This window comes from Ruegeria sp. AI3 (assembly GCF_056541245.1).
In genome coordinates this window covers 168,652-261,950 of the sequence record NZ_JBQFYA010000005.1, presented here as the reverse complement: position 1 = coordinate 261,950, position 93,299 = coordinate 168,652, and the positions used below count along the sequence as shown (strand labels likewise).

Annotated in this window: 91 protein-coding genes, 1 tRNA gene and 1 pseudogene (1 of these 93 running past the window's edge); 32 read left to right on the top strand and 61 right to left on the bottom strand. The window is 59.3% G+C overall.

Annotated features, from left to right (window positions below; all coding sequences use genetic code 11):
• From ACRZ95_RS10615 to ACRZ95_RS10605, 3 genes and pseudogenes are all read right to left on the bottom strand, one after another.
• Window positions 1–418, bottom strand: a pseudogene (locus ACRZ95_RS10615) (hypothetical protein); the annotation flags it as partial.
• Window positions 405–836, bottom strand: a complete 432-nt coding sequence (locus ACRZ95_RS10610) for a DUF5681 domain-containing protein (protein ID WP_170678268.1) — start codon at window positions 834–836, stop codon at window positions 405–407. The gene ACRZ95_RS10610 and the pseudogene ACRZ95_RS10615, both read right to left, overlap by 14 nt.
• Window positions 829–2,223, bottom strand: coding sequence for a site-specific DNA-methyltransferase (locus ACRZ95_RS10605; protein ID WP_480554920.1), 1,395 nt, complete (start codon window positions 2,221–2,223; stop codon window positions 829–831). The genes ACRZ95_RS10610 and ACRZ95_RS10605 overlap by 8 nt, the downstream gene beginning before the upstream one ends.
• 448 nt (window positions 2,224–2,671) lie before the next feature.
• Between ACRZ95_RS10605 and ACRZ95_RS10600 the strand changes: the two genes are divergently transcribed.
• From ACRZ95_RS10600 to ACRZ95_RS10590, 3 genes are read left to right on the top strand one after another with little or no spacing between them, the layout of a single operon-like run.
• Window positions 2,672–2,902, top strand: a complete 231-nt coding sequence (locus ACRZ95_RS10600; RefSeq protein WP_170461155.1) for a DUF3489 domain-containing protein — start codon at window positions 2,672–2,674, stop codon at window positions 2,900–2,902.
• Window positions 2,899–3,315 (top strand): DUF2924 domain-containing protein, encoded by a 417-nt coding sequence (locus ACRZ95_RS10595; RefSeq protein ID WP_170461153.1) that lies wholly within the window; start codon window positions 2,899–2,901, stop codon window positions 3,313–3,315. Before ACRZ95_RS10600 ends, ACRZ95_RS10595 begins: the two co-directional genes overlap by 4 nt.
• A complete protein-coding gene (locus ACRZ95_RS10590) occupies window positions 3,312–4,991 on the top strand; it encodes a recombinase family protein (protein ID WP_170678590.1) in 1,680 nt (559 codons plus the stop codon). Before ACRZ95_RS10595 ends, ACRZ95_RS10590 begins: the two co-directional genes overlap by 4 nt.
• A 375-nt stretch (window positions 4,992–5,366) precedes the next feature.
• Here ACRZ95_RS10590 and ACRZ95_RS10585 read toward each other — a convergent pair.
• A tRNA-Ser gene (locus tag ACRZ95_RS10585) sits at window positions 5,367–5,456 on the bottom strand.
• A 202-nt stretch (window positions 5,457–5,658) separates the two neighbouring features.
• On the opposite strand from ACRZ95_RS10585, the gene ACRZ95_RS10580 reads away from it, so the two are divergent.
• Genes ACRZ95_RS10580 through ACRZ95_RS10545 form a run of 8 tightly spaced genes read left to right on the top strand, consistent with a single transcriptional unit; the run spans window position 5,659 to window position 13,242 of the window.
• Window positions 5,659–6,978, top strand: a complete 1,320-nt coding sequence (locus ACRZ95_RS10580) for an SPOR domain-containing protein (RefSeq protein WP_170678588.1) — start codon at window positions 5,659–5,661, stop codon at window positions 6,976–6,978.
• 16 nt (window positions 6,979–6,994) lie between these two features.
• Window positions 6,995–8,161 carry a D-alanyl-D-alanine carboxypeptidase family protein gene (locus ACRZ95_RS10575; RefSeq protein WP_170375197.1) on the top strand — a complete coding sequence of 389 codons (1,167 nt, stop codon included), beginning with the start codon at window positions 6,995–6,997 and terminating at the stop codon, window positions 8,159–8,161.
• On the top strand, window positions 8,158–8,784 hold the full coding sequence (gene tmk, locus ACRZ95_RS10570) for a dTMP kinase (RefSeq protein ID WP_170664917.1): 627 nt from the start codon (window positions 8,158–8,160) through the stop codon (window positions 8,782–8,784). Before ACRZ95_RS10575 ends, tmk begins: the two co-directional genes overlap by 4 nt.
• A 3-nt stretch (window positions 8,785–8,787) precedes the next feature.
• Window positions 8,788–9,909, top strand: a complete 1,122-nt coding sequence (locus ACRZ95_RS10565) for a DNA polymerase III subunit delta' (RefSeq protein ID WP_170678586.1) — start codon at window positions 8,788–8,790, stop codon at window positions 9,907–9,909.
• Entirely contained in the window at window positions 9,906–10,712 is an 807-nt protein-coding gene (locus tag ACRZ95_RS10560; protein WP_170678584.1) for a TatD family hydrolase, read from the top strand. Before ACRZ95_RS10565 ends, ACRZ95_RS10560 begins: the two co-directional genes overlap by 4 nt.
• The gene (locus ACRZ95_RS10555) at window positions 10,709–11,506 is read left to right on the top strand and encodes an MBL fold metallo-hydrolase (protein ID WP_170554385.1); all 798 of its coding nucleotides are present in this window, start codon (window positions 10,709–10,711) and stop codon (window positions 11,504–11,506) included. Before ACRZ95_RS10560 ends, ACRZ95_RS10555 begins: the two co-directional genes overlap by 4 nt.
• A gap of 45 nt (window positions 11,507–11,551) precedes the next feature.
• Window positions 11,552–12,484, top strand: coding sequence for an AEC family transporter (locus ACRZ95_RS10550; RefSeq protein WP_170678582.1), 933 nt, complete (start codon window positions 11,552–11,554; stop codon window positions 12,482–12,484).
• Between the two features lie 59 nt (window positions 12,485–12,543).
• The gene (locus ACRZ95_RS10545; RefSeq protein WP_170678580.1) at window positions 12,544–13,242 is read left to right on the top strand and encodes a CbiX/SirB N-terminal domain-containing protein; all 699 of its coding nucleotides are present in this window, start codon (window positions 12,544–12,546) and stop codon (window positions 13,240–13,242) included.
• A 2-nt stretch (window positions 13,243–13,244) separates the two neighbouring features.
• On the opposite strand, the gene ACRZ95_RS10540 is transcribed toward ACRZ95_RS10545, so the two are convergent.
• The 5 genes from ACRZ95_RS10540 to ACRZ95_RS10520 form a co-directional block, all read right to left on the bottom strand.
• Entirely contained in the window at window positions 13,245–14,237 is a 993-nt protein-coding gene (locus ACRZ95_RS10540; RefSeq protein WP_170678578.1) for a GGDEF domain-containing protein, read from the bottom strand.
• A complete protein-coding gene (locus tag ACRZ95_RS10535; RefSeq protein WP_170642979.1) occupies window positions 14,234–14,821 on the bottom strand; it encodes a heme NO-binding domain-containing protein in 588 nt (195 codons plus the stop codon). Before ACRZ95_RS10535 ends, ACRZ95_RS10540 begins: the two co-directional genes overlap by 4 nt.
• 106 nt (window positions 14,822–14,927) lie before the next feature.
• Window positions 14,928–16,487, bottom strand: a complete 1,560-nt coding sequence (locus ACRZ95_RS10530) for a trimethylamine methyltransferase family protein (protein ID WP_170678576.1) — start codon at window positions 16,485–16,487, stop codon at window positions 14,928–14,930.
• Between the two features lie 122 nt (window positions 16,488–16,609).
• A complete protein-coding gene (locus tag ACRZ95_RS10525) occupies window positions 16,610–17,302 on the bottom strand; it encodes an HAD family hydrolase (protein ID WP_170678574.1) in 693 nt (230 codons plus the stop codon).
• Window positions 17,303–17,319: 17 nt separating this feature from the next.
• Window positions 17,320–17,604 (bottom strand): DUF3572 domain-containing protein, encoded by a 285-nt coding sequence (locus ACRZ95_RS10520; protein ID WP_170375177.1) that lies wholly within the window; start codon window positions 17,602–17,604, stop codon window positions 17,320–17,322.
• Between the two features lie 89 nt (window positions 17,605–17,693).
• Between ACRZ95_RS10520 and ACRZ95_RS10515 the strand changes: the two genes are divergently transcribed.
• The gene (locus ACRZ95_RS10515; RefSeq protein WP_170678572.1) at window positions 17,694–19,091 is read left to right on the top strand and encodes a diguanylate cyclase; all 1,398 of its coding nucleotides are present in this window, start codon (window positions 17,694–17,696) and stop codon (window positions 19,089–19,091) included.
• 5 nt (window positions 19,092–19,096) lie between these two features.
• Here the strand turns inward: ACRZ95_RS10515 and ACRZ95_RS10510 are convergent, their stop codons facing one another.
• The 4 genes from ACRZ95_RS10510 to ACRZ95_RS10495 are packed head-to-tail and all read right to left on the bottom strand — an operon-like array spanning window position 19,097 to window position 21,001.
• Complete coding sequence (locus ACRZ95_RS10510) at window positions 19,097–19,570, bottom strand: periplasmic heavy metal sensor (protein ID WP_170678570.1); 474 nt, start codon at window positions 19,568–19,570, stop codon at window positions 19,097–19,099.
• A complete protein-coding gene (locus tag ACRZ95_RS10505; RefSeq protein WP_480554916.1) occupies window positions 19,567–19,920 on the bottom strand; it encodes a hypothetical protein in 354 nt (117 codons plus the stop codon). Before ACRZ95_RS10505 ends, ACRZ95_RS10510 begins: the two co-directional genes overlap by 4 nt.
• Window positions 19,913–20,527: an RNA polymerase sigma factor gene (locus tag ACRZ95_RS10500; RefSeq protein WP_170678568.1), complete on the bottom strand. Its 615-nt coding sequence runs from the start codon at window positions 20,525–20,527 to the stop codon at window positions 19,913–19,915. The genes ACRZ95_RS10505 and ACRZ95_RS10500 overlap by 8 nt, the downstream gene beginning before the upstream one ends.
• A gap of 6 nt (window positions 20,528–20,533) precedes the next feature.
• Window positions 20,534–21,001: an EF-hand domain-containing protein gene (locus ACRZ95_RS10495; protein WP_170678566.1), complete on the bottom strand. Its 468-nt coding sequence runs from the start codon at window positions 20,999–21,001 to the stop codon at window positions 20,534–20,536.
• Window positions 21,002–21,214: 213 nt separating this feature from the next.
• Between ACRZ95_RS10495 and ACRZ95_RS10490 the strand changes: the two genes are divergently transcribed.
• Window positions 21,215–21,610 (top strand): DUF983 domain-containing protein, encoded by a 396-nt coding sequence (locus tag ACRZ95_RS10490; protein ID WP_170678564.1) that lies wholly within the window; start codon window positions 21,215–21,217, stop codon window positions 21,608–21,610.
• Between the two features lie 17 nt (window positions 21,611–21,627).
• On the top strand, window positions 21,628–22,329 hold the full coding sequence (locus tag ACRZ95_RS10485; RefSeq protein ID WP_170678562.1) for an NUDIX hydrolase: 702 nt from the start codon (window positions 21,628–21,630) through the stop codon (window positions 22,327–22,329).
• Between the two features lie 8 nt (window positions 22,330–22,337).
• Here the strand turns inward: ACRZ95_RS10485 and ACRZ95_RS10480 are convergent, their stop codons facing one another.
• The 30 genes from ACRZ95_RS10480 to ACRZ95_RS10335 form a co-directional block, all read right to left on the bottom strand.
• A complete protein-coding gene (locus ACRZ95_RS10480) occupies window positions 22,338–24,005 on the bottom strand; it encodes a ribonuclease J (RefSeq protein WP_170678560.1) in 1,668 nt (555 codons plus the stop codon).
• On the bottom strand, window positions 24,002–24,781 hold the full coding sequence (locus ACRZ95_RS10475; protein WP_170678558.1) for a type III pantothenate kinase: 780 nt from the start codon (window positions 24,779–24,781) through the stop codon (window positions 24,002–24,004). Before ACRZ95_RS10475 ends, ACRZ95_RS10480 begins: the two co-directional genes overlap by 4 nt.
• An 11-nt stretch (window positions 24,782–24,792) precedes the next feature.
• Window positions 24,793–25,542 carry a biotin--[acetyl-CoA-carboxylase] ligase gene (locus tag ACRZ95_RS10470; RefSeq protein ID WP_170678556.1) on the bottom strand — a complete coding sequence of 250 codons (750 nt, stop codon included), beginning with the start codon at window positions 25,540–25,542 and terminating at the stop codon, window positions 24,793–24,795.
• A 54-nt stretch (window positions 25,543–25,596) separates the two neighbouring features.
• The gene (gene nuoN / locus ACRZ95_RS10465; protein ID WP_170678554.1) at window positions 25,597–27,039 is read right to left on the bottom strand and encodes an NADH-quinone oxidoreductase subunit NuoN; all 1,443 of its coding nucleotides are present in this window, start codon (window positions 27,037–27,039) and stop codon (window positions 25,597–25,599) included.
• A gap of 15 nt (window positions 27,040–27,054) precedes the next feature.
• Window positions 27,055–28,599: an NADH-quinone oxidoreductase subunit M gene (locus ACRZ95_RS10460; protein ID WP_170678552.1), complete on the bottom strand. Its 1,545-nt coding sequence runs from the start codon at window positions 28,597–28,599 to the stop codon at window positions 27,055–27,057.
• On the bottom strand, window positions 28,599–30,779 hold the full coding sequence (nuoL, locus tag ACRZ95_RS10455; RefSeq protein ID WP_170678550.1) for an NADH-quinone oxidoreductase subunit L: 2,181 nt from the start codon (window positions 30,777–30,779) through the stop codon (window positions 28,599–28,601). Before nuoL ends, ACRZ95_RS10460 begins: the two co-directional genes overlap by 1 nt.
• A gap of 7 nt (window positions 30,780–30,786) precedes the next feature.
• The gene (gene nuoK / locus ACRZ95_RS10450) at window positions 30,787–31,092 is read right to left on the bottom strand and encodes an NADH-quinone oxidoreductase subunit NuoK (protein ID WP_005984024.1); all 306 of its coding nucleotides are present in this window, start codon (window positions 31,090–31,092) and stop codon (window positions 30,787–30,789) included.
• 4 nt (window positions 31,093–31,096) lie between these two features.
• Window positions 31,097–31,699, bottom strand: a complete 603-nt coding sequence (locus tag ACRZ95_RS10445; protein WP_170678548.1) for an NADH-quinone oxidoreductase subunit J — start codon at window positions 31,697–31,699, stop codon at window positions 31,097–31,099.
• The gene (locus ACRZ95_RS10440) at window positions 31,696–32,106 is read right to left on the bottom strand and encodes a carboxymuconolactone decarboxylase family protein (protein ID WP_170678546.1); all 411 of its coding nucleotides are present in this window, start codon (window positions 32,104–32,106) and stop codon (window positions 31,696–31,698) included. Before ACRZ95_RS10440 ends, ACRZ95_RS10445 begins: the two co-directional genes overlap by 4 nt.
• Window positions 32,103–32,597 (bottom strand): NADH-quinone oxidoreductase subunit NuoI, encoded by a 495-nt coding sequence (gene nuoI, locus ACRZ95_RS10435; RefSeq protein WP_039524264.1) that lies wholly within the window; start codon window positions 32,595–32,597, stop codon window positions 32,103–32,105. Before nuoI ends, ACRZ95_RS10440 begins: the two co-directional genes overlap by 4 nt.
• A gap of 1 nt (window position 32,598) precedes the next feature.
• On the bottom strand, window positions 32,599–33,636 hold the full coding sequence (gene nuoH, locus ACRZ95_RS10430) for an NADH-quinone oxidoreductase subunit NuoH (protein WP_170678544.1): 1,038 nt from the start codon (window positions 33,634–33,636) through the stop codon (window positions 32,599–32,601).
• Between the two features lie 45 nt (window positions 33,637–33,681).
• Window positions 33,682–35,697, bottom strand: coding sequence for an NADH-quinone oxidoreductase subunit NuoG (gene nuoG / locus ACRZ95_RS10425; protein ID WP_170678542.1), 2,016 nt, complete (start codon window positions 35,695–35,697; stop codon window positions 33,682–33,684).
• 2 nt (window positions 35,698–35,699) lie between these two features.
• The gene (locus ACRZ95_RS10420; RefSeq protein WP_419738285.1) at window positions 35,700–36,104 is read right to left on the bottom strand and encodes a DUF5333 domain-containing protein; all 405 of its coding nucleotides are present in this window, start codon (window positions 36,102–36,104) and stop codon (window positions 35,700–35,702) included.
• A gap of 98 nt (window positions 36,105–36,202) precedes the next feature.
• On the bottom strand, window positions 36,203–36,547 hold the full coding sequence (locus ACRZ95_RS10415; protein ID WP_170678540.1) for a hypothetical protein: 345 nt from the start codon (window positions 36,545–36,547) through the stop codon (window positions 36,203–36,205).
• Between the two features lie 80 nt (window positions 36,548–36,627).
• Complete coding sequence (locus ACRZ95_RS10410) at window positions 36,628–37,134, bottom strand: DUF3291 domain-containing protein (RefSeq protein ID WP_170678538.1); 507 nt, start codon at window positions 37,132–37,134, stop codon at window positions 36,628–36,630.
• On the bottom strand, window positions 37,131–38,429 hold the full coding sequence (gene nuoF / locus ACRZ95_RS10405; protein WP_170461087.1) for an NADH-quinone oxidoreductase subunit NuoF: 1,299 nt from the start codon (window positions 38,427–38,429) through the stop codon (window positions 37,131–37,133). Before nuoF ends, ACRZ95_RS10410 begins: the two co-directional genes overlap by 4 nt.
• A 12-nt stretch (window positions 38,430–38,441) precedes the next feature.
• Entirely contained in the window at window positions 38,442–38,663 is a 222-nt protein-coding gene (locus ACRZ95_RS10400; RefSeq protein ID WP_170678536.1) for a DUF5337 domain-containing protein, read from the bottom strand.
• Window positions 38,664–38,690: 27 nt separating this feature from the next.
• Window positions 38,691–39,797, bottom strand: coding sequence for an NADH-quinone oxidoreductase subunit NuoE (nuoE, locus tag ACRZ95_RS10395; protein ID WP_170678534.1), 1,107 nt, complete (start codon window positions 39,795–39,797; stop codon window positions 38,691–38,693).
• Window positions 39,797–41,020 (bottom strand): NADH-quinone oxidoreductase subunit D, encoded by a 1,224-nt coding sequence (locus ACRZ95_RS10390; protein WP_170678532.1) that lies wholly within the window; start codon window positions 41,018–41,020, stop codon window positions 39,797–39,799. Before ACRZ95_RS10390 ends, nuoE begins: the two co-directional genes overlap by 1 nt.
• A complete protein-coding gene (locus ACRZ95_RS10385) occupies window positions 41,020–41,142 on the bottom strand; it encodes a hypothetical protein (RefSeq protein WP_480554911.1) in 123 nt (40 codons plus the stop codon). The genes ACRZ95_RS10390 and ACRZ95_RS10385 overlap by 1 nt, the downstream gene beginning before the upstream one ends.
• A 1-nt stretch (window position 41,143) precedes the next feature.
• Window positions 41,144–41,314, bottom strand: coding sequence for a hypothetical protein (locus tag ACRZ95_RS10380; RefSeq protein ID WP_170637081.1), 171 nt, complete (start codon window positions 41,312–41,314; stop codon window positions 41,144–41,146).
• Entirely contained in the window at window positions 41,314–41,919 is a 606-nt protein-coding gene (locus ACRZ95_RS10375) for an NADH-quinone oxidoreductase subunit C (protein WP_170678530.1), read from the bottom strand. Before ACRZ95_RS10375 ends, ACRZ95_RS10380 begins: the two co-directional genes overlap by 1 nt.
• A 12-nt stretch (window positions 41,920–41,931) precedes the next feature.
• The gene (locus ACRZ95_RS10370; protein WP_037307875.1) at window positions 41,932–42,465 is read right to left on the bottom strand and encodes a NuoB/complex I 20 kDa subunit family protein; all 534 of its coding nucleotides are present in this window, start codon (window positions 42,463–42,465) and stop codon (window positions 41,932–41,934) included.
• The gene (locus ACRZ95_RS10365) at window positions 42,456–42,821 is read right to left on the bottom strand and encodes an NADH-quinone oxidoreductase subunit A (RefSeq protein WP_170375125.1); all 366 of its coding nucleotides are present in this window, start codon (window positions 42,819–42,821) and stop codon (window positions 42,456–42,458) included. The genes ACRZ95_RS10370 and ACRZ95_RS10365 overlap by 10 nt, the downstream gene beginning before the upstream one ends.
• A gap of 186 nt (window positions 42,822–43,007) precedes the next feature.
• On the bottom strand, window positions 43,008–43,796 hold the full coding sequence (locus ACRZ95_RS10360) for a crotonase/enoyl-CoA hydratase family protein (protein ID WP_170678529.1): 789 nt from the start codon (window positions 43,794–43,796) through the stop codon (window positions 43,008–43,010).
• Window position 43,797: 1 nt separating this feature from the next.
• A complete protein-coding gene (locus tag ACRZ95_RS10355; RefSeq protein ID WP_170678527.1) occupies window positions 43,798–44,649 on the bottom strand; it encodes a hydroxymethylglutaryl-CoA lyase in 852 nt (283 codons plus the stop codon).
• Between the two features lie 79 nt (window positions 44,650–44,728).
• Window positions 44,729–46,657, bottom strand: coding sequence for an acetyl-CoA carboxylase biotin carboxylase subunit (locus ACRZ95_RS10350; protein ID WP_170678525.1), 1,929 nt, complete (start codon window positions 46,655–46,657; stop codon window positions 44,729–44,731).
• Window positions 46,658–47,112: 455 nt separating this feature from the next.
• Complete coding sequence (locus ACRZ95_RS10345) at window positions 47,113–48,717, bottom strand: carboxyl transferase domain-containing protein (protein ID WP_170678523.1); 1,605 nt, start codon at window positions 48,715–48,717, stop codon at window positions 47,113–47,115.
• Entirely contained in the window at window positions 48,714–49,292 is a 579-nt protein-coding gene (locus tag ACRZ95_RS10340; RefSeq protein ID WP_170678521.1) for a hypothetical protein, read from the bottom strand. The genes ACRZ95_RS10345 and ACRZ95_RS10340 overlap by 4 nt, the downstream gene beginning before the upstream one ends.
• The gene (locus ACRZ95_RS10335) at window positions 49,289–50,815 is read right to left on the bottom strand and encodes an AMP-binding protein (protein WP_170678519.1); all 1,527 of its coding nucleotides are present in this window, start codon (window positions 50,813–50,815) and stop codon (window positions 49,289–49,291) included. Before ACRZ95_RS10335 ends, ACRZ95_RS10340 begins: the two co-directional genes overlap by 4 nt.
• A gap of 137 nt (window positions 50,816–50,952) precedes the next feature.
• Here ACRZ95_RS10335 and ACRZ95_RS10330 point away from each other — a divergent pair, with 137 nt between their 5' ends.
• The gene (locus tag ACRZ95_RS10330; protein WP_170375109.1) at window positions 50,953–51,558 is read left to right on the top strand and encodes an OmpW/AlkL family protein; all 606 of its coding nucleotides are present in this window, start codon (window positions 50,953–50,955) and stop codon (window positions 51,556–51,558) included.
• Window positions 51,559–51,606: 48 nt separating this feature from the next.
• Here ACRZ95_RS10330 and ACRZ95_RS10325 read toward each other — a convergent pair whose 3' ends face one another.
• The 3 genes from ACRZ95_RS10325 to ACRZ95_RS10315 all read right to left on the bottom strand — a co-directional run bounded on the left by ACRZ95_RS10325 (window position 51,607) and on the right by ACRZ95_RS10315 (window position 54,845).
• Complete coding sequence (locus tag ACRZ95_RS10325; protein WP_170678517.1) at window positions 51,607–52,773, bottom strand: isovaleryl-CoA dehydrogenase; 1,167 nt, start codon at window positions 52,771–52,773, stop codon at window positions 51,607–51,609.
• Window positions 52,774–52,943: 170 nt separating this feature from the next.
• The gene (locus tag ACRZ95_RS10320; protein ID WP_170678515.1) at window positions 52,944–54,134 is read right to left on the bottom strand and encodes an aminotransferase class I/II-fold pyridoxal phosphate-dependent enzyme; all 1,191 of its coding nucleotides are present in this window, start codon (window positions 54,132–54,134) and stop codon (window positions 52,944–52,946) included.
• A gap of 39 nt (window positions 54,135–54,173) precedes the next feature.
• Complete coding sequence (locus ACRZ95_RS10315) at window positions 54,174–54,845, bottom strand: HAD-IA family hydrolase (protein WP_170678513.1); 672 nt, start codon at window positions 54,843–54,845, stop codon at window positions 54,174–54,176.
• Window positions 54,846–54,979: 134 nt separating this feature from the next.
• Here ACRZ95_RS10315 and glmU point away from each other — a divergent pair, with 134 nt between their 5' ends.
• Genes glmU through ACRZ95_RS10295 form a run of 4 tightly spaced genes read left to right on the top strand, consistent with a single transcriptional unit; the run spans window position 54,980 to window position 59,387 of the window.
• Window positions 54,980–56,332, top strand: coding sequence for a bifunctional UDP-N-acetylglucosamine diphosphorylase/glucosamine-1-phosphate N-acetyltransferase GlmU (gene glmU, locus ACRZ95_RS10310; protein WP_170678511.1), 1,353 nt, complete (start codon window positions 54,980–54,982; stop codon window positions 56,330–56,332).
• A gap of 4 nt (window positions 56,333–56,336) precedes the next feature.
• Window positions 56,337–58,160, top strand: a complete 1,824-nt coding sequence (gene glmS, locus ACRZ95_RS10305; RefSeq protein ID WP_170678509.1) for a glutamine--fructose-6-phosphate transaminase (isomerizing) — start codon at window positions 56,337–56,339, stop codon at window positions 58,158–58,160.
• A gap of 3 nt (window positions 58,161–58,163) precedes the next feature.
• Window positions 58,164–58,706, top strand: a complete 543-nt coding sequence (locus tag ACRZ95_RS10300) for a pyridoxamine 5'-phosphate oxidase family protein (RefSeq protein WP_170660689.1) — start codon at window positions 58,164–58,166, stop codon at window positions 58,704–58,706.
• A gap of 3 nt (window positions 58,707–58,709) precedes the next feature.
• Window positions 58,710–59,387 carry a DNA alkylation repair protein gene (locus ACRZ95_RS10295; RefSeq protein ID WP_170660688.1) on the top strand — a complete coding sequence of 226 codons (678 nt, stop codon included), beginning with the start codon at window positions 58,710–58,712 and terminating at the stop codon, window positions 59,385–59,387.
• Here ACRZ95_RS10295 and ACRZ95_RS10290 read toward each other — a convergent pair.
• Window positions 59,384–59,815, bottom strand: a complete 432-nt coding sequence (locus ACRZ95_RS10290; protein ID WP_170637110.1) for a hypothetical protein — start codon at window positions 59,813–59,815, stop codon at window positions 59,384–59,386. The two genes, ACRZ95_RS10295 and ACRZ95_RS10290, sit on opposite strands and share 4 nt — an antisense overlap.
• A gap of 90 nt (window positions 59,816–59,905) precedes the next feature.
• On the opposite strand from ACRZ95_RS10290, the gene moaA reads away from it, so the two are divergent.
• Both moaA and ACRZ95_RS10280 read left to right on the top strand, forming a co-directional pair.
• The gene (gene moaA / locus ACRZ95_RS10285) at window positions 59,906–60,913 is read left to right on the top strand and encodes a GTP 3',8-cyclase MoaA (protein ID WP_170678507.1); all 1,008 of its coding nucleotides are present in this window, start codon (window positions 59,906–59,908) and stop codon (window positions 60,911–60,913) included.
• A 1-nt stretch (window position 60,914) separates the two neighbouring features.
• A complete protein-coding gene (locus ACRZ95_RS10280; protein ID WP_170678505.1) occupies window positions 60,915–62,237 on the top strand; it encodes a 3-deoxy-D-manno-octulosonic acid transferase in 1,323 nt (440 codons plus the stop codon).
• Between the two features lie 42 nt (window positions 62,238–62,279).
• On the opposite strand, the gene ACRZ95_RS10275 is transcribed toward ACRZ95_RS10280, so the two are convergent.
• Genes ACRZ95_RS10275 through ACRZ95_RS10260 form a run of 4 tightly spaced genes read right to left on the bottom strand, consistent with a single transcriptional unit; the run spans window position 62,280 to window position 67,637 of the window.
• Window positions 62,280–63,443 carry a M20 aminoacylase family protein gene (locus ACRZ95_RS10275; RefSeq protein WP_170678503.1) on the bottom strand — a complete coding sequence of 388 codons (1,164 nt, stop codon included), beginning with the start codon at window positions 63,441–63,443 and terminating at the stop codon, window positions 62,280–62,282.
• A 17-nt stretch (window positions 63,444–63,460) separates the two neighbouring features.
• Window positions 63,461–64,627, bottom strand: coding sequence for a M20 aminoacylase family protein (locus tag ACRZ95_RS10270; RefSeq protein WP_170678501.1), 1,167 nt, complete (start codon window positions 64,625–64,627; stop codon window positions 63,461–63,463).
• Between the two features lie 17 nt (window positions 64,628–64,644).
• Window positions 64,645–65,811, bottom strand: a complete 1,167-nt coding sequence (gene argE, locus ACRZ95_RS10265; RefSeq protein WP_170678499.1) for an acetylornithine deacetylase — start codon at window positions 65,809–65,811, stop codon at window positions 64,645–64,647.
• A gap of 5 nt (window positions 65,812–65,816) precedes the next feature.
• Window positions 65,817–67,637, bottom strand: coding sequence for an ABC transporter ATP-binding protein (locus ACRZ95_RS10260; RefSeq protein WP_170678497.1), 1,821 nt, complete (start codon window positions 67,635–67,637; stop codon window positions 65,817–65,819).
• 286 nt (window positions 67,638–67,923) lie between these two features.
• Here ACRZ95_RS10260 and ACRZ95_RS10255 point away from each other — a divergent pair, with 286 nt between their 5' ends.
• From ACRZ95_RS10255 to ACRZ95_RS10245, 3 genes are all read left to right on the top strand, one after another.
• A complete protein-coding gene (locus ACRZ95_RS10255; protein WP_170375081.1) occupies window positions 67,924–69,630 on the top strand; it encodes a peptide ABC transporter substrate-binding protein in 1,707 nt (568 codons plus the stop codon).
• A 96-nt stretch (window positions 69,631–69,726) separates the two neighbouring features.
• Window positions 69,727–70,734 (top strand): ABC transporter permease, encoded by a 1,008-nt coding sequence (locus tag ACRZ95_RS10250; RefSeq protein WP_170375080.1) that lies wholly within the window; start codon window positions 69,727–69,729, stop codon window positions 70,732–70,734.
• The gene (locus ACRZ95_RS10245) at window positions 70,727–71,707 is read left to right on the top strand and encodes an ABC transporter permease (protein ID WP_170375078.1); all 981 of its coding nucleotides are present in this window, start codon (window positions 70,727–70,729) and stop codon (window positions 71,705–71,707) included. The genes ACRZ95_RS10250 and ACRZ95_RS10245 overlap by 8 nt, the downstream gene beginning before the upstream one ends.
• Window positions 71,708–71,713: 6 nt before the next feature.
• Here the strand turns inward: ACRZ95_RS10245 and ACRZ95_RS10240 are convergent, their stop codons facing one another.
• The 6 genes from ACRZ95_RS10240 to ACRZ95_RS10215 form a co-directional block, all read right to left on the bottom strand.
• Entirely contained in the window at window positions 71,714–72,850 is a 1,137-nt protein-coding gene (locus ACRZ95_RS10240) for an MFS transporter (RefSeq protein WP_170678495.1), read from the bottom strand.
• Between the two features lie 72 nt (window positions 72,851–72,922).
• Window positions 72,923–74,200 carry a DUF3422 domain-containing protein gene (locus ACRZ95_RS10235; protein WP_170678493.1) on the bottom strand — a complete coding sequence of 426 codons (1,278 nt, stop codon included), beginning with the start codon at window positions 74,198–74,200 and terminating at the stop codon, window positions 72,923–72,925.
• Window positions 74,201–74,307: 107 nt separating this feature from the next.
• Window positions 74,308–74,664 (bottom strand): VOC family protein, encoded by a 357-nt coding sequence (locus tag ACRZ95_RS10230; protein WP_170678491.1) that lies wholly within the window; start codon window positions 74,662–74,664, stop codon window positions 74,308–74,310.
• Between the two features lie 159 nt (window positions 74,665–74,823).
• Window positions 74,824–76,275: an NAD(P)(+) transhydrogenase (Re/Si-specific) subunit beta gene (locus ACRZ95_RS10225; RefSeq protein ID WP_170375069.1), complete on the bottom strand. Its 1,452-nt coding sequence runs from the start codon at window positions 76,273–76,275 to the stop codon at window positions 74,824–74,826.
• 13 nt (window positions 76,276–76,288) lie between these two features.
• Entirely contained in the window at window positions 76,289–77,860 is a 1,572-nt protein-coding gene (locus ACRZ95_RS10220) for a Re/Si-specific NAD(P)(+) transhydrogenase subunit alpha (RefSeq protein WP_170554269.1), read from the bottom strand.
• A 130-nt stretch (window positions 77,861–77,990) separates the two neighbouring features.
• Window positions 77,991–78,440 carry a methyltransferase family protein gene (locus ACRZ95_RS10215; RefSeq protein ID WP_170678489.1) on the bottom strand — a complete coding sequence of 150 codons (450 nt, stop codon included), beginning with the start codon at window positions 78,438–78,440 and terminating at the stop codon, window positions 77,991–77,993.
• 193 nt (window positions 78,441–78,633) lie between these two features.
• Between ACRZ95_RS10215 and kynU the strand changes: the two genes are divergently transcribed.
• Entirely contained in the window at window positions 78,634–79,827 is a 1,194-nt protein-coding gene (gene kynU / locus ACRZ95_RS10210; protein WP_170678487.1) for a kynureninase, read from the top strand.
• Here kynU and ACRZ95_RS10205 read toward each other — a convergent pair.
• Window positions 79,820–80,398, bottom strand: a complete 579-nt coding sequence (locus ACRZ95_RS10205; RefSeq protein ID WP_170678485.1) for a TetR/AcrR family transcriptional regulator — start codon at window positions 80,396–80,398, stop codon at window positions 79,820–79,822. The genes kynU and ACRZ95_RS10205 overlap by 8 nt on opposite strands.
• A gap of 97 nt (window positions 80,399–80,495) precedes the next feature.
• On the opposite strand from ACRZ95_RS10205, the gene ACRZ95_RS10200 reads away from it, so the two are divergent.
• Together ACRZ95_RS10200 and ACRZ95_RS10195 are read left to right on the top strand one after the other, a co-directional pair.
• Window positions 80,496–80,960 carry a (2Fe-2S)-binding protein gene (locus ACRZ95_RS10200; protein WP_170375059.1) on the top strand — a complete coding sequence of 155 codons (465 nt, stop codon included), beginning with the start codon at window positions 80,496–80,498 and terminating at the stop codon, window positions 80,958–80,960.
• A 3-nt stretch (window positions 80,961–80,963) separates the two neighbouring features.
• Window positions 80,964–83,204: a molybdopterin cofactor-binding domain-containing protein gene (locus tag ACRZ95_RS10195; RefSeq protein WP_170678483.1), complete on the top strand. Its 2,241-nt coding sequence runs from the start codon at window positions 80,964–80,966 to the stop codon at window positions 83,202–83,204.
• Window positions 83,205–83,254: 50 nt separating this feature from the next.
• Here the strand turns inward: ACRZ95_RS10195 and ACRZ95_RS10190 are convergent, their stop codons facing one another.
• The 3 genes from ACRZ95_RS10190 to ACRZ95_RS10180 form a co-directional block, all read right to left on the bottom strand.
• Window positions 83,255–84,034, bottom strand: coding sequence for a gamma-glutamyl-gamma-aminobutyrate hydrolase family protein (locus tag ACRZ95_RS10190; protein ID WP_170678481.1), 780 nt, complete (start codon window positions 84,032–84,034; stop codon window positions 83,255–83,257).
• Window positions 84,035–84,264: 230 nt separating this feature from the next.
• Window positions 84,265–84,690 (bottom strand): GlcG/HbpS family heme-binding protein, encoded by a 426-nt coding sequence (locus tag ACRZ95_RS10185; RefSeq protein WP_170467956.1) that lies wholly within the window; start codon window positions 84,688–84,690, stop codon window positions 84,265–84,267.
• An 82-nt stretch (window positions 84,691–84,772) separates the two neighbouring features.
• The gene (locus ACRZ95_RS10180) at window positions 84,773–86,908 is read right to left on the bottom strand and encodes a malate synthase G (protein WP_170678479.1); all 2,136 of its coding nucleotides are present in this window, start codon (window positions 86,906–86,908) and stop codon (window positions 84,773–84,775) included.
• A 207-nt stretch (window positions 86,909–87,115) separates the two neighbouring features.
• Between ACRZ95_RS10180 and pepN the strand changes: the two genes are divergently transcribed.
• From pepN to pepT, 5 genes are all read left to right on the top strand, one after another.
• On the top strand, window positions 87,116–89,668 hold the full coding sequence (pepN, locus tag ACRZ95_RS10175) for an aminopeptidase N (protein WP_170678477.1): 2,553 nt from the start codon (window positions 87,116–87,118) through the stop codon (window positions 89,666–89,668).
• Window positions 89,665–90,093 (top strand): hypothetical protein, encoded by a 429-nt coding sequence (locus ACRZ95_RS10170; RefSeq protein ID WP_170678475.1) that lies wholly within the window; start codon window positions 89,665–89,667, stop codon window positions 90,091–90,093. Before pepN ends, ACRZ95_RS10170 begins: the two co-directional genes overlap by 4 nt.
• Before the next feature lie 125 nt (window positions 90,094–90,218).
• A complete protein-coding gene (locus tag ACRZ95_RS10165) occupies window positions 90,219–91,472 on the top strand; it encodes a hypothetical protein (RefSeq protein ID WP_170678472.1) in 1,254 nt (417 codons plus the stop codon).
• Between the two features lie 69 nt (window positions 91,473–91,541).
• Window positions 91,542–93,053 carry an Asp-tRNA(Asn)/Glu-tRNA(Gln) amidotransferase subunit GatB gene (gene gatB, locus ACRZ95_RS10160; protein WP_170678470.1) on the top strand — a complete coding sequence of 504 codons (1,512 nt, stop codon included), beginning with the start codon at window positions 91,542–91,544 and terminating at the stop codon, window positions 93,051–93,053.
• An 88-nt stretch (window positions 93,054–93,141) separates the two neighbouring features.
• Window positions 93,142–93,299: the start of a peptidase T gene (pepT, locus tag ACRZ95_RS10155; RefSeq protein ID WP_170678468.1), read on the top strand. It continues 1,087 nt past the right edge of the window; only the first 158 of its 1,245 coding nucleotides appear in the window; its start codon is at window positions 93,142–93,144; the stop codon falls past the right edge of the window.

The window sequence follows — 93,299 nt, the reverse complement described above, 5'->3', positions numbered from 1 at the left end:
TTTCTTCTGAGGTGTTGCCCTTTCTAGCCAAGACCGTTTCAGGGAACATTTCCCGGTACCAGCGCGCAGACATGATCCGACGACAATCTTCGGAATGTTTGCGCGCCAGATCCAACCCATAGCTGGCAACGATGATCTTGGCGCTGGGGTTGTGACCGAGAAGATAAGCGACATATGCAACGGCCACGGTGACCGATTTCAGGCACCGGGGCGGAATGTTGATAATCAACCGCTTGTTCTCGCCGACGCGTACGTTGTCCAACTCATGGCACATAGCACGCACATGCCAGGCCGGATCAAAGCCGCGGTCAACCCCCTGGTGCAGCGTGCCAAACACACGCCACACGAAGGGAAAGAAATTGTCCCGGCAAACCTCGCGAGCGGCTTGCACGACGATTTTTGGATCAGGAGTCGTCATCTTCCGCCTCCTCGTTTGCCAGATCACCGTCACCGTCCAGTTGGCTGGAAAAGAAATCCCGGAGGATGTCGTAGTCGACAGCGTCCGGCTCAACCGCACGGACGCTTTCTTGCGCGTCCAATTCACTTGCGTTGAACAGATCTGTGTCCAGCTTAAGCAGCGCCATCAACAATTTCGTGTCGCCCTTCAACGCGCCTGCTGTGAACCGCTTGGCAATTGCCTCAGCCTTGGAAATCCGGATTTCGTAGCTGCCTTCGCGAACCGTAATCTTGGTTTCCAATTCGCGTTTCAAGCTGGCATTCACCCCTTTGGCACCTTTCGGCCGCCCTTTCGGATTGCCAGAGCGGCCTTTCTTGAACCGGGTCGCTTTGGGCGGCTTGCCGTAACCCACCTCGTAGTCTTTCGTATCGTCAGACATGATCCGCCTCCAGCTCTGAAGTGGCATCGGTTGCCGCAGAATGCGCATCGAACGTCTGGCCGGTCACCGCGTGCACGGCGTTCTCACCAGTCATCTCCTGCCAACGGCGGATGGCGACATCGACATAGGCCGGGTCGAGCTCAATGAGCCGCGCCCGGCGCCCGGTTTTCTCTGCTGCCAGCAAGGTCGCCCCGGACCCGCCAAAGGCGTCCAGCACGACATCGCCGCGGTGGCTCACATCCATGATGGCATCCGCCACCAAAGCTGTCGGCTTCACCGTTGGATGATCCGCGAGATCCGCCTCGCGCCCTGCCCCAAAGCTGTTCACACCGGCGTAATCCCAGACGTTGGTCCGGTTGCGCCCGTGTTTGCCCAGCTCGACGTTGTTGATGTGCGGCGCACCAGGCTTCTTGAAAATGCAAATCAGCTCATGCTTTGAGCGATAAAGGCTGCCCATGCCTCCGTTCGTCTTGTTCCAGACGCAGAGATTGATGAGGTCCAATCCAGCTGCTTTGCCCGCCGTAATCAGTTCTTCGATATGACGCCAATCCATGCAGATCATCGCGATGCCTCCGTCCGGCAGGCAGTCAAACAAACGATTAATCACGCTTGTGAGAAAGCCACGGAATTCGCTGTCCGACATTTCTCCTGACGCCATGGCAAACTCGCGGTGTTCGGCGCTATTGCCGGACCGCACATGCCCATTGACCGGCACGTTGTAAGGCGGATCGGAGAAGACTATCTGCGGGGTCTCGCCTTCCAGCAAGGTGTCGTAGCTCTGGGCTTGAAGGGCGTCCCCGCAGAAAATGCGATGATCTCCGAGAACCCAGAGGTCGCCCGGCTCCGTGACTACGGGTGCCGCAGGGTCCGGCGTCTCAACAGTTTCCGCTACAGATTCCGTCACCTCACCGACGCTGTCGATAATGATGTCGATCTCCGGTGTTTCGAACCCTGTGATGTCCAGATCAAAGTTCAACTCGCCATCAAGGCTGAGGTCCATCAGCTCGGCAAATTCGATCTGCAACGCCGCTTCATTCCAGTCCGACAATTCCGCCAGCTTATTGTCCGCAATGCGCAGAGCGCGCACTTCCGCTTCTGACAAATGATCCGCGACAAAAGTCGGCACGGACATCAACCCCAGGGCCTTGGCGGCTTCATAGCGGCCATGACCCGCGATGATTGTGCCCGAACCATCCAACAGGATCGGAGTGACAAAGCCAAACTGGGCCACCGATGCTTTCAGTTTGTCGACATTCTTGGCCGCGTGCACGCGGTTGTTGTTGGCGTAGGGCTTGATCTGGCTGATCTGGGATTGGATAACTTTTTCGGCCATCCAGATAGGCGTATTGGACGCCCGAACGTCGCTGTGTGTGTTTTTGGCAGGCATAACCGCCTCCTTTTGCGTGACGCCGCGCGGACGTCGAGATGGAGGGATCGCGCTGGAAAATCGGAGAGAGCACAAATCGCAACTCCCCGGACCAATTGATCCGAGACGTTGCTCCTTTGAATGCTCTCTGCGGAAACCTGTGTTTCCAATGAGTGCTGCCTGCGGGAGCAGTTTCCCGCCCTGATAGTCCGGGCGATTAGGTCGAATGTAGGTGCCATCAATACGAGACGCAACCCCCCAAACTAAAAGTAACCAATTAAGATTGTTGACGAATAATCGGGGGTACGGCAGCGACGCCCCTCAAAACACACGCCTCCAGTAATCGTTTCAGAAAGAGCTGGACTGTTGCCGTCAACCACGCATCACTGAACCCACGCCCGAGCCATTCGGGCGCTCCTCGGTACCGGGGTTCGGCATCTCGCTGACCCAAGATCAGAGGAGACAGTTAATGTCCAAACGGAAGCAAACCAAAATTGACAAGGTTCAAGCTTTGTTGCGTCGCCCGAGCGGCGCCAGCCTTGAGGCGCTCTGCAAAGCAACGGGGTGGCAGCCTCATTCGGTCCGAGCGGCTCTAAGCGGCCTGCGGAAAAAAGGCGTCACAATTGAAAGGCGGGCATCCGACAAACCAAATGGAGCATCCACATATCATCTGGCGGCGGGAACTGGAGAAGTGTCATGACCAAGACGAGCGATGTTGCCGATCTCGCCGCCATGGGTCGATCGGATCTGGTCACGCTTTGGCAGCAACTGTTTGATCAGCCCGCCCCTGCCATGCTCAGCCAACCCTTCCTGCGCCGTTTTATCGCCTTTGAGATGCAGTCCCGCCGTCATGGCGGGCTACCCCGGCAGGTCAAAGCAACGCTGGAAAAGGGTTCCGAGAAAAAACCCCGGCCAGCCTGCCCTGCTCTTAAACCCGGCGGGCGCCTTCTGCGCGAGTGGAATAGCGTGACCCATGTGGTCGACGTTACAGAAGACGGCTTCACTTGGAACGGTCGGTCCTATCGCTCACTCTCGGCCATCGCCCGAAAAATTACCGGCGCGCATTGGTCAGGGCCGCGTTTCTTCGGGCTCTCCGGAAAGATCGCTAAATGAGCCCGCGCCGTAAAATCCGATGCGCCATCTATACGCGCAAGTCGTCAGAGGATGGGTTGGACCAGGACTTCAATTCACTAGATGCGCAATATGAAGCCTGCGCGGCCTATGTCGCCAGCCAGCGACATGAAGGCTGGACCCTACTGCCCGGGCGCTACGATGACGGTGGCCTGTCGGGCGGCACCCTAGAGCGCCCCGCCCTTCAGCGCCTTCTTGAAGAGATCGATGCCGGGCGTATTGACATGGTGGTGGTCTACAAGATTGACCGGCTGACCCGGTCGCTTGCCGACTTCTCGCAGCTGGTCGAACGGCTGGAAAAGGCGAACTGTTCTTTTGTGTCCGTCACACAAGCATTCAATACCTCCTCATCCATGGGTCGGTTGACTCTGAATGTGCTGTTGTCCTTTGCTCAGTTTGAACGGGAAGTCACCGCCGAACGTATTCGCGACAAGATTGCAGCGTCGAAGAAGAAGGGGCTTTGGATGGGTGGCAACCTGCCTCTGGGCTATGATCGCCACCCCGATCCGAAGGCAAGAACGCTGGTGGTGAATGAAGAGGAGGCCAGAACGGTCCGGCATCTCTTTGGGCTTTATGACGAGCTTGGTTGCCTGCGCAAAGTAGAAGAACGGGCAAAGGCAGAAGACCTGCGGTCAAAACGGGTTGTTCGGACAGATGGCAGTGTGAAGGGGGATTGTCCGCTGTCACGGGGTCAAATCTATTACCTGCTGCGCAATCCGGTCTATCTCGGAAAAATCCGCCACAAGGATAAGATCTGGGACGGACAACATCCGGCGATCATCGATCAGGACATCTGGGACCGGGTGCAGGAAAAAATGCGACAGGCCTCCAACCGCTCGCGGGCACGCGGCGACTCCGATGCGCGCCAACACTCCACTGACCCCGGGGCCTGGCTCACCGGTCTGCTGTATGACGAAACTGGTGATCGGTTGACGCCGACTCACACCACGCGCAAAGGCCGACGGTTGCGCTACTATATCTCCAATCGACTGATCTCAGGCGGCAAGGATATCTCTGGCTGGCGACTGCCCGGCCCTGCGCTGGAAAACGCGGTCATTGATGTCATCGTCAGACATTTGCAAGACGCCGCCGCGGCGCACCAAGTACTGGCGCAGCCGGAGGCCGGGTCAGCCGAGGCAGTTCAGACTTCAGTTGCGGATTTAGTAACCCGGCTTCTAGGCCATGGCTGTCAGATCGGCGCTGCTCTTCTGGCCAAAGGCAAACTTGCACGAGGTCAGATCGACCTCGAATTTAACCCTAAAACTCTGGCAAGCGCACTTGGCATCGCGGCCGATCATCTGCACCCGGATCTCACCGACATCACCACATCTTTCGATCTGCGCCGCCGCGGCGTCGAGGCCAAGGTCATCGCCGGAGACATGGCACCCCAACCTGATCCCCACCTCCGGTCCATGCTGATCCGCGCGCATGGCTGGGCCCGTGATCTGAAGGCCGGAGTTCAACTGATGGAGATTGCCCGCCGCGAAAGCGTCCCTGACGCCTTCATCCGCACCCGTGCTCAGCTCGCCTTTCTCTCACCAAAGATTCAAACGGCGATTCTCGACGGGACCCAGCCGCCCGAACTCACACTCAAGCGTCTGGTCAGCAAGACCCACCCACTTGATTGGTCCGAACAGGAACGCCTGTTCGGCTTTTGATAGCTCCAGATCCTGCTTCCCTGATACAGGTTTCGCCCTCCCTGATCCGTCGGCACAATTCCCTGTTCCCACGAGAAAATTCCCTGTTCCACCTTTTAGGGAATTTGCAGCATTAACCTCTGAAAAACATACAGTTCTGATAAGAGAAATGACGGAAGTCAGTCCCGGTTTGCGAAAATTCCCTGTAAATTGCAGGTTATCAGGGAAATCCAGCCCAAAGCGACCCCGCTAAAATGCGACACTGAGACTGGCGCCTGAATTGTCCTCTGAATGTACGGTTTGCTTCGTCTCTGATTGAAAGCGCATGCGCCAACGCGCGGGAATTGCGTAACAATTCCGGATCAGAAAATACAACTGAAGTGAGACAGGTATGAGTGGCGGGGAGACAGGGATTCGAACCCTGGGGACGCTCTCACGCCCAACGGTTTTCAAGACCGCCGCATTCGACCACTCTGCCACCTCCCCGTCGAAAGCAGGGTCTAAGGCCAACTGAAATCAGAGGCAAGTCGAAATCGGGAAATCTTGCCGAAGCCCAAGCAGCGGACTTTCCATAGAACCATACCCACGTTATGATCTGCATGAAAGACCGCAGCAGACCGGCGCGAAGAACCGGCAGGCTGACGGTGGGGCTCGGGGAACGAGGCCCCTTCAGGCAAGGGATGACAAAATGAAGCGAGCGACTGAGATCCGCCTAGGGCCAAAACGGCTGGCGTACTTGGCTTTAGCCTTGGTGGTGTTGTCGGGTTGCGAGGAAACGCTGGCAACCGCAGAAAAACCCGACGAAAACACGAGCAAGAACGAACTTTTCCCGCAATCCTCCGGCGACACGCAGCGCGATGTCGAAGCACCGGACGTGTTCCAATTGACCGAGGCCGGATTGTGGGACGGCCGCCCATCGCTGGGCGGGATCTGGGTGGCCCACCCTGATGTGACTCAGCCCGAGCGGGTGATCATCAAAAACGCCTCGAACAACAAATCCGTAACTGGCGCTTTGTTCCGGCGTGAACGCAACTTGCCCGGTCCCGCCTTGCAGGTATCATCTGCAGCGGCGGAGCAATTGGGTATCCTTGCTGGCGCGCCGACCAAGATCAACGTGGTGGCCTTGCGGCGCGAAGCCATCGAGGTCGCGCCCGAGCCCGAGCCCGAGGTCACTGAGGCCGAGACCGCCCCGGAAGCAAGCACCGAAACTGCCGCCAATGACGTGGCCGAGGTTGATGCATCCGAGGCCACCTCAGAGACGGAAAAGCCGGCCAAGCGCAAATGGTGGCAGAAGAAAGCCCCCGCCGCAGCGGCGACTGCTGGCGTTGTGGGCGCAGCCGCTGTTGCCTCGGACGCAGCCGAGGATGGGGCCGTAGCTGCCGTAGCTAGTGACGTGGCCGAAGTTGATGCGCCCGAAGCCACCTCCGAGACGGAAAAACCGGCCAAGCGCAAATGGTGGCAGAAGAAAGAGCCCGCCGCAGCGGCGACCGCAGGCGCTGTAGGCGCAGCCGCTGTTGCCTCGGACGCAGCCGTGGATGGGGCCGAGGCCGCCGTCGAGGCCACCGCAGAGGTATCGGCGGCCAGCACGGCTCCGGCTTTGACCGATGCGCCAGTGGTTGCGCCCGCCGAAAAACCGGCCAAGCGCAAGTGGTGGCAGAAAAAAGATCCCAATGCGATCACCGAAACTACGCTTGACCCGATCGAAGGGGCCGCAGCCGCTATCGACGCCGCAGAGCCGACGCTTGTCGCCACGACGGCCGCCACGACATCTTCTCTTTCGAAACCCTTTGTTCAGGTTGGTACGTTTGGTGTTCAGTCCAATGCCGACAGCGCCGCCGCCAAGATCCGCAGAAATGGCATGTCGGCCGAGGTGCGAGAGTTGAAGACCGAAGACAACACCGTCTGGCGCGTGCTGGTCGGACCCGCCGCCACCCGCGCCGAGCGCAAGGCCATCCAGAACGACGTGAAAGATCTGGGCTTTGGCGACGCGTTCACCGTGGCCAACTGAGAACAGGAGGCACCTTATGCTATCCGCATTGCGAACATCCGTTTTCACCCTCGGGATGGCTGTTCTGGCCCTGCCCGCCCACGCGTTCGACACCTCGGCGCGCGCGGCATATGTAATGGATCAGACCACAGGCACCGTGCTTCTTTCCAAAGACGCTGATCAGCCGCTTCCGCCCGCATCCATGTCCAAGCTCATGACGCTCTATGTCGCGTTCGAAGCCCTACGTGATGGGCGTTTGACGCTGCAGGAGACATTGCCTGTCTCGGAACATGCCATGAGCTATGGCGGCTCAACCATGTTCCTGAACACGCAGGACCGTGTGTCTGTCGAGGATCTGATACGGGGCATTATCGTACTGTCTGGCAATGACGCTTGCGTGGTGATCGCCGAGGCGCTCAGCCCCGATGGGACCGAGGCCGGATTTGCCCGCTATATGACCCAGCGCGCGCAGCAGATGGGGATGAACAACTCAAACTTTGCCAACTCCAACGGCTGGCCCGCTGCCGGGCATATGATGTCCGTGCATGATTTGGCCGTTCTCGCAGATAGGCTGATCACGGATTTCCCCGAATATTACCCTCTGTTCGCTGAAGAAGAATTCGAGTTTGACGGGCGCGCGCCTTCGAACAAGCGCAACCGCAACCCGCTGCTACGGCTGAACATTGGGGCCGACGGCCTGAAAACCGGCCACACGCAAGAGGCCGGCTACGGCCTTGTCGGATCGGCCAAACAAGGCGACCGCCGGGTGATCTTCGTTCTCACTGGCCTAGACAGTACCGCTCAGCGGGCAGAGGAGGCTGAGTCCGTGGTTAACTGGTCGTTTCGAAATTTTGTCGAGAGGACAGTTGCCACCGAAGAAGCGCCGATAGCCGAAGCCAAGCTGTGGATGGGTGAGAAAAAGACCGTGGGTCTGGTGCCCGACGGCGACCTGAATGTTTTGTTCCCGGTTCTGGGCACCCAGAATATCGAAGCCGAAGTTGTCTATGACGGCCCCATCAACGCACCTGTTGCCAAAGGTCAGCAACTGGCCGAGCTCGTTATCAAGCCCGAAGGCTTGCCCGAAATCCGCCGCCCTCTGTTCGCGGCCGAGGATGTCCCTCTAGGCGGCTTCATGGTGCGCATGATGACGGTCGGTGGCATTGTTCTGAAAGACGTTATTAATAACCCGCTGGAGTCGATGTGACGCAACGCGGGTTATTCCTGACCTTTGAAGGCATAGACGGATCAGGCAAATCAACTCAGGCCCGGATGCTGGCCGAGTCCCTCCGCAATGCGGGCCATCAGGTCGTTCTGACGCGTGAACCCGGCGGGTCACCGGGGGCCGAAGAAATCCGCCGCCTTGTACTCGAAGGCGACCCTGACCGATGGTCGGCGGAAACCGAGTTGTTGCTATTCACCGCAGCCCGCCGCGATCATTTAGAACGGACAATCGAACCGGCCCTCGCCGCGGGCCAGGTCGTGATCTGCGACCGCTTTGCCGATAGCACAAGGATGTATCAGGGCCTGTCCCGTGGAAACCTACGGGCGGTGGTCGATCAGCTCCATGACCTTATGATCGGTCGCGAGCCGGACATGACCCTTCTGATCGACATGGACCCGGACACAGGCCTGTCTCGTGCCAAGGGGCGACAGGGCACCGAGGAGCGGTTCGAAGATTTCGGCCCTGCCCTGCAAAAACAGATGCGCGCCGGGTTTCTGGCGCTGGCCGATGAGTTTTCCGACCGGTTTCGCGTCATCGATGGCAATCGCGACATGGACAGTGTCGCACAGGATGTGAGAGATATCGTCGAGGCAGCTTTGCGATAGACGATGAGCGACGACATCCCAACCCCAGATCAGGCGCCCGGAGCGCCGCATCCGCGTGAGACCGCGCAGCTGTTCGGGCAGGACACGGCCGAGCAAGCCTTTCTGAACGCCTACAACTCGGACCGGTTACACCATGGTTGGCTTCTGACCGGCCCGCGTGGGGTCGGCAAGGCCACGTTAGCATGGCGGATCGCGCGGTTTCTGCTCGCCACCCCTCCGGCGGATGACGGAGGGCTGTTCGGCGCGCCTCCGCCCCCACAAACGCTGGAGATCGACCCGGATCATCCGGTAACGCATCGCATATTTGCTGGCGCAGAACCGGGGCTGGCGGCGATCACCCGGTCGCTGAATGATCAGGGGCGTCTCCGGAATGAGATCGTGGTGGATGACATCCGCAAGCTGGGCAAGTTCTTCGGCCTGTCCTCGGCAGATGGCGGGCGGCGAGTGGTCATTGTGGACGCGGCTGATGAGATGAACGTCAGCGCCGCGAATGCCCTTCTGAAAATGCTTGAGGAGCCACCGGCGCGCACCACGTTACTGCTGATCTCGCACCAACCCTCTCGCCTGTTGCCCACCATCCGGTCTCGGTGCCGCACCTTGCGTCTCTCACCTCTGGGTCCTGAGGATATGCAGGCCGCTTTAGCGCAAACCGGGGCTGAGGTTCCCAGCCAAACCGATCACCTTGCCGCTCTGGCCGCCGGGTCGGTGGGCGATGCGGTTCGTCTGATCAATCTGGGCGGGCTTGAAATCTATGCCGAGTTGATCGCCATTCTGGGCACCTTGCCCCGAATGGACCGTCAGCGCGCCCTTAAGCTGGCCGAAGCCGCCGCCCAGCGCGGCGCAGCCGAACGTTTCGAGCTGTTGCTGACCCTGATCGACGTGGCACTATCTCGTCTGGCAATGACCGGCGCGACAGGCGCAGCCCCCTTACCGGAAGCCGCCCCCAACGAGGCGGAAACTCTGACCCGGCTTTCGGCCTCACCTCATCAGGCCCGCAACTGGGCCGAGGTGGCGGCAACGATCACCGCCCGAGTACGTCATGGTCAGGCGGTGAACCTTGACCCTGCCGCGTTGGTCCTAGATACGATGTTCAAGATACAAGAAACCTCCGGTCAGAGCAGATGAGCAACATCCCCCAGATCACCGATAGCCATTGCCATCTGGATTTCCCCGATTTCGAAGGGCAACTGGACCAGATCATCACCAATGCAGCCGAGGCCGGTGTGACCCGCATGGTCACTATCTGCACCCGCCTGCGCAATGAACCCAGCGTGCGCGCCATCGCCGAGGCTCATGCACCGATCTTCTATGCCGCCGGCACCCACCCGATGAGCGCGGCGGACGAGCCGATGGCCACGGTCGATGAACTGGTCGCATTGGCGCAGCACCCCAAATTCGTGGGCATCGGCGAGACCGGGTTGGACTATCACTACACCGCCGACAGCGCCGAGGTGCAAAAGCAATCCCTACGCATTCATATTGAGGCGGCCCAATGCACCGGCCTGCCTCTGATCATCCACGCCCGCGCAGCCGATGACGATATGGCGCGCATTCTGGCCGAGGAATACCGCAACGCGCCCTATTCCTGCGTGATGCACTGTTTTTCATCCTCGGCCGAGTTGGCAAAAGCTGCCCTTGACCTTGGGTTCTACCTGTCTATGTCCGGAATTGCCACTTTCCCCAAAAGTCAGGAGCTACGCGATATCTTCGCTATCGCCCCGGTAGACCGCATTCTGGTCGAAACCGACGCCCCTTATCTTGCCCCGCCCCCATACCGGGGCAAACGCAATGAACCCGCCTATACCGCTCACACTGCCCGCAAAGGGGCCGAGGTATTCGGCATGGATTACGCAGATTTCGCCGCCCAGACACAGGTAAACTTTGACCGCCTGTTCTCAAAAGCGGCACAGTATAAGGCCGCCGCATGACACAGCTGCGCTGCACCATTTTGGGCTGCGGGTCCTCGGGCGGCGTACCGCGCCTTGGTGGGCATTGGGGCGATTGCGACCCCGAGAACCCAAAAAATATCCGCCGCCGCTGCTCGATGCTGGTCGAAAGAGACGGGCCGGAGGGTACGACCTCGGTCCTGATCGACACCTCGCCGGATATGCGCAGCCAGCTTCTGGATACCGGAACCGGGCGGCTCGACGGGGTGGTCTATACTCATTCTCACGCCGATCACGTGCACGGCCTTGATGATCTGAGAATGATCGTCTTCAACATGAAGACCCGTGTTCCGGTCTGGGCGGATGGCGACACCCAGAATGCACTGCTGGGGCGCTTCGGATATGCGTTCATCCAGCCCGAGGGCTCTCCGTACCCACCGATTCTGGAGCTTAAATCTATTGACGGCCCGTTCGAGGTCGACGGCCCCGGAGGTCCGATCCCCCTGCGCCCGTTCCGCGTGAACCACGGATCAATCGACGCGCTAGGGTTTCGGATGGGCAAGCTAGCCTATCTGCCCGATGTCGCCGAAATCTATGACGATGCATGGGTTGAGATGGAAGGCCTGGATTGTCTGGTCATCGACGCCCTGCGCCGCGCGCCGCACCCTACCCATGCGCATCTGGAAAAAACGCTGGGGTGGATTGAGAAACTTCAGCCAAAGCGCGCCGTTCTGACCAATATGCATATCGACCTGGACTATGCGACGGTCGAGGCCGAAACCGCCGGCCATATCACCCCCGCCTTTGACGGGATGGTGATCGAGCAAGCGCTGTAAGGCCCTGCCTTTTGCGGCACACATATCGCCAAAACCGGGGGCGATATGCTTCAAAGCCTGATTGACGTCATCCTACCGGTCTTTCTGGTGATTGGCGCGGGCTATGCTGCGACCCGTTCGGGCTATTTCAAGGAGGTGCATGTCGACGGGTTGATGCGCTTCACGCAGGGCTTTGCTATTCCCTGCCTCTTGTTTCTCGCCATCGCCCATCTGGATCTCAGCGCTAGTTTCGACCCTCGACTTCTGGTCAGTTTCTATTCCGCAGCCGCACTTTGTTTTACTGCGGGGCTGTTTGGGGCACGGCTGATCTTTGGCCGTGATTGGGAAGACTGCGTCGCCATCGGCTTTTGCTGCCTGTTTTCGAACTCTGTCCTTCTGGGACTGCCCATTACCGAACGCGCCTATGGCCCAGAAAGCCTGACGGGCAACTACGCGATCATCGCCTTCCACTCACCGTTCTGCTACGGCGTTGGGATCACGGTTATGGAGATCGTGCGCAATCGCGGCCATGGTGGCACAAAAATGGTGCGCTCGGTTCTGTCTGCGATGTTCAAGAACGCGTTGATCCTTGGTATCGCGCTTGGCTTTGTCGTCAATCTGTCCGGGCTGGTCATTCCACAAGTGGTGGATGAGGCGCTGGAACTCGTGACTCGTGCCGCCTTGCCCGGCGCGTTGTTCGCGCTGGGTGGCGTGCTTGTGAAATACAAACCCGAAGGGGATCTGCGCACGATCGCCTATGTTTGCGGGATTTCTCTGATGTTGCACCCAAGCCTCGTGTGGCTGTTCGGAACATCCACAGGGCTGCCGCAAGACCTGTTCCGCTCCGGAGTGCTGAACGCAGCGATGGCGCCCGGTTTCAACGCTTATATTTTTGCCAACATGTACGGGCGCGCCAAGCGGGTCGCGGCCTCTTCAGTGCTGATCGGAACCGCCGCCTCGATCCTAACCGTCTGGCTTTGGCTGACACTTTTGGGCTAACACCCGCCTTGACATAGAGAACCGGCGACACACTTACCGCTCAAGAACAGGAGCCCGGAATGCCGCACGCCATAATCGTTGCCCATGGTCAGCCTTCAGACCCCAAACCGGCCGAGGCATCGCTGGCCACCTTCGCCGCAGAGGTGAACGCCCTCGCGGTCGATGTTTCGGTGCATTCTGCATCGCTGGCAAATCCCGGCGTACTTGAAGAGGTGATGGACAGCCTGCCCCACGACACGGTGATTTACCCCTTGTTCATGGCCAAAGGCTGGTTTGTGACCAGCGCCTTGCCAAAACGTATCGGGGATCGCAATTTGCGAATTCTGGACCCGTTGGGCACCGACCCCATGCTTCCCGATCTTGTGAGCGACGCGCTGAAATCGGCTCTGAAGACAAAAGGTTGGAGCGCGGCTGCGTCCGATCTGATCATCGCCGCGCACGGCTCAGGCCGCAGTAGAAATCCCTCGGCCGTCGCAAAAGACTTTGCCGAGCAACTGTCGCAGCGAATGACGTTCCGCTCGATCCGCGTCGGATTTGTCGAGGAACCCCCGTCAATTTCCGATGCTGCCAACGGGGCGTCAGAGCAGTCGCTTTGCCTGCCCTTCTTCGCCTGTCGCGGAGGACACGTGCTGGAAGATGTCCCAGAAGAGCTGGAAAAGGCGCATTTCCGCGGCACTGCCCTGCCAGTGATCGGCGAATTGCCCCCGATACAGCGCCAAATCGCAGACACTCTTCAAGCGGCGTTTTCCACGGCCTGATCTTAGGATTGCGCCTTGAGCAGCGTGGAATAGAGCCGGTGGCAGGATCGACCCTCTCGCTTGGCCTGATACAGCGCGAGGTCCGAGGCCTGCAAAACATCTTCAGCTCTCGGATTGTCAAAATGCGTGGACAAGGCCGTGCCGATACTTGCGGAGATACGGCAATCCTTGTCCTGAAACCTCATCGGCTGGTTCAGTCTTTCGATCAACCGGTCTGCGATCGTCGAAAGTCTGTCCGTGTTGGACAAGCCTTGGAAGATGATGACGAACTCATCCCCACCGATTCGTGCCACCGTGTCGTCGTCTCGGGTTTCTTCGATCATGATCCGGGCAGCCTGCTGCAAGACGAAATCCCCTGCGGCATGTCCTAGCAGGTCGTTCACAGATTTGAAGTAGTCCAGATCAACTTGCATCACCGCAAACGGCGCTTTCGACGCGGTCATCTGCCCTAGAAGGCTGTCCATTGCGCGCCGGTTTTTTACTCCGGTCAGGGTGTCGGTATAAGCCTGCTCCTCTGCCGCGAGCATTGCGCCCTGCAGCCTAAGGTTTAGCGACCGAGACGCATCCATTGCGGCCGATTTCGCCTCAACCAGATAGAGAAGTTCGATAGCCAGATCAGTGCCGGAAAAATCAGCGCTGGTCAGGGCATAGTCCCGCACCGCGTCGAGGATCGAGATACCGAAGGACAGGTTGATAACCGCCCCTTCCCCGCCCGGAAGCGGTGCAACCAGCCCCTTGAGGGCAGTACGCGGCTCATCATGAAATCGCAGGTTCAGGTTCGCACCGGCCAAAGCCATAAGCGCCGGTAAAGTTGTCACCGCGCGAGGGCGAACCATCTCAAAAACATCCAGGAAACTTTTCCCATCCATGACGCGGTCCGGGCGCAGCTTCTGCAATGTCGGACCGACGCGGAGGATGCGACCGTTCTGGTCAACCAGCAGAAACATCGGACACAGGGTTTTCAGCAGTTCTGCAAGATCATCCATCCGCGTCATGCGCCCCGTGCCCCCAGATCGAATTGCCGTCCCTCGGCAAACGAGCTTTCGACAAGCAGGATCGAGATCACCTCAGCCTCGCCCTTCTGCCCGTCATGCGACAACATCACCAAAGCACCGTAATCATCTGCCATCGCACGCAAAACACCGACCATTGCGCTGGCATATCCGGGCAGCCCGGGCCCACAGATAAGCTGGAATTCGGTCTGCGAAAGCTCTTGCAATTCGAGGGCCGGAAGAGACAGATCGGAAACAGCCAACCGCACCCGATCCGCCAGATCATCAAGGGAATGGAGGAATTCGACATAAGTCACGCCGCCAAATCGCAACAGGCGGCGCAGCCCTTCGGTATTGGGATGTGAGACCAGATAGGTTCCTACGTCTTCAAGAATCTCGGGTCGCGGCCGGGCGAGCTCCGTACTGAGCGCATCCAGCAGAGAGGCCGTGATCGCGTCATCGTAGGTCAACATGGCCTCAAACTCGGAAAACCCCAATCCGGCCGAATCTGTCACGCGCTGCCAGCACGGCCGCCCGTAGGTTGCGCATACAAACGACTGTATTGCCCGATTGATCAGACCATGCATCAGATGCCTCAGATTGGTTGCATCCGTACTGTGGCCTGACACTCCTTAACAAATAGCCAAGAACCGCCGCTGATCAGCGGAAAGACCCATTAGTATCAAAACGATATCAAAAGTCCGTCGGTGCCCCACCTTCGGCTTTGCGGCGGGTGACGAACTCAGCCAGCTCCTCGCGAATACCCTCATCCAGAGGGGGTGCTTCGAAACTTCCGATGATCTCTTTGAAGATGTGATGCGCGCGCTCAGCGGTCCAAATACCTCCTGCGATCTCCCAGCCTTCGTAGTTCTTCCAGTCGCTCAGAAACGGTTGATAGAAGGCGGTCGTGTAGCGGTCCTGAGTGTGCTGAATGCCAAAGAAATGCCCGTCATTCCCGACCGCACGGATAGCGTCCAGGGCGATTTCATCCGGGCCGGTCGCGGTGAGATCATGATTCATATACCTCTGAATTTGCTGAAGGATTTCACAATCCATAATGAACTTTTCAGGACTTGCAATCAGCCCGCCCTCAAGCCATCCCGCAGCGTGATAGACCATGTTGGTCCCCGATTGCACCGACGCCCAGAGCGAGTTTGACGTTTCCCATACCGACTGCCCATCTGGCACATTTGCCGCACAGACGCCCGACGATCGCATCGGCAGACCATAGAAGCGCGCCATCTGGCCGGTCATCTGAGTGGCCCGCATATACTCTGGCGTCCCAAAAGCCGGGGCCCCGGATTTCATATCCACGTTCGAGGTAAAGGTTCCAATCACGCAGGGAATCCCCGGGCGCACATATTGGAACAGAGCGATAGCACAGAGAGCTTCGGCCAGAGATTGCGCCACCGCGCCCGCGATGGTGACAGGGGCCATCGCTCCGGCCAAGGTAAATGGCGTGACAACAATCGCCTGACCGCGCCGCGCCAGACGCAGGCAGCCATCAATCATCGGGTGGTCGTGCTTCAGCGGTGAGGTCGAGTTGATGTTGGTGTACATCCGTGGTGTGGCTTCGAACTCTTCATGGCTCAACCCGCCTGCGATACGGACCATCTCCATCACGTCTTCGACCCGCTCTTTACCCAGTGAATAGGCGTGCATCGCCTTATCCGTCAAGGTCAGCTTGTCATAAAGCACATCCAGATGGCGGATGCTGGCGTGAATATCGACCGGCTCAACCGGGTAGCCGCCGGCAAAATGGATGCAGTTGAAATATTGTGTCAGCTTCAGCAGGTTACGGCACATCTCGCGGTTGCCGGGAACTTTGGTTCCGATCTCCATATCCCAGTAATTCGGAGGGGAGGAGACGTTGCCGAACAGGATGTTCCGCCCACCAATCTCGATCGTCCGGTCGGGATTGCGCGGCGTGATCGTGAAACGGCTCGGGGCTTTTGCCACCATCTCCATCACGAAATCACGGTCCATCCGTACGTTGTCACCGTCTATCTTACAGCCTGCCTCACGCAAGATTCCGATCGCTTCTTCGTTATAGAACTCGACCCCGATCTCTTCGAGAATTCGCATGGCACCGTCGTGGATTGCCTCGATCCCGTCCGGACCCAGAGGCTCGGTCGGCGCATCGATATTGACCGGAGGGTTCCACGGCATCTGATCAATAGCCGCGCTTCCCCTGCGCTCGGCAGCGCCAGCGCGCCCTCCGCTACGACGCCTGCGCGATTTGGTTCCGGCCATGTTCGACTCCCTGCCAGTTGCCTGCTCTCAAGCAAGCCCGGGAAAGCGGGAACAGGCCGTTCCATCTGCGACAGATTTTGTCGTTTACAAGCTTTGAACCGCCGGAAACGGATTCTGCAGATCTAGTTATCCGCCAACCAAGCCGGGATATGACCTATGTCGGGCAAGACAACATCCGCCATCGGCGCCAGTACGTCGGCTTTGGCGAGACCGGTAAGGACTCCGATCGTGGTCATCCCTGCCGCCCGCCCGGCCTGCAAGTCGTGCAGGCTGTCGCCGACCATGGCGATGCGGTCCGGCTGCACGCCAATATGCGCGGCGAATGCCAGCAACTGGCCAGGGCCGGGTTTGAAGCCATGTCCACTGTCATAACCGGCAATAAAGTCGAAATGGTCTTTGACGCCCACCGACTCCAGATGCTGAAGCGCCGGGTGTTCGCTGTCATTTGTGGCGACCCCCAGCTTGAGGCCGGCCTGTTTCAACGCATCCAGGAACGGCCCCAAAGGCACCGCCTGAGCTTGCGGCGCGGCTGCGGCCTCGGCATTCAATAACTCGATCAAGGCGTCACACGGCATGTCATCGACATGCGGCAACAAGGCTTCCGCGATTTCCTCAACGGTCCCTGCAATAACGACGCTATCAGGAGAATAGGTCTCGGTCTCAAGGTCGAAGCCGATGATCCGACCCAGTTCCGCTGCGCGGGCCGTGTCATTCTCGGACACGCGCAACAACATGGTCCGTCCGAACGTGCCCCAGGTGTTGGCGAAGTCAAACAGCGTGCCGTCCTTGTCGAACACGATCGCATCTATTGGCATGAAAAGCTCCTGCAGAGTCAGGTCCAGTGAACGTCGGAACCACCCGATAACACCGCTTGTGCCTGAGCGGGTTGGTCATACGGCACCGCCGCCGCGTCACAAAATGCCATGATCCACGAATCGTCAAGCATCAGGAAATCCAGAACCGAGGCCAGAAACTCGGGCTCACCTGCCCTGTCGCGCAGATCATTCGCTGCGGCGCCGGTCGAGCCCAGGAAAATGGGCAAAAGCTCCTCATTCCCGACTAACCATCCGAGGGCATTCAGGGCAAGAGTTTGGGCGGAATCTTCGGAAATCGACATAAACTGGCCTTAGTTCCCTGTCTTGGAAAGGGTTTGTTAACCAGACTCATAAACACTTTGTTCAAGCATGCAATCAATGGTGAGCGACTATGTCCGTGCAGGGAACCATCCTTGTTTTAGATGGGGTATCCACAAACCGCATCATGCTGAAGGTTCAGCTGACGGCGGCGTGGTACCACGTGGTGCAAGGTGAGAAATTGGAAGGCCTCACCGCGCTCTTGCGGCGTGTGCGGCCTGATCTCGTGTTGACCGCACAAACGCTGCCCGACGGCACAGCGGCGGATGTCAAAAGCCTGATCACGGAAAATCCGGCCTTGGGCGACGTGCCCGTCGTGGCCCTGACCGCCCAGAATTACAAGCAAGCTCGATTGCGGGCTTTGGCCGATGGTCTGGATGATGTTCTGACCCACCCGTTCAAGGATACACTGCTGCTGGCCCGTATCCGCAGCCTCTTGCGCGCGCGCGCCGACACGCAGGACCTGCAATTGCGCGAGGACCCACAGTCTCTTGGCCTGGCCGAGCCGGATACGCCGCTCATTACTGCCCCCAAAAGGGCCCGCGTTGCGGTTTTGGCGCAAACGCCACGCAACGGCGCGCTTTGGCAAAAGGCGCTTTCCGGGCACTCCCGCTATGCCCTGACCTCGCACCACCAATCGGATCTTCAGGCCTTGCTCTCAGGCCCCGTCCCGGATGCAATCGTGGTCGAGCTGGATGCAGACCGATCCGCGCTGAACATCCTGGCCGACCTCAGATCACGCGGAGCTACACGTCATACGGTTCTGATCGGGGTGCTGAGCGACAACAACGCCACCCGCGCGTCCGAAGCGCTGGACCGGGGGGCAGATGCCGTCTGTCTCGGCGGGTTCTGCGCTGACGAGATCGTCTTGCGGTTGGACAACCAGATTGCCCGCAAAAGCCGGATGGACCAGATGCGAGACTCGCTGAAGAAGGGGATCGCCGAGTCGTGGATCGACCCTCTGACCGGGTTGCAGAACCGCCGCTATGCCATGCGCGCAATCCAGCAGATTGCACAGCAATCGGCACAGACCGGACGGGGTTTTGCCCTGATGCTGGCCGATCTGGATCATTTCAAGGCGATCAATGACGAATACGGTCACGCCAGTGGTGATTGCGTGCTGACTCAAGCGGCGGCACGGATGCAACAGGTCGTCGGTAAGGCCGGATTCGTCGCGCGCATCGGAGGAGAGGAATTCATGATCGCCGTTCCCAATATCTCGCGCGCCAAGGCGCTGACGATGGCAAGCACCCTGTGCGAGGCGATCTGTGCAGTACCTTTTCGCCTGCCCGATCAACGCACACCGGTTTCCGTAACCATTAGTGTGGGCCTGAAAATGTCTGCGCCGACCTACCTTTCACAAGAAGAGGCCGAACCCGTTGAGCAGTTGATCAAATCCGCAGACAAAGCGCTCTACGCGGCCAAACAGGCCGGACGCAACCAAGTGCAGATCAGGCAAAGCGCTGCCTGATCGCTTCAGTGCTTTTTCTTTTGACCGCGCGGACCGCGTTTGACGACTTCTTCCAGACGGGTCGCATAGGTCTGACGCTCCTCGTCGCTCATCTGCGTGACCAGAACCAACCATTTTTCTTGCAGCGCGGCCTGCAAGTCCGCGGTCGCTTGCGCCTGCTGCTGCAGCAATAGCGTGACAGTTTCGGGATCAAATGGAACAGCCCGCAACGCCTCGGTCACAACCATGAAGTCCCTCGATCGCCCCTTGGCCCCTTTGCCGTGCAGGCCGGATAGCTCTCGCCTCAGGGATTTGCGGTCCTCTTTCGGCAAGGCCCGGTACAATGCGGGCCCAAAGCCCGGCGGTGCCTTGGCGTGATCGCCATTCTTCAGCCGCAATACGCTGCCGACCGCGACCCCTATGACCAACAGGTTGATCGCCAGAGAGAGGGTCAGAACGATCGGCATCCAACGACGTTTCGGTTTTGGATCAGTGCTCATTCCGTACTCTCCAGAAAACTGGTGTCAAATCCAAGGTCAGTCGCCAGAACGCTGCCATCCGTTGCACCGAACAGGCCGACCGTATCCGGGAGAACGGCAGGCGCAAAAAACCCAATGAAAATCCCAGTGACGCTGGCAGCGGCCAAGCCGCTAAAGCCCTGCCATCCACCTATATTGTCCAGAAGGCGCGACCACAGGGACCGTTCAGGGCGCGTGTGTTTCGCCAACCTCCTTAGCCGAGTGGTCTCAGCGTCTGTCTGGATACGCACGGCAAGATCATCCGGCAACTCGGGTCGGTCATTGCGCGCCTGAGCAAACAGGTTTTCCAGTTCCATGTCGTCATCAGCCATCGTCATACCCCAGTTCTTCCCGCCGTCCGGCCAATATGGCCGACAAAGCCCGCTTTCCACGCGCGGTCAAGCTCTCAACCGCTTCTACCGATAGGCCCATGACCCCGGCAATCTCGGGGTTGGACAGTTCCTCAATATGCCTCAAAACGACGGCTTGTCGCTGTCGGTCGGGCAGTTGCATAAGCGCGACCTGCAACGCGTCATGGCGCGCCGTATCCTGCATTTTCTCAACCACGCTGGCCGCGTTGTCGGGCGGCTCAGCCTCCTCGGAGAGCTGCTCAGGCGTCTTTTTGCGCTTACGGTCCAGACACAGGTTCAGCGTGACCCGATAGAGCCAGGTCGACACTTTGGCCGTGCCCGGCACCCATTTGGGGGCCATCTGCCACAGCCGCATCATGGCATCCTGCGTCACATCCTCGGCCTCGGCCCGGTTGCCCAGCATGCGCAGAGAGACCGAGTAGCAACGCGGGCCCAGCCGGTCCGTCAGGATCCGCGCCGCCCCGGCATCGCCATCGGCAAACATCCTCAGCAACCTATCGTCACCAAGGTCGTCCGCGGCGCACCCCGCACCGCGAACATCTTGAGGGTGGGAGGTCAGATCCTCCATCCTGCATCAGCTATCGTCAGCGTCCGATTTCTGGCGCTTCTTGTGATGCTTGCCCATCTTGTCTTTTGCATCGGCAAATTCCTGTTCCGAGATACCGCCGCTGCTATCCGCGTCGATCCGATCAAACATCTTGTCAGCCCGGCGCGGTTTGGGCAACTCATCGGTGCTGAGGACCCCATCGCCATTCGCATCATGCTTCTCGAACATCTTGGTCACGCGATCATTGGCCTTCTGTTGGGCCGCGGCCTGCATTTCCTCAAGGCTTATCTGTCCGTCGCCGTCAGTATCCGCCTTCGTGAAGCGTTGCGCGCGATGGGCCTGCATCTCTTCTTTCGTGATCTGGCCGTCCGCATTGGCGTCCAACTCCTGAAACGAGACAGGCTCACGATCCTTTGGGCCTGCTGCCAGTGCCGATGTACCTGTGATCGCCACTGCCGACAGAACGATGGCCGGGATGAATTTCGAGTTCTTCATATCGGTTTCCCCATATTGGCGCGACCTGATTGCCGCTGCTCATACCCATTCAAACGCGGCACCATCGGGTTTCCGTCGAAAAAAGTTTAGCGAAGGATCAGCTGGTAACGAACTCTTGCCCGGACCGAACGATGCAAAGCGACGCACCCCCCTTTTCTATTGCGGCAAACAGGCCCATTATCCGCCAAAGATAGATGCGCGAGTTACATTATCATGGATCAAACGATCACCCCCGCAGTGGAAGAAGAGCGTGAAACATGGCCTGCTTTGGTCAAAGGCTTTCGTTGCAAATGCCCGAAATGTGGTGAAGGCAAGCTGTTGCATAGCTACCTGAAGGTTAACGACAACTGCGCAAATTGCGGGCAAGAGCTGTTTCACCACCGCGCAGATGACGGCCCCGCCTATTTGACGATTCTGTTGGTCGGGCACCTGCTGGCCCCTGCTCTGCACGTCTCATACGTACATTGGCGACCGGACCCGTGGACCATGGCCATCGGGTTTTCCGTCGGCTGCATAGCGCTGTCGCTGTTCCTGCTGCCTCGCCTGAAGGGGGCTGTCGTGGCTTATCAATGGGCGCGGCGCATGCATGGGTTCGAGAAAGCCGCGTGACCGCAGCGGGCACCAGCATGAGCGTCGACAAGACCGCCATCCGCAACGCAGCAACCGTCATCGTATTGCGGGACCGTTTTACCGCGCCCTCGATCCTGATGGGGCAACGTGGGGCCAAAGCGGCGTTCATGCCGAACAAATTCGTGTTTCCAGGCGGCGCGGTCGACCCCGAGGATGCGAGCATCCCACTGGCCGCCCCGCTGCCCCAACTCTGCTATGATCGCTTGGCCGAGCAGGCCGAGGCTGACCTGCAGCAGGCGCTTGCCGTCGCAGCCATTCGAGAGTTGTGGGAGGAAACCGGGATGGTCCTTGGCCAACCCGGTGAATGGGAGGGCGATGCTCCGTCGGATTGGGTCAGCTTTGCAGCTTTGGGTTACAAACCCTCGGCCGAGGCGCTGCAGTTCGTGTTCCGCGCGGTTACCCCTCCAGGTCGGCCCAGACGGTTTGATGCGCGGTTCTTTCTGGTCGATGCGCAGGCAATTCAAGGCGATCTGGACGATTTCAGCCGCGCCTCGGATGAGCTGTCGCACCTGCAATGGGTCAAACTGGACGAGGTTCGAGACTTCGACCTGCCCTTCATCACCGAGGTCGTGCTGGCCGAGATCACAGCCCGGGTCACCGACCCGACACCGCCAACCTCTGTTCCGTTTTTTCTAAACAATGACGAGGCCGACCTGTTCCAAAGGCTCAGGGGGTACCCCATGCCCGAGGTTGACTGACCCCAACCTTATTTCATGCGACTGATCACAACTGTGACTTCGGGCTTTTTACCGACCTCTGCCTTGGCCGTCTGACGCACGATCCGGCGCATGGCCTCTTCCAGCTTGTCATCGTCGCGCAGGGTCTTGGCCTCGGCCCGCATCAGGAACTGGTTCAGGTCTTCCTCAAGCACCTCAACCAGTGCCGCGCGAGAGGTTCCGATCTCCGGCAGCCCCATCGTATCACACCATGGCTCACCCAGAGGCTCATCCTCTTCATCCAGAATGACGGTCACAGTCACGTGGCCGTTCAGCGCCATGCGGATACGGTCGCGTACAACCCCGTCCAGCGCCCCGACCTTGACCGTGCCATCCAGATAGGTCCGCCCGGTTTCCACATAGTCGACAACCTTCGGCGCATTGCCGGTCAGGTCCAGCATGGTGCCGTTGACGGCCAGAATACCCGTGCGTCCACCAGCCTCGGCCAGTTTGGCATGTTCGCGCAGGTGGCGATGTTCGCCATGCATCGGGATCACCATCTGCGGATCGATCAACCCATGCACTTTCTCTAGATCCGGCCGGTTGGCATGGCCCGACACGTGGTAAAGGCCCGAGCTGTCATCCACCACATCCACACCCTTTTCGCTGAGTTGGTTAATGATGAAAATCACACCACGCTCATTGCCGGGAATGGTTTTCGAAGAGAACAGGAACAGGTCGCCTTCTTTCAACTCGATGCCGCGGTATTTACCACGAGCCAGCTGCGCGCTGGCGGCACGGCGTTCGCCCTGACTGCCGGTCACAATCAGCATCAGGTTCTGACGCGGAAGCTCTACGGCCTCTTCGGCGCTGATCACTTTGGGGAAATCCGACAGGATGCCGGTTTCCGTTGCAGCCTCGATCATCCGGCGCATGGCCCGGCCCAACAGCACGACCGAGCGCCCGGCCCTTTGGCCAGCTTCGGCCAGGGTCTTCACCCGAGCGACGTTCGAGGCGAATGTGGTCGCCACAACCATACCTTCAGCGCTTTCAACCAGCTTTGTGATCTCGGGTCCGACCTCGGACTCTGAACGTCCGGGGTGGCTTGAGAACACATTGGTGCTGTCACAGACCAGTGCCTTCACGCCGGTTTTGGCGACCTCGGCCCAAAGGTCGGGATCAAACGGTTCGCCCACCACCGGGTTTGTATCCAGTTTGAAATCCCCCGAATGCACGATCCGCCCTTCGGGCGTGTCGATCACCAGTGCGGCGCTTTCGGGGATCGAGTGCGATACTGGCAGGAAGCCAACGGTGAAAGGCCCGGCCGAGACCTGCTCGGGCCAAGCCGAGGCAGTGAGCACAGCATCTTCAGGGTGGCCGTGTTCTTCCATCTTCCGACGGGCGATATTGGCGGTGAAAGCGCGCGCATAGATCGGCGCCCCCAGCGCCTCATAACAATGCGCAACGGCGCCCACGTGGTCTTCGTGCGCGTGGGTGACAAAAACCGCCTCAAGCCGGTCGGCGCGTTCCTTTAGCCATGAGATATCGGCATGGATCAGGTCCACCCCCGGCGTGGTATCCATGTCAGGGAAGGTCACACCCAGATCGACGAGGATCAGGCGTTCCTTGCCCGGCGCGCCGTAGCCATACACATAGGCATTCATGCCGATTTCACCGGCCCCGCCCAACGGCAGGTAGATCAGTCTTTCGCTGCTCATGTTGAGCCATTTTCCTTGTTATAGCGATGGATCACGGTCAGCCCGTGCATCGTCAGATCATCTTCGATTGCGTCGAACCCCACGTCGGCCTGATCGAACAAGGGTGCGAGCCCTCCGGTTCCAACGACTTTCATCGGCATTCCGTATTCGGTCTTGATGCGGGCGATCAGCCCTTCAATCAGACCGGAATAGCCCCAATACACGCCGGATTGGATACAGCCAACCGTATTCGTACCAATCACCTTTTCCGGGCGGGTAATGTCGATATGTGGCAGGGCGGCGGCCCCTTGGTGCAGTGCCTCAAGGCTCAGGTTTACGCCCGGCGCGATGATGCCTCCGACATAGGCCCCATCAGAGGCGACGACGTCAAAGTTGGTCGCGGTTCCGAAATCGACAACCACAACGTCCCCGCCATGACGGTCAAACGCCCCCACCGCATTGGCGAGGCGATCAGGCCCCGGCACCGTGCCTTCGTCAATGCGTGGGGCGACAGGCAAAAGGCAATCCGGTTTGCCCACAACCAGCGGACGGCAACCAAAGAACCGATCCGCAAAGATGCGCAGATTGAAAACCACGCGCGGCACGGTCGAGGCGATGACAACATCGGTAATTTCAGCCTCGATCCCGTAGTGTTTCACCAGCGTGGAATACCAGGTGAAATAGGCATCCGCCGTGCGCGAGTGATGGGTCGAGGTGCGCAGGGTACACAGGAAACTCTCACCATCCCAGATCGAGAAAACGGTATTTGTATTGCCGCAGTCGATGGCCAGAAGCATCTGAGACCCCTTCAGAAAAACACGTCCGCCGCAGGAATGCTCACACGGCCTTTGGCGGTGTTTAGGACAAGGTTGCCCCCCGCGTCTACCGTTTCGAAGGTACCAACCGTTTCCGACGTCGCGGTACGGGCGGTAATGACCTCACCCAACCGCGCTGCGCGGGCCAGCCACGCTGTGCGGATGGGTTCAAACCCGTAAGTGACAAATTGGATTTCATAGCCGGCATAGGCGATGGCGAGTTCAGTCAGAAAATCCTCGGGCGTGACATGCGCGCCGGCTTCCGACAGCAAGGAGACTGGGCGAACCGCGCCCGGCTCAACAGCGTCTGCACCGGGGGCTTCGGTCAGATTGACGCCGATCCCGATCGACAGATGTGACACTCCGCGCCCCTGCCCGGTGCTTTCCAGCAATATCCCCGCGAGCTTGCCGCCGTTCAGCAACACATCATTGGGCCATTTTAGCGACAAACCTGACGCTCTGCCCGTCACGGCGACGCAGGCATCGAACAAGGCCAAGGCCGCTACGAAGCTGCGCAGAGCCGCGCTCTCCGGATCGCCCTGAGGGCGCATCAGAAGGGTCGAGGCCAAATTGCCCTTGGGATTGGCCCAAGCCCGCCCTCGCCTGCCGCGCGCTGCCGTCTGGTGATGCGCCATGATCCACACGGGGCCTTGCGCCGTGGGTGCAAGACGCGCGGCTTCGTTAAGCGTGCTGTCCACCTCTTGCAAGATGTGCAGGCCGTACCCGTCGGGCCAGTTGCTCATGTCAACAAGGTCCGCTTGCGGGGTTGAGCAGGTGCATCGTGTTGGCGGCTTTCATCAATTGACAAGCGTGGCTGCGGCAGCTGCTGCTGCGCCCTCGACACCGAACTGGTAAAACACGCCGATCAGCATCAAAGCCGCCGATCCCATCAAGGCCACCCACAATACAGGGTTTGAGCGAGTTTCGATGGGCTCTTCGTTCTCGGCGCCGAAATACATGTAGAAGACGATCCGCAGATAGTAGAATGCACCGATGACCGAGGCGATGGCCGATACGATCACCAAGCCGGTCAGACCCGCGCTGACACCCGCCTGCCAAACGCCGAATTTGGCAAAGAACCCAAGCATGGGCGGTACACCCGCCAGGCTGAACATCAGGATCAGAACGGCTAGAGCCTTACCCGGATCGCGCTTGGAATACTGCCGCAAAGCGTCGATGTCGGTGACCGGTTTGCCGTCGCGCTCCATCATCAAAACGAACGCGAAGGTGCCGATATTCATCGTTACATAGATCGCCAGATACATCAGCATAGCTTTCACGCCCAGCTCAGTTCCTGCGGCCAGACCGATCAGCGCATAACCCATATGCGCAATCGAGGAAAACGCCATCAGACGTTTGATGTCACGCTGGCCAATGGCGGCAACCGCGCCTAGCAGCATGGACAGAACCGACAGCAACACGATCACCTGCTGCCAATCCTTAACGATGCCTCCAAACGCATCGTGCAAAAGCCGTGCAAACAACGCCATCGCAGCCACTTTCGGAGCGGTCGCAAAGAAGGCTGTAATCGGGGTCGGAGACCCTTCGTACACATCTGGGGTCCACATATGGAAGGGCACGGCCGAGACCTTGAAGGCCAGACCTGAGATCAGGAAGATCAGACCAAAGAGTAGACCGATCGAGACGTCTCCCGCCTGAACGGTGGCGATGATGCCCGAGAACAGCGTGGTGCCGGTGAACCCGTAAACCAAAGACGCGCCATAGAGCAGCAGGCCCGAGCTAAGCGCACCCAGAACAAAATACTTCAGACCGGCCTCAGTAGATTTCGCACTGTCCCGACGCAGCGCCGCCACGACATAGAGCGACAAGGATTGAAGCTCCAACCCCATGTAAAGCGACATCAGATCGCCCGCACTGACCATCATCATCATCCCGACTGCAGCCAATGCGACCAGCACAGGGTATTCAAATCGCAGCAGGTTGCGGCGGGCCATGTAGTCCTGGCTCATGACCAGAACGGCAGCGGCGGAAAGTAAGATGGCAACCTTGGAGAACCGCGCAAAGCCGTCATCCACGAACATTCCGTTGAAGGCCACATTGGTCCCGTCGCCATTGCTTGAGATCCAAATCGCCAGAAGCGCCATTAGACCTGCCGTGGACCAGACCAATGCCGGAGCCAGCTCGTCCTTCTTTGTGTAAACGGCTCCGATCAGAGCAGCCATCGCATACACGGCCAGAACGATCTCTGGCAGGATTATCGTCAGATCAGCCTGGATCATGTCTCCAAAGCTCCCTTAATGCGAAGCGGCCGTCTGGGTCGCAGCCTCAGCTGCGGCCAGAGCCGTGTCATAGTTCGAAATCAGCGCGGCGGTCGAATTCCCGATCACATCGGTCACCAACGACGGATAGATGCCCAGCAGGATGGTCATCACGATGAGCGGCGCAAAGATCAGCCGCTCACGCGAACTCATGTCGGTCATCGCCTTGAGGCTTTCCTTGATCAGATCGCCGAACACGACCCGACGGTAGAGCCAAAGCGCATAGCCTGCCGAGAATATCACGCCGGTCGCGGCCACTGCGGTTACCCAGGTGTTGACCTGGAATGCGCCCATCAGGGTCAGGAACTCGCCGATGAAGCCCGAGGTACCCGGCAGGCCGACATTCGCCATGGTGAACAGCATGAAGACCAGCGCATAGGCGGGCATCCGGATCACCAGACCTCCGTACGCGTCGATATCGCGGGTGTGCATCCGGTCGTAGATCACGCCGACGCACAGGAACAAAGCCGCTGAGATAAACCCGTGGCTGAGCATCTGGAAGATCGCGCCATCAATACCCTGCTGGTTCGCCGCGAAAATCCCCATGGTCACAAAGCCCATATGCGCGACCGAGGAGTATGCGATCAGTTTCTTCATATCCTCCTGCACCAGCGCAACGAGCGAGGTGTAGACAACGGCGATGGCTGACATCCACAGCACCAGATCGGTCATCACCGCCGAGCCAACTGGGAACATCGGCAGGCTGAACCGCAGGAAACCATAGCCGCCCATTTTCAAGAGGATCGCCGCCAGCACCACCGAGCCCGCCGTCGGGGCCTGCACGTGCGCATCCGGAAGCCAAGTATGCACCGGCCACATCGGCATTTTCACCGCGAAGGATGCAAAGAAGGCCAAGAACATTAGCGTCTGCATCCCGCCGACGACGTAGATGCCCAACACGCTAAAGCTTTCGGACGAGAACTGATGGGTCATCAGCGCCTCGATGTCTGTAGTGCCAGCATCCGCGTACATCGCAACCATCGCCACCAACATCAGCACCGAGCCGAGGAAGGTGTAGAGGAAGAACTTAAAGCTCGCGTAGATGCGATCCTTGCCGCCCCAGATGCCGATGATCAGGAACATCGGGATCAGGCCTGCCTCGAAGAACAGGTAGAACAGCACCAAATCCAGCGCCATGAACACGCCCAGCATCAGCGTTTCCAGCAGTAGGAAGGCGATCATGTATTCCTTGACCCGTTCGGTCACGTTCCAGCTGGCCAGAATGGTCAGGGGCATGATGAAGGTAGTCAACAACACGAACAGCACGCTGATGCCATCCACGCCCATCTTGTACTTCAGACCCATCAACCACTCGCCCTCTTCCACCATCTGGAAGCCAGTGTTCGAAGGATCAAAGCCCGTGTAGATGCCAATCGACACAAGGAAGGTCACAGTAGTTGCAAGCAGAGCCACCCATTTGGCATTCCGCTGCGCCGCCGCATCATTTCCATGCAGGAACAGCGCCAAGATGCCCGCAGCAATGGCCGGGATGAAGGTCACGATCGAGAGGATATTGTCCATTACTGTGCCCCTCCGCCGATCGACATCCAGGTCACAAGGGCCGCTATGCCGAGCACCATCCAGAAAGCGTAGGTAAAGATGTACCCGGTCTGCGCCTTGCCTGCGAGGCGGGTGAAGAAGGGAACAACGCCCATTGCTACTCCGTTCAGGAAGCCATCAATTGTGTTGCCATCGCCCCGCTTCCACAGAAGGCGGCCAAGGGCCAGAGTGGGTTTGACAAAGATCGCGTCATAAATCTCGTCAAAGTACCATTTGTTCAGCAGGAACAGGTAAAGCGGACGCTGGTTTGCAGCCAGACGCGCGGGCAGCGACGTGTTCACGATGTAGAACCAGTAGGCCACGACAAACCCAAGCAGCATCGCCACGAAAGGCGAGACCTTAACCCATTTCGGGACGGCATGGGCGTCATCCAGCACAGTATTGTCCGGCGCGATGTACAAAGCGCCCTCACCCGGTTCGCCCGCGAAGACGTAGTGATGATCTCCGTGGCCGTCTTTCTTGCCATGCGCCTCATCCCCATGGTCATCCCCGTGCGCCTCATCCGAGTGGGCATCGGCATGATCGTCACCGTGATGCTCTTCGGCGGTACCATCGGCAACATGCTCGGCATGGGTCGCCTCGTCATGACCTTCAGCATGCGCCGAGGCCTCGGCAACCGGAATCCCATAGAACTTACCAACCTTGTCCGTGTGACCGAAAAAGTTGCTGTACCAGATCATCCCCGCAAAAACCGCGCCCAGTGACAAAACACCCAGAGGGATCAGCATCACCTTCGGGCTTTCATGGGCGTGATCATGCGTATGCTTGTCACCGCGCGGTGTACCGTAGAAGGTCAGGAAAATCAGACGCCAGCTGTAGAACGAGGTGAAGACCGCAGCGATAACCAGCATCCAGAAGGCATAGCCCGTGCCGCCCGCAAAGGCGCTTTCAATGATTGCATCCTTTGACAGGAACCCGGCAAAGCCGAAGGTGGTCAGCGGGATACCGACACCCGTGATGGCCAGCGTTCCGATCATCATCGCCCAGAACGTATAGGGGATCTTCTTCCGCAGCCCGCCATATTCGGTCATTTCCTGCTCGTGATGCATCGCATGGATCACCGAACCGGCCCCAAGGAACAGAAGCGCCTTGAAGAAAGCGTGCGTCAGCAGGTGGAACATCGCCGCCGAATACATGCCAACGCCCGCGGCCACGAACATGTAGCCCAGCTGCGAACAGGTTGAATAGGCGATGACGCGCTTGATGTCGGTCTGAACCAATCCCACGGTCGCCGCAAAAAACGCGGTAGAGGCCCCAAGGAAGGTGATGAACCCGGTCGCCCCAGGCGCGAACTCCATCAGCGGCGACATGCGGCAGACAAGGAACACACCCGCCGTTACCATTGTCGCGGCATGGATCAGGGCCGACACAGGGGTCGGGCCTTCCATCGCGTCAGGCAACCATGTGTGCAAGATCAACTGCGCCGATTTACCCATCGCGCCGATGAACAGAAGGACACAGATCACCTCAACCGCGTTCCACTCACCCCAGAGGAAGCTGAGTTGCATTTCCGACAGGTCAGAGGCCGAGGCAAAGATATCCGAGAAGTTGATGCTGTCAGTCAGGAAGAAGATCGCGAAAATCCCCAGCGCAAAGCCGAAATCGCCAACCCGGTTGACGATAAACGCCTTCATGGCCGCCGCATTGGCACTGGTTTTACGGTAGTAAAAGCCAATCAGCAGATACGAGGCGACGCCCACGCCCTCCCATCCGAAGAACATCTGCACGAGGTTATCAGCTGTCACCAGCATCAGCATCGCGAAGGTGAAGAAGGAGAGATAGGCAAAGAAGCGCGGCTTATAGCTTTCGCCCTCGCGCCATTGCGGGTCGTGATCCATGTAACCGAAGGAATAGAGGTGCACGAGCGCCGAGACCGTTGTCACCACGATCAGCATGATCGCGGTCAGGCGGTCCAGACGAATGGCCCAGCTTGTCGACAGCGAGCCGCTCTCGATCCAGCGCAGGATCTCGATCTGTTGGGTCTGACCATCGAAAGCCAGAAACACGATCCACGACAGCAGACAGGCCAGAAACAGCAGGCCCGTTGCGGTCCACATGGCGGCTTTCTCACCGATGAACCGCCAGCCGAACCCGCAGATCAGAGCGCCCACGAGCGGGGCAAAGAGGATGGTGGTTTCCATAGTTCTCTTAGCCCTTCATCATATTGACGTCTTCAACCGCGATGGTGCCACGGTTGCGGAAGAAGCAGACCAGAATGGCCAGACCAATCGCCGCCTCCGCCGCCGCAACGGTCAGCACGAACAGCGTGAACACCTGCCCGACCAGATCGCCGAGGAAGCTGGAAAACGCCACAAGGTTGATATTCACCGCCAGCAGCATCAACTCGATGCTCATCAGCAGAATGATGACATTCTTGCGGTTCAGGAAGAGACCGAAGATGCCGATGACAAACAGCGTCGCCGCGACCGTAAGATAGTGTTCAAGTCCGATCATCTTCTCAAAGTCCCTGCCCCGGTTTCACATCCTTCAACTCCATCGCCTTGGCCGGGTCGCGCATCATCTGGCCGACGATGTCCTGACGCTTGATGTCTTGACGGTGGCGTAGGGTCAGTACGATGGCACCGATCATGGCCACCAGCAGGATCAGGCCCGCCAGTTGAAACAGAAGGAAGTATTGATCGTAAAGGATGACACCCAGCGCCTCAGTGTTGTGGCGGTCCGCCGGGACCGGTTGCGCCAGATTGGCCTCAACGCCTTGCGCGCTGTCCCACGCTCCGAACGCCATGATGAACTGCATCAGGATCACCAGACCAATCAACAGAGCCAGCGGCATGTACCGCGCCATCTCGGCCTTCAACTCGGCAAAGTCCACGTCCAGCATCATCACCACGAACAGGAACAGCACCGCGACCGCACCCACGTAGACGATGATCAGCAGCATCGCCACGAACTCGGCCCCCAGCAGTACGAACAGCCCAGCCGAGGACAGGAAAGACAGGATAAGCCACAGCACCGAATGCACCGGCTGACGGCTGATCACCGTGAACAGCCCGCCGGTGATGGTGCTGATGGCAAACAGGTAGAAGGCAAAGACGGTCATTGATCCTCATCCTCGTTTTCGCCCATGACCTCTTGCGCCAGATCCAGCGCGCGTGTCATGGCCGGGATGCCAGCAAAGACCGACATCTGACCGATCGTTTCCACGATCTCTTGTTTCTTTGCGCCCGCCTCAAGCGCATGGCGCACGGTCTGCCGTACGGCCGAATCCGCCTGAGCGCCCTGACAGGTCAGCCCAGCCAACGTCAGCAGTAGACGCGTCTTGGCATCCAGCCCGTCCTTGTTGACGGTGTTGCCGAACATCATCTCCATGACCTCTTTAGGCATGGTCGGCCATAGGTTCTCGAACCCTTTGGGCGAGAAATTCTCCATCGCCGGATTCATCGCCTTGGCCATGTCCTGCGCCTGCTTCATCATCAGCTCAAATGGGTTTGTCGGCGTGTCACTCATCTGTACGGCGCGTCCATTTCCAGATTGCGGGCGATTTCGGCTTCCCAGCGTTCACCGTTGTCGAGCAGCTTTTCCTTGTCGTAGAACAGCTCTTCGCGGGTTTCCGTGGCGAATTCGAAGTTCGGGCCTTCGACGATGGCATCGACCGGGCAGGCTTCTTGGCAGAAACCGCAATAGATGCACTTGGTCATGTCGATGTCGTAGCGCGTGGTGCGACGGCTGCCGTCTTCGCGCGGTTCGGCGTCGATGGTGATGGCTTGCGCCGGGCAAATCGCCTCGCAGAGCTTACAGGCGATGCAGCGTTCCTCGCCGTTAGGATATCGGCGCAAGGCGTGCTCGCCGCGGAACCGAGGCGACAGAGGGCCCTTTTCATGCGGATAATTCACGGTGGCCTTGGGCGCGAAGAAGTATTTTAGCCCAAGCTTCATGCCGACCCAGAAGTCCTGCAACAGGAAGTACTTGGCAGCGCGGGTGTAGTCGATTTGAGTCATATCAGCCTCCTACGCTCCAACGCGCAAACGCGCCCCAGAACCAGTCGAATTTTGCAGCGAAGGCTACGAACACCACCCAAGCCAGCGAGAACGGAAGGAACACTTTCCAGCCCAGACGCATCAACTGGTCATAGCGGTAGCGGGGTGTGATTGCCTTGACCATCGCGAAGAGGAAGAAGAAAAACGCCATCTTCGCGACCATCCATAGCACTCCATCCGGCAGGCCCGGGATCGGCGACAGCCAGCCGCCGAAGAACAGCAGCGTGGTCAGCGCGCACATCAGGAAGATGGCGATGTACTCGCCCGCCATGAACAGCAGGAAGGGCGTGGCCGAGTATTCGACCTGATAGCCTGCGACCAGTTCTGATTCCGCCTCGGGCAAATCGAACGGTGGACGGTTAGTTTCCGCAAGCGCCGAAATGAAGAACAGGAAGACCATTGGGAAATGCGGCAGCCAGTACCAGCTGAAGAAGCCGAAGCGACCGTCCTGCGCCTCGACGATGTTGCCGAAGTTCATCGAACCGGTCGAAATGATCACGCCAATGATGATCAGACCGATGGACACTTCATAGGAGATCATCTGTGCCGCAGAGCGCAACGAGCCGAGGAATGGGTACTTTGAGTTCGACGCCCAACCGCCCATAATCACGCCATAAACCTCAAGCGAGGATACGGCGAAGACATAGAGGATCGCCACATTCAGATCTGACAGCACCCAGCCGTCGTTGAACGGGATCACGGCCCAGGCGATCATTGCCAGTACGAAAGAGGTCAGCGGAGCAAGGATGAACACGGTGCGGTCCGCGCCTGCCGGGATGACGACCTCTTTGACCACATATTTCAACGCGTCAGCGACTGTTTGCAACAGACCGTAAGCGCCCACCACATTGGGGCCCCGGCGCATCTGAACAGCCGCCCAGATCTTGCGGTCACCATAGACAAGGAACAACAACGAGATCATCACAAAGGCCACAACGGCAAGCACCTGCGCCAGGACGATCAGGGCGATGCCGCCCGGTGTGTTAAAGAAATCAGCCATTGGTCCTCACACCGTGGGTCGTCGGGGATATCTCTGCGGGACGGATCATTCTGCGGCCATCCTGTCTGTGTTTTTCGCCTGCGCCGACAGCTCGGCCATCAGTTGCGAGGCGCGCGCGATCGGGTTGGTCAGGTAGAAATCCTTGACCGCATTGCGGAAACTCGCCTTGCCCAGTGTACCAGCCTCAAGCGGTTGCACCTCGTTCGCGATCACTTCGTCGATATGCGCCAGATGCGGTACCGCCTCGATCAACGCGGTCCGCAATTGCGCCAAGGAATCGAAGGGCAACGTCGCACCCAAATCGGCCGAGAGCGCACGCAAGATGGCCCAGTTTTCTTTGGCCTCTCCCGGCGCAAAGCCCGCACGCATGGCCAGCTGAGGGCGGCCTTCGGTGTTCACGAACAACCCGTTTTCCTCGGTATAGGCGGCGGCGGGCAGGATCACATCAGCGCGGTGCGCGCCACGGTCCCCATGGCTGCCCTGATAGATGACAAATGCACCGTCGCCGATTTCGACTTCATCTGCGCCGAGGTTATAGATCACGTCCGCCGCGCTGACGGCATCCATACCACCGTCGTTGGTGGCATCCAAATCCATCGCACCGACCCGCGCGGCGGCGGTGTGCAGCACGATCAGGCCACTTTCGGTATTGCTTGCAATGGCTTGCGCGGCGGCCAAAACAGCGGCGCCATCTGCCTCTTGCAGCGCGCCTTGCCCTACAATGACCAAAGAGCGTTTTGCTTTGATCTCATCATCGCCGCCCAAGTCGACGACCTTTTGCAACGCGGCGCGGTCATCGCCCATGTGGTGGTATTCATAGGTCAGATCGGATGCCGGGCCGACCAGAGCCACCTCGGCCCCATGCGCCCAGGCCTTGCGGATGCGGGCATTCAGAACCGGAGCCTCATCGCGTGGATTGGTGCCGATCAGCAGAATACGCTCAGCCATGTCGATATCTTCGATTGCGGCGGTCCCAGCATAAGCCCCACGGTTGCCCGCGGGCAGCTTGGCCCCGTCCGTACGGCATTCGACAACGCCGCCCTGCCCTTCGATCATCTGTTTCAGCGCAAAGATCGCCTCAACCGGGGCAATATCACCGACGAGACCCGCCGGTTTTTCGGCCCCTTTCAGCGCTTCAGCAGCCTTGGTCAGCGCCTCAGGCCACGAGGCCGGGCGCAGCTTGCCGTTTTCGCGCACGTAAGGACGGTCCAGACGCTGACGGCGCAACCCGTCCCAGACGAACCGGGTTTTGTCGCTGATCCATTCCTCGTTCACGCCATCATGGTTGCGCGGGAGGAATCGCATCACTTCACGCCCTTTGGTGTCCACGCGGATGTTCGACCCCAAGGCATCCATCACGTCAATGCTCTCGGTCTTGGTCAATTCCCACGGACGCGCGGTGAAGGCATAGGGCTTCGAAGTCAGCGCCCCCACGGGGCACAGATCAATGATGTTACCCTGCAGGTTCGAGTGCAGCGTCTGGTTCAGGTAAGAGGTGATCTCGGCATCCTCGCCCCGCCCCGTCTGACCCATCTGAGTGATGCCGGCGACCTCGGTCGTGAAGCGTACGCAGCGCGTACAGCTGATGCAACGGGTCATCGCGGTGCCGACCAGCGGCCCCAGATCCAGATCGTCAACGGCGCGCTTGGCTTCTTTGAAGCGCGAACCCGAAACACCATAGGCCATCGCCTGATCCTGCAGGTCGCACTCCCCCCCCTGATCACAGATCGGGCAGTCCAGAGGATGGTTGATCAGCAAAAACTCCATCACCCCTTCGCGGGCCTTCTTGACCATGGGCGAGTTCGTCTTGACCTGAGGCGGTTGCCCTTCCGGCCCGGGACGCAGATCCCGCACCTGCATTGCGCAGGAGGCCGCAGGTTTCGGAGGGCCGCCCACGACCTCAACCAGACACATCCGGCAGTTCCCCGCAATCGAAAGACGTTCGTGGTAGCAGAAGCGCGGCACCTCGACCCCGGCCTCTTCACAGGCCTGGATCAGGGTCATGGCACCATCGACTTCGATTTCCTGCCCGTCGATATTGATCTTGCGGAGGTCAGACATCGTCAGTTCGCCCTCAAATAAACGCCGATGGCGCTGTTTCTGTCGATTTCCTTCCGTCCCAACGTGCAGAAGGAATTCGGGTTCTCGTAGGTCACGCCGTTGGAGGCTAGATAAGCCTCACCCTTGGCGCGCATCCGGTCTTTTTCGGCGTCAGACTCGACATAGGCCCGGATCTCTTGGTCCGAGTAGCCGAGGCTGTTCGCCTCGGACCGCAGTCCCCACATCACGTTGATCGCTTTCAGCTTCCGCCCGCTGATCGAGGGGCAATAGTCCGAAATCTCTTTCGCGACCGCAATGTAGTACAGTTCATTGTCAATCTGTTTCACCTCACGCAGAGGCGGCTTGGCCTCGGCGATCGCTGGGATCATCAGCGCAAGACCGATGGCAAGTGTTTTCGCATAAGACATGACAGGTCCTTTCATCTTGGATCGACCAAGATGGGTGTCGCCCTGTCTGCTATGCAATAACAGACCGCTGGCCCTGCCGTGATATGCGGAAAACAGCCTCATGGTCTTTGGCAGGTTCCCGCAAAAATCAGTTTGTCGTCGCTGATGCGCAGGTTCTGCGGTTCGGTATCCGGGCCAACCTTCCAGACAATACGCGACGAGCCGAAGTTCTGGATGCAGAATTTGGTGCCTTCGAACCGGCCAGCCTCACGCGCGCCGTCAAGCGATGCTGACACGTTGTTCACGACTACAGTGAACTCGGTCGGGGTGTTGCGCTTGTCGACTGACTTGGCTTTGGCGCGGAAAAACTGCCCGTCAAACAACACACGATCCTTGGACGAGGTGACGGTGCAACCCGAGATCAGCACAAGCCCTGCAAGGCCAGCCAAGGTTGAGAGTTTCATAGTCTTCACTTTGTTTATTCCTGTCAGATGGCTGGCATCTGGGCGGCTGCGCGCGCGATCAGAATGGTGTGTCATCCCGCTCACTCCGCTGCGACCTGAGCGCAACGATTGTCGCGCCACTTGCTTGCTTGTTTCAAATCCGCCCATCCAAAGGCGTGTTCACTTGGACCTTCCTGGCGCAGACGCTCCAGCCGCGCCATGGCTTCATCCAGATCCGGCTGGTGCCCCGCGGGCACCCACCACATAACGAAATGCTGATCCCCCAGCAGTTCAAACCACTCCTGACGGCGGTCGTAAAACTGTTTGTGTATGGTGCCCCAGACAAATGTCTCAAAGCTCGCGACATCTTCCCAGACCGTCAGGTTGGCAACAAATTGAGGATCGCCCCCAATCGCGTTTTCCGTATTCCCGGTTCCCGGCTCACCCGAGCCTTCCATCATCCACACAAAGCCCGGCATCCGCTTGCCCAAGCCATTGACCTTGTCGAGATTGGCCATGAACTCAGCCACCCGAGGGTCATCCGTCGGGGCCAGCAGGCGGCCAATATTCAGTTCGGCCAGATGATATCCGTCAGGCTGCCTGATCATTCCGCTGCCATCGCCCCCATGCGGCCTGATTTCTGTGCCTTGATGCGGTCCTCTATCTCTTCGCGGAAATTGCGGATCAGGCCCTGAATCGGCCAGGCCGCCGCATCGCCCAAGGCGCAGATCGTGTGGCCTTCGACCTGTTTGGTCACGTCAAACAGCATGTCGATCTCTTCCAACTCGGCCTCGCCGCGCACAAGGCGGTCCATCACCCGCATCATCCAGCCGGTGCCTTCGCGGCAGGGTGTACACTGGCCGCAGCTTTCGTGCTTGTAGAATTTCGACAGCCGCCAGATCGCCTTGATGATGTCGGTGGACTTGTCCATCACGATCACCGCCGCCGTCCCAAGGCCCGAACCCAGCTCACCTCGCAGGTAGTCGAAATCCATGATCGCATCGCGCATATTCTCACCGCGCACGCAAGGAACGGACGATCCACCCGGAATGACGGCCAATAGGTTATCCCAGCCGCCACGAATGCCTCCGCAATGGGTTTCGATCAGCTGCTCGAACGGGATCGACATCGCCTCTTCAACGACGCAAGGGTTGTTCACATGGCCCGAGATTGCAAACAGCTTGGTGCCCGCATTATTCTGACGACCAAAGCCCGCGAACCAATCCGCGCCCCGGCGCAGGATGGTCGGTACAACGGCGATGGACTCCACGTTGTTCACCGTGGTCGGGCAGCCATAGAGGCCAGCCCCCGCCGGGAACGGAGGCTTCATGCGTGGCATGCCCTTCTTGCCCTCAAGGCTTTCGATAAGCGCAGTTTCTTCGCCGCAGATGTAAGCGCCCGCGCCGTGATGCAGGAAGATGTCGAAATCCCAGCCCGAACCAGCCGCGTTCTTGCCCAACAACCCGGCGTCATAAGCCTCATCAATCGCGGCCTGCAACGCCTCACGTTCGCGGATATATTCGCCGCGCAGGTAGATGTAGCAGGTATGCGCATTCATTGCGAAAGAGGCGATCAGGCAGCCTTCGATCAGCGTATGCGGATCGTGGCGCATGATCTCACGGTCTTTGCAGGTGCCCGGTTCGGATTCGTCCGCATTCACGACCAGATAAGACGGGCGCCCGTCGCTCTCTTTTGGCATGAACGACCATTTCAGGCCAGTTGGGAAGCCCGCGCCACCGCGCCCACGTAGGCCCGAGTCTTTCATCGTCTGGATGATCCAATCCCGGCCCTTTTCGATCAGACCAGCGGTGCCATCCCAATGCCCTCGGGCCTGCGCGCCGCGCAGAGTACGCTCGTGCATCCCGTAGATGTTGGTAAAGATCCGGTCCTGATCCTTCAGCATCGCGTGTTACCCTCAGCTGTCCTGACGCATGCGCCAGAGTTGAAATATGTTGACGCCTGCATAGATGAACCCGGCCAAAGCGGCGAAATCAAATAGCAGCGCATAGCGCCCCGGCATTCCAATCGCAGGGCCGATGAACAAAGTCATGCCAAGCCAAATCACCATCGTCACGGCGATGACGATGCCGATATGTCGACCCTTGCGGGCTATGGCTTGTTCTTTGTCCTTGTCCATCTCGTCCTTGAGCCCTTACAGGGGCGTTTAGTCTTCGTAAGTGCCGTCTTCCTTGGCACGTTTGGCGAATTCGGTCTCATCCCCAACGGCCAGCTTGGCCGCTTGCTCAATCCAGCCATCGCGTTCGATCCGGCCCTTGAACTTCAGGCGCGCATCCACCCAGGCCACGTGCTCGGGCGTCCAGGCTGCGATCTGATCATAGTGGAAAAAGCCCAGCTCGTTCAGCGTCTTTTCCAGCTTCGGCCCCACACCTTTGAGCATCTTGAGGTCATCCGGCAGACCCCCACGCGCCTCGGTCAGCGTTCGGGGTTTATCTTCCTCGACTTCTTTCGCTTTGGCCTCAGCGGCCTGTTTGACGGCAGGTTTCGGTGGCTCGGGCGCTTTGGGCGGTTTCGCCGCCGCCGATGCCCCAGCCTGTTTGCCGTCTTTCCCCAGCCAAGGCGTGAGGATCGGAACCTCAGTCCCGTCGATCCGCTTGACCGTATCGCCTAGTTCGGCCGCCAAGGCCACGCTGGCATTGTGTTCCGGCTTTCCAGCGTCATGTTCGGTTAGGCTGCTGAGGCCTTTCAAAGGCTCAGCCGCATATCGCCCGTTCTGAGGGCCAGGCGTGGGCACCTTGCCCGCAGCCAGATCGTCAATGATCTTGCCAAAACTCTCGGCGGTCAGGTCTTCGTAGTAATCCTTGCCAATCTGCGCCATCGGGGCATTCGTACAGGACCCGAGGCATTCCACCTCTTCCCAGCTCAGCTTGCCATCGGCGGATAGCACGTGTGGCTTGGCTGCGATCTTTTCCTTGCAGACCGCAATAAGATCCTCGGCACCGCAAATCATGCATGAGGTCGTGCCACACACCTGAATATGCGCCACAGAGCCGACCGGCTGCAGTTGGAACATGAAGTAGAACGAGGCGACCTCGAGCACGCGAATATAGGCCATGCCCAGCATGTCGGCGACGGATTCAATTGCCGGGCGGGACAGCCAGCCCTCCTGCTCTTGCGCGCGCCAAAGCAGAGGGATCACCGCACTGGCTTGGCGGCCCTCAGGGTATTTGGTGATCTGCGCTTCGGCCCATTTCTGGTTGGCAGCGGTGAAGGCAAAGCTATCAGGTTGTTCGGGATGAAGACGGCGGAGCATTAGCGGTCAATCTCTCCAAATACGACGTCCATGGTACCGATAATGGCAGCGACGTCCGCCAGTTGGTGGCCTTTGGCGACGTGATCCATGGCTTGCAGATGCAGGAAACCCGGTGCGCGGAGTTTGGCGCGGTAGGGTTTGTTGGTGCCGTCGGCAACGAGATAGACGCCAAACTCGCCCTTGGGGGCCTCGACGGCCACGTAGACCTCGCCTGCGGGGACGTGGAAGCCTTCGGTATACAGTTTGAAATGATGGATCAGGCTCTCCATCGAGGTCTTCATGTCAGAGCGTTTCGGCGGGGTGATCTTGCCGCGTGCCAAAACGTCGCCCGGGCAGTCGCGGATCTTGGCAATGGCCTGACGGATGATCAGCAGCGACTGACGCATCTCTTCCATGCGGCAGAGATAACGGTCATAGCAGTCGCCATTCTTACCGACAGGGATCTGGAAATCGAACTCGTCGTAGCACTCATAGGGCTGCGCACGGCGCAGGTCCCATGCGAGGCCCGAGCCACGGACCATAACGCCAGAGAAGCCGTATTTCTGAATGTCATCCTCGGTCACGACGCCAATATCGGCGTTGCGCTGTTTGAAGATGCGGTTTTCGGTCAACAACCCGTCGATGTCGTCGAGAACGGCGGGGAATTCGTGGCTCCAGGCCTCGATATCGTCCAGCAGTTCGGGCGGCAGGTCCTGATGGACGCCGCCGGGGCGGAAATAGGCGGCGTGCAGGCGGGCACCACAGGCGCGCTCATAGAACACCATCAGCTTTTCGCGCTCTTCAAAGCCCCACAGCGGCGGAGTCAGAGCGCCCACATCCATCGCCTGTGTGGTCACGTTCAGCAGGTGGTTCAGGATACGCCCGATCTCGGAATACAGAACCCGGATCAGCGAGCCCCGGCGCGGCACTTCAACCCCAGTCAATTTCTCAATCGCCAGACACCAGGCATGTTCCTGGTTCATCGGTGCCACGTAATCCAGACGGTCGAAATACGGCAGGTTCTGAAGATACGTCCGGCTTTCCATCAGCTTTTCGGTGCCACGGTGCAGCAGACCGATATGCGGATCGCAGCGCTCTACGATCTCTCCGTCCAGCTCAAGCACCAAACGCAAAACTCCATGCGCGGCAGGGTGTTGCGGTCCGAAGTTGATGTTGAAATTGCGGATCTTCTGTTCGCCGCTTAGCGCGTCCGTACTGCCGTCATCATATCTTGAGCCGTCCATCACCGCCCCCGTTTCTTCTTTGCTTCGGCCCGCACCCTAACCTTTTCCGCCTCAGCCGCCTTTGCGGCAGCCCCGGTCAGCAAAACACCCAGCGCACCCAGAAAGATGAGTTCCCCAATCATCTCAGCGGCGCTCCATCTCTTGCAGTTTCATGGCCATAAGCCAGGCCAAAATCGGGACACCAATCGGAACGATGCACGCAAAGGCCCAATACTTGTTGATCCCAAAATGCGGCAACAGCTTCAGCATGGGTACGGCAGTCAGTGCACAGATCAGCCAAAATAGCGTGCCCATCATTCGGCCTCCGGTTTCTCGTCCCCGGGCAGGATATAGTTCGCACCCTCCCACGGAGACATGAAATCAAATTGGCGATATTCCTGCACCAGCGAAACGGGTTCATAAACGACGCGTTTCTGCGCCTCGTCATATCGCACTTCGGTGTAGCCGGTGGTCGGGAAATCCTTGCGCAGCGGATAGCCACGGAAGCCATAGTCGGTCAGGATGCGCCGCAGGTCAGGATGGCCCGAGAACAGGATGCCGAACATGTCGAATACCTCACGCTCGAACCAGTTGGCCGAGGGATGCGTATCAGCGATCGAGGGTACCATGTCTTCTTCCCGAATGGAGACCCGCAGACGAATGCGTTGGTTCTGATACATCGACAGGAAGTGATAGACCACGTCGAACCGCTTGGCGCGTTCGGGGTAATCAACGCCCGTGATATCGATCAGCGTCGAGAACTGGCAGGATCGGTCGCTTTTGAGGAATTCGATGAATTCGACGAGGTTCGACGGCGCCACATCCACATTCAGCTCACCATGGGTGACATCCCAGGACAACACACAGTCGGACCGTTTCAGCTCCAGATGCGTACCGAGTTCCTTGAGTGCTTCGCTCATCCGCCCTCTCCCTTAGCGCACGATCGTGCCGGTGCGGCGAATTTTGCGTTGCAGCTGCATCAAGCCGTAGAGCAGCGCCTCAGCGGTCGGAGGGCAGCCCGGGACATAAATGTCTACCGGAACGATACGGTCACAACCGCGCACGACAGAATAGGAATAGTGGTAGTAGCCGCCACCATTCGCACAGGACCCCATCGAGATCACATAGCGTGGCTCGGGCATCTGGTCGTAGACCTTGCGCAGCGCCGGAGCCATCTTGTTGGTCAACGTCCCGGCCACAATCATCACGTCGGACTGGCGCGGCGAGGCACGCGGTGCGATGCCAAACCGTTCCGCGTCATAGCGCGGCATCGAGGTATGCATCATCTCAACTGCGCAGCAGGCCAGACCAAAGGTCATCCAATGCAAAGACCCGGTCCGCGCCCAATTTATGATGTCTTCGGTCGAGGTCAGCAGGAAGCCTTTGTCCTGCAGCTCGGCATTGAGGGCCTGGGTGGCGACTTCTTTGTCGACGCCGGCGGTATTTGCACCCGTCATCACTCCCATTCCAGGGCCCCCTTCTTCCATTCATAGGCAAAGCCGATGGTCAAAACGCCCAGGAAGACCATCATCGACCAAAATCCCACATCGCTGATGTCCTTAAAGCCCACCGCCCAAGGGAACAGGAAAGCAATCTCGAGGTCGAAAATGATGAAAAGGATCGAAACCAGATAGAAGCGCACATCGAACTTCATACGGGCGTCATCAAACGCGTTGAAGCCGCATTCATAGGCGCTGACTTTTTCGGGATCGGGGTTGCGAACTGCCAGAACGACAGCTGCCAGAATCAGGACAATTCCCAGGCCGATGGCTACGGCCAGAAACACCAGAATAGGGAGATACTCCCGCAGCAGGTCTTCCACGTCTAGCTCCTTTCCTGCGCATCTCCTTTCGGAGGGCGCCGTCAATTGGCGTGTTGACTCGACTTTCTCTAGCCCCACGCGGTCAGAGGGTCAACCGAACACAAGCGCGCACCACGTCATTCATCCCCTTGACAGACCTTCGGGAATCACCCCGATTTCGCCTCAGCGGACAATAGACGCCCCAAGTTAATCTTTGTTGTTCCACTTGGGGTTACGTTTTTCAAAGAATGCTTCGATGCCTTCGCGTGCTTCCGGCGTTTCCCATCGGGCGACCAACGCTTGGATGGTATGGTCAATCACACTGTCGTCAAGACGCGGGCCGAGGTTTTGAACCAAGGCCTTAGCCGACGCCACAGCCCCCGGCGCACAGGACAGGTAGGGGGTGATTTCATCCTCGACAGCGCGCATGAGTTGATCGGCTGGCACCGCTTTTGCCAACAGTCCAAGCTCCACCGCCTCAGCCGCGTCAAACAAACGCGCCGACATGAAAACACGCCGCGCGCGGGCCTCACCCATCCGCGCGATTACGTAAGGCCCAATCGTCGCCGGGATCAGGCCCAGCCGGGTCTCGGTCAGGCCCATTTTCAGGGTGTCAACGCCCACTGCCACATCGCAGACCGAGGCCAGCCCGACACCACCGCCAAACGCGTTGCCTTGCAATGCACCAATCAGAGGTTTGGGCATCTCGTTCAGCGCCTGCAGCATTTCCGCCAGCTTGCGCGCCTCGGTAAATCGGGTCTCGGCATCCGCCGCCATCTGATCGCGCATCCACCCCAGATCGCCCCCGGCGCAGAAGCTCTTGCCAGAACCGGTCAACACAGCAACGCGCACCGCCTCGTCGCAGCCCAGTTGCACCGCTGCCTGGGTCAATTCGCTAATCATCTGCGCCGACATGGCATTGTGCTTTTCGGCGCGCGACAGGGTCAGCGTCGCAACACCCCGGTCATCTGTGACGACCGCAATCGTTTCAAACATGTCAGCCTCTCATTGCCTGCGCCATCTGCGCGGCTTCGTCCAAAACTGCTGCGTCCAGACCGGTCTCATATCCCAGCCGCTCCAGATGGGCGGCGACGGCTTCGGTCGCGACATTGCCAGCCGCGCCGGGTGCATAGGGGCATCCCCCCAAACCACCGACCGCAGCATCAAACACCCGCACGCCCAGCGCCAGCGAGGCATCAATATTGTCCATCGCCCGCCCGTTGGTGTTGTGGAAATGGCCCGCAAGCCGGGTAACGGGCACTCTGTCGCGCACCGCCAGCAGCATATGCGCAATCTTGTCCGGGGTTCCCTGCCCGATCGTGTCGCCCAGCGAAATCTCATAGCACCCATGCGCGAACAGAGCGTCCGCGACCTCAGCCACTTTTTCGGGTGGGGTCGGACCATCATATGGGCAATCGGTCACGCATGAGACATATCCCCGGACCGGCAGGTCGATATGACGCGCAGCCTCAAGGATCGGCACGAATCGTTCGATGGATTCCGCGATGGTCGCGTTGATGTTGGCTTTCGAAAACCCCTCGGAGGCTGATGCAAACACTGCGATCTCATCCGCTTTGGCCGCCAGCGCGCCTTCATAGCCGCGCATGTTCGGCGTCAGCGCCGCGTAGCGCACGCCCTCGGCCCGTTTGATCCCAGCCAGAACCGCTCCGCTTCCTGCCATCTGCGGCACCCATTTGGGAGATACGAAACTGGCCACCTCAATTCGATTGAACCCGGCGCGGCTCAGACAATCGACCAGCGCCACCTTCTCGGCCACCGGAATCTCGCGCTTTTCGTTCTGAAGCCCATCCCTTGGCCCGACCTCGAATATCTCGACCCGTTCTTTCATCAGCGCATCCCTTCCCGGCTTCTTTTCGTTTTACATACGGATGGTCTGACTGTGCCACGCAATGCACGGCCCGAACAGATCAATCCTCAGCCAAGCGAACGAGTGCCGCCCCGGCCTCAACCTGAGCGCCTGCGTCGGCCAACACCTCGGCCACCACACCGTCGCGCGCCGCAAGCAGTGAATGCTCCATCTTCATGGCTTCCAGAATCGCCAGCCGGTCGCCCTCTTTCACCGCTTGCCCTGCCGAGGCAAAGACGGCCTTGACCAGACCCGGCATCGGCGCCTCGATCACGTTGGTATCTCCGGCAGCGCTGGCATCGCGATCCAAGGGGTCAACGATTTCGAACACCTGCCCATAGTCTTCAAACACCGTGATCTGAGGCCCAGCGACGCCGACATGGGGCATGCGTTGTCCATCAACGACCCAACCACCATTGTGCTGCGCAATCACCTGCGCATCATCCACGGTCCAGACCTGCCGGTGCGGGCTTTCGACCTGAACATCCAGATCAAGAACTTCGCCCTCGCGCATCAGCTGTACGGCCCGGTGCAACGGCCCCCACAGGGTGAAGCCTGTCTCTGACGTTGTCTCCGTCAGCCCCAGCGCTGTCATCGCCGCAGCCACCACGGAGGCATTGCTCGCGTCCGCCGCTTGGACCAGATCCTCAAGATCGCGCGCGATCAGACCCGTATCCACATCGCCCGAGGCAAAACCACCATGGCGCGTCAGAGCGCCAAGGAAGGCCAGATTGGTCACCGTCCCGGCAACCTCGGTCTGGCGCAGAGCGCGATGCAGGCTTTCCAGCGCGACCGCGCGGGTCGGGCCATGCACGACGACCTTGGCGATCATCGGATCATACCAGGGGCTGATCGTATCCCCCGCCCGCACGCCACTGTCCGCGCGGCACTCAGGCGGAAATCGCAGATGGGTCAGAGTTCCCGTTGCGGGCAAAAAGCCCTTGGGCACATCCTCGGCATAAAGCCGCGCCTCAAACGCGTGACCGTTGATCGACAGGTCATTCTGCTGCTTCGGCAGGCTCTCACCCGCGGCAACGCGCAACTGCCATTCGACCAGATCAACGCCCGTGATCGCCTCGGTCACCGGATGTTCAACCTGAAGGCGCGTGTTCATTTCCATGAACCAGAAGCGATCCGGCCGCAGCCCTTCGGACGCGTCGACGATGAACTCAACCGTCCCGGCCCCTTTGTAGCCAATCGCCTCTGCCGCACGCACACCGGCCTGCCCCATCGCCTCGCGCATCTCGGGTGTCATGCCAGGGGCCGGAGCCTCTTCGATCACCTTCTGATGTCGCCGTTGCAGCGAGCAGTCCCGCTCGAACAGATGCACCGCATGGGTGCCATCGCCAAAGACCTGAACTTCGATATGCCGAGGTTTGGCTACGAATTTTTCGACCAGAACCGCATCATTGCCAAAGGCGGTCTTTGCCTCACCGCGCGCACTGTCCAAAGCGTCCGAGAACGCTTCGGGAGTCTCGACCAACCGCATACCTTTGCCGCCGCCGCCTGCAACCGCCTTGATCAGCACGGGATAGCCAATGGCCGCGGCTGCCTCGGCCAGATGAGCGGGGTCCTGATTGTCACCGTGATATCCCGGCACAACGGGAACGCCTGCGTCCTCCATCAAAGCCTTGGCCGCATCCTTGAGGCCCATCTTGCGGATCGCATCCGCCGAGGGACCAATGAATGTAAGCCCCGCGGCCTCAACCGCATCCACGAAATCTGGATTCTCGGACAGAAACCCATAGCCGGGATGGATCGCCTGCGCCCCGGTCTCGAGCGCCGCCTGGATGATCACATCTCCCTTCAGATAGCTCTTCGCCGGAGCGGCCGCACCAATATGCACCGCCTCATCTGCCATCTGCACATGCTTTGCCGAGGCATCCGCATCCGAATACACAGCCACACAGGACACACCCATTTTCTGAGCGGTTTCAATGACCCGACAAGCAATCTCGCCACGGTTTGCGATTAGGATTTTACTGAACATGGCAAACCGCCTCTTCGAAGATAGAACCAGACGAGCATTCGGTGCTTAGGCTCCAAGAGGATGCAGTGCATTCGAAAGCTTCATCGCGGAAATAGAACAGAAAGTTTCTCGCAGGATCAGACCTGGTCGACATTATGGTCCAAGGTGTCTCGTCCTGACCTTCCCTAAAGTCGCCATCCACCTCGTAAAACTCTCCCCAAGCTGGCGCCACTTTGCTGAATCTGCACTGCCCACCGAACCACCCGTGATCATTGATCGACGTGAAACGAAATCGCTGACAACCAACAAACCGGATATACAAGTGCCCTCGTGCCAGATGCGATGGGTTCAACCACTCATTTGGGCAAAACCGTAGCCAGAGATCACAACCTGCTTTTGCAACCGCAGGCATCGGCGCATTCGGATCCGCGTTCCAATCTTCGTTCAATTTCGTGAAATGTGTGTCCATTGGGCAATTACATCCTGAACACGCCGAAACGCGTTTCCTCGATCGGGGCGTTCAAGGCGGCACTCAGAGACAATGCCAGGACATCGCGCGATTTGCGTGGGTCGATGATGCCATCGTCCCACAACCGAGCCGAGGCATAGAGCGGATGAGACTGCTCCTCGAACATATCCAAAGTCGGGCGTTTGAATTCGGCCTCCTCCTCGGCCGACCAGGTCCCGCCCTGCCGTTCGATCCCGTCACGCTTGACAGTGGCCAGAACGCCTGCCGCCTGCTCTCCGCCCATCACGGAAATCCGTGAATTCGGCCAGGTCCACAGGAACCGAGGCTGATAGGCCCGACCCGCCATGCCATAGTTTCCGGCCCCGAAGGACCCTCCGACAAGCATCGTGATCTTCGGCACCGAGGTTGTCGCCACCGCCGTCACCATCTTGGCCCCATGCCGCGCGATGCCTTCGTTCTCGTATTTGCGACCGACCATAAAGCCGGTGATGTTCTGCAGGAACACCAGCGGGATGCGACGCTGAGAACATAGCTCAACAAAATGCGCGCCCTTCTGCGCGGCTTCGGAAAACAGCACGCCGTTATTGGCGATGATTCCAACCGGGCAGCCTTTGACATGGGCAAAGCCGGTCACCAGCGTCTCGCCAAAGCGCGGCTTGAACTCATCGAACCGAGAGCCGTCGACCAAACGCGCGATCACCTCTCGGATGTCGTAGGGCGTACGCAGGTCAGCGGGAACAACGCCGAGGATTTCCTCGGGGTCATAAGCTGGGTCCTCCGGGCTGGCCCAATCGACCGTCTGCGGCTTGCGCATGTTCAGCGAGCCAACAGCCCGTCGCGCCAATGCCAGCGCGTGGGCGTCATCCTCGGCCAGATAGTCTGCCACACCGGACAGACGGGTATGGACGTCGCCGCCGCCCAAATCCTCGGCGCTGACAACCTCTCCGGTCGCAGCTTTCACCAGAGGCGGCCCGGCCAGAAAAATCGTGCCTTGCTCCTTCACGATGATCGAGACATCCGACATCGCGGGCACATAAGCCCCGCCGGCCGTGCACGACCCCATAACCACGGCGATCTGCGCGATCCCTTTCGCGCTCATACGCGCTTGGTTGTAAAAGATGCGGCCAAAGTGGTCGCGATCCGGGAAGACCTCATCCTGATTGGGCAGGTTCGCACCACCGCTGTCGACCAGATAGATACAGGGCAGATGGTTTTCCTCAGCAATCTCCTGCGCGCGGAGGTGTTTCTTGACCGTCATCGGGTAGTATGTGCCGCCCTTCACAGTGGCGTCGTTGCAGACCACCATGACCTCTTGCCCGTGCACCCGGCCAATTCCTGCAATGACCCCGGCACAAGGCGCGGCGTCCCCATACATCTCATGCGCCGCCGTCGCGCCGATTTCCAGAAACGGAGACCCCGGATCGAGCAGGTTCGCTACCCTGCGTCTGGGAAGCATCTTGCCCCGAGAGACGTGCCGCGCGCGAGATTTCTCACCGCCTCCCATCCGGGCTGCTTCCGCCGCGGTCGAGATTTGCGCCAGCGCGTCGAGATGGGCTGCTCGGTTGGCTTTGAAGCCCACAGAGGCGGGCATGGCTTTGGATGTGAGTTTCATGCGCGCAGCATCCTCTTTAGTTTCGCGGGCAATTGTCGGCGGGCACGGGCGGTCTTGAAAACCGTCGGCAGCTTTCTGTCGAACCAATATCGCCAAGGGTGGTTTACCGATGTCTTTCCACCCAGCAGTTCAAGCATCGCCACAACGTGTTGTCGGTCGTAAAACCAAAGCAACCGACCGGAGTAACTCAGTTGGTAAAAGGCGTCCCGAGGCCAGCTGAGTTTGGTTTTTCTGGGCGAATGGCAGTGGCCGCATATTGAAGTGCCATGAAGTGAATTCAGAACGTGCCGATACATGCCCACCGGATACAACGCACTCGACGAATGAATGTCTGTACCGCCAAGGCCGACGAAAGTCAGCGAATGTTCGCGATGCCAATTCGCATAGTTTCGTTTGGGTCGATCTGCCTTCACGATCAAGACATCTTTTCCAAGCGCTTTGCCAACAGAGCCCTTCGTGCTGACTTCTAATTCTGCTGGAACGAAACGCGCAGGTTTTTGACAATTCGGGCACTCGATAGCGACCGCTTGCGGAAGGACAGAGGTATCACGCGCGAAGTCAAATGGGAGTGTCATCTGGAAACCTCCCCAGCCGCCCGCGCCTTCAATTCCTTGCGGATCACCTTCCCCGTCACCGTCATCGGCAACCCGTCCAGAAACGCCACCTCTCGCGGATAGGAGTACTGCGCCAGACGGTCCTTGACCCAATCTTGCAACTCCGGCCCCGAGGCCTCGGCCCCCGGTTTCAAAACCACATAGGCCTTCACGATCTCGGTTCGCAGCGGGTCGGGCTTGCCGACCACGCCGACCGTTGCCACAGCCGGGTGGGTCAGTAGGCAATCCTCGATCTCAGCCGGGCCGATGCGGTATCCGGCTGAGGTGATCACGTCATCATCGCGCCCGACGAAGCGCAGATACTCGCCCTCCCACACGCCTCGGTCTCCTGTAATCAGCCAGTCGCCCCGGAATTTCTCAGCCGTCGCCGCGGGCCGGTTCCAGTATTCCAGCAGCATCGGGGCCGAGCCGCGCCGTACAGCCACATCGCCCTCTTCGGTCGTGGGTACGCCGTCCTCACCAATCACCGCGACCTCATGGCCTGGTACCGGTTTGCCGATACAGCCGGGGCGCACCGGGAAATCCTCGGCACAGGACGAGACGACCATGTTGCATTCGGTCTGGCCGTAGAACTCGTTGATCGTCAGTCCAAAGGCCTGTTGCCCCCACGCCAGCATCTCGGCGCCCAGAGGCTCGCCCCCTGACGCGACCGAACGCAGGCCGGGAATGCTCTGATCCGCAGCTTTCAGCATCCGCAGCGCGGTCGGAGGGAAGAACACATTGCGCACGCCGCCGCGCGCGATCACATCGGCGCAGGCCTCGGGAGTGAATTTGTCCAGCCGGGTGGCCACCACGGGGATGCCCAGCGCCAGGCCCGGCATCAGGACATCGAACAGCCCTCCAATCCAGGCCCAATCCGCCGGAGTCCAGAGGCAATCCCCCGCGCGCAGGTGATTATGACTGATCGAAACGCCGGGCAGATGGCCGGTCAGTACGCGGTGCCCGTGCAGAGCACCCTTGGGGCTGCCGGTTGTGCCCGACGTATAGATCAGCACGGCGGGGTCTTCGGGGCCGGTATCCGCAAAGGGCAGCTCTGGGCCGGGCTGGGCGACCTCAGGGGCGATTATAGGCTCGGCCAGATCACCCAGCAGCCCGGCGCCCTCGGCATCCGTCAGTACGATCCCTGCCCCGGCATCCGCCACGCGTGAGCGCAGCGCGTCCCGTTTGAACAGCTTGAACAGAGGCACAGAGATCGCACCGATCTTCCAGATCGCCAGATGCGCTGCGGCACACCACGGAGACTGGCTGAGCAAAACGCCAACCCGGTCACCGGTCTCGACCTTGGGCAAGAGCGCCCGCGCAAGCCCATCGACCATCTCGTGCAGTTGACCGTAAGTTACCGGCCGCTCCTCGCCCTCGGTCAGATCGACCAAGGCGACCTGTTCGGGCGGATGGTTCAGACACTGGCGCGCCATGTTCAGCCGATCGGGGACATCCCAGCCACCCGCCGAGCGCAAACCCGGTATGCGCAGATCGCCTGACATCAAAATTTTCCTTTATTTTCGGGACCTGCAGTTATGTCACACTTGCCGGGTGCGCTCACGCAAATTTGACTCAGATCAGAGAGCGCAGGCAGCGCCCGTGCAAAACAGCGGTCATCAACTGAACCAAAGGCAGAACAATGACCAATAAACTCGCCGCTTTGACCCTCTCCACCGCGCTGGTCGCGCTGGCTGGCCCCGCACTCGCCCAATCGCAAGGTGACTGGACCGTTGGTTTCGGTGTCGGCTACCTGGACCCTAAATCTGACAACGGAACGCTGGCCGGTTTTGACGCCGAGGTCGACGACGACACCCGTCCGATCTTTACCGTCGAATACTTCATCCGGGACAACCTGGGTATCGAATTGCTGGCCTCCACGCCGTTTGAACACGATATCACCTTGGGAGGCAGCACCGACGCCGGCAGCACCAAGCACCTGCCCCCCACCTTGTCGCTGAACTACCACTTCCCGACCAACAGCGCTTGGAAGCCCTATGTCGGCGCAGGCCTCAACTACACTATCTTCTTTGAAGAAAGCTCTCCGCTGGGCGACCTGGAACTGGACAACTCGTTCGGTTTGTCGCTTCAGGCTGGTTTGGACTATCAGATCACTGAACAAGGCGCTGTCCGTTTGAACGTGCGTTGGTTCGATATCGACTCGGATGTCAAACTGAACGGTGCCGATATCGGTACCGCGGAAATCGATCCTTGGCTGGTCGGCGTATCCTACGTCCATCGCTTCTGATCCTTTGATCGAAACGCCCCGCAGTTCCCTCGGCTGCGGGGCGATTTCTTACCCCAGCATTTCGCCCATCAATTCGCGACCGATTAGCATGCGGCGGATTTCGCTGGTCCCGGCCCCGATCTCCATCAGCTTGGCATCCCGGAAGATCCGGCTGACCGGAGCGTCCGACAAGAACCCCGCCCCACCCATCGCCTGTACGGCCTGATGTGCCTGCGTCATCGCAGCCTCAGAGGCATAGAGGCAGCACGCCGCCGCGTCCTGACGAGTCACATCCCCACGGTCGCACGCCTTGGCGACCTCATACACGTAAGCACGGGCCGAGTTCATCGCGGTGTACATATCCGCGATTTTGCCTTGCATCAGTTGGAACATGCCGATGGGTTTGCCGAACTGCTTGCGTTCAGCCAGATAGGGCATGATTTCATCCAGACAGGCTGCCATGATGCCGGTTCCGATCCCGGCCAGCACAACGCGTTCATAGTCGAGCCCGGACATCAGAACGGCAACACCCTTGCCCTCTTCGCCCAGAACATTCTCAAACGGTACTTCGACATCTTCAAAGATCAGCTCGGCGGTGTTGGACCCGCGCATCCCAAGCTTGTCGAAATGAGGTGAGGTCGAGAATCCCGTCATCTCTTTCTCGATCAGAAACGCGGTGATCCCTTTGGATCCCGCATCCGGGTCGGTCTTGGCGTAGACCACCAGAGTATCCGCGTCCGGCCCATTGGTGATCCAATACTTGTTCCCGTTCAGGCGGTAATGATCATTGCGCTTCTCGGCGCGCAGCTTCATCGAAACCACATCCGATCCAGCCGAGGGTTCGGACATCGCAAGCGCGCCCACATGTTCGCCCGAGATCAGGCGCGGCAGGTATTTCTGCTTTTGCTCTTCCGTGCCGTTCAGCTTGATCTGGTTCACGCAGAGGTTGGAATGCGCACCATAGGATAGAGAGACCGAGGCCGAGGCCCGCGCGATCTCCTCGATCGCGATGGTATGGGCCAGATAAGACATGTCAGCGCCACCATATTCCTCGGGCACGGTCACGCCCAACAGGCCCAGCGCGCCCATCTCGGTCCAAAGCTCATTGGGGAACGCGTTCGACGCATCGACCTCGGCCGCCATCGGCTTGACCCGCTCCTGCGCCCAACGATGCACCATTTCGCGCAGCGCATTCACGTCCTCGCCCAGATCGAATTGCATACTCGCCATGAACATTGACGCTCTCCTCTCAGCATTAATGAACAAGTGTTCAATAACTGGATACCAGCGAATCTTCGGCGGGTCAATCATTCCGGGCGCCCCGGTTCCAACACGCAAAACGCCGCCCCAAACGGGGCGGCGTTTTCTGAAAAATCAAGCGTGCGCTGCAGGCGCACTCAATTGGATCACGATTGGTAAACTGCTCCGACTTCGGCCCTGATGATGCGAGCGATCAGCTGGCAGTCATCCAGCGAAAAGGTCAGCGGTACGCGCATATCCATGATCCCCGCCAGAACCCGGTCCGAAGCAGGCATCCGCTCACTCTCAGCATAGCGCCAACTGTCATAGCGTGAGGTAAACCCGGTGGGCTCGGCACCGCCGAACCATTTCAGCTCTACCCCGCGACTGGCGCAACGGCTGATCACCTCGGCAATCCGCTCCGGCAGCCAGTCAAGCAGCAGGAACTGGATCGACGACCCAACATAGGTCTCTGCCTCGGGACGCTCGACCATTGTGAGGCCGGGCGTTCCCCGCAGACCGTCTTCAATTACCTGATACCGTTCGTTCCAACGACCAACCTGCCGATCCAAAACACGTAACTGAGGACGCAAAATCGCAGCGCGCAAGTTATCCATACGGCCCGAAACGTTCGGCGTGGTGTACTTGATCCGCTCAAACACCTCTGGCCCAGGCGCAGCCAGATGCCGTTCATAGAGCATATAGGACCCTGACAGCATCGTGGCTTTAGCCGCAAGTTCCTCATCATCGGTAACCAGCAGACCACCCTCGCCCGAGTTCACATGTTTATAAGTCTGGCACGAATAACACCCAATGGCCCCTTGCCGACCCGAGAGTTGCCCGCGCCACGCGGCCCCCATCGTATGAGCGCAGTCCTCGATCACGACAACTCCGGCCGCATCGCAGAGCTGCATCAACCGGTCCATGTCGCACAGATGGCCACGCATATGGCTGAGCATCAGAACCCGCGCCTGATCCAGCTTGGCCTCCAGATCCTCCAGATCAATGGTCAGGTTTTCGGTCACACCGACAAAAACCGGCCTGGCCCCGACCGAAGCAATCGCCCCCGGTACAGGCGCCAGAGTAAACGCGTTGGTCAGAACAGGCTCGCCGGGCTGCACGCCCACGGCCCGCAAGGCAGTCGCCAAAGCATAGCCACCCGACGATACAGCAAGACAATATTTCGCCCCCATCTGGGCCGCGAATTCCTGCTCCAGCAGCGCGGTCTCGCCCAATTCGCCAGGAACAACGTTGTAGCGATGCAAACGTCCGTGCCGTAGAACGGCCAGAGCGGCCTCTACCGCCTCGTCCGGGATGGGTTCTTGCTGGGTGAAGCTGCCAGTGAATGTATCAGTCATAGGCTAGTTCTGGGGCTCCATCCGGTCAGGGTCAAGGGATCAAGCCGCCGCACCGATCAACTCGGCCACAAGATCGGGCAGATCGTTGAAATGATGCAGCAAGGCTTCAGGCTTCAAAGCGGCCATATCGTCGCCTGAGGGACCGAACGTGACCAGAACCGAAGGCACCCCGGCCGCTTTCGCGGTATTGCGGTCGGTATCGGAATCCCCGATCAGAACGCACAGATCCGGATGCCCACCCGCACGCCGCGCGGCCTCGCGCAGAGGCTCAGGGTCAGGTTTACGCACCGGTAGAGTGTCTGCACCGACCAAGGAGGCGAAGTGATCTAGCACCCCCATCTGGCTGAGCAATTGATGCGCCAGACGCTCTGGCTTGTTGGTGCAGATCCCAACGCCATAGCCTGCGGTTTTCAAGGCCTCGACCGCCTCCAAAGCACCGGGGTAGAACTGCGTGTGGGTGTCGATGTCCTGCGCATAGGCTTCAAGCAAAACCGGATAATACGCATCAACCGTGCCTTCATCATAGGCCCCGACGCGCTTCAATCCGTGCGTCAGCATCATACGCCCGCCACGCACGGCGATGCCCGCATCCTGCCCGTGAACCAGAACATCTCCATGACCCATCTCGCGAAAACAATGGTTTGCAGCGTCCAGCAAATCGCCCGACGTATCCGCCAAAGTGCCGTCCAGATCGAAGATGACCGTGCGCATTGCGCCTCCTTGCTCGGCAGGTTTCCGCCATGTCCTGTTGCAATCGGCAATCTAGTTTGATGGCCGAACGGCTTGCGCCTTTGCCCTCAGCGGATAAAACGGACGGCAACAAAACACAAAGAGAAAACGATTTCATGACCACTGCCCTTGTCATCCTTGCCGCCGGGAAAGGCACCAGGATGAATTCGGACATCCCCAAAGTCCTGCACCCGATCGCTCAGGTTCCGATGCTGGTTCACGCCATGCGCGCCGGTTCGGTGCTGTCGCCCGAGCGCACCGTGATTGTCACAGGCCACGGGGCCGAGGCCGTCGCCAAGGTCGCGCAGGCCGAGGATGAGACCGCACAGATCGCCGTGCAAGAGGAGCAACTGGGCACCGCCCATGCCGTCGCGCAGGCCCGCGATGCGCTAGAGGGGTTCGATGGCGATGTTGTGGTCCTTTACGGCGACACGCCCTTCCTTCAACCCAACACACTCGAGCGGATGATCGAAGCGCGCGCGCAGAATGATCTGGTGATTCTAGGCTTTGAAGCCGCCGACCCGGCTCGTTATGGCCGCCTGGTGATGAACGGCGACACGTTGGAGCGGATCGTCGAGTTCAAAGACGCCTCAGACGCAGAACGCGCGATCACCTTCTGCAACTCTGGCCTGCTGGCCTGCAACGCGGCAACGCTGATATCCCTGATTGACGCGGTCGGCAACGACAACGCTTCGGGCGAATACTACCTGACGGATGTGGTCGAAATCGCCCGCTCCCGCGATCTGAACGTGACAGCGGTCGCCTGTGACGAGGCGCAGACTTTGGGCGTGAACTCGCGTGCAGATCTGGCCGCAGCGGATGCGGTGTTTCAGACGCAGGCACGGGCCGAACTGTTAGATTTGGGCGTCACACTGATGGCCCCGGAGACCGTCTATCTTGCCGCCGATACAGTGATCGGGCGCGATACGGTGATCGAACCAAATGTGGTATTCGGCCCCGGCGTGACCGTCGAAAGCGGCGCAACGATCCGGGCGTTTTCGCATCTGGAAGGCTGCCATGTCAGCCGAGGAGCCGTCATCGGCCCCTACGCCCGCCTGCGCCCCGGCGCGGAACTGGCGGAAAACGCGCGCATCGGCAATTTTGTCGAGATCAAGAATGCCGAGATCGCCGAAGGCGCGAAGGTCAATCACCTCAGCTATATCGGGGATGCCTCGGTCGGGGCAGGTTCGAATATCGGTGCGGGCACGATCACCTGTAACTATGACGGCGTGATGAAACACAAGACCACGATTGGAGAGGGTGTCTTTATTGGCTCCAATACTATGCTGGTAGCTCCCGTCAGCGTTGGCGATGGCGCAATGACGGCAACCGGTACGGTCGTGACCAAAGACGTGGAGGCCGAGGCGCTGGCCGTCGCGCGCGCCAAGCAGGAAAACAAGCCCGGCTATGCGCGCAAATTGTTTGATATGTTAAAGGCGAAGAAGGCTCGCCGCGATAAAGAGGCCTGAGTTTATGTGTGGAATTGTAGGTGTATTGGGTCAGCATGAGGCTGCCCCCATTCTGGTCGAAGCCCTGAAACGGCTGGAGTATCGCGGCTATGACAGCGCCGGAATTGCGACCGTCAACGATGGCGCTTTGGGGCGCCGTCGGGCCGTGGGCAAGTTGGTGAACCTGAGCGACCTTCTGGTCCACGATCCCCTGCCTGGCAAATCCGGGATCGGACACACCCGCTGGGCGACGCACGGCGCGCCCTCGGTCACCAACGCGCATCCGCACAAAGCTGGGTCTGTCGCAGTCGTCCATAACGGCATTGTCGAGAATTACCGCGAACTGCGCGCCGAGCTGGCCGAACATGGTGTGAATTTCGTGACTGAGACCGACACTGAAACCGTGGCCCTGATGGCCGCGCATTACCTGAATACTGGTCTGTCCCCAGTCGAAGCGGCCTTCAAGACCATCGACCAGCTGGAAGGCGCATTTGCGCTGGCCTTCCTGTTCGATGGTCAGGGCGACCTAATTGTGGCCGCGCGTAAGGGCTCTCCGCTGGCGATCGGCCATGGAGAAGGTGAGATGTATGTGGGGTCGGACGCGATTGCACTGGCGCCGCTGACCAACAAGATTACCTATCTTGAAGAAGGCGACCGCGCCGTTCTGACCCGCACATCGCTGGAAATCCGCACCGAGGCCGGTGAACTCGCCAATCGCGAGGTCCGCAAGATCAAGCTGGATACGGCCCGCGCCGACAAGGGCGAACACAAGCACTTCATGGCCAAGGAAATCGCCGAGCAACCGGTGGTCGTGGCCGAGGCGATCCGCTCGTACCTGCCCACCGGCGGAGACCGCGTGGTTTTACCCGAGACCGATCTGGATTTCACCAAGCTGGATCGCCTGACCATGGTCGCCTGCGGCACGGCCTTTTATGCCTGCCTGACGGCGAAGTACTGGTTCGAGCAGCTGGCGAAAATGCCGGTCGAGGTCGATATCGCCAGCGAGTTCCGCTATCGCGAACCTCCGATCACTGACCGCACGATGGCCTTGTTTGTTAGCCAGTCGGGCGAAACCGCCGATACGCTGGCCGCGCTGCGCTATTGCGAGGGTAAGGCCGACAAGATCGTTTCGGTTGTTAATGTCCCCGAAAGCTCGATTGCGCGGGAAAGCGATATCTCTCTGCCCATCCATGCTGGGGTTGAGATCGGCGTCGCCTCGACCAAGGCCTTCACCTGCCAGCTGAGCGTGCTGCTGATGCTGGCGCTCAAAGCTGCGGCAGATCGTGGAACCCTGAGCGATGAGGAACTGGCCGATCACGCCGCCGCTCTGCGCGGCTTGCCCTCGGTCCTGAACGCCGCTTTGGATCAGAACCGCGCCATCCGCAAATCCGCCCAACGCCTGTCCGAGGCGCGTGACGTGCTGTTCCTGGGCCGTGGCCTGATGTATCCGCTTGCGATGGAAGGCGCGCTGAAACTGAAGGAAATCAGCTACATCCACGCCGAAGGTTACGCGTCGGGCGAATTGAAACACGGCCCCATCGCGCTGATCGACAAGCATATGCCCGTGGTGGTCATGGCCCCGCGCGACGCCGTTTTCGACAAGACCGTCTCGAACATGCAAGAGGTGATGGCGCGCAAGGGCAAGGTGATCCTCGTCTCGGACGATGATGGCATTGCCGAGGCTGGGGATGATGTCTGGAGCACAATCCGCATGCCCCATATCCACACGAACCTAACCCCGATCCTCTACTCGGTTCCGGCGCAGTTGCTAGCCTATCACACAGCTGTCGCCAAAGGCACGGATGTGGACCAGCCGCGCAACCTCGCGAAATCTGTGACTGTGGAGTAAGACATGGCCAAGCAATTCCCCCATCTGGACGATGCGCATCAGAAATTCATCACCGACCAGCACATGTTTTTCGTGGGCAGCGCCGGGGTTGAGGGGCGGGTCAATATCTCCCCCAAGGGCATGGATTCACTGCGTATTCTGGGGCCAAGCCGGATTGTTTGGATGAACCTGACCGGCAGTGGGAATGAGACCGCCGGGCATCTGCTTGAGGTCAACCGCATGACCCTGATGTGGTGCTCCTTCACCACCCGCCCGCTGATCCTGCGCACCTATGGCACCGCACGCACCCTGCATGCAGGGGATGAGGGCTGGGACGAACTGGAAGGTCACTTCCCCAACCACCGCAGCGCGCGGCAGATCTACGACCTCAGCATTGATCTGGTGCAGACCTCATGCGGCTATGCGGTCCCGTTCATGGAGTTCCAGTCGGATCGCGACACGATGCAAAAATGGGTCGACGGCAAATCAGACGACGATATCCGCGCCTATTGGGTCGAGAAGAACCAGCAGACGATTGACGGCAAACCTACCGGGGTTCCGGTCTAGACTATGCTTGCCCCCTATCTGGATCAGATCAAGGCGCATGCCGATGCCGAGCGCGCGGAACAAGTCGCAGCCTATCACAAGGCCGAGCGTCCCTATCTGGGCGTCGCCGTCCCCGTTCTCAACGATCTGACCAAAGCCTGGCGCAAGGACTTGTCGGTTGCTGAGCGCGTCACCCTCGCGGATGCGCTCTGGCAGACCAACATCCACGAGGCGCGTGTCGCGGCCTCCAAATTGCTGACACAAGCGCGGATTCGCCCGGATAAGGATGTCTGGACCTTGTTGCAAAGCTGGGTGCCCGATTTCGACGCTTGGGCCATCGCCGACCACGCCTGCACCGCCATGCAGAAACGCCTGAGCGCCGATCCCGCGCGGCTGGATCAGGTCGAAACATGGACCGGGTCAGACCACATGTGGACCCGCCGCGCTGCTCTGGTCTCGACCCTACCCTGGACCAAGCAGAACCACCCCAAACCAGAAGATCTGGCGCGCCGTGATCGAATCCTCGGATGGGCGGCAGGTTATGTGCCCGATCGAAACTGGTTCATTCAGAAATCCATCGCATGGTGGTTGCGGGAGCTCTCTAAACATGATCCCGACAGGGTCGTGGCTTTTCTGGAAACGCATGGCGACGCGATGAAACCCTTTGCCCGGCGCGAGGCCGGAAAATACCTGAAGGGTTAGTTGGCGTAGACCTCGACCTCGACCAACTGATCAAACGGCACCAGCAACGCCCGCATGGCATCTAGTGACAAACGGCTGCCACCCGTCTCGGGCCCCGAGGCCGGAACCAGAGTGATATAAGCCTGCGCGCCGGTTTTCGGCACAACAACCCGCGCGGTCACCTCGGAATCGACCAAGGGTGTCTGCATCCAGCGGCCCGGAGTCGACGGATCGCCCAACCCGGCAATGGTGGTCTTGGCGCCGGTCCAGTTCGCTGTCGCGGTTGCAGGCTGGATATAGGCTGAGCTTTCCGCCTCAGTAGGTGCGGTCTCTACAGCAGCAGGTGTTACCTCAGCAGCCTCATCGCGCCCCAACAAACGATCCGTTGTCGAACGCACGGTATCGCACCCGACCAGCAAAACGCAGGATATCACAAGCAGTTCTCTCATACCCCGAACCTACTACCGCTCAGGCAGCTGTACCAGACCAAAGCACAGTTCACTCTTGTCGCGGGCCTATTCCAGCTTTACCTATACCGCATGACTGCTCCGCTTATTGATCCTTTCGCCCGTGCCATCACGTATCTGCGCGTCTCGGTAACCGATCGCTGCGACTTTCGCTGTGTCTATTGCATGTCCGAGAACATGACCTTTCTGCCCAAGAAAGAGCTACTGACGCTGGAAGAGCTGGACCGCATGTGTTCCACCTTCGTGAATATGGGCGTTGAGAAACTGCGCATCACCGGTGGTGAGCCGCTCGTGCGTCGCAATATCATGACGTTCTTCAACTCCATGACCCGTCATCTGGAAAGCGGCGCGCTGAAAGAACTGACGCTTACAACCAATGGCTCGCAGCTTTCGCGATTTGCCGATGACCTCTACGCGGCGGGTGTGCGGCGGGTGAATATCTCGCTGGACACGCTGGATGAGGATAAATTCGCAGCCGTTACGCGGTGGGGACGTCTGAAACAGGTTCTGAACGGGATTGATACAGCACAAAAGGCGGGCCTGCGGGTCAAGATCAACGCAGTGGCCCTCAAAGGCTTCAACGAACCCGAATTGCCCCAGATCACCGAATGGTGCGCGGAACGCGACATGGACCTGACCTGGATCGAGGTCATGCCGATGGGCGATATCGGCAATGAGGACCGGCTAGATCAATACTGGTCGCTCAAGGATGTGCGAAAGGAATACGAAAACCACTATAGCGTGACCGATCTGGCCGAACGCTCCGGAGGTCCAGCGCGCTATGTCCGGCTTGAAGAAACTGGCCAGAAGATCGGCTTTATCACCCCGCTGTCACATAATTTCTGCGAAAGCTGCAACCGCGTGCGCCTGACCTGCACCGGTGAGCTTTACATGTGCCTGGGTCAAGAAGACATGGCCGACCTACGCGCCCCGCTGCGCGATCATCCGGACACGGAAAAACCCTTGGAAGAGGCGATCCGCGCTGCGATCAACCTCAAGCCCAAAGGCCATGACTTCGACTATTCCCGTCAGGCCGTCGATGGCCAGATGAGCCGCCACATGAGCCACACAGGCGGCTGACATGCCCGGCTCTGACGTTCGTACGACGCTGCTGTACAAGCTGTACTGCGGCGTCACCTTTCTCGCGCAGCCCTTGGCCTGGCGAACCGTGCGCAAAAAGCTGCAGGCGGCCGAGGTCTCGCACCAGCGCCAGCAGGAGAGGTTGGGCCGTGCCAGCCTTGACCGTCCCGCAGGACAATTGATCTGGTTTCACGCCGCCAGCGTCGGCGAAAGCCTCTCGGTCCTCAGCCTGATCCACCGACTTGGCGAGCGCCTGCCTCAAGCCGAGTTCCTGATCACCTCCGGCACGCCCACCTCTGCCGCACTGATTGCCAAGCGACTGCCCCCTCGCACCCGACATCAGTTTCCTCCCCTGGACAGCGCTGGGCCTGTGCGACGGTTTCTGGACCACTGGACCCCAGACGCCGCCATTTTCGTAGAAAGCGAAATCTGGCCCCGTTTGATCGTCGAGACGGCAAATCGCGGCACACCTCTGTGCCTTCTGAACGCGCGTTTGTCTAACAAGTCCGTCGCAGGTTGGCAAAAACGCCCCGAAACAGCGCGCTTCATCCTGGACCACTTCGCGCTGTTTCTGACGCAGAATGACAAAACGGCCAAGAACCTGATCGCGATTGGAGCGGACCCACAACGCGTCCAACCCGGCACCAACCTCAAAGCGATGTCCGACCCGCTGCCGGTGGATCAAATCACGCTGGCGGATGTCCAAAGCCAGATCGGCGATCGACCCGTCTGGATCGCCAGTTCGACCCATGCAGGCGAAGAGGAAACCGTTCTGGCCGCCCACAAAGCTTTGCTAAAGCACTACGCGGACTTGCTGCTACTGCTGATACCACGGCACCCGGAACGGCGCGAGCAGGTCGCGACCCTCCTGACAAAAGCCGAACTCACATCGGCCTTCCGAACCAAGACAGACCCGATCACCAACGAGACTCAGGTCTACGTGGCCGATACCCTTGGTGAAACCGGCACATGGTACGCGCTTTGCCCGATTGTCTTTCTCGGCGGGTCTCTGAAAGAGATCGGCGGCCACAACCCGTTCGAACCCGCCCAAGCCGGGGCTGCCGTCATAACCGGTCCGGGCTACTTCAATTTTACCGAAACTTTTTCACCCCTTGTCAAAACCGGCGGGGCCGTTCAGGTCGAAACCGCAGAAGATCTGGAGAAAGCCGTCTACAACTGGCTGTCAGACGATGCGGCGCTGACCCAAGCCCGCACCGCCGCCCGCGCCTGCGTCTCAACCCAAAAAGATGCGTTGCAAAACGTGATTAAGACGCTTTGCACCACACTCAGCCTAGAGCCGAAGGATCCTTCTTCATCTGGCTGAAAATATCCCGGGGGAGTGGGGGCAGAGCCCCCACCCTCTCCATCAGGCCGCAGGCATCCGCTGTTCTACAATCTCGGCCCACCAGCTGCACCCGGCTGGAATGGCCTCATCGTTGAAATTGTACTCGGGGTGATGGACCATGGCCGTGTCGCCATTGCCCACCAAGATATAGGCCCCAGGACGTTCTTCCAGCATGAAGGCAAAATCCTCGCCGCCCATGACCAGAGGAGCCTCTTCGCAAGCACCAGACACGGAGCGCGCGACGTCAGCCGCAAACTCGGTCTGCTCATCGCTGTTCACCATAACCGGATAACCGCGGATATAGGTCACGTCCGCCGTGCCACCAAAGGTCGCTGCCAGGCCGTTGCAAATCTCGTTGATTCGCTTCTCGGCCAGATCACGCATCTCCTTGCTCATGGTGCGCACGGTGCCTTTGATCTGAACCGATTGCGGGATCACGTTGAACGCCTTCGACGAGGTCTCGAACGAGGTCACCGACACAACCACCTGATCGACCGGGTCGGCATTGCGCGAGGCGATCGTCTGCAACGCCAGCACCGCCTGTGCTGTCATAACTGTGGTATCGACCGTCTCCTGCGGTTTCGCCGCATGACCGCCGCGCCCTTCAAACGTGATGTCGAACTGATCGGTCGCTGCAAAGAACGACCCTGGACGGATCGAGAAGCTGCCCACTGGTTTGCCCGGCCAATTGTGCATCCCGTAGACCTCCTGAATGTTCCAGCGGTCCATCATGCCGTCTTCACACATCTCACGACCGCCGCCGCCGCCTTCTTCGGCGGGCTGGAAGATCACGACAACCGTGCCATCGAAATTGCGGGTTTCCGACAAGTACTTCGCTGCACCAAGAAGCATCGCGGTATGACCATCATGGCCGCACGCATGCATTGCGCCCGGCGTTTTTGAGGCATAGTCCAGCCCCGTCGCCTCGAGGATCGGCAGAGCGTCCATATCCGCGCGCAGGCCGATCACCTTGCCTTTGCTGTCCGACTTGCCCTTGATCACACCAACAACGCCTGTGCGGCCAATACCGGTGACAACCTCATCGCAACCGAACTCTGTCAGCTTTTCGGCCACCAGAGCGCTGGTGCGGTGGGTTTCAAACAGGATTTCGGGGTTTTCGTGCAGGTCGCGTCGCCATGTGGTGATCTCGTCCTGCAATTCCGCAAAGCGGTTTTTAACTGGCATATCTTGTCTCTCCTAAATCATTCGGCCGGCATCCGGCGTTCGACCATTTCAGCGAACCAGCTGCAGCCGGCGGGTATGGCGTCATCATCGAAATTGTATTCTGGGTGGTGACACATTGCGGTGTCTCCGTTCCCTAGAAAGATGTAGGCTCCGGGCCGTTCTTCAAGCATGTAGGCGAAATCTTCCGACGGCATGATCGGATCGGTGCCATCGTTCACCTTTCCGGCCACGGCTGCAGCGGCCTCAGCGGCATAGCTGGTCTCGGCCTCTGAGTTTACCGTCACCGGATAGCCTGGGGTCCATTCTACTATAGCGGACGCGTCAAAAGCCGAGGCCGTATCTTCGGCAATCCGGCGAACACGCTGTTCCGCGATCGCGCGGTACTCGGGGTCAAGCGTTCTTACCGTGCCTTTCAGACGGACCGTATGCGCAATCACGTTTGAGGCCACGCTGTCCGTCTCAAACGTGCCCACGGTCAGAACAACCCGTTTGATCGGATCGACGGTGCGGGCCACAACAGATTGCAAAGACACAACAATATGCGAGGCGACAAGCGTTGTATCCACCGCCTCATGCGGGGCGGCCGCGTGGCCACCCTTGCCGGTGACGGTAATTTCAAACTCGTCCGACGAGGCCAGCAGGGCTCCGGGCCGGATGGCAAATTCACCAACCGGCAGGCCGGGCATGTTGTGCATGCCGTAGACTTCCTGAATGCCCCAGCGCTCCATCAACCCGTCCTGACACATGGCGAGACCTCCGGCGCCGCCCTCCTCGGCCGGTTGAAAAATCAGCACGGCGGTGCCATCGAAATTCCTCGTCTCGGCCAAGTACTGCGCAGCGCCCAGCAGCATCGAGGTGTGCCCGTCATGCCCACAGGCATGCATCTTGCCCGGAACGGTCGAGGCATAGTCCAGACCCGTCGCCTCTTCGATCGGCAGGGCGTCCATATCTGCCCGCAATCCGATCACCCGACCCTTGGTATCCGAGCGGCCCTTGATTACAGCCACAACGCCAGTCTTACCGATGCCCTCGGTGATTTCATCGACACCGAAGGCCTTCAGCCGTTCCACAACAAAACCGGCGGTCTCGTGAACTTCATACATCAGTTCGGGATGAGCGTGCAGATGACGGCGCCACTTGGTGATCTCTGCCTGCATTTCGGCAAGTCTGTTTTTGACCGGCATTTTGGACCTCCTTGGGATCAGGTGGACAGTTTCTCGACTAGCCGCTGCATGAACGCATGGCCCGCTTCGAACTGCGAGACCGAAATGAACTCATTCGGTTGATGGGCCTGCGCGATGTCACCCGGGCCGCAGATGACCGCTGAGTAACCTGCTTCCTGAAACTGCCCGGCCTCGGTGCCATAGCTGACCACATGGCTTGCGTTGTCACCGGTCAGGGCGCGAACCAAGGCTTCGGCCTCGCCATCCTTTTCGGGGACCAGACCGGGGATCGAGAAATTCTCGGAGATTTCGATCCGCGCTTCGGGGTGAACGGCTTGCATTCGCGCCTCAACCGCGCGCACCTGTTCGAAATAGGCATCACGCCACGCGGCTTTGCTTTCATCCGGCACCGTGCGGAAATCCAGCATGAAATGGCAATCCTTGGCTGTGATATTATGCGCGGTGCCGCCTTCGATCATGCCTACATGGACCGTGGTCCAGGGCGGATCGAACACCGCTGCCGTTTCGCTGGTTGTGGCCCCCTGATTGCGGGCGTTCTGTTCATTCGCCCAATTGATCAGCGGCGCGGCTTCCATGATGGCATTTACACCTGTGTGCATGATCGAGCTATGAACCTCGAACCCGACCATATGCGTGTCATAGCCAAAACCGCCCTTGTGGCCGGTGACAGCCTGCATTGTCGAAGGTTCGCCCACGATCACAGCCGAGCCTTTGGGCAGCACCTTGTTCATCGCCTCGATCATTGGCGGAGCGCCAGTGCACCCGACCTCTTCATCGAAGCTCAACGCCAGTTGCAAGGGGCGCTTGAGACCCGCATCGCGCGCCTCGACCAGTGCCCAGATCGCCAGCGCGTCAAAGCCCTTCATGTCGCAAGTGCCGCGTCCGTAATACTTGCCGTCCTTTTCAGTGACAGTGAACGGATCCGTGTCCCAGGGTTGACCGTCCACCGGGACGACATCGGTGTGACCCGAGAGGACAACGGCCCCCTCTTCCCACGGGCCGACATGCGCAAAAATCGCCGCCTTGTGCGGCTGATCCGGGTCCGGCCAGCGATGGGCCTCGATACCGTGTTCGTTCAGGTAACCTTCGATCCAGTCCACCAGCGGCAAGTTTGTGTCACGGCTTACAGTCGGGAATGAGATCAGTTTGGTCATGATCTCAAGCGGCGTCAGACGCTGTGGCATATGTGTTAGTACCCGCTATCCGTGGTCAGGATGAAATGGCCCGGCTCAACCTCGTTGTAATTCGACGGTTCTGGCGCGTATCCAATTGGATGAATGGGCGACGGTATCGGCTTGAAATTCAAGTCTTTTTCCGATTTTCGTTTGTTCGGGTCCGCGATTGGAACCGCCTTCAACAGCGCCTGCGTATACGGGTGCTGCGGGTTCTCAAATACTCTTGCGCGCGGTCCCAATTCGACAATCCGGCCCAGGTACATAACGCCCACATGGTGGCTGACCCGCTCGACAACGGCCATGTCGTGACTGATGAACAGGTAAGACAGGCTCAGCTCGGATTGCAGCTCCATCATCAGGTTCAGCACCTGCGCCTGCACCGACACGTCCAGCGCCGAGACCGCCTCATCCGCGATGATCAGTTTCGGGTTCAAGGCCAACGCGCGGGCGATTGCGATCCGTTGGCGCTGGCCGCCAGACATCTCATGCGGGAAACGGCGCATGAAGCTGCGCGGCAGTTGCACCTTGTCGAACAGCTGCGCCACGCGATCTTGCAGCTCCGACCCCGAGGCCACGCCATAGTTGCGCATCGGTTCGGCCACTTGGTCGATCAACTGCATCTGCGGATTGAGCGAAGCGAACGGGTCCTGAAAGATCATCTGCATATCCAGCCGCGCTTTGCGCAGACCGGATTGGTCTAGCTTCATGATATCGACGCCGTCCAGATTGACCTCACCCGCCATCGGCTCGACCAATCGCAGGATCGAGCGCCCGGCCGAGGACTTGCCGCAACCCGATTCGCCAACGAGGCTGAGCGTCTGCCCTTTGTTCAGCGTGAACGAGACATCCTCAACAGCATGAACGTTTGAGATCGTCCGGCGCAGCAAGCCGCCTTTGACCGGGAAACGCGTGGTCAGGTTCTTGACCGTCAGTAGTGTTTCTTCCGTGCCTGGAATCGGAGCGATATTTTGCCCCTCGACGCCAAGCAGTTTCATCGGCTCGGGCGCGGCCTTCCCCTGCATCTCACCCAGTTTCGGCACCGCAGCCAGCAGCGCCTTGGTGTAGTCATGTTGCGGGTTTTCGAAAATTTCGGTGACCGGGCCCTCTTCGACCTTGTTGCCACGGAACATGACCACGACGCGGTCGGCCATCTGTGCCACAACGGCCATGTCATGGGTGATAAACATCACCGCAGTGCCGGTTTCGCGTTTCAAACGGTCCATAAGAGCCAGAATCTCAGCCTGAATGGTCACGTCCAATGCGGTCGTCGGCTCGTCCGCGATCAGCAGACGCGGCTCGCACGCCATCGCCATTGCGATCACCACGCGCTGGCGCATGCCGCCTGAAAGCTCGTGCGGGTACTGCTTCAACCGGCGCTCGGGTTCGGGGATTCGCACCTGCCGCAGCAGCTCCAAAGCGCGTTCTTCGGCCTGCGTCTTGGACATGTCCTTGTGAATGCGCAGCCCTTCGGTCAGTTGCCGACCAACGGTGAAAACCGGGTTCAGGGCGGTCATCGGCTCCTGAAAGATCATACCGATCTCGTTGCCGCGAATCTGTTTCATTAAATCCTGATCGGCATCGGCCAGGTCCATCTCGGCCCCGTCGCGGCGGTCAAACAGCAGCTCGCCACCGGCGATTTCGCCTCCGCCAAACTCAACAAGACGCATCAGAGACAGAGATGAAACCGACTTGCCCGAGCCCGATTCGCCAACAATACAAACCGTTTCGCCCGGATTCACCTCGAACGAGACGTCCTCAACGCCCACGACCGGGCCGTCTTTCGTCTGAAACTCCACCCTCAGTTTTTTGATCTGGGCAATTGGTTGATCCAGCACGCGCGCGCTCCCTTTTGGGTCGTTTTGTTTTTATGGATGCCGAACGCTAAGGCGGCGAGCCAGGAAAAGTCAAACGCAATGCACGATTTCGTGACGGCAAGGCTTGCAATTTTCCTAAGTTCTGTTTCGATACCCGCGTAACCGACAACCAGCGAAGGCAGAAATCGCGTTGCGCGAAATGCAATTGCTATTTCTAACAATGCCTTAGCCAATAGTCGGCAACGCCAAATCCGCAGGCATTGCGGAGATAATCGAGACACGCAAGTGTCCAATTCGGGAGTGACTTATGAAGATCAAAACCCTTTTGCTTGGTGCGATTGCAAGCACGGCGATGGCCCCAGCGGCCTTTGCCGAGCGCGGATCGGACGGCAATGTCAGCATCATTTATTGGCAGGCTCCGTCAATTATGAACCCGTTTCTGTCGGGTGGCACAAAAGATGTTGAGGCAGCCTCGCTGGTTATCGAACCGCTTGCACGCTACGACCAAGACGGGAACATGGTGCCGTATCTGGCTGCTGAAATCCCGACCGTTGAAAATGGCGGCGTCAGCGAAGACCTGACCACCATTACCTGGAAAATTGCGCCTGGCCTCACATGGTCGGACGGTACTCCGTTCACCTCGGCCGACGTGGTCTTTACCGCAAACTACTGCATGGACCCCGAAGGCGGTTGTGCTCAGGTGACCAAGTTTGAAGGCGTCACCGATGTCGAAGCTGTCGATGACCTAACCGTAAAGGTAACGTTCGACGCACCGACCCCCTTCCCCTACGGACCGTTTGTGGGTGGTGAAAGCCCTATCATTCAGGCCGCTCAGTTCGCTGACTGCATGGGCGCAAAAGCCCCTGAATGTACAGATCAGAACTTCAACCCAATCGGCACTGGCCCGTTTGTCGTCACCGAGTTCAAGCCGAACGACGTGATCACATTTGCCGCCAACGACAACTACCGTGACCCGGCCAAGCCGGCATTTGCCAGCGTGACCTTCAAAGGTGGCGGCGACGCAACTGCTGCTGGCCGTGCGGTTATGGAAACCGGCGAGTTTGACTATGCCTGGAACCTGCAGCTGGCCCCAGAGGTCATCGCGCAGATGCAGGAAGGTGGCAAAGGTACTCCGGTCGCAGGCTTTGGCCCGCTGGTCGAGCGTATCATGCTGAACCAGACCAACCCGTCGCCCGACCTGCCGGAAGGTGAGCGCTCGACAGCCGCGCATCCGCACCCATTCCTGCAGGATCCGGCCGTTTACAAAGCCATGTCCATGGCCATTGACCGCCCGCTGCTGGTGGAAATCGGCTACGGTCAGGCTGGCAAGGTGACCTGTAACTGGGTTCCGGCTCCGGCTGCGTTTAGCTCGACCTCGATGAGCTGTGACACGCAGGATATCGAAGGCGCTAAAAAGCTGCTGGATGACGCAGGCATCGTTGATACCGATGGCGACGGCATTCGTGAAAAAGACGGTGTGCCGCTGAAAATCGTCTACCAGACCTCGACCAACGCTGTGCGTCAGGACTTCCAGGCACTGATCAAGGAATGGTGGAGCCAGATCGGCATCGAATCCGAACTGCGCAACATCAACGCATCGGTCTTCTTCGGTGGTGACCCTGGTTCGCCTGACACCTTCCAGAAGTTCTATGCCGACGTTGAGATGTACGCCAACACCTTCAACGGCACCGACCCGCAGTCCTATCTGGGCAACGGTCTTTGCGACAAGGCACCGAAGCCAGAATCGCAGTGGCAGGGTGAGAACATCAGCCGCTTCTGCAACGAAGAGTTTGACGCCTTGCACGCCAAACTGGCTGAAACCGCGGGTCTGGAAGCCCGTGCGGAGATCGCCAAGCAGCTGAACGACATCATGGTTCAAAACGGCGGTATGATTCCGCTGGTGCACCGTGGCCGTCTGTCGGCGCATGCAAACACCCTGGGTGGTGTTGTCCTGAACGTTTGGGACAGCGAGCTGTGGAACATTGCGGACTGGTACCGCAAGACCGGTTCCTAAGCGTTAATCTTGCAATATCGCGCCCCGATCTTTATCGGGGCGCGGTCATTTGCAGACCACTCCAACAAAAAGACGCATCAACAAAGGCGCCTTTGAATGCTCAACTTTACCATCAGACGACTGGTGCTGGCCGTACCCACGCTGCTGTTCATCAGCCTCGTCATCTTCCTGCTGCTCGAGCTTGCCCCAGGCGACCCGATGGCACAGGTTCCCCTCACCGTCCCCCCCGAAGTCAAAGAGAAGATGCGCGAGGCGTTAGGCCTTGGCCAGCCGATGCATATCCGGTTCTGGAAATGGATCGTGCAATTCTTCTGGATCGAACCGCAGGTTCTGATCGACCATATGTTTGGCACCACCTTCTCAGAAGGTGACCTGCGTGTGATTTCGTGGCAGACCCGCTCGCCCGTCATGGACATCGTCGTTCAGCGTATCCCGCAGACCCTGTGGGTGGTTGGCACCGCCTATGTGGTTGCTATCCTGATCGCCCTGCCCATCGGCATCTATTCCGCATACCGCCAGTATTCTTGGTTCGACCAGATGGGTACCTTCGTGTCGATGGTCGGCTTCTCGGTCCCGCCCTTCTTCTCGGGCGTGCTGGTGATCGTGATCTTCTCGGTCCAGCTGGGCTGGTTCCCATCGATCTATGACACGACTCACGTGGTGAATAGCTGGGATAGCTTCGTCGTACAGCTGAAACAGATGATCATGCCGGTCATGGTGCTGGCGCTGCAGATCACGGCGCAGTTGAGCCGCTTCATGCGCGCTTCAATGCTGGACAACCTCAACCAAGATTACGTTCGTACCGCCCGCGCCAAAGGGCTGAGCGAATACACGGTTGTGATGGTCCATGTCCTACGCAACTCGATGATCCCGGTGGTTACCGTTATTGCGCTGGGTATTCCGGCCATCTTCGGCGGCGCAATCATCACCGAGCAGGTCTTCAAGGTGAACGGTATCGGCCAGTTGCTGATCGGCGCGATTCAAGCCAACGACCTGCCGATGGTGCAGACGCTGACCTTCATCTTTGCCGTGTTGATCGTTCTGTTCAACCTGATCGCTGACGTTCTGTACGGCATTCTGGACCCGAGGATTCGCTATGACTGATACCGACAAATCAGACACGCTGGTCCCCGACGAAGGACTGGCCCCCGCTTCAACCGCATTGCCGACTGCGGGCGTGATGGACGACCTGGCCACCCCACCCCGCAGCCAGTGGCGCGATGTGTGGGATCAGTTCAAAACGCACAAAGGCGCGATGATCGGAGCGATCCTGTTCATCTTCATCGTCGCAGGTGTGTATTTGGGGCCGTACCTCTGGAGCATCGACCCAACCCAAATCGACATCCGGTCGCGTAATCAGGGCCCCAGCTGGGCGCACCCTTTCGGCACAGATCAGCTGGGCCGGGATATTCTGGCGCGGATGATGTCGGGGGGGCAGACCTCGGTCTCGGTGGGCATCACGGCTATGTTGCTGGCGTTGTTTTTGGGGTCGTTCATTGGTGTGATCGCAGGCTTCTTCAAACGCCTCGACGGGCCGTTGATGCGACTGACCGACCTGTTCCTCGCACTCCCCCTGCTACCGCTGCTGCTGGTCATGATGCTGCTGTTCCGCGAGCCTCTGTCCGCCGCATTCGGGCTGGAGCGTGGAATTTTCATCCTGATCGTCTGCGCCATCGGCATCACCTCATGGATGCCCACGGCCCGGATCGTACGCGGCGACGTGTTGGCCATCAAAGAGCGTGAATTCGTTCTGGCCGCACGCTCCATCGGCACCAGCAACCGGCAGATCATCACGCGACACATCCTGCCAAACGTGCTGTCTCCGATCATGGTGTCGGCAACGCTGGGGATTGCGACGGCGATCATCACCGAAAGCGCGCTGTCCTTCCTCGGGCTCGGCTTCCCACCGGACTTCCCGACTTGGGGCCGCTTGTTGTTTGATGGCGTCGACTATCTGCAGCAATACCCCGAGCGTGTGTTCTGGCCCGGCCTTGCGATCTCGCTGACTGTTCTCAGCGTGAACTATCTGGGCGATGGCTTGCGTGATGCGCTGGATCCGCGCATTCGCGGCCGGTGACAAAACTCAGTCGGCGCGCTTCAGCGCGCCGGCACAGACCACGATAAGCACCGCAAGCGGCAGCAAGACACCAAACGCCATCCGCAGCGACAGCAACTCGGCCAGAAACCCGATCAGCGGCGGTCCGATCAACAGCCCCCCATATCCTAGCGTCGCGACACTGGCGATAGCCTGTCCCGGTGGGGTGTTTGGGTCGTTGGCGGCCCGGCTGAACGCCAAGGGCATGATCACCGCATAACCGACCCCCATCAGCGTGAACCCAACCAGCGCCAATGGCGCAGCACCGGCAGACACCACGCAGAACACCCCTATCGCAGCAAAGACACCACCACCCCTCGCCGCTGCGACCGGGCCGACGCGCGCGATGAGGAAGCCGCCTGCCAAACGACACACCACCATTGCTACCGAAAAAACAGCATATCCCAAGGCTGCGACGCTCTCAGCGGCCCCAGTAACGTCGCGCAGGAAAAGGGCGCTCCAATCTGCGAGCGCACCTTCCCCCAACGCACCGCATAGCGCGGTGAAACCAACGAGGATCAACACCCCGGACGGGAATGCAAACACGGCACCTTGAGACTGCTCCGCGCGGCGCGACGTCCATCGCACCCATGACATAGCCAGAGCCAAGGCGACAACAACACCCCCCGCAACCAGGAAATGCTGCAGAACAGTCGCATCCAACTGAACCGCTGCAAATCCACTGACCGCCCCGAGGCCGGCACCAAGGCTCCACATCGCATGAAATGAGGACATGAGCGGTTTGTCGTAAGCCTGCTCTACCTCGGCTGCCCAAGCGTTCATCGCCACGTCCATCGAGCCATGAAAGGCACCGAACAGAAACAGGAACGCTGCAAGCATGGTGAAGCTGTCGGCCAGCGCCAGCAAAACCAGCGAAAAGGTGTACAGCACCGCGATGATCCGCGTGATCGATACGGCCCCAAACCTGTCGGTCAATCGCCCAGTAACCGGGAAGGAGCAGACGGCACCTGCTGCCATGAATAAAAGGCCATAACCAAGCTCTTCATGGCTGAGGTTCAGGTGATCGCGCACCGCCGGAATGCGAGAGGCCCAGATACCGAACAGGGCACCATTCAGCGCGAACATCGCGGTGACGGCGCGCCACGCAGAAACGACACTGATCATATTAAAGCTCCGCTTGTTTGATGCGCTTCGCCGGCTACTAGTACAACGCTACCAAACAGAGGCAAGCGCCGCTCACTCCAGCCGACGCCGAATTCTGCGGACGCCCACCCAAACGGCCAGAATGACCGGAACCGTGACCAAAGCAGTCAACATTCCCTTGCTGATCCCCGCCGACGTCAGAGGATACAGCAGATAGCTGACCAGTGAGACGGCGTAGTAGCTGATGGCAACCACCGACAACCCCTCGACCGTTCGCTGCAGGCGCAGGGCCTGATCAGCGCGGCGGTCCATGCTTTCCAACAAGGCCTGGTTCTGCGCGCTGCGTTCCACGTCCACACGTGTTCGCAGCAGATCTCCGGCGCGGATGGCCCGGTCTGACAGGGCCTGTAGGCGCAATTCAGTCGACTTCACGGTCCGCATCGCAGGGTCATAGCGGCGCATCATGAAATCGGCAAAGGTCTGCCCCCCCATGAACCGCTCTTCCCGCAAAACCTTGACGCGTTGGTTAACGATGGCCTCGTAGGCACCCGTGGCCCCAAACCGAAAAGAACAGCGTGCCGAGATCGTCTCCAACTCGGTCGAGGTTTTTAGAAGCTGCGGTAGCATATCATCGGGATGTTTGCCGCCATCGGTCATCTCGCCCATCAGCGCGGTCAGCTTCTGATCCAACTCGCCAATGCGCGTTGTCAGAGATTTGACCCGCGCAAACCCCAGCATGGACATGGCCTTGTAGGTCTCGATTTCGCACAGGCGCTGGATGATCCGTCCAACCCGGCGCTCTCCAGTTCCATCCGACACGAACAGCGCAAACCGCATGTGCCCTGCGGGGTCGATGCGAAAATCGCTGGCGCAGATCGCGGCATCGTCTAAAACGCGCGACACAGCAAGGCTTTCGGGTTCGAACCAATCCGGTAGCAGGTTCTGGACGACGTCATCCACTGGGCGCGGAACAACCCGTAGCAAAGCCGACGTGATCCTTTGGCCGGGACTGGCCATCATCCAATCCGGGGGGAAGACTTCGAAGTCGGCGGGGTTGAACGCCCGCTCACTCACGTTCTGAGAGATCGCGGTAAAGGTTACGAACTCAGTGTGTTGCTCCCACTTGAGCCAATAGCGTCCGATCTGCCCCGCATAGTGGGTCGCGTCGGGCTGAGGGTGCTGCGCGCCGTGGCGATCCAGCAGATTGATCAAATGCGCAATGTCGTCCTGCCGGTCCCCACCTTGCGACGTGCCGGGCTTCTTGATCGCCAGAAAGGCAACCGTGCATGGAACCTGCGCCACCGGAAAAGGTCGGGCGTGCAGTTCATTGGCAAGCCGATAGCGTAAAGGGTGGTCATCGATTGGCGTCATGCGGGGCTCCGATTCATCCGACACACTATACGGCACACCCAAAATACATCAATTCCCATTTTATTTCAGATACTTACAAGAATGCGACGGTATACATTCCAGCCAATTCATTGATTTGGCTGCCATAGCTCGATGGGATTGCCCTCGGGATCGTGGATACGGGCAAATTTGCCCACCTTGCTATCCCAATCCGGATTGGTTTCGACGGTGATGCCTGCGTCCTGTAGCTGAAGTGTCAAAGCGGCCAAATCATCAACCCTGAAATTGATCATCCACTGCTGCTCGCTTCGGCCAAAATACGCGGTATCCTGCGCAAAGGGTGCAAAGACCGTATAGCCTTCGGCCTGCTTCCAAGGGACCGGATCGTAGTGGTTTACCCCCAGGTGCTTTTCATACCATTCACTCAGGGCCTTGGGGTTCTTGGCGCGAAAAAAGACCCCGCCGATTCCGTTTACTTTCTCCATGAACTTGCTCCCACACAGTGCCTGTCAGACCTAAAATAGCATATCAAGCCTGCTTCATCTGGCTGCAATACTCTGGAGGCGCGAAAGCCAAGCCCGTTTCAAAGTAGAAAAGAAAAGGGCGCCCGCAGGCGCCCTTTGCAATTGAATTGTGCGTTTTGATCACTCGATCATCGGCAGCAGCTTATCCAGAGACTGCTTGGCATCGCCATAGAACATGCGCGTGTTCTCTTTGAAGAACAGTGGGTTCTCGATGCCCGAATAGCCAGTGCCCTGACCGCGCTTGGACACAAAGACTTGCTTGGCCTTCCAGCATTCCAGAACCGGCATACCGGCGATGGGGCTGTTGGGATCCTCCTGCGCCGCAGGGTTCACGATGTCGTTCGAGCCGATGACGATGGCCACGTCCGTGTCCGGGAAATCGTCGTTGATCTCATCCATCTCCAGCACGATGTCATACGGCACCTTGGCCTCGGCCAGCAGAACGTTCATGTGGCCCGGCAGACGTCCGGCAACGGGGTGGATCGCAAAGCGCACCTCTTTGCCCTTGGCGCGCAGCTTGCGGACCAGCTCGGACACCGATTGCTGTGCCTGAGCGACAGCCATGCCGTAACCCGGGATGATGACAATGCTGTCCGCATCGTTCAGCGCAGCGGCAACGCCGTCAGCCTCAATCGCGATTTGTTCACCTTCGACAGCCATTTGCTCGCCCTGCGGGCCACCGAAACCGCCCAGGATCACGCTGACAAAGTGACGGTTCATCGCCTTACACATGATGTAGGACAGGATCGCACCCGACGAGCCGACCAGAGCGCCAACAACGATCAGCAGGTCGTTGCCAAGGCTGAAGCCGATCGCGGCTGCCGCCCAACCCGAATACGAGTTCAGCATCGACACAACCACCGGCATGTCAGCACCACCGATGCCCATGATCAGGTGATAGCCTATGAACAACGCCGCCAGTGTCATCAGGAACAGCGGGAACAGACCGCCCGAGCTGGTGTACCAAATCAGACAGATCAGCGAGAGCCCCGCCGCTGCTGCGTTCAACATGTGACCACCGGGCAGTTTGGTCGCCGCCGAGGTCACTTTTCCGGCCAGCTTGCCATAAGCCACGACCGAGCCGGTAAAGGTGATCGCACCGATGAAGATGCCCAGGAACAGCTCAACATGTAGGATCGCCAGTTCCGCCGGAGTCTTCTTGGCGATCAACTTGGCAAAGGCGCCAAGGTCGGACAGGTCCGCCTGACCCGCGCTATCTTTGATCGCCATGACCTGAGCCACGTTTCCGATCTCGAAATGCGCGTTGAAGCCGACGAACACAGCCGCCAGACCAACCAGCGAGTGCATTGCGGCAACTAGCTGAGGCATCTCGGTCATCTGGACGCGCTGCGCCACGTATTGACCGATCAAACCGCCGCCGATGATCAACAGGATGGACAGCAGCCACAAGCCCGAACCCGGACCGACCAGTGTGGCGAAAACCGCCAACGCCATACCAACGATACCGTACCAGACCGCGCGCTTGGCGCTTTCCTGGTTCGAAAGGCCGCCGAGCGACAGGATGAATAGGACAGCCGCAACAACATAAGCGGCAGAAGTGAAGCCAATCATATGCCCGACCTCCTTAGGATTTCTGGAACATGGCGAGCATGCGCCGGGTTACGAGGAAGCCGCCGAAGATATTGATCCCGGCCATGAACACGGACAGTGCCGCCAGCAGAATAACCAGGAACGACCCGGACCCAATCTGCATCAACGCCCCAACGATAATGATCGACGAGATCGCGTTGGTGATCGCCATCAGCGGTGTGTGCAAGCTGTGCGCAACGCCCCAGATCACCTGGAAGCCCACAAAGATCGCCAAAACAAAGACGATAAAGTGCTGCATGAAGCTTGCCGGAGCGATCAGCCCCACCAGCAACATCAGCGCGCCACCAACACCCAGCAGGGTGAACTGCTGCTTGGTCTGCGCCTTGAAGGCTGCGATTTCCTGCGCCTTCTTCTCTTCCGGGGTCAGTTCCTTGACCTCGGGCTTTTTCTGCGCCGCAATCGCCTGCACCTTGGGCGGCGGCGGCGGGAAGGTGATCTCACCCTCATGGGTCACGGTCGCGCCGCGGATCACGTCATCTTCCATGTCGTGATTGATCTGACCGTCCTTCTCAGGCGTCAGGTCTGCCATCATGTGGCGGATGTTGGTCGCATACAGAGACGACGCCTGCGCCGCCATCCGGCTGGGGAAGTCGGTATAGCCGATGATGGTCACGCCATTGTCGGTCACGATCTTCTCGTCCGCGACGGTAAGCTTACAGTTGCCGCCTTTCTCCGCCGCCAAATCGACGATGACAGAGCCCGGCTTCATCGCTTCGACCATATCCTTGGTCCAAAGCTCGGGCGCTTCGCGGTTCGGGATCAGCGCGGTGGTGATCACGATGTCCATCTCAGGCGCCAATTCACGGAACTTGGCCAACTGCGCTTCGCGGAACTCCTCCGACTGAACCGATGCATAGCCGCCAGTGGCCGCGCCGTCCTGCTGGTCTTCTTCAAAGTCCAGATAGACAAACTCGGCCCCCATCGACTCGACCTGTTCGGCCACTTCGGGGCGCACGTCGAACGCATAGGTGATCGCACCCAGCGACGTCGACGTCCCGATCGCGGCCAGACCAGCCACACCGGCCCCCACGATCAGCACCTTGGCAGGGGGCACCTTACCCGCCGCCGTCACCTGACCGGTGAAGAAACGACCAAAGTTGTTGCCCGCCTCGATTACCGCGCGATACCCAGCGATATTCGCCATCGAGGACAAAGCGTCCATCTTTTGCGCACGGGAAATACGCGGAACCATCTCCATCGCGATGACATTCGCGCCTTTGGACTTGGCAGCCTCCATCCCTTCTTCGTTCCCGGCCGGGTTGAAGAAAGAGATCAGCGTCTTGCCTTTGGTCAGACGCTTCAGCTCGGTCTCATTCGGCTGGCGCACCTTGGCGACGATATCCGCAGCTTTCCAAAGCGACGCCGCGGTTTTCATAACCTCGACACCGGCCTCTTCATAAGCCGCATCAGAAAAGCCTGCCGCAGCACCGGCACCCTTTTCGATCAGGCAGTCATAGCCCAGTTTTTGCAGCTGGCGCGCCGAGTCCGGCGTCATCGCCACCCGGTTCTCACCGTCAAAAACTTCTTTTGGCGTTCCTATCTTCAACGGAGAGCCTCCTTTACTTTCGATATGTTCGCGCGAGTTCTTTGCATCTTTCGTTCAATCCCCACCTACATTGCGAAAGATTATTTCGCAACTGCAGCATTCGTTACGTTGTGTCATTGGCAGTACACCTTCAAATCCAACGCCGCGTCTTTTGCGCATAACGGGCGAAGTCAGCGCGAAATTTGCGGCGCAAGCGATCCTCTTCCGGCTCGATAAAGCGGCGTTCCAGGATCCAGACGAAAATCGGCACGAGAACCAGCGACAAGACCGCATCGAAGCGCAGGATCAAACCGGTCAGGATAAGAACGTCCCCCAGATAGATTGGGTTCCGGCTGCGTTTGAAAATTCCGCTTTGCACCATGCTGGATGGGGTCTGGTGTGGCATTACCGTCGTCTGATGGCGGCGGAATTCGACGACCGCCAGAACAGCCAAAAGAATACCGCCCCCGACTAGCACGCCGCTGGCAAGATCAGTCAACCACCCTTCAAGGGACAGTCCAAAGGACAGGTGTCGCGCTTGAAACCACGCGAGGCAAGCCGCCCCCAGCAACCAGATCGGAGGGATGTCGATTTTCTGCATTCGCGCTGATTACCTGTCGATATCTCTCAAAGAAAGTGTCGTTTTCGACAGTTTGTCTACCGCTTTCCGACCTTAAGATCAAAACATCAAAAGGTCGCGGCAATTTATTTCGGAGATATGCATCGGTAGACAGCGCTTAGCGCATCCGATAGCCAACGGATATAACCAAAATAAACAACAGGGCCCAGCCGGAATGACCGACTTCAAAGCAACCAAAGCCATGTTCGAACTGCCCGAAGGCATTCTCTATCTTGACGGCAACTCTCTGGGTCCGTTGCCAAAGGCGGTTGATGCGCGTCTGCACCAGACGGCGACGCAGGAATGGGGGCAGATGCTGATTACCGGTTGGAACAAGGCCGGATGGATGGGATTGCCCACGGGTCTGGGGGATCGGATCGGATGCCTGATCGGGGCAGAGGCAGGCAGCGTTGTGGTGGGTGACACGCTGTCGATCAAAGTCTATCAGGCCGTTGCTTCGGCGTTGGAGCTGAACCCGAACCGCAAGGTTGTGCTGTCGGACAACGGCAATTTCCCATCCGATCTGTATATGGCGGACGGATTGCTGCGCTCTCTGGGCGCGGAGTACGAATTGCGCGTTGTCGCCCCGGAAGAGGTCGCTGAAAGCATCTCCGAAGAGGTCGCCGTTCTGATGCTGACCGAGGTCGACTATCGCACTGGCCGTATGCACGACATGAAGGCGCTGACCGAATTGGCCCATGCCAAAGGTGTGGTGACGGTCTGGGATTTGGCCCATTCCGCCGGTGCAATTCCGGTCGACCTGGCCGGGTGCAACGCCGATTTTGCGGTCGGTTGTACCTACAAATACCTCAACGGCGGCCCCGGTGCGCCCGCGTTCATTTACGTTGCTCCGCGCCTGTCCGACCGTGTGCGCCCGGCGCTTTCGGGATGGCTGGGGCACGAAGCACCGTTTGCCTTCGATCTCGACTATCGTCCCGGTTCAGGGATCGAGAGGATGCGGGTCGGTACCCCTCCGGTCCTGCAAATGACCGCGCTGTCTGCGGCGATGGATGTCTGGGACATGGCCGAGATGGCCGATGTCCGGGCGAAATCCATCGAACTGACCGAATTGTTCATCGCAAAGGTCGAGGCCACCTGCCCCGGCCTAACCCTCGCCAGCCCACGCGATCCGGCGCGGCGCGGTAGTCAGGTCTCATTCCACTTTGCCGAAGGCTATGCCGCCATGCAGGCACTGATTGCCCGCGGCGTGATCGGAGATTTCCGCGCGCCAGACATCATGCGCTTTGGCTTCACGCCACTTTATGTTGATGAAAGCGACGTGGAACAGGCCGCAGAGACTCTTGCGGACATAATCACCAATAACCTGTGGGACCAACCCGAGTACAAAATCCGCCAGCGGGTTACTTGACTTCGAGTCCGGCACCCAGCAATTCAGCCAATTGCGAGATGCGCTGCTCGAATTCAGCCGCGTTGGTCGCGGTCATCTTGACGCCCATCAGGGTCGCGGTGATGGTCTTCGCGGTCTCTTCCGGGCCGTTTGGCAGGCGAACGCGTCCGGCGCTGTCTTCGCGACGCAACCAGTCGGCATAGAGCGCGGTCATTTCCGCCTCACCCTCGGCCAGAATGTCCGAGGCAGTCGATTTGCTGGTGTCCAGCATCTCTCGCCCGTGGGGAGAGGTCAGTATCTCAGCCAACCCCTTGATCTGGCCGTCAATCGCGCGCGCCAAACGCTGGGACACGCTACCATTGCCCGACAAGGCCCGCGATACGTTTGCGGTTTTCTCGGCGTAATGCGCGCGCGTCAGGCTGCGCACGATCGCCTCTTTGTTCTTGTACTGCAAATACACGGCTGGGCGCGACATGCCCGCCCCTTTGGCGATGTCGTCCATCGAGGTTTTGCGGAACCCATAGGCCGCGAACGCCTCAAGCGCCGACGCAAGAATGGCCTGTTGCCGCGGATCGTCCTGTTTTTCCGTCATGAAACCGATCTGACACTTTTCGTTTAATTTGTCAATTGACATACTGACACTTTCAGACAATTATGTCAGAAACCGCCACAGCTACGAGAGGTGTGCCATGGCAACCGCGCTGAAGATCAACGGCAAGCAACATCAGGTTGACCTGCCCGACGACGTCCCCCTGCTTTGGGTCCTCCGGGATGAGGTCGGCCTGACCGGAACCAAATTCGGCTGCGGCGTAGCTGCTTGCGGCGCCTGCACCGTGCATATCGACGGAGAGGCCGTGCGCTCGTGCCAGGTGTCGCTGTCCGATGTCTGGGGCGATGTCACCACAATCGAAGGCATCGGCTCGCCCGAGGCGATGGCCGTGATCCAGCAGGCTTGGGTGGATCATCAAGTCGCGCAATGCGGTTACTGTCAGTCCGGTCAGATCATGCAGGCGGCGGCTTTGTTGGCCGAAAACCCCGCCCCAACAGATGCGGATATAGATGACGCGATGCAGGGCAACCTGTGCCGTTGTGGCACCTATCCCCGCATCCGCGCCGCGATCCAAGATGCCGCTGGCAAGTTGCAGGAGGCTTAAGACATGGGCAAAGTTGGAAAAATTCTGCGCCGCACTTTCCTGATCGGCTCGGCCGCGATTGTCGGCGGTGTGGCCTTTGGTGCCTACTACGTCACCCGTCCCGCCCCGAACCCGCTGAAACCCGGCGAGGGTGAGGCCGCGCTGAACCCATTCATTCTGATCGACCAGAATGGCGTCACCCTCTTCGCCCCGCGTGCCGAAATGGGACAGGGCGTAAGGACAACCTGGGCTGCTTTGATCGCCGAGGAGTTGGACGTCGATCTTGATCAGATCAACGTGCTGCATGGCCCGGCTGCGGCGGCGTACTATAACTCCGCATTGGTTGGCGAAGGGCTGCCAAACAAAGGCTACGACATCTCGAACTTCCAGCACAATCTGGGCGAGGCGCTGGGTGTCCTCAGCAAAGCGCTGAGCCTTCAGGTCACCGGTGGCTCGACCTCGATGAAGGACGGGTTCGAGCGGATGCGGCAGGCCGGAGCATCGGCGCGTGAGACGCTGAAGCGGGCCGCTGCCGACCGTCTGGGGGTTGACCCGTCGCAATTGCAGACGGCATCGGGGCACGTCATCGCACCCAATAGTGACAAGATCGCCTATGCCGACCTTGCGATGGATGCGGCCGGTCTTGAGCCGGTCGAGGTGCCTCTGCGTGACCCGTCCGAGTGGCGGTATCTGGGTCAGACCCAACCGCGTCTGGACATGGTTGGCAAGGCGACTGGCACCGCAGAATTCGGCGTAGATGTCCGCCTGCCCGGTATGAAATTTGCAGCCGTGCGTATGAACCCCAAGCTGGGCGGCGCGATGAACGGCTATTACGACAGCGCTGCAAAAGACATGGCGGGGGTCGAACAGATCGTTGATCTGGGCACTGGCGTTGCGGTCATCGCCAAAAACACATGGCTTGCCAATCAAGCGGTCGAAGCGATCGACGTTGATTGGGGGGATGCCACCTACCCGCCGGAAACCGACGGCATCTTCGCCAAGATCGCCGAGGCGTTTAACGACGCCCCGAACTCGACCATGCGTGACGACGGCGACGTCAGCGTCACACCCGAAGGCGCGACCGAAATCACCGCCGAATACCGCCTGCCCTATCTGGCCCACGCCACGATGGAGCCGATGAATGCCACCGCGCTCTACACCGGCGACACTCTGGAACTGTGGTGCGGCAATCAGGCCCCGACTCTGATCCAATTCCGCGTCGCCAATACCGCCGGTCTGGATACGGATGCGGTGCAGATCCACACCACCTATCTGGGCGGTGGGTTTGGTCGTCGTGGGGAACTGGATTTCGGCGAGATCGCCACCAAGGTCGCCATGGCCGTGCCCGGCACTCCGGTCCAGACGACCTGGAGCCGTGAAGAAGACATGCGCCACGACTACTACCGCCCTGGCGCGATCGCTCGGCTGCGCGGTGCTGTGAAGGATGGCAAAGCGGTGCTGATCGACGGCGCGGTTGCCGCGCAATCCTGCACGCAGCAAGCGGTTGAGCGCTATACCGGTATGCCCGGTGCAGGGCCCGACAAGGTTCTGGTCGAGGGCTTCTTCAACCAACCCTATGCGGTTCCGAACTACCGGATGAGCGGCCATATCGCGAAGCTCGACGTGCCTGTTGGCTTCTGGCGCTCGGTCGGCAATAGCCACAACGGCTTTTTCCACGAAACCTTCATGGATGAGATGGCCCATGCCGCAGGACGCGACCCGCTGGAATTCCGGCTGGAGTTGATGAAGACCGAACACACCCCCTCGGCAGGTTGCCTTGAAGCTGTGAAAGAGATGTCGGGCTGGACCGGCCAAACCCCGGCTGGCGTCGGTCGCGGCGTTGCCTTTACCTACAGCTTTGGCACTCCGGTCGCGCAGGTGATCGAGGTGGTCGACGAAGACGGCACCATCCGCATCAACAAGGCGTGGATCGCCTGTGACATGGGTCTCGCGTTGGACCCAGAAAACGTCAAGGCGCAGATGTTCGGTGGAATGATGTATGGCCTGAGCGCCGCTTGCTACGGCGAAATCACCTTTGCCGAGGGCGAAGTCGAGCAGTTCAACTTCCCCGACTATGACGCAATTCGCATGCACACGGCTCCGCAGGTCGAAGTGCGCGTTCTCGAGACCAACCGCCATATGGGCGGCGCAGGTGAGCCCGGTACACCCCCCTCAATGCCGGCCTTAGGTAATGCGCTGTTTGATCTGACCGGAGAACGCGCGCGAACCCTGCCGCTGATCAATCAGTTCGACCTACTGATTTGATCGCGACGCACCGGTCCGGCATCCCCTCCCGGACGGACCGGTGCCAAAACTTATGCTGTTTGCTGTAGGAACCGCGTGCTTGATCCTGCAGACCAGGCTTTGACGGCCGCGCCAAACGCCTCAAACAACGGGCGCGAGACCGGGTCATTTGCAGCATCCCATTCCGGGTGCCATTGGACCGAGAGGGTAAAGCCCGGCGCATCTTTGACATAAATCGCCTCGGGCGTGCCATCCGGTGCGTGGCCGTCGATCACAACATTCTGGCCTACGGCCTTGATCCCCTGACCGTGCAGCGTATTGGTCATCACTTCGCGCGCACCGAACAGCCGATGGAACACGCCGCCTTCGTTCAGAGTTACGACATGGCGCAGGGCGAACTTTTCCTCAAGCGTTCCATCCGGTGGCATCCGGTGGTTCTGCCGCCCCGGAAGGTCGCGGATCTCGGGATAGAGCGTCCCGCCCATCGCCACGTTAACCTCTTGGAACCCGCGGCAGATTCCAAAGAACGGCTGGCCGCGCTCAACACATGCGCGTACCAGCGGCAAGGTAATCGCATCGCGCGCCCGGTCGAAATCGCCATGCGCTTCGGTCGGCGGCTCACCATATTCCTCGGGGTGCACATTGGGGCGCCCGCCCGTCAGAAGAAACCCGTCGCACGCGTCCAGCAACTCCTCGACCGAGACGTAACGTGGATCAGCCGGGATCAGCAGTGGCAAACACCCTGAAACATTCGCAACGGCATCCGAGTTCATCGTGCCACCGGCATGCGTCGGGTAGTTGTCATTCATCAAGTAAGAGTTGCCGATGATACCGACGACGGGTCGAGACATTCTGCTTTCCCAATTTGTTTCCTAAACGTGTGGAAAAGCTATCGGCAGGGACAACAGCGCGCAATAGCACAGGCCCTGTGTGTCAGCGCAAGTACCTGTTCAATGTCGCACATATATGCATCCGACGGGACATTGTCACAATCGGACTCTCATTGCCCGCTAAACGTGCAATGCAAAAAGTCCAATTTGGGCGAGAGAGCCAGCGCAGGCTCTCCCCTTCTTCAAGGAAATCAGCTTTCGCCAACAAGGTTCGCGGCTTCGATCCCTGCCATCGCAGCAAGCACGTCATTGTCCGATGTGTCGCCTGTCACGCCAACGGCGCCAATCACGGCACCTTTCTTGTCGCGCAACAGCACGCCACCCGGCACCGGAATGACCTTACCGCCATAAACTCCGTTCACTGCCGCCATGAAATAGGCCTGCGCTTCGGCCCGCTGCATCTGAGCTGTACCTGCCATCCCCAGCATGACCGAACCATAGGCCTTGCCCTGCGCAATTCCAAACCGTCCGGGGGCCGCGCCATCTTCGCGCTCGAACGCAATGACATGACCGCCCGCATCCAGCACAACGACCGAAAGCGGTTTCAATTCCAACCGGCGCCCCTCTTCCAGCGCTTTACGAATGATGGTGCGCGCCTTGCGCAAGGAAATTGCCATCCCTGATCCCTTTCATCTGGCTAAAAATATCCTCGGGGAAGCGCGAGTGGGCAGACAGCCCCCTCGGTCCCGGCCTATCCACTTAACCCAAGCTGGCTTTCAACTCCAAACGGCGGGCGTGCAGAACCGGCTCAGTATAACCGGACGGTTGCAAACGCCCTTTGAACACCAGATCGCAGGCCGCCTGAAAGGCAATGCTTTCAAAGCCGGGCGCCATCGGATGATATGCAGCGTCACCTTCGTTCTGACGGTCCACAACGGCGGCCATCTTCTGCATCGCCGCCATTACCTGTTCTTCGCTGACAACACCGTGGTGCAACCAGTTGGCCAGCGCTTGGCTGGAAATCCGACAGGTCGCGCGATCTTCCATCAATCCAATGTCGTTCAGGTCCGGCACTTTCGAGCATCCGACGCCCTGATCGACCCAACGCACAACGTAGCCCAGAATACCCTGCGCGTTGTTCTCGACCTCGCGGGTGATCTCATCATCACTGAGGTTGCGGCCACCCAGCAGCGGAACGGTCAGCAAATCCTCCAACGTGCCGCGTGCCCCACCTGCGGCCAGCTCGTCCTGACGGGCCAGAACGTCGACCTTGTGATAGTGCGTGGCGTGCAACGTCGCAGCGGTTGGCGAGGGAACCCATGCGCAAGTGGCACCGGATTGCGGATGGCCGATCTTAGCCTCCAGCATATCGCCCATGCGATCAGGCATGGCCCACATACCTTTACCAATCTGCGCCTTGCCTTTCAGGCCGCAGGCCAGACCGATATCGACGTTGCGATCCTCGTAGGACGCGATCCATGGTGTGTTTTTGATGTCGCCCTTGGGCAGCATCGGGCCTGCCTCCATCGAGGTGTGGATCTCGTCCCCGGTCCGATCAAGGAAGCCGGTGTTGATGAAGGCCACGCGCGATTTCGCGGCCCGGATACATTCCTTGAGGTTGGCGGAAGTGCGCCGTTCCTCATCCATGATGCCCACCTTCACCGTGCTGCGCGGCAAGCCCAGGATGTCTTCGACCATATCGAAAATCTCGACCGAGAACCCGACCTCTTCAGGACCATGCATCTTGGGCTTCACCACATAGACCGACCCGGTGACCGAGTTTCCGCCGTCGCGCGCCAGATCATGCATGGCGATCAACGTGGTGCAGAGAGCGTCCATGAGGCCCTCGCCGATCTCGTTGCCTTCGGCATCCAGCACGGCCGGGTTGGTCATCAGATGACCCACATTGCGCACCAGCATCAACGAGCGGCCTTTCAGACGCGCCTCAGCACCGTTCGCGTCTGTGAAGTACAGATCAGCTGCCAACCGGCGGGTAAATGTCTTGCCGGATTTGCTGACCTCTTCGGTCAGGTCACCCTTCATCAGACCCAGCCAGTTACCGTAGGCAACAACCTTATCCGCTGCATCCACACAGGCCACGGAATCCTCACAATCCATGATCGTCGACAACGCGGACTCGAGCCGAAGGTCCGAGATGTTGGCCGGATCAGCAGCGCCGATCGCGCTGATTGGGTCGATCATGATCTGAATGTGAAGACCGTTGTTTTTCAATAGGATGAACTCGGGCTTTTCAGCGGCGCCGCCATGGCCCACAAAGCTCGAGGCATCCGCCAGAGCAGGAACCAATTCGCCTGCCTCAACGCTCAGCTTTGTGACATCCGCCCAAGACCCGCTGGCCAATGGCACAGCATCGTCGAGAAACGCTTTGGCCCATGCAATGACACGCGCGCCGCGGGCGGCATCGTAGCCGCCGCCCGCAGGCAGATCACCCATCGCATCCGTGCCATAGAGCGCGTCATACAAGCTGCCCCACCGGGCATTCGCAGCATTCAGAGCAAAGCGCGCATTGGTGATTGGCACAACCAGCTGAGGGCCGGGCGTTGCGGCGATCTCGGGGTCGACATTGGCGGTTTCGATCTGAAAGTCTTCACCCTCGTCGACCAGATACCCGATCTCGTGCAGGAACGCTTTATAAGCATCGGCGTCGTGGGCCTCACCTTTGTGCTCCAGGTGCCATGCGTCCAGTTGGCTTTGAATCTCTTGACGTTTGGTAAGGAAGGCGCGGTTCTTGGGGCCCAGTTCGGATACCATCCGCGACAGGCCGTTCCAGAAGGTCTCGGCGGTGACACCGGTTCCGGGCAAAGCCTGACCTTCGATGAATGCGACCAGAACCGGATCGACCTGAAGTCCGCTGCGTGTCTGTCTGCTGGCCATTTTCTTCCTCTCCCACGAATGTACGCCACTGTATGCCGCCAGCATGTAGAGCGAAAGTTTCCGATAGGCAACGTATGCCGCTACGTTCTGGTAAGAAAATCTTACCAAAATGGCAGATCACCACCACTGACAGCGGATATAGGCGACTTGCAGCCCTGCCGCGATGCCCCTAACGTCGCCGTCGACCCAACCTTCATGAGGCCCCCGATGCGCGACGCCGCCCCCACCACGATCTATCTCAAAGACTACACCCCATTCGGGTATCTCGTGGACAATGTGCATCTGACGTTTGATCTGGCAGCAAATGCCACCCGCGTCACATCCCGCATCGCCTTTCGTCCAAATCCAGAGGCCAGCGATCGCACCTTTTTCCTGCATGGCGAGCAACTGAAGCTGATCCGCGCCTCCATCGACGGTGCCCAAGTGTCCCCAAACCTCACGCCTGAGGGGCTGACGGTTGCCGCCCCCGACGCCCCCTTTGTCTGGGAGGCGGAGGTCGAGATCGACCCCGGCAATAACACCGCGCTTGAAGGGCTCTATATGTCGAACGGCATGTATTGCACCCAGTGCGAGGCCGAGGGTTTCCGCAAGATCACCTACTACCCGGACCGCCCCGACGTGATGTCGACCTTCACGGTGCGTATCAATGGCGACCTTCCGGTGCTGCTGTCCAACGGCAACCCGTCGGGCAAAGGCGAAGGCTGGGCTGAATGGACGGACCCATGGCCCAAACCCGCCTATCTGTTTGCTCTGGTCGCTGGAGACCTCATCGCTCATCCGGGCCAGTTCACTACCATGTCCGGTCGCGATGTCGAACTGAACCTATGGGTTCGCCCCGGCGATGAAGGCAAATGTGCCTTCGGGATGGAGGCGCTCAAGAAGTCTATGAAATGGGATGAGGACGTCTACGGCCGTGAATACGATCTGGACGTGTTCAACATCGTCGCCGTGGATGATTTCAACATGGGCGCGATGGAGAACAAGGGGCTGAACATCTTCAACTCTTCAGCCGTTCTGGCCAGCCCGGAAACCTCGACCGATGTGAATTTCGAACGGATCGAGGCGATCATTGCGCATGAATATTTCCACAACTGGACCGGCAACCGCATCACCTGCCGCGACTGGTTTCAGCTGTGCCTCAAAGAGGGCCTGACCGTTTTCCGCGATGCGCAGTTCACCTCGGACATGCGCTCGGCTCCGGTCAAGCGCATCCACGACGCCATCGACCTGCGCGCAAGGCAGTTCCCCGAGGACAATGGCCCGCTATCGCACCCGGTCCGGCCCGAGAGTTTTCAGGAAATCAACAACTTCTACACCTCAACCGTCTATGAGAAAGGTGCCGAGGTCATCGGCATGCTGAAACGCTTGGTCGGGGATGAGGCCTATAGCAAGGCGCTGGATCTGTATTTCGACCGCCATGACGGGCAGGCCTGTACGATCGAGCATTGGCTGCAAGTCTTCGAGGACACAACAGGCCGCGACCTGAGCCAGTTCAAACGCTGGTACAGCCAGTCCGGCACCCCGCGCGTGTCCGTGGCCGAGGATTGGACGGATGGCACCTACACGCTGACGCTGAGCCAACGCACCGAGCCGACTCCGGGACAGAAGGACAAGCAGCCACAGGTCATTCCCGTCGCTGTCGGCTTGCTGGGCCCGAACGGCGACGAGGTTCACGCAACCCAAGTGCTGGAGCTGACCGAGGCCGAGCAGAGCTTTTCCTTCACCGGGCTTGCTGCCAAACCCGTGCCCTCGATCCTGCGCGATTTCTCGGCCCCTGTGATCCTTGAACATGCCACATCGAATGCCGAGCGCGCCTTTCTGCTGGCCCATGACACCGATCCGTTCAACCGCTGGCAGGCGGGGCGCTCGCTTGCCGAGGACACTCTGCTGCGCATGATCACCGAAGAGGCGACGCCGGAGTCCGATTATCTTGATGGCCTGTTGGCTGTGCTGCGCGATGAAACACTGGACCCGGCTTATCGGGCTTTGATGTTGGGCCTTCCGACCCAATCCGAACTCGCCGCCGCCCTATACGACAGAGGCGTAACGCCCGACCCGATGGCTATCTGGACCGCCGTAGAGACTCTCCGTCAAGCCACCGCGCAACATGTTCAGGACCTTCTGCCCAAGCTGCACAGCGAAACACTTGTGGACGCCCCTTATCAACCGGACGCGGCGCAATCCGGCAAGCGTGCATTGGGCGGAGCAGCGCTGGCTCTTACCGCTCGTCTCGACGGCGGCAGCAAGGCGGCAGACGCGTACCAAACTGCCGACAATATGACACTGCAACTGACCGCCCTGTCCTGCGTGCTGCGTGCGGGCAAAGGTGAAGCTGAACTGAGCGCGTTCTATGACCAGTGGAAACATGACCGGCTGGTGGTCGACAAATGGTTTGGCCTGCAGGTCTCGATGGCCGCCCCTCAGAGAACAGTAGAGGCCGCGCGGACCCTGACAGAGCATCCTGATTTCAATTGGAAAAACCCCAACCGGTTCCGTGCCTTGATGGGATCGCTGGCCATGAATCACGCGGGTTTCCATCAGGCAGACGGAGCGGGCTACGCCCTGCTTGCGGACTGGCTTATCCGGTTGGACCCGGTGAACCCGCAGACCACGGCGCGTATGTGTTCAGCGTTCCAGACGTGGAAACGATATGACGCCGACCGTCAGGCGCTCATGCGCGCGCAGCTGCGCCGGATCGCAGACACGCCCGACCTGTCACGCGACACGACCGAGATGGTCTCGCGCATCCTCGGCGCATGACTTCGTTCAGCTTTACACGGCAAAACCGGAACCCGCGTGTGGTGATTTTGCTGATCTGCATCTACGCGGTGCTGATCGGCCTGATCATTTTCCTGAACGCGGCATGGTGGTTGATGGCGTTGCTCGCGCTGGCAACACTCCCGGCGGTTTGGGATGTTGTGAAAGACACCAGCGCCGGGGTCGAACTGACCGGCGAGAAACTGCGGTGGTTCACCGGCCAACGCAGCGGTGAACTGGACCTGTCCGAGGTTGATCGATTCCGATTTGACACCCGCTGGGATTTCTCGGTTCGCGTTTCGGCAGTGCTTAAGTCAGACAAGCGCGTCCGCCTACCGGATGAGTCGCTGCCCCCACACAAAGAGCTTGAAGACGTGTTGCAGCAGGCGGGATTTACCGTTGAACGTCATCATTTTAGGGTTTTTTGAAACAATCCCAAGCCCATGGGGTAATTGATCACACCCCGGACTTACGCGCGCAACGACTCCTTGAAATAGACACAGTTTTTGGCAAACTGGACGCGTTACACGTTTGTTACAGTTCGAGTTTTGCCATGTTTCGGTCTTTCAGGGTGGTTGCCGCCCGTATTTTCGGCTCTTCCAGTCCCACCTCTACGCCTTTGCCTGCGTCGGTCGCGGATGCAACCGCGTGGCTTGTCGCCTCGGGGCAGTTGAACATCCCTATTGCGGAAACAGATGACACCGCCGGTCATCAGGTGATCGAACGCGGACGCCATCTGGCGCGTCAGGATATGTGGGTCGAACTCTCAAAAGAGATGCGGGCCGCGGATGACGCACGCGAAACAACACCCTGCGGCCAACCGGTTGCCGACCTGTTGGGGTTCGGAGCCCGGGCAGATGTTGTGCTGGCTGCGGAACATGCCCTGTCGGATGGCAGAACTCAGTCGGACTATGATTTTCTGGCGGGCATCTCTGAACTGGAGGGTGAAATTCAGAACCACCCCGATGATCCTATGATCGCCCTTGTGGTGGCATTGGCTCATATTGATTTGGCTTGGGCATGGCGTGGGACAGCAGACCCCAAAGACCTGCCTGCCCTGCATCAATCCCGGTGCGCCGCGCATTTCGACCGCGCTGCGGATTTGCTGAAGGGCTGTCGCTCTGAAATGCCGAACAGCCCAGCAATTGCCGCTGCGGATTGTGCCCTTTTGTCGGGCCACATCAGCCCGCGCACCCGTGTAGCGGACAAATACGAAGCGCTGATCACGCTTGACCCGCGAAACCATCGCCACATGCGCGCAATGGGCAGCCATCTTTTGCCACGCAGGTTCGGGACCTACGACCAGCTAGAAGTTCAGGCCCTACGCAACGCCGCGCGCACTCAGAAAACATGGGGTGCTGGCGGATATACCTGGGTCCAGTTCGATGCCATTGCATTGGATGACGAAGCCTGCGCGCGTGTGGATGTCGAGTATTTTCTGGAAGGTCTGCACGACATCGTTGAACGCCGCCCCGACCAGCAGACGATCAACCTGTTGGCGGCCTATTGTTCGGTCACGCTGCAAAACGGGATGGGCCGCAGCCCAAAGGCCGACATCGCCCGCAAACAGATTTGCGAGGCTGCAAACTGGCTGATCCGCGATCACCTGACCGAGTTGCACCCCCTGATCTGGGCCCATGCGGCGAACGGGTTTAGCAACAGCCTGCGCATCAACTCGACCGAGCGGTTCGCCGCCCGTGGCCGCCGGGATGCGCTGCGCGCGATCGCCAATCAACTGCGCGAGGAACTGCGCAGTGGTCAAAGCGTGACCTTCACGCCGACAGGGTTGCAAGTCTCAGGGAACTAACCCCTTGCCCCTTTGGCGCGCCGGGCCTAATACGCAAGCCTAGACTTCTGCGGAAATTAGAGGCGCGCCATGCTCGACCTGACATACGAAATGCCGAAAATCAAAACCATTGCCGGGGCCAAGCACGATTGGGAACTGGTGATCGGGATGGAGGTGCACGCTCAGGTCTCATCCAATGCCAAGCTGTTTTCCGGCGCGTCGACCCAATTCGGGGCCGAGCCGAACTCGAACGTGGCTTTCGTTGACGCGGCGATGCCGGGCATGCTGCCAGTGATCAACGAATATTGCGTGGAACAGGCCGTGCGCACGGGTCTTGGCCTGAAAGCGGATATCAACCTGAAATCGGCTTTTGACCGCAAGAACTATTTCTACCCTGACCTACCGCAGGGCTACCAGATCTCGCAGCTTTATCACCCGATCGTGGGTGAAGGTGAAGTGCTGGTTGAGATGGGCGACGGCACCGCGCGCATGGTTCGCATCGAACGCATCCACATGGAGCAGGACGCGGGCAAGTCGATCCACGACATGGACCCGCATATGTCGTTCGTGGACCTGAACCGGACCGGCGTCTGCCTGATGGAGATCGTCTCGCGCCCCGACATCCGCGGCCCCGAAGAAGCCGCCGCCTATATCGCCAAGCTGCGTCAGATCATGCGCTATCTGGGTACCTGTGATGGCAACATGCAGAACGGCAACCTGCGGGCGGACGTGAACGTCTCGATCTGTTTGCCGGGTGCTTATGAAAAGTATCAGGAAACGCAGGACTTCTCGCATCTCGGCACCCGCTGCGAGATCAAGAACATGAACTCGATGCGCTTTATTCAGCAGGCGATTGAGGTCGAAGCCCGCCGTCAGATCGCGATCGTCGAAGGCGGTGGTAAAGTCGATCAAGAAACCCGCCTATACGATCCGGACAAGGGTGAGACCCGCTCGATGCGGTCCAAGGAAGAAGCGCATGACTACCGCTATTTCCCGGACCCTGACCTGCTGCCGCTAGAGATCGAACAGGCATGGGTCGATGACATCGCCGCCAAGTTGCCGGAATTGCCCGACGAGAAAAAAGCGCGGTTCATCGAAGCGTTCGGCCTGACCGACTATGACGCCTCAGTCCTGACCGCCGAGGTCGAAAGCGCCGCGTATTTCGAAGAGGTCGCAAAAGGCCGCAACGGCAAGCTGGCCGCGAACTGGGTCATCAACGAGCTGTTTGGACGCCTGAAAAAAGAAGATCACGACATCACCGACTCGCCCGTATCTCCAGCGCAGTTGGGTGGGATCATCGATCTGATTTCATCGGATGCCATCTCGGGCAAGATCGCCAAGGATCTGTTCGAAATCGTCTACACCGAAGGCGGCGACCCGGCGCAGATCGTCGAAGAGCGCGGCATGAAGCAGGTCACCGACACGGGCGCCATCGAGGCCGCTTTGGACGAGATCATCGCAGCCAACCCGGCGCAAGTTGAAAAGGCCAAGGTAAACCCGAAGCTGGCAGGCTGGTTTGTCGGTCAGGTAATGAAAGCCACCGGCGGCAAAGCCAACCCCAAGGCCGTTAACGAGCTGGTTGCCCAAAAGCTGGGTTCGTAAGCCCGTTTTCAAAGTTATGCGACGGAGTCAGGCCACCTGCTTGACTCCCTTTTCTTTTGCGCCCTTTCTTCCGCGCAGGAGAGGTGCCATGACCAGAAAATTCGATCAGGAACTTGAAGACCGGCTGATGCGCTACGCGGCCATCGACAGCCAAAGCGATGAGACATCGCCTTCGACCCCCAGTACGCCCATTCAGTTCGACATGCTGAACCTGCTCAGGCAGGAACTCACCGAGATCGGCGCGCA

Excerpts from the sequence above, each read along its gene's own strand:
- ACRZ95_RS10610 (WP_170678268.1), bottom strand. The coding sequence starts at position 836 with ATGTCTGACGATACGAAAGACTACGAGGTGGGTTACGGCAAGCCGCCC.
- ACRZ95_RS10605 (WP_480554920.1), bottom strand. The coding sequence starts at position 2,223 with ATGCCTGCCAAAAACACACACAGCGACGTTCGGGCGTCCAATACGCCT.
- ACRZ95_RS10600 (WP_170461155.1), top strand. The coding sequence starts at position 2,672 with ATGTCCAAACGGAAGCAAACCAAAATTGACAAGGTTCAAGCTTTGTTG.
- ACRZ95_RS10595 (WP_170461153.1), top strand. The coding sequence starts at position 2,899 with ATGACCAAGACGAGCGATGTTGCCGATCTCGCCGCCATGGGTCGATCG.
- ACRZ95_RS10590 (WP_170678590.1), top strand. The coding sequence starts at position 3,312 with ATGAGCCCGCGCCGTAAAATCCGATGCGCCATCTATACGCGCAAGTCG.
- ACRZ95_RS10580 (WP_170678588.1), top strand. The coding sequence starts at position 5,659 with ATGAAGCGAGCGACTGAGATCCGCCTAGGGCCAAAACGGCTGGCGTAC.
- ACRZ95_RS10575 (WP_170375197.1), top strand. The coding sequence starts at position 6,995 with ATGCTATCCGCATTGCGAACATCCGTTTTCACCCTCGGGATGGCTGTT.
- ACRZ95_RS10565 (WP_170678586.1), top strand. The coding sequence starts at position 8,788 with ATGAGCGACGACATCCCAACCCCAGATCAGGCGCCCGGAGCGCCGCAT.
- ACRZ95_RS10560 (WP_170678584.1), top strand. The coding sequence starts at position 9,906 with ATGAGCAACATCCCCCAGATCACCGATAGCCATTGCCATCTGGATTTC.
- ACRZ95_RS10555 (WP_170554385.1), top strand. The coding sequence starts at position 10,709 with ATGACACAGCTGCGCTGCACCATTTTGGGCTGCGGGTCCTCGGGCGGC.
- ACRZ95_RS10550 (WP_170678582.1), top strand. The coding sequence starts at position 11,552 with ATGCTTCAAAGCCTGATTGACGTCATCCTACCGGTCTTTCTGGTGATT.
- ACRZ95_RS10545 (WP_170678580.1), top strand. The coding sequence starts at position 12,544 with ATGCCGCACGCCATAATCGTTGCCCATGGTCAGCCTTCAGACCCCAAA.
- ACRZ95_RS10540 (WP_170678578.1), bottom strand. The coding sequence starts at position 14,237 with ATGACGCGGATGGATGATCTTGCAGAACTGCTGAAAACCCTGTGTCCG.
- ACRZ95_RS10535 (WP_170642979.1), bottom strand. The coding sequence starts at position 14,821 with ATGCATGGTCTGATCAATCGGGCAATACAGTCGTTTGTATGCGCAACC.
- ACRZ95_RS10530 (WP_170678576.1), bottom strand. The coding sequence starts at position 16,487 with ATGGCCGGAACCAAATCGCGCAGGCGTCGTAGCGGAGGGCGCGCTGGC.
- ACRZ95_RS10525 (WP_170678574.1), bottom strand. The coding sequence starts at position 17,302 with ATGCCAATAGATGCGATCGTGTTCGACAAGGACGGCACGCTGTTTGAC.
- ACRZ95_RS10520 (WP_170375177.1), bottom strand. The coding sequence starts at position 17,604 with ATGTCGATTTCCGAAGATTCCGCCCAAACTCTTGCCCTGAATGCCCTC.
- ACRZ95_RS10515 (WP_170678572.1), top strand. The coding sequence starts at position 17,694 with ATGTCCGTGCAGGGAACCATCCTTGTTTTAGATGGGGTATCCACAAAC.
- ACRZ95_RS10510 (WP_170678570.1), bottom strand. The coding sequence starts at position 19,570 with ATGAGCACTGATCCAAAACCGAAACGTCGTTGGATGCCGATCGTTCTG.
- ACRZ95_RS10505 (WP_480554916.1), bottom strand. The coding sequence starts at position 19,920 with ATGGCTGATGACGACATGGAACTGGAAAACCTGTTTGCTCAGGCGCGC.
- ACRZ95_RS10500 (WP_170678568.1), bottom strand. The coding sequence starts at position 20,527 with ATGGAGGATCTGACCTCCCACCCTCAAGATGTTCGCGGTGCGGGGTGC.
- ACRZ95_RS10495 (WP_170678566.1), bottom strand. The coding sequence starts at position 21,001 with ATGAAGAACTCGAAATTCATCCCGGCCATCGTTCTGTCGGCAGTGGCG.
- ACRZ95_RS10490 (WP_170678564.1), top strand. The coding sequence starts at position 21,215 with ATGGATCAAACGATCACCCCCGCAGTGGAAGAAGAGCGTGAAACATGG.
- ACRZ95_RS10485 (WP_170678562.1), top strand. The coding sequence starts at position 21,628 with ATGAGCGTCGACAAGACCGCCATCCGCAACGCAGCAACCGTCATCGTA.
- ACRZ95_RS10480 (WP_170678560.1), bottom strand. The coding sequence starts at position 24,005 with ATGAGCAGCGAAAGACTGATCTACCTGCCGTTGGGCGGGGCCGGTGAA.
- ACRZ95_RS10475 (WP_170678558.1), bottom strand. The coding sequence starts at position 24,781 with ATGCTTCTGGCCATCGACTGCGGCAATACAAATACCGTTTTCTCGATC.
- ACRZ95_RS10470 (WP_170678556.1), bottom strand. The coding sequence starts at position 25,542 with ATGAGCAACTGGCCCGACGGGTACGGCCTGCACATCTTGCAAGAGGTG.
- nuoN (WP_170678554.1), bottom strand. The coding sequence starts at position 27,039 with ATGATCCAGGCTGATCTGACGATAATCCTGCCAGAGATCGTTCTGGCC.
- ACRZ95_RS10460 (WP_170678552.1), bottom strand. The coding sequence starts at position 28,599 with ATGGACAATATCCTCTCGATCGTGACCTTCATCCCGGCCATTGCTGCG.
- nuoL (WP_170678550.1), bottom strand. The coding sequence starts at position 30,779 with ATGGAAACCACCATCCTCTTTGCCCCGCTCGTGGGCGCTCTGATCTGC.
- nuoK (WP_005984024.1), bottom strand. The coding sequence starts at position 31,092 with ATGATCGGACTTGAACACTATCTTACGGTCGCGGCGACGCTGTTTGTC.
- ACRZ95_RS10445 (WP_170678548.1), bottom strand. The coding sequence starts at position 31,699 with ATGACCGTCTTTGCCTTCTACCTGTTTGCCATCAGCACCATCACCGGC.
- ACRZ95_RS10440 (WP_170678546.1), bottom strand. The coding sequence starts at position 32,106 with ATGAGTGACACGCCGACAAACCCATTTGAGCTGATGATGAAGCAGGCG.
- nuoI (WP_039524264.1), bottom strand. The coding sequence starts at position 32,597 with ATGACTCAAATCGACTACACCCGCGCTGCCAAGTACTTCCTGTTGCAG.
- nuoH (WP_170678544.1), bottom strand. The coding sequence starts at position 33,636 with ATGGCTGATTTCTTTAACACACCGGGCGGCATCGCCCTGATCGTCCTG.
- nuoG (WP_170678542.1), bottom strand. The coding sequence starts at position 35,697 with ATGTCTGACCTCCGCAAGATCAATATCGACGGGCAGGAAATCGAAGTC.
- ACRZ95_RS10420 (WP_419738285.1), bottom strand. The coding sequence starts at position 36,104 with ATGTCTTATGCGAAAACACTTGCCATCGGTCTTGCGCTGATGATCCCA.
- ACRZ95_RS10415 (WP_170678540.1), bottom strand. The coding sequence starts at position 36,547 with ATGAAACTCTCAACCTTGGCTGGCCTTGCAGGGCTTGTGCTGATCTCG.
- ACRZ95_RS10410 (WP_170678538.1), bottom strand. The coding sequence starts at position 37,134 with ATGATCAGGCAGCCTGACGGATATCATCTGGCCGAACTGAATATTGGC.
- nuoF (WP_170461087.1), bottom strand. The coding sequence starts at position 38,429 with ATGCTGAAGGATCAGGACCGGATCTTTACCAACATCTACGGGATGCAC.
- ACRZ95_RS10400 (WP_170678536.1), bottom strand. The coding sequence starts at position 38,663 with ATGGACAAGGACAAAGAACAAGCCATAGCCCGCAAGGGTCGACATATC.
- nuoE (WP_170678534.1), bottom strand. The coding sequence starts at position 39,797 with ATGCTCCGCCGTCTTCATCCCGAACAACCTGATAGCTTTGCCTTCACC.
- ACRZ95_RS10390 (WP_170678532.1), bottom strand. The coding sequence starts at position 41,020 with ATGGACGGCTCAAGATATGATGACGGCAGTACGGACGCGCTAAGCGGC.
- ACRZ95_RS10385 (WP_480554911.1), bottom strand. The coding sequence starts at position 41,142 with ATGATTGGGGAACTCATCTTTCTGGGTGCGCTGGGTGTTTTGCTGACC.
- ACRZ95_RS10380 (WP_170637081.1), bottom strand. The coding sequence starts at position 41,314 with ATGGGCACGCTATTTTGGCTGATCTGTGCACTGACTGCCGTACCCATG.
- ACRZ95_RS10375 (WP_170678530.1), bottom strand. The coding sequence starts at position 41,919 with ATGAGCGAAGCACTCAAGGAACTCGGTACGCATCTGGAGCTGAAACGG.
- ACRZ95_RS10370 (WP_037307875.1), bottom strand. The coding sequence starts at position 42,465 with ATGGGAGTGATGACGGGTGCAAATACCGCCGGCGTCGACAAAGAAGTC.
- ACRZ95_RS10360 (WP_170678529.1), bottom strand. The coding sequence starts at position 43,796 with ATGTTTGAAACGATTGCGGTCGTCACAGATGACCGGGGTGTTGCGACG.
- ACRZ95_RS10355 (WP_170678527.1), bottom strand. The coding sequence starts at position 44,649 with ATGAAAGAACGGGTCGAGATATTCGAGGTCGGGCCAAGGGATGGGCTT.
- ACRZ95_RS10350 (WP_170678525.1), bottom strand. The coding sequence starts at position 46,657 with ATGTTCAGTAAAATCCTAATCGCAAACCGTGGCGAGATTGCTTGTCGG.
- ACRZ95_RS10345 (WP_170678523.1), bottom strand. The coding sequence starts at position 48,717 with ATGAAACTCACATCCAAAGCCATGCCCGCCTCTGTGGGCTTCAAAGCC.
- ACRZ95_RS10340 (WP_170678521.1), bottom strand. The coding sequence starts at position 49,292 with ATGACACTCCCATTTGACTTCGCGCGTGATACCTCTGTCCTTCCGCAA.
- ACRZ95_RS10335 (WP_170678519.1), bottom strand. The coding sequence starts at position 50,815 with ATGTCAGGCGATCTGCGCATACCGGGTTTGCGCTCGGCGGGTGGCTGG.
- ACRZ95_RS10330 (WP_170375109.1), top strand. The coding sequence starts at position 50,953 with ATGACCAATAAACTCGCCGCTTTGACCCTCTCCACCGCGCTGGTCGCG.
- ACRZ95_RS10325 (WP_170678517.1), bottom strand. The coding sequence starts at position 52,773 with ATGTTCATGGCGAGTATGCAATTCGATCTGGGCGAGGACGTGAATGCG.
- ACRZ95_RS10320 (WP_170678515.1), bottom strand. The coding sequence starts at position 54,134 with ATGACTGATACATTCACTGGCAGCTTCACCCAGCAAGAACCCATCCCG.
- ACRZ95_RS10315 (WP_170678513.1), bottom strand. The coding sequence starts at position 54,845 with ATGCGCACGGTCATCTTCGATCTGGACGGCACTTTGGCGGATACGTCG.
- glmU (WP_170678511.1), top strand. The coding sequence starts at position 54,980 with ATGACCACTGCCCTTGTCATCCTTGCCGCCGGGAAAGGCACCAGGATG.
- glmS (WP_170678509.1), top strand. The coding sequence starts at position 56,337 with ATGTGTGGAATTGTAGGTGTATTGGGTCAGCATGAGGCTGCCCCCATT.
- ACRZ95_RS10300 (WP_170660689.1), top strand. The coding sequence starts at position 58,164 with ATGGCCAAGCAATTCCCCCATCTGGACGATGCGCATCAGAAATTCATC.
- ACRZ95_RS10295 (WP_170660688.1), top strand. The coding sequence starts at position 58,710 with ATGCTTGCCCCCTATCTGGATCAGATCAAGGCGCATGCCGATGCCGAG.
- ACRZ95_RS10290 (WP_170637110.1), bottom strand. The coding sequence starts at position 59,815 with ATGAGAGAACTGCTTGTGATATCCTGCGTTTTGCTGGTCGGGTGCGAT.
- moaA (WP_170678507.1), top strand. The coding sequence starts at position 59,906 with ATGACTGCTCCGCTTATTGATCCTTTCGCCCGTGCCATCACGTATCTG.
- ACRZ95_RS10280 (WP_170678505.1), top strand. The coding sequence starts at position 60,915 with ATGCCCGGCTCTGACGTTCGTACGACGCTGCTGTACAAGCTGTACTGC.
- ACRZ95_RS10275 (WP_170678503.1), bottom strand. The coding sequence starts at position 63,443 with ATGCCAGTTAAAAACCGCTTTGCGGAATTGCAGGACGAGATCACCACA.
- ACRZ95_RS10270 (WP_170678501.1), bottom strand. The coding sequence starts at position 64,627 with ATGCCGGTCAAAAACAGACTTGCCGAAATGCAGGCAGAGATCACCAAG.
- argE (WP_170678499.1), bottom strand. The coding sequence starts at position 65,811 with ATGCCACAGCGTCTGACGCCGCTTGAGATCATGACCAAACTGATCTCA.
- ACRZ95_RS10255 (WP_170375081.1), top strand. The coding sequence starts at position 67,924 with ATGAAGATCAAAACCCTTTTGCTTGGTGCGATTGCAAGCACGGCGATG.
- ACRZ95_RS10250 (WP_170375080.1), top strand. The coding sequence starts at position 69,727 with ATGCTCAACTTTACCATCAGACGACTGGTGCTGGCCGTACCCACGCTG.
- ACRZ95_RS10245 (WP_170375078.1), top strand. The coding sequence starts at position 70,727 with ATGACTGATACCGACAAATCAGACACGCTGGTCCCCGACGAAGGACTG.
- ACRZ95_RS10240 (WP_170678495.1), bottom strand. The coding sequence starts at position 72,850 with ATGATCAGTGTCGTTTCTGCGTGGCGCGCCGTCACCGCGATGTTCGCG.
- ACRZ95_RS10235 (WP_170678493.1), bottom strand. The coding sequence starts at position 74,200 with ATGACGCCAATCGATGACCACCCTTTACGCTATCGGCTTGCCAATGAA.
- ACRZ95_RS10230 (WP_170678491.1), bottom strand. The coding sequence starts at position 74,664 with ATGGAGAAAGTAAACGGAATCGGCGGGGTCTTTTTTCGCGCCAAGAAC.
- ACRZ95_RS10225 (WP_170375069.1), bottom strand. The coding sequence starts at position 76,275 with ATGATTGGCTTCACTTCTGCCGCTTATGTTGTTGCGGCTGTCCTATTC.
- ACRZ95_RS10215 (WP_170678489.1), bottom strand. The coding sequence starts at position 78,440 with ATGCAGAAAATCGACATCCCTCCGATCTGGTTGCTGGGGGCGGCTTGC.
- kynU (WP_170678487.1), top strand. The coding sequence starts at position 78,634 with ATGACCGACTTCAAAGCAACCAAAGCCATGTTCGAACTGCCCGAAGGC.
- ACRZ95_RS10205 (WP_170678485.1), bottom strand. The coding sequence starts at position 80,398 with ATGACGGAAAAACAGGACGATCCGCGGCAACAGGCCATTCTTGCGTCG.
- ACRZ95_RS10200 (WP_170375059.1), top strand. The coding sequence starts at position 80,496 with ATGGCAACCGCGCTGAAGATCAACGGCAAGCAACATCAGGTTGACCTG.
- ACRZ95_RS10195 (WP_170678483.1), top strand. The coding sequence starts at position 80,964 with ATGGGCAAAGTTGGAAAAATTCTGCGCCGCACTTTCCTGATCGGCTCG.
- ACRZ95_RS10190 (WP_170678481.1), bottom strand. The coding sequence starts at position 84,034 with ATGTCTCGACCCGTCGTCGGTATCATCGGCAACTCTTACTTGATGAAT.
- ACRZ95_RS10185 (WP_170467956.1), bottom strand. The coding sequence starts at position 84,690 with ATGGCAATTTCCTTGCGCAAGGCGCGCACCATCATTCGTAAAGCGCTG.
- ACRZ95_RS10180 (WP_170678479.1), bottom strand. The coding sequence starts at position 86,908 with ATGGCCAGCAGACAGACACGCAGCGGACTTCAGGTCGATCCGGTTCTG.
- pepN (WP_170678477.1), top strand. The coding sequence starts at position 87,116 with ATGCGCGACGCCGCCCCCACCACGATCTATCTCAAAGACTACACCCCA.
- ACRZ95_RS10170 (WP_170678475.1), top strand. The coding sequence starts at position 89,665 with ATGACTTCGTTCAGCTTTACACGGCAAAACCGGAACCCGCGTGTGGTG.
- ACRZ95_RS10165 (WP_170678472.1), top strand. The coding sequence starts at position 90,219 with ATGTTTCGGTCTTTCAGGGTGGTTGCCGCCCGTATTTTCGGCTCTTCC.
- gatB (WP_170678470.1), top strand. The coding sequence starts at position 91,542 with ATGCTCGACCTGACATACGAAATGCCGAAAATCAAAACCATTGCCGGG.